Annotated in this window: 90 protein-coding genes, 6 tRNA genes, 1 other RNA gene and 2 pseudogenes (2 of these 99 running past the window's edge); 34 read left to right on the top strand and 65 right to left on the bottom strand. The window is 40.7% G+C overall.

The window, feature by feature from the left end; translation table 11 throughout:
- From aceA to EGC82_RS07205, 6 genes and pseudogenes are all read right to left on the bottom strand, one after another.
- A pseudogene (aceA, locus tag EGC82_RS07235) lies at positions 1–982 on the bottom strand (isocitrate lyase); it reaches 335 nt to the left of the window's first position.
- 92 nt (positions 983–1074) lie between these two features.
- Entirely contained in the window at positions 1075–2727 is a 1653-nt protein-coding gene (gene aceB / locus EGC82_RS07230; protein ID WP_124730164.1) for a malate synthase A, read from the bottom strand.
- 1380 nt (positions 2728–4107) lie between these two features.
- Positions 4108–5850 (bottom strand): tetratricopeptide repeat-containing diguanylate cyclase, encoded by a 1743-nt coding sequence (locus EGC82_RS07225; protein WP_164839106.1) that lies wholly within the window; start codon positions 5848–5850, stop codon positions 4108–4110.
- 34 nt (positions 5851–5884) lie between these two features.
- On the bottom strand, positions 5885–6097 hold the full coding sequence (locus EGC82_RS07220) for a hypothetical protein (RefSeq protein WP_124730162.1): 213 nt from the start codon (positions 6095–6097) through the stop codon (positions 5885–5887).
- Positions 6098–6400: 303 nt separating this feature from the next.
- Positions 6401–6928, bottom strand: a pseudogene (locus tag EGC82_RS07215) (SAM-dependent methyltransferase); the annotation flags it as partial.
- Positions 6929–7106: 178 nt separating this feature from the next.
- Positions 7107–7505 carry an SAM-dependent methyltransferase gene (locus EGC82_RS07205; protein WP_415837553.1) on the bottom strand — a complete coding sequence of 133 codons (399 nt, stop codon included), beginning with the start codon at positions 7503–7505 and terminating at the stop codon, positions 7107–7109.
- A gap of 315 nt (positions 7506–7820) precedes the next feature.
- Here EGC82_RS07205 and EGC82_RS07200 point away from each other — a divergent pair, with 315 nt between their 5' ends.
- Positions 7821–8324, top strand: a complete 504-nt coding sequence (locus EGC82_RS07200) for an outer membrane protein assembly factor BamE (RefSeq protein ID WP_124730161.1) — start codon at positions 7821–7823, stop codon at positions 8322–8324.
- Between the two features lie 130 nt (positions 8325–8454).
- Here the strand turns inward: EGC82_RS07200 and EGC82_RS07195 are convergent, their stop codons facing one another.
- Both EGC82_RS07195 and EGC82_RS07190 read right to left on the bottom strand, forming a co-directional pair.
- Complete coding sequence (locus EGC82_RS07195; protein ID WP_124730160.1) at positions 8455–8790, bottom strand: RnfH family protein; 336 nt, start codon at positions 8788–8790, stop codon at positions 8455–8457.
- Entirely contained in the window at positions 8783–9217 is a 435-nt protein-coding gene (locus EGC82_RS07190; protein WP_124730159.1) for an SRPBCC family protein, read from the bottom strand. Before EGC82_RS07190 ends, EGC82_RS07195 begins: the two co-directional genes overlap by 8 nt.
- Positions 9218–9469: 252 nt before the next feature.
- Here EGC82_RS07190 and smpB point away from each other — a divergent pair, with 252 nt between their 5' ends.
- The 4 genes from smpB (at position 9470) to EGC82_RS07165 (ending at position 13617) form a co-directional block, all read left to right on the top strand.
- Complete coding sequence (smpB, locus tag EGC82_RS07185) at positions 9470–9958, top strand: SsrA-binding protein SmpB (protein ID WP_124730158.1); 489 nt, start codon at positions 9470–9472, stop codon at positions 9956–9958.
- 146 nt (positions 9959–10104) lie between these two features.
- Positions 10105–10460: a transfer-messenger RNA gene (gene ssrA / locus EGC82_RS07180) on the top strand.
- A gap of 1445 nt (positions 10461–11905) precedes the next feature.
- Positions 11906–12475, top strand: coding sequence for a DUF4365 domain-containing protein (locus EGC82_RS07170; protein ID WP_164839105.1), 570 nt, complete (start codon positions 11906–11908; stop codon positions 12473–12475).
- Positions 12472–13617: a hypothetical protein gene (locus EGC82_RS07165; RefSeq protein ID WP_124730156.1), complete on the top strand. Its 1146-nt coding sequence runs from the start codon at positions 12472–12474 to the stop codon at positions 13615–13617. The genes EGC82_RS07170 and EGC82_RS07165 overlap by 4 nt, the downstream gene beginning before the upstream one ends.
- Before the next feature lie 614 nt (positions 13618–14231).
- On the opposite strand, the gene EGC82_RS07160 is transcribed toward EGC82_RS07165, so the two are convergent.
- The 4 genes from EGC82_RS07160 to EGC82_RS07145 all read right to left on the bottom strand — a co-directional run bounded on the left by EGC82_RS07160 (position 14232) and on the right by EGC82_RS07145 (position 17823).
- Positions 14232–14576, bottom strand: coding sequence for a zinc ribbon domain-containing protein YjdM (locus tag EGC82_RS07160; protein ID WP_011636566.1), 345 nt, complete (start codon positions 14574–14576; stop codon positions 14232–14234).
- Positions 14577–14826: 250 nt separating this feature from the next.
- A complete protein-coding gene (locus tag EGC82_RS07155; protein ID WP_011636565.1) occupies positions 14827–15018 on the bottom strand; it encodes a ribbon-helix-helix domain-containing protein in 192 nt (63 codons plus the stop codon).
- Between the two features lie 200 nt (positions 15019–15218).
- Positions 15219–16541 (bottom strand): leucine-rich repeat-containing protein kinase family protein, encoded by a 1323-nt coding sequence (locus EGC82_RS07150; protein WP_244212579.1) that lies wholly within the window; start codon positions 16539–16541, stop codon positions 15219–15221.
- Positions 16542–16779: 238 nt separating this feature from the next.
- A complete protein-coding gene (locus tag EGC82_RS07145) occupies positions 16780–17823 on the bottom strand; it encodes an alkene reductase (protein ID WP_124730154.1) in 1044 nt (347 codons plus the stop codon).
- A 145-nt stretch (positions 17824–17968) separates the two neighbouring features.
- Here EGC82_RS07145 and EGC82_RS07140 point away from each other — a divergent pair, with 145 nt between their 5' ends.
- Positions 17969–18586, top strand: coding sequence for a TetR/AcrR family transcriptional regulator (locus EGC82_RS07140; RefSeq protein ID WP_124730153.1), 618 nt, complete (start codon positions 17969–17971; stop codon positions 18584–18586).
- A gap of 138 nt (positions 18587–18724) precedes the next feature.
- Here the strand turns inward: EGC82_RS07140 and EGC82_RS07135 are convergent, their stop codons facing one another.
- Complete coding sequence (locus EGC82_RS07135) at positions 18725–18970, bottom strand: TIGR02922 family protein (RefSeq protein ID WP_124730152.1); 246 nt, start codon at positions 18968–18970, stop codon at positions 18725–18727.
- A 422-nt stretch (positions 18971–19392) separates the two neighbouring features.
- On the opposite strand from EGC82_RS07135, the gene EGC82_RS07130 reads away from it, so the two are divergent.
- On the top strand, positions 19393–20115 hold the full coding sequence (locus EGC82_RS07130; protein WP_124730151.1) for a YebC/PmpR family DNA-binding transcriptional regulator: 723 nt from the start codon (positions 19393–19395) through the stop codon (positions 20113–20115).
- Between the two features lie 224 nt (positions 20116–20339).
- Here EGC82_RS07130 and hpf read toward each other — a convergent pair whose 3' ends face one another.
- Complete coding sequence (hpf, locus tag EGC82_RS07125; protein ID WP_124730150.1) at positions 20340–20699, bottom strand: ribosome hibernation-promoting factor, HPF/YfiA family; 360 nt, start codon at positions 20697–20699, stop codon at positions 20340–20342.
- A 423-nt stretch (positions 20700–21122) separates the two neighbouring features.
- On the opposite strand from hpf, the gene EGC82_RS07120 reads away from it, so the two are divergent.
- Complete coding sequence (locus EGC82_RS07120) at positions 21123–21773, top strand: DsbA family oxidoreductase (RefSeq protein ID WP_124730149.1); 651 nt, start codon at positions 21123–21125, stop codon at positions 21771–21773.
- Between the two features lie 120 nt (positions 21774–21893).
- Here EGC82_RS07120 and EGC82_RS07115 read toward each other — a convergent pair whose 3' ends face one another.
- Positions 21894–22151: an early set domain-containing protein gene (locus EGC82_RS07115; RefSeq protein WP_124730148.1), complete on the bottom strand. Its 258-nt coding sequence runs from the start codon at positions 22149–22151 to the stop codon at positions 21894–21896.
- A gap of 275 nt (positions 22152–22426) precedes the next feature.
- Here EGC82_RS07115 and EGC82_RS07110 point away from each other — a divergent pair, with 275 nt between their 5' ends.
- Positions 22427–22864 (top strand): OsmC family protein, encoded by a 438-nt coding sequence (locus EGC82_RS07110; RefSeq protein ID WP_059746411.1) that lies wholly within the window; start codon positions 22427–22429, stop codon positions 22862–22864.
- Between the two features lie 84 nt (positions 22865–22948).
- Here the strand turns inward: EGC82_RS07110 and EGC82_RS07105 are convergent, their stop codons facing one another.
- The 4 genes from EGC82_RS07105 to EGC82_RS07090 all read right to left on the bottom strand — a co-directional run bounded on the left by EGC82_RS07105 (position 22949) and on the right by EGC82_RS07090 (position 29776).
- Positions 22949–26233, bottom strand: coding sequence for a S41 family peptidase (locus tag EGC82_RS07105; protein ID WP_124730147.1), 3285 nt, complete (start codon positions 26231–26233; stop codon positions 22949–22951).
- 202 nt (positions 26234–26435) lie between these two features.
- Complete coding sequence (locus tag EGC82_RS07100; RefSeq protein WP_124730146.1) at positions 26436–27284, bottom strand: hypothetical protein; 849 nt, start codon at positions 27282–27284, stop codon at positions 26436–26438.
- The gene (locus tag EGC82_RS07095; RefSeq protein ID WP_164839198.1) at positions 27281–27898 is read right to left on the bottom strand and encodes a sigma-70 family RNA polymerase sigma factor; all 618 of its coding nucleotides are present in this window, start codon (positions 27896–27898) and stop codon (positions 27281–27283) included. The genes EGC82_RS07100 and EGC82_RS07095 overlap by 4 nt, the downstream gene beginning before the upstream one ends.
- A gap of 21 nt (positions 27899–27919) precedes the next feature.
- On the bottom strand, positions 27920–29776 hold the full coding sequence (locus EGC82_RS07090; RefSeq protein WP_124730144.1) for a vWA domain-containing protein: 1857 nt from the start codon (positions 29774–29776) through the stop codon (positions 27920–27922).
- 305 nt (positions 29777–30081) lie between these two features.
- Here EGC82_RS07090 and purE point away from each other — a divergent pair, with 305 nt between their 5' ends.
- Complete coding sequence (gene purE, locus EGC82_RS07085) at positions 30082–30573, top strand: 5-(carboxyamino)imidazole ribonucleotide mutase (protein WP_011636550.1); 492 nt, start codon at positions 30082–30084, stop codon at positions 30571–30573.
- Positions 30573–31655: a 5-(carboxyamino)imidazole ribonucleotide synthase gene (gene purK, locus EGC82_RS07080; protein ID WP_123884296.1), complete on the top strand. Its 1083-nt coding sequence runs from the start codon at positions 30573–30575 to the stop codon at positions 31653–31655. Before purE ends, purK begins: the two co-directional genes overlap by 1 nt.
- Positions 31656–31903: 248 nt before the next feature.
- On the opposite strand, the gene EGC82_RS07075 is transcribed toward purK, so the two are convergent.
- From EGC82_RS07075 to EGC82_RS07055, 5 genes are all read right to left on the bottom strand, one after another.
- A complete protein-coding gene (locus EGC82_RS07075) occupies positions 31904–32521 on the bottom strand; it encodes a transglycosylase SLT domain-containing protein (protein ID WP_124730143.1) in 618 nt (205 codons plus the stop codon).
- Positions 32522–32595: 74 nt separating this feature from the next.
- On the bottom strand, positions 32596–33030 hold the full coding sequence (locus EGC82_RS07070; protein ID WP_124730142.1) for a hypothetical protein: 435 nt from the start codon (positions 33028–33030) through the stop codon (positions 32596–32598).
- A gap of 2 nt (positions 33031–33032) precedes the next feature.
- Positions 33033–34652, bottom strand: coding sequence for a glutamate--cysteine ligase (gene gshA, locus EGC82_RS07065; protein ID WP_124730141.1), 1620 nt, complete (start codon positions 34650–34652; stop codon positions 33033–33035).
- A gap of 329 nt (positions 34653–34981) precedes the next feature.
- Positions 34982–37825, bottom strand: coding sequence for a M16 family metallopeptidase (locus EGC82_RS07060; RefSeq protein ID WP_124732581.1), 2844 nt, complete (start codon positions 37823–37825; stop codon positions 34982–34984).
- A 69-nt stretch (positions 37826–37894) separates the two neighbouring features.
- On the bottom strand, positions 37895–38323 hold the full coding sequence (locus tag EGC82_RS07055) for a YqaA family protein (RefSeq protein WP_124730140.1): 429 nt from the start codon (positions 38321–38323) through the stop codon (positions 37895–37897).
- 629 nt (positions 38324–38952) lie between these two features.
- Between EGC82_RS07055 and EGC82_RS07050 the strand changes: the two genes are divergently transcribed.
- Positions 38953–40206 (top strand): dicarboxylate/amino acid:cation symporter, encoded by a 1254-nt coding sequence (locus EGC82_RS07050; protein ID WP_124730139.1) that lies wholly within the window; start codon positions 38953–38955, stop codon positions 40204–40206.
- A gap of 109 nt (positions 40207–40315) precedes the next feature.
- Here the strand turns inward: EGC82_RS07050 and EGC82_RS07045 are convergent, their stop codons facing one another.
- The 13 genes from EGC82_RS07045 to recA all read right to left on the bottom strand — a co-directional run bounded on the left by EGC82_RS07045 (position 40316) and on the right by recA (position 52848).
- Complete coding sequence (locus EGC82_RS07045; RefSeq protein WP_124732580.1) at positions 40316–41479, bottom strand: alginate export family protein; 1164 nt, start codon at positions 41477–41479, stop codon at positions 40316–40318.
- An 822-nt stretch (positions 41480–42301) separates the two neighbouring features.
- On the bottom strand, positions 42302–43432 hold the full coding sequence (locus EGC82_RS07040) for a sodium ion-translocating decarboxylase subunit beta (RefSeq protein WP_124730138.1): 1131 nt from the start codon (positions 43430–43432) through the stop codon (positions 42302–42304).
- Positions 43433–43441: 9 nt separating this feature from the next.
- Entirely contained in the window at positions 43442–45220 is a 1779-nt protein-coding gene (gene oadA, locus EGC82_RS07035) for a sodium-extruding oxaloacetate decarboxylase subunit alpha (RefSeq protein WP_124730137.1), read from the bottom strand.
- Between the two features lie 13 nt (positions 45221–45233).
- On the bottom strand, positions 45234–45494 hold the full coding sequence (locus tag EGC82_RS07030; RefSeq protein ID WP_124730136.1) for an OadG family transporter subunit: 261 nt from the start codon (positions 45492–45494) through the stop codon (positions 45234–45236).
- Between the two features lie 603 nt (positions 45495–46097).
- Positions 46098–46174 (bottom strand) — tRNA-Arg (locus tag EGC82_RS07025).
- Positions 46175–46247: 73 nt separating this feature from the next.
- A tRNA-Ser gene (locus EGC82_RS07020) sits at positions 46248–46339 on the bottom strand.
- Between the two features lie 8 nt (positions 46340–46347).
- Positions 46348–46424 (bottom strand) — tRNA-Arg (locus EGC82_RS07015).
- A 27-nt stretch (positions 46425–46451) separates the two neighbouring features.
- Positions 46452–46528, bottom strand: a tRNA-Arg gene (locus EGC82_RS07010).
- Between the two features lie 27 nt (positions 46529–46555).
- A tRNA-Arg gene (locus tag EGC82_RS07005) sits at positions 46556–46632 on the bottom strand.
- 22 nt (positions 46633–46654) lie between these two features.
- A tRNA-Ser gene (locus tag EGC82_RS07000) sits at positions 46655–46746 on the bottom strand.
- Between the two features lie 1163 nt (positions 46747–47909).
- Positions 47910–48107, bottom strand: a complete 198-nt coding sequence (csrA, locus tag EGC82_RS06995; protein WP_011636538.1) for a carbon storage regulator CsrA — start codon at positions 48105–48107, stop codon at positions 47910–47912.
- 460 nt (positions 48108–48567) lie between these two features.
- Positions 48568–51192, bottom strand: coding sequence for an alanine--tRNA ligase (gene alaS / locus EGC82_RS06990; RefSeq protein ID WP_124730135.1), 2625 nt, complete (start codon positions 51190–51192; stop codon positions 48568–48570).
- Between the two features lie 591 nt (positions 51193–51783).
- Positions 51784–52848 carry a recombinase RecA gene (recA, locus tag EGC82_RS06985; RefSeq protein WP_124730134.1) on the bottom strand — a complete coding sequence of 355 codons (1065 nt, stop codon included), beginning with the start codon at positions 52846–52848 and terminating at the stop codon, positions 51784–51786.
- Between the two features lie 285 nt (positions 52849–53133).
- On the opposite strand from recA, the gene mutS reads away from it, so the two are divergent.
- Positions 53134–55716, top strand: a complete 2583-nt coding sequence (gene mutS / locus EGC82_RS06980) for a DNA mismatch repair protein MutS (RefSeq protein ID WP_124730133.1) — start codon at positions 53134–53136, stop codon at positions 55714–55716.
- A 388-nt stretch (positions 55717–56104) separates the two neighbouring features.
- Here mutS and rpoS read toward each other — a convergent pair whose 3' ends face one another.
- The 13 genes from rpoS to rlmD form a co-directional block, all read right to left on the bottom strand.
- A complete protein-coding gene (gene rpoS, locus EGC82_RS06975) occupies positions 56105–57076 on the bottom strand; it encodes an RNA polymerase sigma factor RpoS (RefSeq protein ID WP_124730132.1) in 972 nt (323 codons plus the stop codon).
- Positions 57077–57154: 78 nt separating this feature from the next.
- Positions 57155–58087 carry a peptidoglycan DD-metalloendopeptidase family protein gene (locus EGC82_RS06970; RefSeq protein WP_415837554.1) on the bottom strand — a complete coding sequence of 311 codons (933 nt, stop codon included), beginning with the start codon at positions 58085–58087 and terminating at the stop codon, positions 57155–57157.
- A gap of 102 nt (positions 58088–58189) precedes the next feature.
- On the bottom strand, positions 58190–58825 hold the full coding sequence (locus EGC82_RS06965) for a protein-L-isoaspartate(D-aspartate) O-methyltransferase (protein WP_124730130.1): 636 nt from the start codon (positions 58823–58825) through the stop codon (positions 58190–58192).
- On the bottom strand, positions 58822–59571 hold the full coding sequence (gene surE / locus EGC82_RS06960; RefSeq protein WP_124730129.1) for a 5'/3'-nucleotidase SurE: 750 nt from the start codon (positions 59569–59571) through the stop codon (positions 58822–58824). Before surE ends, EGC82_RS06965 begins: the two co-directional genes overlap by 4 nt.
- Before the next feature lie 3 nt (positions 59572–59574).
- Positions 59575–60648, bottom strand: coding sequence for a tRNA pseudouridine(13) synthase TruD (gene truD, locus EGC82_RS06955; RefSeq protein ID WP_124730128.1), 1074 nt, complete (start codon positions 60646–60648; stop codon positions 59575–59577).
- Between the two features lie 26 nt (positions 60649–60674).
- A complete protein-coding gene (gene ispF, locus EGC82_RS06950) occupies positions 60675–61154 on the bottom strand; it encodes a 2-C-methyl-D-erythritol 2,4-cyclodiphosphate synthase (protein ID WP_124730127.1) in 480 nt (159 codons plus the stop codon).
- A gap of 62 nt (positions 61155–61216) precedes the next feature.
- A complete protein-coding gene (ispD, locus tag EGC82_RS06945; protein ID WP_124730126.1) occupies positions 61217–61915 on the bottom strand; it encodes a 2-C-methyl-D-erythritol 4-phosphate cytidylyltransferase in 699 nt (232 codons plus the stop codon).
- 62 nt (positions 61916–61977) lie between these two features.
- The gene (gene ftsB / locus EGC82_RS06940; protein ID WP_124730125.1) at positions 61978–62280 is read right to left on the bottom strand and encodes a cell division protein FtsB; all 303 of its coding nucleotides are present in this window, start codon (positions 62278–62280) and stop codon (positions 61978–61980) included.
- Between the two features lie 100 nt (positions 62281–62380).
- A complete protein-coding gene (gene eno, locus EGC82_RS06935) occupies positions 62381–63682 on the bottom strand; it encodes a phosphopyruvate hydratase (RefSeq protein ID WP_124730124.1) in 1302 nt (433 codons plus the stop codon).
- Between the two features lie 274 nt (positions 63683–63956).
- Positions 63957–65594, bottom strand: a complete 1638-nt coding sequence (locus EGC82_RS06930; protein WP_124730123.1) for a CTP synthase — start codon at positions 65592–65594, stop codon at positions 63957–63959.
- A 114-nt stretch (positions 65595–65708) separates the two neighbouring features.
- On the bottom strand, positions 65709–66500 hold the full coding sequence (gene mazG / locus EGC82_RS06925) for a nucleoside triphosphate pyrophosphohydrolase (RefSeq protein ID WP_244212577.1): 792 nt from the start codon (positions 66498–66500) through the stop codon (positions 65709–65711).
- Positions 66501–66683: 183 nt separating this feature from the next.
- Positions 66684–68891, bottom strand: a complete 2208-nt coding sequence (gene relA, locus EGC82_RS06920; protein ID WP_124730121.1) for a GTP diphosphokinase — start codon at positions 68889–68891, stop codon at positions 66684–66686.
- Between the two features lie 186 nt (positions 68892–69077).
- The gene (rlmD, locus tag EGC82_RS06915; RefSeq protein WP_124730120.1) at positions 69078–70445 is read right to left on the bottom strand and encodes a 23S rRNA (uracil(1939)-C(5))-methyltransferase RlmD; all 1368 of its coding nucleotides are present in this window, start codon (positions 70443–70445) and stop codon (positions 69078–69080) included.
- A 120-nt stretch (positions 70446–70565) separates the two neighbouring features.
- Here rlmD and barA point away from each other — a divergent pair, with 120 nt between their 5' ends.
- The 6 genes from barA (at position 70566) to EGC82_RS06885 (ending at position 78340) form a co-directional block, all read left to right on the top strand.
- Positions 70566–73406 carry a two-component sensor histidine kinase BarA gene (barA, locus tag EGC82_RS06910; protein ID WP_425272660.1) on the top strand — a complete coding sequence of 947 codons (2841 nt, stop codon included), beginning with the start codon at positions 70566–70568 and terminating at the stop codon, positions 73404–73406.
- On the top strand, positions 73396–73992 hold the full coding sequence (locus tag EGC82_RS06905; RefSeq protein WP_124730118.1) for a YjaG family protein: 597 nt from the start codon (positions 73396–73398) through the stop codon (positions 73990–73992). The genes barA and EGC82_RS06905 overlap by 11 nt, the downstream gene beginning before the upstream one ends.
- Before the next feature lie 90 nt (positions 73993–74082).
- Positions 74083–74283: a DUF3319 domain-containing protein gene (locus EGC82_RS06900; protein ID WP_124730117.1), complete on the top strand. Its 201-nt coding sequence runs from the start codon at positions 74083–74085 to the stop codon at positions 74281–74283.
- An 88-nt stretch (positions 74284–74371) separates the two neighbouring features.
- On the top strand, positions 74372–75340 hold the full coding sequence (locus EGC82_RS06895; protein ID WP_124730116.1) for an AEC family transporter: 969 nt from the start codon (positions 74372–74374) through the stop codon (positions 75338–75340).
- Positions 75341–75467: 127 nt separating this feature from the next.
- Positions 75468–77126 (top strand): DNA repair protein RecN, encoded by a 1659-nt coding sequence (gene recN / locus EGC82_RS06890; RefSeq protein WP_124730115.1) that lies wholly within the window; start codon positions 75468–75470, stop codon positions 77124–77126.
- A gap of 71 nt (positions 77127–77197) precedes the next feature.
- A complete protein-coding gene (locus EGC82_RS06885; RefSeq protein ID WP_124730114.1) occupies positions 77198–78340 on the top strand; it encodes a hypothetical protein in 1143 nt (380 codons plus the stop codon).
- Positions 78341–78496: 156 nt separating this feature from the next.
- Here the strand turns inward: EGC82_RS06885 and EGC82_RS06880 are convergent, their stop codons facing one another.
- The 9 genes from EGC82_RS06880 to glyA all read right to left on the bottom strand — a co-directional run bounded on the left by EGC82_RS06880 (position 78497) and on the right by glyA (position 86032).
- Positions 78497–78988, bottom strand: coding sequence for a phosphatidylglycerophosphatase A family protein (locus tag EGC82_RS06880; RefSeq protein ID WP_124730113.1), 492 nt, complete (start codon positions 78986–78988; stop codon positions 78497–78499).
- Positions 78989–78998: 10 nt separating this feature from the next.
- Positions 78999–79955: a thiamine-phosphate kinase gene (gene thiL, locus EGC82_RS06875; RefSeq protein WP_164839104.1), complete on the bottom strand. Its 957-nt coding sequence runs from the start codon at positions 79953–79955 to the stop codon at positions 78999–79001.
- Between the two features lie 87 nt (positions 79956–80042).
- Entirely contained in the window at positions 80043–80447 is a 405-nt protein-coding gene (gene nusB, locus EGC82_RS06870) for a transcription antitermination factor NusB (RefSeq protein WP_124730111.1), read from the bottom strand.
- 13 nt (positions 80448–80460) lie between these two features.
- Positions 80461–80937, bottom strand: coding sequence for a 6,7-dimethyl-8-ribityllumazine synthase (gene ribH, locus EGC82_RS06865; protein ID WP_124730110.1), 477 nt, complete (start codon positions 80935–80937; stop codon positions 80461–80463).
- A 123-nt stretch (positions 80938–81060) separates the two neighbouring features.
- Positions 81061–82164 (bottom strand): bifunctional 3,4-dihydroxy-2-butanone-4-phosphate synthase/GTP cyclohydrolase II, encoded by a 1104-nt coding sequence (gene ribBA / locus EGC82_RS06860; protein ID WP_124730109.1) that lies wholly within the window; start codon positions 82162–82164, stop codon positions 81061–81063.
- 115 nt (positions 82165–82279) lie between these two features.
- Positions 82280–82939, bottom strand: a complete 660-nt coding sequence (locus EGC82_RS06855; protein WP_124730108.1) for a riboflavin synthase — start codon at positions 82937–82939, stop codon at positions 82280–82282.
- 63 nt (positions 82940–83002) lie between these two features.
- Positions 83003–84148 (bottom strand): bifunctional diaminohydroxyphosphoribosylaminopyrimidine deaminase/5-amino-6-(5-phosphoribosylamino)uracil reductase RibD, encoded by a 1146-nt coding sequence (gene ribD, locus EGC82_RS06850; RefSeq protein ID WP_124730107.1) that lies wholly within the window; start codon positions 84146–84148, stop codon positions 83003–83005.
- Positions 84149–84213: 65 nt separating this feature from the next.
- On the bottom strand, positions 84214–84663 hold the full coding sequence (nrdR, locus tag EGC82_RS06845; RefSeq protein ID WP_124730106.1) for a transcriptional regulator NrdR: 450 nt from the start codon (positions 84661–84663) through the stop codon (positions 84214–84216).
- A 115-nt stretch (positions 84664–84778) separates the two neighbouring features.
- Entirely contained in the window at positions 84779–86032 is a 1254-nt protein-coding gene (gene glyA / locus EGC82_RS06840; protein WP_124730105.1) for a serine hydroxymethyltransferase, read from the bottom strand.
- A 261-nt stretch (positions 86033–86293) separates the two neighbouring features.
- Between glyA and ettA the strand changes: the two genes are divergently transcribed.
- The 8 genes from ettA to EGC82_RS06800 all read left to right on the top strand — a co-directional run bounded on the left by ettA (position 86294) and on the right by EGC82_RS06800 (position 100633).
- A complete protein-coding gene (gene ettA / locus EGC82_RS06835; protein WP_124730104.1) occupies positions 86294–87961 on the top strand; it encodes an energy-dependent translational throttle protein EttA in 1668 nt (555 codons plus the stop codon).
- 285 nt (positions 87962–88246) lie between these two features.
- The gene (locus tag EGC82_RS06830; protein WP_124730103.1) at positions 88247–89482 is read left to right on the top strand and encodes a hypothetical protein; all 1236 of its coding nucleotides are present in this window, start codon (positions 88247–88249) and stop codon (positions 89480–89482) included.
- 271 nt (positions 89483–89753) lie between these two features.
- Positions 89754–90839, top strand: a complete 1086-nt coding sequence (locus EGC82_RS06825) for an efflux RND transporter periplasmic adaptor subunit (protein WP_164839103.1) — start codon at positions 89754–89756, stop codon at positions 90837–90839.
- Positions 90839–93943, top strand: a complete 3105-nt coding sequence (locus EGC82_RS06820; protein WP_124730101.1) for a multidrug efflux RND transporter permease subunit — start codon at positions 90839–90841, stop codon at positions 93941–93943. The genes EGC82_RS06825 and EGC82_RS06820 overlap by 1 nt, the downstream gene beginning before the upstream one ends.
- Positions 93944–93960: 17 nt before the next feature.
- Entirely contained in the window at positions 93961–94434 is a 474-nt protein-coding gene (locus EGC82_RS06815; RefSeq protein ID WP_124730100.1) for a LabA-like NYN domain-containing protein, read from the top strand.
- A 728-nt stretch (positions 94435–95162) separates the two neighbouring features.
- Positions 95163–98993, top strand: coding sequence for an EAL domain-containing protein (locus EGC82_RS06810; protein WP_124730099.1), 3831 nt, complete (start codon positions 95163–95165; stop codon positions 98991–98993).
- A 262-nt stretch (positions 98994–99255) separates the two neighbouring features.
- Positions 99256–100158 (top strand): substrate-binding periplasmic protein, encoded by a 903-nt coding sequence (locus tag EGC82_RS06805; protein ID WP_244212547.1) that lies wholly within the window; start codon positions 99256–99258, stop codon positions 100156–100158.
- Positions 100159–100201: 43 nt separating this feature from the next.
- Positions 100202–100633, top strand: a complete 432-nt coding sequence (locus EGC82_RS06800) for an acyl-CoA thioesterase (RefSeq protein WP_124730098.1) — start codon at positions 100202–100204, stop codon at positions 100631–100633.
- Positions 100634–100708: 75 nt separating this feature from the next.
- Here EGC82_RS06800 and EGC82_RS06795 read toward each other — a convergent pair whose 3' ends face one another.
- Positions 100709–102184, bottom strand: a complete 1476-nt coding sequence (locus EGC82_RS06795) for a putative bifunctional diguanylate cyclase/phosphodiesterase (RefSeq protein WP_124730097.1) — start codon at positions 102182–102184, stop codon at positions 100709–100711.
- Between the two features lie 113 nt (positions 102185–102297).
- Positions 102298–103140 carry an HDOD domain-containing protein gene (locus EGC82_RS06790; RefSeq protein ID WP_124730096.1) on the bottom strand — a complete coding sequence of 281 codons (843 nt, stop codon included), beginning with the start codon at positions 103138–103140 and terminating at the stop codon, positions 102298–102300.
- A gap of 252 nt (positions 103141–103392) precedes the next feature.
- On the opposite strand from EGC82_RS06790, the gene trhP reads away from it, so the two are divergent.
- Positions 103393–104757 (top strand): prephenate-dependent tRNA uridine(34) hydroxylase TrhP, encoded by a 1365-nt coding sequence (gene trhP, locus EGC82_RS06785; protein ID WP_124730095.1) that lies wholly within the window; start codon positions 103393–103395, stop codon positions 104755–104757.
- 12 nt (positions 104758–104769) lie between these two features.
- On the top strand, positions 104770–105018 hold the full coding sequence (locus EGC82_RS06780; RefSeq protein WP_124730094.1) for a YfhL family 4Fe-4S dicluster ferredoxin: 249 nt from the start codon (positions 104770–104772) through the stop codon (positions 105016–105018).
- Between the two features lie 310 nt (positions 105019–105328).
- On the opposite strand, the gene EGC82_RS06775 is transcribed toward EGC82_RS06780, so the two are convergent.
- From EGC82_RS06775 to ubiT, 3 genes are all read right to left on the bottom strand, one after another.
- Entirely contained in the window at positions 105329–106258 is a 930-nt protein-coding gene (locus EGC82_RS06775; RefSeq protein ID WP_244212546.1) for a PA2778 family cysteine peptidase, read from the bottom strand.
- A 90-nt stretch (positions 106259–106348) separates the two neighbouring features.
- Positions 106349–106729, bottom strand: a complete 381-nt coding sequence (locus EGC82_RS06770; RefSeq protein ID WP_124730092.1) for a PA2779 family protein — start codon at positions 106727–106729, stop codon at positions 106349–106351.
- A gap of 177 nt (positions 106730–106906) precedes the next feature.
- The gene (ubiT, locus tag EGC82_RS06765; protein WP_124730091.1) at positions 106907–107416 is read right to left on the bottom strand and encodes a ubiquinone anaerobic biosynthesis accessory factor UbiT; all 510 of its coding nucleotides are present in this window, start codon (positions 107414–107416) and stop codon (positions 106907–106909) included.
- 140 nt (positions 107417–107556) lie between these two features.
- Between ubiT and ubiU the strand changes: the two genes are divergently transcribed.
- From ubiU to EGC82_RS06745, 4 genes are all read left to right on the top strand, one after another.
- The gene (gene ubiU / locus EGC82_RS06760) at positions 107557–108558 is read left to right on the top strand and encodes a ubiquinone anaerobic biosynthesis protein UbiU (RefSeq protein ID WP_124730090.1); all 1002 of its coding nucleotides are present in this window, start codon (positions 107557–107559) and stop codon (positions 108556–108558) included.
- A gap of 9 nt (positions 108559–108567) precedes the next feature.
- Positions 108568–109506: a U32 family peptidase gene (locus EGC82_RS06755; protein WP_124730089.1), complete on the top strand. Its 939-nt coding sequence runs from the start codon at positions 108568–108570 to the stop codon at positions 109504–109506.
- 380 nt (positions 109507–109886) lie between these two features.
- The gene (locus EGC82_RS06750; RefSeq protein ID WP_124730088.1) at positions 109887–111239 is read left to right on the top strand and encodes a YjiH family protein; all 1353 of its coding nucleotides are present in this window, start codon (positions 109887–109889) and stop codon (positions 111237–111239) included.
- Between the two features lie 156 nt (positions 111240–111395).
- Positions 111396–111761 carry a PilZ domain-containing protein gene (locus EGC82_RS06745; RefSeq protein ID WP_124730087.1) on the top strand — a complete coding sequence of 122 codons (366 nt, stop codon included), beginning with the start codon at positions 111396–111398 and terminating at the stop codon, positions 111759–111761.
- Between the two features lie 86 nt (positions 111762–111847).
- Here EGC82_RS06745 and radA read toward each other — a convergent pair whose 3' ends face one another.
- Positions 111848–113227 (bottom strand): DNA repair protein RadA, encoded by a 1380-nt coding sequence (radA, locus tag EGC82_RS06740; RefSeq protein WP_124730086.1) that lies wholly within the window; start codon positions 113225–113227, stop codon positions 111848–111850.
- A gap of 446 nt (positions 113228–113673) precedes the next feature.
- Here radA and EGC82_RS06735 point away from each other — a divergent pair, with 446 nt between their 5' ends.
- Positions 113674–115343 carry the 5' portion of a PilZ domain-containing protein gene (locus EGC82_RS06735; protein WP_124730085.1) on the top strand. Its footprint extends 715 nt past the window's final position, so only the first 1670 of its 2385 coding nucleotides appear in the window; it begins with the start codon at positions 113674–113676; the stop codon falls past the right edge of the window.

The following is a 115343-nucleotide window of genomic DNA, read 5'->3' as shown; positions in this document are numbered from 1 at the left end:
AGTTGAACGAAGGTGAACAGTTATAAGCAAGAAGTTGATCTGGCTACTGTGCATGAATGGCATCAGCAAATTTCTTCGCTTCTTCAAGACAAGGTTTAGCGGTTTCACACCAAATTAAATCAGCATAAGGAGCGTAAGCAAGACCACGAGAAATAGCTTGGTCTAAACCAGCTCTAACACGGTAGAAACCTTCGTTAGTACGTTCACCAGTAACAAACTCACGGTCATATTCATCACAATCTGAAGTTATTAAATCAGCAGCATTAGCATCTGTACGGGCAATAACCAAGGTATCCACACCACTAACATCTGCCGCTAAACGTGCAGCAACTAACTTTTGTACTGCTTCTTGGGTTGGAACTAAAACTTTATCGCCCATGTGGCCACACTTTTTAACAGACGCTAATGGGTCTTCAAAGTGAACGCCTGCAGCGCCGGCATCAATCATTGACTTCATTAGTTAAAATGCATTCAGTACGCCACCAAAACCGGCTTCTGCATCGGCAACGATAGGTAGAAAATAGTCAGTGTAATTGTCATCACCAGGATTTACTTCTTTGCTCCATTGAATCTGGTCTGCACGACGGAATGAATTATTAATACGGCTAACGATTGCTGGCACTGAGTTGGCTGGGTAAAGTGATTGATCTGGATACATAGTACCCGCTAAGTTAGCGTCAGCTGCTACCTGCCTGCCTGATAAGTAAATAGCTTCAATCCCCGCTTTTACTTGTTGTACTGCTTGACCACCTGTTAACGCACCTAAAGAGTTCACATAGCCTTTTTTAGCGCCGCCGTTAACCAGTTCCCACAATCTTGCAGCACCCAGTTTAGCTATAGTGTTTTCTGGTACAACAGAACCGCGTAATGCAACAACTTCTTCAGCTGTAAAAGGACGCTTAACCGCTTTCCAACGTGGATTTTCAGCCCAATCTTTCTTAATGACATCAACCTGTTGCTGACGAGTTAGCTGTGTAGTCATTGTGTCGCGCCTTCAGATATTAGGGTGGAAAAGTGAATCGTTCAACTTTGCCTAATTCAGTAGTGTTGTCATTAATACTCTGTTATTAGACATTAAGCCGTTAACAGTTCATATCCGGGTAATGTTAAGAAATCGACTAACTCATCTGAGGTAGTAATTTGCTCAAATAACGCAGATGCCTTGGCGAACTGGCCTGCATTAAAACGTTCAGCACCAAGTTCCTTTTTCACATTGGCCATTTCTTCTTTCAACATGTCTGTAAATAATGCTTTAGTGACAAGCTTGCCATTGGATAGGCTTTTACCATGTTGGATCCATTGCCAAATAGAAGTACGCGATATTTCTGCTGTGGCAGCATCTTCCATCAAACCGTAAATCGGTACGCAACCATTGCCCTGAATCCATGCTTCGATATATTGCAAAGCAATTCGAATATTCAACCGCATGCCCGCTTCAGTTCGCTCGCCTTCACAAGGTTCAAGTAACTCACTTGCTAAAATAGGTGCATCTACATCGCGGGTAATATGCAATTGGTTGGTTCTATCACCACCAATGTAATCATTAAAAATTTTCATCGCTGTGTTGGCTAAACCCGGATGAGCTACCCAAGTACCATCATGGCCATTACGAGCTTCTAACTCTTTATCGCCACGAACCTTTTGTAGTACCAGTTCGTTAGTCGCTTCATCTTTGGCTGGAATGAATGCAGCCATTCCACCCATCGCTAATGCACCACGTTTATGACAGGTTTTAATCAATAAGCGTGAATAGGCACTTAAAAACTTAGTGTCCATCGTTACCGCTTGACGGTCGGGTAGCACACGATCGGGGTAATTCTTTAAGGTCTTTATATAGCTAAAAATATAATCCCAACGGCCACAATTAAGCGCTACTATGTTTGATCGAAGTTCATAAAGGATCTCTTCCATTTCAAACACCGCAGGTAATGTCTCAATTAAACAAGTACATTTAATTGTGCCTGGCTGTAAGCAAAAACGTTCTTCGACAAAGGCAAACACTTTTGCCCACCAACGCGCTTCAATATGGCTTTCTAACTTAGGAAGATAAAAGTAAGGTCCAGAGCCTTTAGCTAGCAGCTGGCGATAGTTATGATAAAAGTACAATGCAAAATCAACTAACCCACCAGGGATAGGTTTACCTTTGTATTCAATATGTTTTTCAATAAGGTGCAAACCACGTACACGTGCAATTAACACTGCAGGATCCGGATTTAACGAATAATGCTTGCCCGTTTCCGGAGCAGTAAAATCAATATCACCACGCACGGCATCACGAAGATTAATTTGACCCTCGACAATTTTTTGCCAGCTCGGAGCTAAAGAGTCCTCAAAGTCGGCCATAAACACTTTTACATTGGCATTTAAGGCATTAATAATCATCTTACGGTCAACCGGACCGGTAATCTCAACACGCCTGTCGGTTAAGTCTTCAGGCATACCACGAATAGTCCAATTACCTTCGCGTATTGCACGAGTTTCAGGTAAAAAACCGGGTAACTCACCGCTATCAATTCGAGCCTGTTTTTGTTTGCGCTTAATAAGCAACTCTGGCACTTCATCAACAAACTTGGCACATAACGAATTAAGGAAAGCCACGGCGCCAGAATTAAACACTTCTTCTTGACCGCTAACGACTGGACCAACAAAGGTGAGATCGGTCTTAAGCGAATCATCAGCATTTGCTGTGGACTTACAGTGCTGAGCGACTAATTGTTCTGCCGTCATAATAATGGCTCCCTAAATGCTGTCTATATTGATATTGGTTGTCGTGCTTCACTGGGTATAACGTTAACTACCGCTCATTCATATGCATCACATTGTGGTGCAAACTGAATCGCAACACTTAATTAACGACTCATGTTTTTTACCGCATTAACTCAATTGACTTAACTAAAACTCGAGTGACTTAATTAAATAGCTTACTCAGGACATTGACGATGAAGCTGACTGTTGCACCAAAAACTTTCAAATGTCTGTTTCGCACTAAAAACTAACCAAAAACGTTTGTAATTGCAACCGTTATCACTTTACCAAAATGACTTTAAAAATACGCAACAAGAACACGAAAATTAGTATTGCCACAGGCAACAACCAACCATAAGTACATGTTTAAAAAGAATATAATAAAACAGAGTATATGCTTTAAAATTGACACCGTAAATTCATCTTACCAATTGACCAGCAAACCAAAATGGTAAAAAAGGTTGTAACTAAAAAACATAGTGTAAACAATTCCTTACCAACCTTTGGTTTATATTATTGAATTAAACAATTTAGTAACGTTTTTAGCTTACCTATACGTAATTATATTTTATTATTTATAAACATATAGTTAGACAGTAATTCCTTGCTCATTAGTTTAAACAACCGTTTTAAGCTAACGTTTACGTAAACGTTATGAAAATAGCCTATATAAGCGCTTTAAATGTGAGTTACGTCACCCGATCAACAAGCTCAAGTAGCTTGGTTTATTTTAAATAAATTTGAAAAAACTTATAAATGAAACAATAAAAAACCAAAATGGTGCAGTTAAGCGTCACAAAAACTTAATAGCAGAACACAGCTCACAGGATGTAGGTAGTAGGTGAAGCATCACTTGTGCGATTGTAGAGCGCCAAAAATCATACTGAAACGCAAACTGTAAATAATAGAGCAAGGGGTAACTACTGTAATGCGTGGGATGGCTAGACGTTAACGTTCACAATGTAAAAGTTATAGGATTTTGTTTGACACGGATTTGGTGCAGAGGCTCTGTTACAAGGTCATAGGGTAATAGGTTCCCTTAACTGCAACTTGAGATACCAGATAAAATACATAAACAAAAATGACAAGACTTCACCTATTTCATCTCTAGCTTACTATTTTCCTCTAGCTAATATGGCGTATACAAACATATAAGAGGCTATGGCAGTGTATAGAGAATGTACTGCTGGTTTGTAAGTATAGATGTAATGGGTGCGTATCAACCAGAACAACGCAGGATAACGGCCTAAGAACGATTAATGAAGTATACCGAGTAAAGTGGCTTATGGCACAACCGAAGTGTCAGTTTTTCGTGCAATTAGCGGCAATGGCATAAGTCGCCATCACTAGACTGATTATTCACTATTGTCCGGTAAGCGCTGATAACGGCTTCATAGTATCGTTATAACATTTTACGCAATTTCGACCATTATGCTTGGCTTTATACAGGGCTAAATCCGCACGATGAATTAATGGATCAAGGCTCAAATCATCTTTACCCACACTACTCACACCACAACTCACCGTCACAGTAAAATCGTGGCCAGAGAAACGAGTGTTAATATTAGCGATTTCATTGCGGATCCGTTCTGCAAAATCTGCGGCGATCTCTTCTGTCTGCTTTGGCATAAAAATAGCAAATTCCTCCCCACCCATTCGGGTAAAGATATCAGTAGGTTTCAGCATACCGTCAATCACATGGGTGACCTTTTTTAATACCCAGTCACCGGTAGCATGACCATATTGGTCATTAATGTTTTTAAATAAATCCAAATCCATCAACACTACTGAGAAAGATTCGCCAAGCGTCTGTGCTTGAATAAATTCATTTTCAGCCATCTCTTGGCCTGTACGCCGGTTAAAAATACCCGTTAATCCATCTCGCTGCGCTTGTTTCATAAATTGATTACGTTGCATCCAAGCTGATATCAATAACAATAATAAACCAACAGAAAGCCCGACTAATAATGTTGAAAACATGATGGATGAACTTTTTTCTTTCATGAACAAATCTTTTTGTTTCATCAATAGTTCATGGTCTTGGATCAAACTGGTATTCTCACGATTTTTTTCAACGCTATCAAAACGAGCCATTTGATAAGCATTTTCTTTTACTTTCTGTTCATCCAGTAATTGCTGACCAAGTGCAGAGGCAACAACTTGATATTGATATGCTTTATCAAACTGACCACGTTTACCCGCAATTAAAGACAGTATTTCACTAACACGTTTTTTTACCTGCATGTTACTAGGCTTATTAGGTAAAGCATTAATTAGCTGTGCAAACATATCTGCTTGTTGATAATCACCCAGATGGAAATATATCGAACTCAAATAAGACTGTATTTCATTGATCTCAACAGCAAATTTAAACTTTTGATAGCGCTCTAACGCTACAAGATAAAATGGCTCAGCTTCTGCATACAACCCTTTATCAAACAACACATTACCTTGTCCCTTAATAGACATAATCTCAATTAATGGAAAATCATGGTTTTTACAATAAAGTTGAGTGTCTTTAAATAACGTCTCTGCTTGATCAAAGTGTGCTAGCTTTAAATGAGCAACTGAATGGTACAACATCGAAAAACATTCACTTTTTGGGTCTTCACCTTGATTTAGACTCAGTGCTAATTGTGCTATGCGTAGCATTTCCTCATAAGCATCAAGCTGTAAATACACATTCATCAGGCGGATATATGACATTATTTTTATACTTTGATCTTGATAACTGTCTATACGAGAAAGGTTATTCTCTAACAGAGTAAAAGCTTTTTGATAATTTTTTAATCCAATATTTGCAGTGATTTTCAGTAAATAAATGTTTGTGAGTTCTTCACCAACCGGACCATATTTCAGTGCTTCATCGAAAGCTTTATCAGCTTCGACAAAGTGGCCTAAATAAAGATCTTTTGAACCTACCAATCTATACAGGCGACTATGTTGTGATATGGAAAGTAACGATTCTGAGGATAATACGATATTCGTTTTTTCAATGACATAACCAATATCCGTCTTTAAAGATTGTTCGATAATGTCGAGTTCTTTATCATAATCGACGATGTCAGCTATCGCCGCGCGGCTAAAAAGCAGCACGATGATCATAAAAAAATACATCACTATTTTAGGCAAAAAGTAATTACTCTGTCGGATTGCTTATAATCATATACATGGCCATTTCTTTATCACCAGATAATTGGCTCACTCGTGCTTTATCACCTGACATAACAGCTTCAATCTCTTCTTGTGTTAATCCATTCGATTTCATTACAGCGCGAGGATCAAGCTTATATGCTTCCAATAAAGCGGCGTCAGTTCCAAGCTGAGTAAAAAATGTATTCATGTCAGACATATCGTAACCTTATATTCTAGATTATATTTGTAATTAACGGCTCAAATTTACATCAATATGATCATCTTTTTTAACAACGTTAACTTTACTGGGTCTGTTCGTCGACAAAAATGTTATAACCATTTTTTTATCGCAAATCTCTACACAAAATTGCCTATTAAAATGTTCTTATCAAAAAAACAGTATTAATGTCGATAAGTATTGAACAATTTACTCCCTATAATACTCATCCGTTACTGATTGATAATAATTACAGTCATTTTGAACACACTATTTCTTGATTAACACATTCATGCAAAATACTTAGCCAAAATCTGATTCAGCGATGCCTAATTTGGCTAACACCTCATGGTTAAGCGTCATTGGACGTGCTGGAGGAATTAACAACGTGCTAATCATTGTTAGCTTAGCCTCCGGCAATAAAGATAACGGCATGCGCTCTATCACTGGTGATTGAAATGGCAAATTTGCTGCTTCATATATAATCACTTCATGATTCAGCGGATACCATTGATTTAAGTGTTCAACCAAAATCTGTAATTTATCTCTAGTACTACTAAATTGAGTTAAGGTATGTTCACCAGCTAGCGCAATCTGCCAGAGTAAAAGATGCGAGGTAGGATCCGGCAGATGGTGATAAAGCATGAACTGCGTTGCTTCAAAACTTTGATGGCCACTATTACCAGGATCAATACCTAAATCAGCCCACAAACAAGATTCAGCAGAAATTCCAGGTAACATATTAGCGTCAAACCCCTCTGTTCGAGCTTGTTTAATCGATAAGTGTCCTACACATGCAAATACCCCAGGATGGCCATACAAAGCGCATACGACTAGGGCCTGTTGATCTTTGCTGGTTGAATTTTGTTCGAGTTAAAAACGTTTTAATCGAGGCGAATGGATTGATGCCTAGTCATCTAAGCAAAATGCATTCAACAAAGAGTAAAACGTTTTTAGCCGAACCCTTCGGGCAGCGTTTGTTGGCCATTTTTACTGTGTTATCGACTTTTTATGTAGAATAACTACACCTCAAAGTCTCTGCCTTGTACAAATGGCCAACAATTCGCTGCAAAAATAACCTTGAAAGATCAACAGGCCCTAATTTACCTAGGCGAACTTCATCTAAAATAGCATCAACCATTTCGGCATAAGTATCACGACGATTTTTTACCTCATCGTGTTGAGCATAATAAGGCTGAAGTGAGCGAACATCAGTATTAAGCGACATTAACCAACGTTCTGAAAAACCATCGGGCACTAACGAAAAAACCACATCAGCATGCTCTATATAACTCAAACTTAATGCGCCTATTTGCCCTGCTAGTTGTAATCCCGTTCCAACACAAACAAGGTTGCCTTTTTTTGCTCTAGTTAATGTTGCTATTGGTGATTGTTGTCTCGTCATCATGGTTTCTTATTTTGAAATAATTATAATGCAAAATAAAAGCATAAAATAAAATTATCAGTGACTTATATATTATTAGCGATTGACATTACTAAATGTTATCTAGGGCCTCTAAATCATAAGTTGAGCAACATTCTATCAACATTTTTGGCTCAACGTTAAATGTAAATTAAAATTTACTCTACATTTATTTATCGGAGAAAATGGAACTTCAACCGCTAAATTGACTCAAAACCACAACATCTTCTAATAGACCCTTGTCAGCATAGGGACTGCTTGGGTATGATGACCGACAGAATTTAGGAAGTAGCGCAGACAATGATAAACAAAAAACAAAGTCTTACCCTTGTAAGCGCAGTAGCGCTTTCATTATCTCTTAGCGGATGCAGTGTGTTTGATTGGTTGATTTATAAGCCAGACGTGCCACAAGGCAACTACATGGAAACACAGCAAGTCGAAAAGCTTCGTGTCGACATGACTAAAGAGCAAGCAGAATATATTTTAGGTCGCCCAGTATTGCGTGACAGCTTCTCCGATGACACTTGGTATTATGTGTATCATTTCAAAAGTGGTCGAGATGCCAGCATTACCCATAAAGAGTTAATCATTCACTTTACTGGTGATAAAATTTCCAGTGTTGATGGGGATTATGACTTAAGCACAGAATTTGAAACTCCGCTTGATCAAAGCTCGTTGCCATCGATTAATGACCCTGATCTTAAGCCTTTATTACCAGAAGCTCGCCCTGATGCGAAACCTTTGGTTGAAGAGCAACGCCCAGCGTTAAAGAATCAAGCTGAAAATGATAACGAAGCACCATAAATTACCTATTACATGTGATTTATGCCAATAAAAAAGCAGGACCTTAATAAAGGCCCTGCTTTTTTATTATATCGCCACATGTGGGTATTGGCTTATTAATCCAAGTTGGATGAATTACCCAAGGTTGATACTAATTAACTTTGGCACCAGTAATTTTATTAATCCGGCCTTCATCTTTGGCTTTTTCAGCGCGCTTACGGCGTACATCTTTAGGATCTGCAATTAACGGGCGATAAATTTCAACACGCTGACCAACAACAAGCACTTCATCATGCTTAGCCTGGCGGCTAAACACCCCAAGTTTAACCTCTTCAAGGTTAATCTCAGGGAAAAACTTAATAATGTCACTTTGCTTAACCGCTTCAATAAATGTGGTTCCAGGCGACACCATCACTGAAATAATCTTCTGTTGTTTTGGTAATGCATAAATGACATCTACCGGAAATTTTTCTGTTTCATTAATCACGATAAATCACCTTTGCCCTTTCGGTAAATGCCATCACCATCGACGACATTAAATCTTTAAATACCTTACCAAACGCCATATCAACTAGTAGGTTTGAAAATTCAAAATCCAAATCAAACTCAACTTTACAAGCTTCTTCGGTCAGCTCAGTAAATTTCCACAAGCCATGCATATATTTAAAAGGGCCATTTTCCAATTCAAGTGAAATCGATTTGCCTTGGACAACTTGATTACGCGTGGTAAACGTTTTACTGATCCCAGCTTTACTAACATCAACCGATGCCACCATGGTTGTACCATCAAATTCAAGCACTTTTCCGCCGACACATCCGGGGAGAAAAGCATGATATGACTCAACATCATTGACTAAATCATACATCTGTAAGGCACTAAATCTAACCAGCATACTTTTGGAAATCTTGGGCATCTGACGTCACTATCCTTAATACAATAGCGAGATTTTATCACGTTAAACAAAAAAGGCATCTTAGAGAGTGTTAAATCTCGTTGGAAATAACACAATCACCAAGAAACTGGGTATAATCGTTGTAATATCATAAATCTCCCCCATATCTATTAGAGAATAGTATTAGCATAATAGAGTTTATCAAATGGGCTCACTGCGGGTTGTCCAGCACCATCCTTCAGGTCAATAACGGCAATCAGAACGGTAATAATCATGGTAAAAAAGAAATCAGCAAACACCTCAGCGAGCATCGCACGCAATAAACGCGCGACCTTTGAATACCGCATCGAAGACAAAATCGAAGCGGGATTACAACTTATGGGCTGGGAAGTTAAATCTATCCGTATGGGTAAAGTCAATTTATCTGATTGTTATGTCTATATTAAAGAGGGTGAAGCCTTTATGCATGGTTGTACTATTCAACCACTGAATACCGCTTCTACCCATGTAATATGCGATCCAATTAGAACTAAAAAGCTGCTATTAAAGCGCAGTGAAATTGACAAACTATCTGGCTTAATCGAACGCCAAGGCTATACGTTAATTCCTTTATCAATGTACTGGCGCAAAGGCGCCTGGGTAAAAGTCGAAATTGGCTTAGGTAAAGGTAAGAAAGATCACGACAAACGTGAAGATACCAAAGAACGCGAGTGGAAAATTGAAAAAGCCCGTGTAATGAAAAAAGACAAAGAAAGTGCTTAATAGCGTTAATAGGCCGCAGAAACCAATTAGAACTGATAAGTTGTTATTGAACATAGGCCTATAACGAACAGATAGTGAACAAACGATTATATTTTGTTAATCGATACTAGGTATTCATCTAACAAAGCGTTATAGTTAACTCAATTGGGGGCGATTCTGGATTCGACAGGATTCACGAAACCCAAGGAGCATGTCGAGGGGCGGTTGGCCTCGTAAAAAGCCGCACCGTTATAGTTGCAAACGACTCTAACTACTCTCTAGCAGCTTAGGCTAGCTAGCCATCACCCACACGTTTCGCACGTGGACAGTGGATCATGATGGTCATATTACAGTGTGCTAGCGAGGGAACTCCGTCCGGGGGTGAACCGCGAAACAGTACCGGACTCACCAAGTAGCATCCTGTCTTTCGGAGACTGCTTGGTTAAATAAAAGAGAGACTAAACATGTAGCGCCGAGGATGTAGGCTTTCTGGACGCGGGTTCAAGTCCCGCCGCCTCCACCAATTACCGAAAGGGCTTAGCAGCAATGCTAAGCCCTTTTTCTTTGCCTAATGGCGACAAAGTGGCGACAGCCATAAAATGTTCAAACTTCGTTTGAAATAGGATCGCAAGGTTCCACCCTGCACAGGCCGAGAGGGGATCAACAGCAATCCCCTCTTGGATCACCCCTGCCGTTCCGGCAACATTTTCGCTTTTTAACCAAACAACAGCAGCGAAAAAATTACGACGGAAAATTATCGAGCTTTTGAACTCGTTTGTAGCCAGCCTCGGCCTTATTCGAAAATGCTAACGCTTCAGATGGGGCGTCCCTTCCCCTCCAAAGCTAGCTGGCCGTCCATGGCCAGCTCACGTCATTTTCTTCAACGGCCTCAAGTTAAGAGTTGAATCAACCAATTACAAGCAAAGCATGAAACTCGTTTTTGCCCCAAAACTTGTTACTATTTAATGATTAAGCTGTCCATTGCCAAGTAATCTCCAGTGTATTCAGCGTGTGCTATTTCATTATTACCATCTAGATGTATTCATTCGCTACTAAAAACAGCAAAACTACGTTACTAAAACTGTACTCTCAGAAACATACTTAAATGAGCTCGCTGGGTGTATAGAAATAAATCAAACAACACGTTGAGTAAAACTAAAGTCGCAATGTTGATTTATTTTTGATGTTTTATCGCTTTACATTAAAGAAATAGGGGATGTAGTATGGTATTAATCAATAAATTAGACAGTCGATTTTATCGGGTGAGCCATTAAATAAACTATCAGGTGAATCGGATGTTTGAAAAAAAAAGTAGTCGTGCAAAGCTATTAAGGTGGTTAAAGTCTGCTTCGAGTGTAAACTTGCTGTCTATAAGCCTGAGTAATAGTATCTCCTTTGTTGTTACGAATGTTTCCTCACCTAGTTTTGTTGTGAAATCAATGGAGAAAAGAATCATTTCCTAAAGGGCAGTACGTAGTTGAATATAAATATTCTGAATCAAATGATGAACAAGAGAATGTTCCATATACTAAAACTATATTGACAATAGTATACGATGCTAAGTTAACTTCGGGTGACAAGATTTTAAATTTAAGCTCATTGCTCCCTAAAATTAGTGATAATGAATATATCGTGACTAGTACTACTGATACGGGCGCATATGAACTGGTTTCAGTCTTTATTAAACAACCAGAAAATCCCTTCGAGTTGGAAGAATTGCGAGAAACTCTAAATAAATATGCATCCTTTGTATCGATTGAGGATGGTTCAGGTTTAATCACGGAGCTGAATTCTTTTATCAATGGTAAACAGTTCACTTAACGAGTCGTTAAAAACGACCATAACAGTTGCTGTTTGCCCTTTCTTAGCGATTTCTAGCCAACAAATTTTGTCTCTTCATAATGAGGAGATATGTACCTAAGTAAAGTTAAATGCCGGACGCTCCAAAAAATGGATTTGAGACTAATAATGGAAAATGAATCATCAACTGGATTTGAACAAAATTTGACTATACTTCCATCTAATTACGGTTTACATATCACTGATGCCCAAGAGCGTTTTAGTTCTGCTTACGTAAAATTAATGTGTGCAGCGGCAAAAATTAATTACAGTGAGTCAAAGACGGATAATGAAAGCATCGATATAGAGCTCATTGGTAAAGGTTTCCAAGGTAGATGGAAAAAACCAAGGATTTTGGCGCAGTTAAAATGTACTTCTAACTACAACTATATAGATATGAATAAGCAAGAACTTAGCTTTCCATTGCCTATTAAAAACTATAACGATTTAAGGGGGATAGAAGATCTACCAAAGATCTTAATTGTTGTTTTTTGCCCTGAAGACAATAATGAATGGGTTCAGTATTCGGCACTTCAATCTAACATTAGGTTTTCCGGATATTGGGTAAGTCTCGAAAAAGCACCCGAAATGAGCAACAAGACGAGCGTAACTGTTAAAATTCCTTTTTCTCAAGCTTTTAACAATCTCACGCTGATTGAATTAATGAAACAACACAGTGCGAGAGGATTAATGATATGAGTATGCAACTATCTTTAATCGATGTGACTAAATATCTTGCAGAAAACGGATGGTATAAAGCATCAGAACTTAGAGGAACATTTCAGATCTGGCATAGTCATAAGTTTCCAAACTCTGAAGTTACATTGCCACTGAATCAAGAGCATAAGCGCTATAGTTCTCTTCTACTAGATACCTTAGAGGAAGTGTCAGAATACTTAAAAGTGACCCACGATACTTTGGTGAAGCAAATATCTCCTTTAGACTATGATGCCATAATGGTTAGAGCAACTGCCGATGATGTTCAAAATGGCTCAATTCCATTTGAAGATGGCATGAATCTCCTGTCTTCGTCATATAAATTACTTAAATATTGTTCAATCAAAATTAAAAAATTCAAAGATAAGAATAAGCACTTAGGCAGTTATTACAGCCATATTTGTATGGGGCAAACACAAATAGGCAGTTATGTTGTTGCGATACATTCCCCCTTGTATCGCGTAAATACAGAAGAGTCTGAACTGTTTGATAGTAGTTCATCGTTGGGGCGTATGATCAACAAGTTGTTCTATACTAAGTTGGCGAAAGTATCTGCCATATTTGAACAAGAATATGAAATTGAACTAATTACTCAGAAGTTACTAGAGTTAGGTATAGACAAAAAAGATTGCGATGCACTTATAGAGATATTTGGTTTTAAATCTCATCGGGATATTGAAATTAAAGTTAATTGGTCGTCAAAGGAATTTATAGATGTCAAATATAAAGATCCTATTTCATTTTATTCTCGAAATGTCCAAAAGATCGTCGACTATCGAGAAGCATTGAAAGATAAAAAAACTGAAAAGAGTATACAACTTTCAGGAGAAATAGCTGATTTACATAGAAGTTACGATGATGACTTAGGTCGCGCAAAGCTGAGGACTAAGTATCATGATAGAGAAATTAGTGTCTCATTTACTGTAAGTGAAGAACTTTATCCAATAATCGCTAGCGCTCACGTTGATAAGAAGGTTATTACGTTAACTGGCGAGTTAGAAGTTGTTAAAGTGGACAATAGAGTGTCAGCAAATTTCAAATATCTTACGAAATGGAGTATTTTTGAAAACTTAGAAATGACTGGATCAGAGTTCGATCTCGAAATTACTAACAAGAAACTATGACCCTATAACTATGATTAAGCTTTAGCATTTGAGGCTGACATCATTTTTCTGATGATAAAAAACAACAGTTTAGTGTAACAATTAACTAATCCAATACTCGTACAACCCGCGTTTACAGGCGTCTTAGAATTAGGGGGAGGGTTCAAAACTTGTCCCTTAAGCTAATGTCTGTCCATAAATGAGATACCTCAGCTTGAAATGCCAAAATTCAACTCTGAACTTGAGGTCGTTGAAGAAAATGACGTGAGCTGGCCATGGACGGCCAGCTAGCTTTGGAGGGGAAGGGACGCCCCATCTGAAGCGTTAGCATTTTCGAATAAGGCCGAAGAACACTCAGACGAAGTTAAAAGCTCGATAATTTTCCGTCGCAATTTTTTCGCTGCCGTTGTTTGGTTAAAAAGCGAAAATGTTGCCGGAACGCTGAGGGTTTGCAAAGGGGTACAAGCGCTTTACCCCTTTGCTCTGGTGTGGGCGAAGCGCCACGACGTTAGTGGCGGCGGGACTTGAACCCTGGTCCATAAAAAATCCCCGTTGATATTGCTATCAGCGGGGATTTTTTATTAACCAGACTAAAGCTGATTAATGGTCACTTATAACAATTAGATTACTCGTTATTAGCTTTGTTTTTTAACAAATTTTGATTTCAGCATCATTTGGCCATTGCCATCAACTTTACAATCAATGTCGTGGTCGCCGTCGACAAAATGGTTGATCACTGCTTTAGTGCCGACTTTAAGCACGAGTGATGAACCTTTTACTTTAAGGTCTTTGATTAAGGTGACTTTGTCGCCTTCTGCTAATAAATTGCCGTTGGCATCTTTTAAAATGATGGCGTCTGGATCAACCACTTCTTCATTTGGGTTCCATTCATTGGCGCATTCTGGGCAAATTAACAATGTGCCGTCTGAATAAGCGTACGGAGACTCACATTTTGGGCATGGCGGGATTACATCACTCATATCTTTACTCTCTGTGTTCTTGGCAGTTGTCGAATAAGTTAATAGCGCTAATACGCAGTTCGACAGGCTTTATCGATTGGCGTGAGATAGAAAAACATCTACCCTGCCGAATATTGTAATGACATTATAATGCCATTATCACAAATTGACTACCCTAGGGTGATAAACCAACTGAGCCACTAGTCTGCTAATGTAACTACTGGAATGACCACTAGTGTCACCAATAGCCTAACAATAGGCGAATTGAAGCTTAGCTTTTTACCTGTGGATTAGGGCGACTTTGATTGTCACCAAAACTCACATCATGCTTTTCGAGGTATTCGCGAATAAGCTGACGGGTGACTTGTGATGGGGTGAGATCTTGCGCAGCACACAGTTGTTCAAATGCCTGCTTTTTTAGCGGGTCCATTAATACAGTAAAACGTGCAGTTTTATTTTCCACAGTGGGCTAGCCTTTCATTACGACATGATAATTTGATTATAATCCAGCGTGTGGATAAAGACCATATTCTGTATTTTTTATTCGTACAACAATTCACTTGAGCTGTTTATTAGAGCTATTAACTAAAACCATTTACTCGAGCTAACAAACAACTAGGCTGGTTAAACCTAATGATGCCCTAGCCCGAGTGTGTCTAGCTGTTAAGCGATGCTAGCTAAACGTGGTAACAGCGCTTTAAAACTCGGTCTGGTTGATGAACTGTGCTGCAAGCAATCTTGCACTAACAGGCGCAACATTATCGCTTGTGGTCTGTCTGGGTTATCGATGAGGTTTAGCATGTCTTCGACCAAATAACCAAACGCCCTAACCTCAATAGCTTGCATTAATCGCAAATGCTGTGGGGTAAATTGCTTTAAATTTGAGGCGGCGCCAAAATCACCAAACAGCACGTTATCGTGAGTATTTATCATAATATTGTGGGCATAAATGTCGCCATGGCTAATCCCATTTTGATGTAAATGAGCCAAAATATCAGCCATTTGGCAAGCAATATGAGCAATGCGTCCCCAGGTAAATACTGTTTGTGCTTCAAAAGTGTCACGGCTACAGGTTTGCAACGACGGCGGTAAACCTAAATTACCGTAGCTTGGCGGAATAAGATCCATCACTAACCCAAGCTGCTCAGGCTGATTAATTTGTGCCACCACATTAATTAAATTAGGGTGCTCGCCAGCGGTTAAGCAACAATCAAGCTCATCCGCTGGATAACCATCACTGGTTACCATGCCTTTAAACAACTTAATGGCGACATCAGCGTCGCTGCTAAAGTTTGTATCAACTGAGCTTTCTGTATGGTGAGTTGCTTGATAAATTAATCCAGATGCGCCCTGCCCGAGTAACTGACCTAAGGTAAACTGGGTTAATGGCACTATAGGTACGCGAGTATTATCGCAATGTTCTACATGACTAAACGCGTTACCTGCAAATGCCAGCCACGCTAAATTAGGTAGCTCAAATAACCAATGTGGTAAGGCGGTAAGCTGGTTAGCCGATAAACGGATAAGAGCCAATTGATGACAATTAGCCATGCTATTAGGCAGTGCGGTTAATCGATTACCCGCTAACGCGAGTTTTTCCAGACGATGACACTGACCTAAACTGTCTGGCAATTGCTCAATGTGGTTATCGGTTAATATTAACCAACGAGTTTGTTTTGGAATAGATGCTTCGGGTACGGTGCGAATTTGATTGGCTTTAAAGCCTATCATCTCTAAGTTAGGACATTGACCTAATACGGCTGGTAGATGTTCAAATAAATTATTCGACACAAACAAGATTTTGAGTTGATGCAAGTCGGCAAAGTTATCAGGTAATGACGACAATTGATTATTGCTAAGATCGAGTACTTCTAAGGTGTCTGCTAACTCAAACAATTTAACCGGAAACTCAGTCAGTTGCTCCGCGATATTGACTCTTTGATTACCCAATAATAAGCCATCATTTAATTGCTGCAGTGTGTGCATCATGTTTCTCTTTGTCGAAAATTGCCGACATAGTAATTGACTGCACTCACTGAGACAAATTTCTGTCAAAAAAAGACCACAACAAAAGTTGTGGTCAAGACGGATGCTAAAAAAACAAATTGGGGTTGATGATCTTAGCGCCAATTCTCTCACTTAAAATAGCGATGAGAAATGGATTCCTACAAGCTACGTGTCAGTCACTTCTGTTGAAGCTAAGCACGCAAAATAACGCAAAACATTAAAACAATTCAGTCAGCATAGTGTCGGCATAAGTAGTTAACTCAGCCCCATCGCGCACTTTGGCGACATAATCAGGGTTGGCAATAAATGGACGACCTATTGCTAATAAATCAAATTTATTGTCATTGATCGCTGCACTACCGGTTTCTGCAGTGTAGCTGCCTACACCCACTAATGTACCGGTGTAAATACTGCGCATATAAGCTGATATACTGCCGCCTAAGTAATCAAACTGCATTGAGTCGTCAAAAATACCACCATGTAAAAAGGCTAAATTTCGTTTGGCCACTTCAGGCAATAAATAGTCAAATACAGCACGATCACGTGGATCTGCAGCCATATTGAAATAGGCCGCGGGTGATAGTCTAAGAGCTGTGCGATCTGCACCAATTCTAGCAACTACAGCATCAACGACTTCTAAGGCAAAACGTGACATATTTTCAGGTGTTTGGCCATATTCGTCTTCACGACGGTTATTATCGTGATGCAAAAATTGGTCAATTAAATAGCCATTAGCACCATGAATTTCAACGCCGTCAAAGCCCGCATCAATCGCATTTTTCGCCGCTTGAGCATAATCCACTACTAACTGCTTAATCTCGTCTAGCGAGGCAGCTTTTGGCGTTTGGTATACCAACTCGCGCATTCTAGGCACAGTGCCTTCAACAGCTTGGGCGGATGAAGACAATACATCACCACCACCAAAAAAGTGTGAGTGAGCAACGCGGCCGGTATGCCAAAGCTGAGCAAAAATTTTACCGCCATTTTGGTGCACGGCATCGGTCACTTTCTGCCAACCGTTAATTTGAGCTGGAGTAAATAGACCTGGGGTATTTGGATAACCTTGACCATCAGGGCGAATAATGGTCGCTTCACTGATGATTAAACCTGCTTCAGCACGGCGAGCATAGTAGTCAACCATCTTTTGCGTCGGCACAAGATCATCATCCGCCATACAACGTGTTAATGGTGCCATTAAAATCTTGTTTGATAATGTTAGGGTGTCATTGAGTTTGTAAGGGGTAAATAAACTGGCCGTCATGTGGTTAACTCCATTCTTGAATATACGTTCAAGATTAATCGTATTTGAATAGACATTCAAGTAATTTTTGAATAGTCGGTAAAATTTAGTTAGACTCGAGCGTTATGAGTTATCACGCTTTGTTGTTGACCAGAAGTGACCAGATATGAGACACGCTGAATTTAATAGAGAAACCGTTTTACGTGCTGCCATGAGCACCTTTTTAGTGAATGGATACGCTAAAACCAGCATGCAAGATCTCACTAAAGCAACAGGACTGCATCCTGGTTCTATATACTGTGCCTTTGATAACAAAAAAGGTTTATTTATTGCCGCCATTGAGCAATATCAGCAAGATCGCAGTGAACAGTTTGAGCAATTATTTGCCAATGAGCGCTCAGCAGTAGACAACTTAAGCGATTATTTAGCGTTAATATTACAAGAATGTTTAAGTGGTGATGCGACCCAATCATGTTTACTCACAAAATCGCTGAGTGAGATGGGCGAGCAAGACGAGCACATTAAACAAGTGACCTGCCAGTATTTACAACTTTGGCATCAATCACTGGCAAAGGTGTTTGATAAGGCAAAAACACAACAACTAATCGCCCAAAATAGTGATAGTCAATTTTTAGCTCAATATTTAGTGATGGGAATATACGGTTTACGAACAGTCGCCCACACCCAGCCTAATGGACAAGTATTACAGCCTTTAGCTGATAAGCTACTGGATGATTTATTACGCAATGAGTCGTTGTTGGGCTGCACTAACATCTCGAGCTAAACTGACAATATGCATCGGGGAAAGCACAAAAAAAGACACGTTATCGTGTCTTTTACATTGGTTGACTTCAATTTATAAGCTATTAATAACTGCTAAGCTCTGTTAGCAACTTATAAAATATGAGCAACTTATAAAATGTTAGCTCAAGACACGTTGCGAATAAACACGTTCGCCCAATGAGTTAAGTATTTTGCACTCGCCTTCTAATACCGCAATAATCGATTTACCTCGGCGAAATGATTCAGGGATCATCACACGTCCAGTTTGGCTGACTTGCAGATCGGTCATCACAGCATTATGCATTTCTAAGCCAACCGGGGCTTCATAATACAAAATAGTCACAGTCGCATTTGACGTTTGACCTTCAGCAGATTCAGGTTTCATATTTGGACTCTCATTTACAGCATACTAGTTAAGGGTCGAATTGATGCGGATCATCTAACTCATCAACTCATCTCAGGATAAAATGGATGAAACAATAGACTCTCGATATTGAGTTCACCCAATAGAGAGGTCCTTTCTCTTATTTTTATTTTTAAACACATTTGAGCTTTAAAACGATAATTCACTATTAAATAGTATTATCGATTTAAGACACTTGATACATAAACTTAACACATCTGATGTATAAATATGAATAATTATGTGCTTTCTGCATGAGGTACTTGTCGTTAATTTTGTCATATTTATGGTGTTATCAAGCCTATTTATGTGAAATTTAGAACCAGCACCTAAACAGCACCACTTATTCCTGCTAGAATCGGTGACAATTTTTAGCCTTAAACATTTAATAAAACGAGATTAAGATGGGCAGAGCATATCAAAATAAAAAAGAGTCCATGGCGAAAACCGCTGGCCAAAAGACACGTATTTACTCACGTTATGGTAAAGAGATTTATATTTGTGCTAAAGGCGGCGTTGACCCAGATGGCAACTTAGCTCTTCGTAGCTTGATTGCCCGCGCGAAGAAAGATCAAGTTCCCGCACACGTTATTGAACGAGCCATTGAAAAGGCACGTGGTGGCGGTGGTGAAGACTATGATACCGCGCGCTATGAAGGTTTTGGACCTGGCGGTTGTATGGTGATTGTTGACTGCTTAACTGACAATGGTAACCGCACATTTACTCAAGTTCGCCAAGCGTTTGTTAAAAATGATGCCAAGCTAGGTGGCCCAGGTACTGTTGGCCATATGTTTGAACATCAAGCGGTGTTTGTGTTTGATGGTGATGACGATGAAGCCATTTTAGAACTGCTTATGATGGCAGACGTCGACGTTGCCGATGTAGAGCTAGAAGATGGCATCATCAGCGTATTTGCACCCGTATCTGAGTTTAACAATGCACGCACTGTGTTAACTGAAGCCTTTCCAGAGATAGACTTTAAGGTAGAGAATTTAGCCTTTGTGCCACAAACAATGACTGAACTTACTGGTGAAGATATTGAAAGTTTTGAAAAGTTCTTAGCGGCTCTTGATGATTGTGATGACGTTCAGAACGTGTATCACAATGCACAGATTGATGAAGAATAAACAACGCTAACACTAAGGCTAGAAATTATAAAGCCTAGATGACGAGCGATAGCAAGCGGTGACGGTCGATGGTAAGACTAAGTGTTGACCGCTCTCTTCGTAAGCGCAGCGTTCGCTTGTTATCGTTTCCTCGCAGCCCTAGTATCTCGTTGTTATCTTTACCGAACCAAACAAAAAACGCAGCGAAAGCTGCGTTTTTTTTGGGAAATAAACCGGTTAATGGTTTATTTACTTAGGTCCATTTCTTGGACTTTTTCATAAGCAATCTCAGGTGCAGTTACATCTGGTTTTTCATGTAAGTCTGCTTTTAATTGACCTTTACGATGCTTTAGTGCCGCATCTAATTTTTTAGCGGCGCTCGTGATAGCGGGATACATGACTAAGTCAGTACCTTTAGCAGCAATGCGAGTTCCTTCATAGTTAGTTCTAATTTCAACATCATATTCACCATGCTCTTTAGCTATGATGATATCTAGCGAGATAAGCGTTGGGAAATGGCTAGCTATTTTAGCGAATTTTTCATCTACGTGTTGTTTGACAGTATCTGTAACATCAACATGGTGACCAGAAAGATTTATTTTCATAGATTGTCCTTAAAAGAATTTACTTGCCAAATTTATTGCGTATTACAACTGCATGCTGACATAAATAGTGTTGTTGTACAAATGCAGGCTGACATATTTAGACATCGGCATGTGCTTTGTATCACAAGTACTCAAACCTATAATGTGTTTTATATCTGTTTGTATACTTTACCAGCAATACTATTAATAAACGTGCATGGGGTATATCTAATTGACCTAACCCTTACATTGATTAAACATCAGATTACTGGTTAAGTATAGACACAATTTAGTCCCAAAGGTTGCAACTTTTGTGTTGTTTACACAAGTGATTACAAACCAAACAAATAACGACTAAAAGCAGTTACTTTATAGACAACTATACATTTTTTATCTTTTCAGGCTTAAGTAAATGAAGTCGAATTAATTTTTAAAGAGGATCCCATGGCAACGAATCAACTACAAATCGATATTATTTCAGACGTAATGTGCCCTTGGTGTATTGTCGGTTACCGTCGTCTTGAACAAGCATTGAGCAAATTTAACGATTTAGAGGTTAAATTGCAGTGGCACCCGTTTGAGTTAAACCCCGCAATGGGACCTGAAGGTCAACATTTAGGTGAACACATTGCAGAAAAATACGGTTCAACACCTGAGCAAAGCGCACAGAACCGTCAGCGATTAACCCAAATGGGTGCCGATTTAGGTTTTGAATTTAACTTTTCCGACTCATCACGTATTTACAACACGCTACTGGCCCACCAGCTACTGTATTGGGCTGCAGAGACGGGTAAGCAAACTGACTTGAAATTGGCGCTGTTTAGCAGTTATTTTACTGAGCAGAAAAACCCAGATGACATTGAAGTACTCATTGAAGCAGCTACAAAGGTTGGCTTAGATGCTGCTGAGGCACGTGCAGTGCTCAGCGACAAACGCTTTGAAACTGCGGTAAAAGAAGAAGAGCAATTGTGGATCAGTCGCGGAATTCAAGCCGTGCCTGCCATTGTGTTTAATCAACAATATTTAGTCTCTGGCGCACAAGACCCCGATACTATTGCAGAATTGATTACCAAACTGCTCGCTGAAGCAGCATAAGCCGCTTTGAATAAACACACAAAACCCAGCCTAATCTGGGTTTTGTGTTTTACGAGGTAACCACTTAAACCTAGTTCAACTTAGTAACAAATAAGCTTGGCGACTCAGTACTTGGACCTGTCACCGTAAAGCGATAGGTACTGGCGATTGTGACATTAAAATGCATGTTGGCGCCTTTTTTACTAAGGTTTTCAACAGCCCTTCAGTCACAGCGTCATCACCAACTATTGCGCCGAAGTCAATTGTCGACCAATCTGCTGTCGCGATTTTAAATTCATTATCACCAGCAGTTAACGCAATATCGACGTGGTAAATGACATAGCACAGCACATACGCATTCATTACAAATAGATAGTATTCCGTTGTTTGAAAACTCATAAATAAATAACGAAAATATATATAAAAGCATGATTAAAAAGATATTTAAATCGCATTAATGGATAAGGCTTTATCTACATTGTTTGTATCGATTTCGCCACATTTAGTGGTCGTTTCAGTTTGACTATTTGGGTCAAATTAATGGACATTAGGGTACGCTTGGTGTTGAATCAATAGAGATGTGTTACCGTTTGGTGAGTGACCGATTTTCAGAGTAATTCACGCTAAATTAAGTTGTTATAAACACCACGTCTATGTGGTTTGGGGAGTACAAAATGGGCTTTAAATTAACGGTAAATTGGCAGTCTTCACCAAGTGAGGAAGGTGAATTTAATCGCGATCATGAGGTTAAATTTGGCACTGGGCAAACGATTCAAGCGTCATCTGCGCCTGAATACAAAGGTAATGCTGATAAAGTGAATCCAGAAGAAAGCTTACTTGCGGCTCTGTCCTCATGCCACATGCTGACCTTTTTAGCGATTGCCCATTTAAAGCGGCTACCTGTTGCCAGTTATGTAGATAATGCCACTGCTGATTTAGGTAAAAATGAGGCGGGTAAAGTCGCTGTGGTTAAGATGACATTAGCACCTAAAGTGACGTTTGCAGAAGGGATTGAAGTTGACGAAGAAACGTTAGCGAAGATACATGAAAAAGCCCATGCAAATTGCTTTATTGCTAACTCATTAGCATGTGAAGTTGAAATAAAGCAGTAAGATTTTTTACAGTTTTAAGAATAACCCTCTCAACATTACGCTAAGAGGGTTATTTTTTATTGGTTTACTGAAGCCAATTTAAAGTTATTTGGCTTTTATGTCAGCTGCTTTACCTATTTTTGGCATTGGTAAGCCTTGTAATGGAGCAATAGGTTGTTGTGCTAGTTCATCTTTCAAATAACTAATAGCTGCGTCAAGCTGTGCATCTTTACCGCTAAAAGTGGCATAAGGTAAGTTATCAACTTCAATGTCTGGCTCAACCCCGTGACCTTCAACAACCCAACGGCCATCGATGGCATATTGTGGGTATTCTGCCACTCGTGCCATGCCTTTATCGGTCACCGAATTGCGACCCGATAACCACACTCCCGCGCCCGCAGTTTGCTTACCGATAATAGGCGCAATATTTAGCGCTCTAATGCCGGCAGAAAAAGTCTCACCATCTGAGTAGGTCATTTGATCAGCCAACACCACTAAATGGCCTCTGAAGGTTTGTTGCATGTTTGCGTTTGTGCTGCCATGAGTTGGCTGCCAAAATGCCCACGCACGGCGTAACAGTTTTTCGATAATCCAGCTGTCGATATTGCCACCACGATTGCGGCGAACATCGATGATTAAACCGTCTTTGTCGTAATTAGTATAAAACTCGCGAGCAAAGCTTTCGACATCACCGCTGCCCATGGCATACAAGTGTAAATAACCAATATTCCCTTGAGAGGCTTTGGCCACTTTGTCGCCGTTATGCTCAACCCAATCAAGGTAACGTAACTTGGCATCGGTACCAATATCATGGGGAGTGACTATGGTATTGATGGCTGTTTTACCACGGACTAAACCTAACAACACTTGCTTATTGCCTTGATTTCGCAGCAGTTGAGTTACATCGGCAATGTTAGTGATTTTCTTACCATTGATGCTCGCAATCACATCGCCTTCTTTCGCATCAACCTCAATGCGTGCCAATGGGGATGCCGACAACGGTAACTCTGGGTCTGTTTGATAAATATGGCTTATCACCACACCTTTATCGGTTTGTGTCAGCCTAGCGCCTAACGCAGCTGCTTTGGCTGCATCGGAATCTTGGGCAATATCGCCACCACGCACTTGTGAATGTAACGAGTTCAGTTCACCCATCATTTGGGTGAAAATATCATTGAGCTCATTACGATCGGTCAGTCTGTCGACCAAAGGTTGATATTTAGCTTTAGCTGCTTGCCAATCTACGCCGCGCATTTTTGGATCAAAAAACGAGTCGCGATGCATTAACCACGCATCTTCAAAAATTTGTTGCCATTCTTGCTGCGGCGAAATACTTAATTGCCATTGGTCGGTGCTGACTTTGGCGCGCGATACATCGCTGGGAAGTTTGTCGCCGGCATCGACAATCATGAGGCTTTTAGGATCAGACTGTTTGCGCAGCATAATTTTACTGCCATCTTTTGATAACGAATATTGGCCGACATCTTCACCAAAGGTGTCGACTTTAATATTAAGCGAATCGAACTTAACCAGTTTTAGCTCGCTTTTGTCTTGGCTACCATCCAATAAATACAGCTTATCTTTGGTTGCGGTTAAGCTATTGTAGTTACCTGCATCAACTGGCACTTGCCATAAGCGTTGGTTTAATCCGTCCCACTCAACTTTGACTTTTGCTGGGGTGTCTTGGTCTTTACTGTCAGCTTTTTTAGCGTCTTTGTTAACGGTAAGCTCGGTTGGTTTGGCAAACGGAAATGATGCTTTAGCATCTAATGCTAAGGCAAACACTTGAGTGCGTTTATCAAATATCGGCCCCATGTTACGGTCGCCCCAAGGCGAGCCAGGATTGGCTTTAAATTCGCGGTTAGACAAGAAATACAACCATTTACCATCGTGACTAAAGCTAGGAGAAAACGACTCATATTTGTCTGTGGTCAAGGTTTGTGATTTTGATTCGTTAATGGAATACAACACAATTTGCGGACGTTGCTTACCGATTTCGGCCTTGGTTAGCGCGATAAATTGACTGTCGCCAGACCATTTTATGTCTTGGTAAGGGCCTAAACCCTCGCCATTTTGAATGATTTTTTGGTTATTGTTGCGGCTTAAATCAAGTAACCATACATTGCCCATGTAATCGTCATGCACTAAATAACGGCCATTGGGAGATAACGACAAGCTGGTGCGTAAGGTGCTGCCATCTTTAGTGAGCTGCTTAGCACCAGCAGAACCGTCGGCAGGATATTGCCAAATTTCTTGTTCGCCAGATGCATCGCTAATGCCATAAACCCATTTGCCGTCATCACTTAACAATGCATCGCGTACACGACTATCGGCGGGTGAGTCTATTTGCACTAAACGACGACCGTCGTTGCTGGCAATAGCGACATGGCTACGGGCCGTTATTACTACGTTATCGCCTTGATGAGATAATACTGTCGAGGTGGCGTAATCCATTGGGTCGTTAACCCACTGCTCGCGGCGATGAGTAAAGTCGCTGGTAAGCTCGATGGCTACTGTAGATTCTGCAAGATCGGCTAAGTTAAGCAACTTAATGTCGGCGCCCTGCTGAAACACAATACGGCCGTTATTAAGCTGAGCGTCACGCACTTGCCAGTCGCTGTATTGAGTGTGTTGCTTAATGTCTTTACCATCTAGGGTCATTGACCAAATGTTGTCATTGCCAGATTGATCACTGACAAAGTAAACACGCTGGTTCCATAGCATTGGCTGTTTAACCGAGCCTTCATGGGCGCTGGTTAACTGCTGCGCTTCTTGTTTACTGCCTAACTTATAACGCCAAATTTCGCCTTTGGCGCCGCCGCGATACACTTTGACATTGTCGCCGCTAACTTGCAGACCAAATTGGGTAAAATAAACATATTCACCTTTATCATCAATGGTGCCTTCGACTGCGTCAGCTAACGGTAAATCAGTAATGGTTAAGGATTGTGGATCAACGGTTTTAAGCACCCAAAAGTTAGCCGGGCCAAAGGCGTTGTCGGTTGAATACAATACTTCGCCAGACGCTGTCCAGCCTTGCAGACGTACTCGGCTGTTTTCAAAGCTCACACGTTTAGCTACGCCGCCTGCAATTGGCATGACATACACTTCAGTTGCGCCTTCATAATTAGCCGTATACGCAACCCATTTGCCATCTTTTGAGATGGTTGCGTCCATTTCTTCGGCAGCCAAACTGGTTAAGCGGCTGGCTTTGGTTTGATTGAGTTGCTTAGTCCAAAGATCGCCTTCGGCAGTAAACACTAAGGTTTGATCGTTTAAGGCTGGAGCACGGTAATAACCTTGATTTGAGGCGTTGGCGAATATCATTGATGAACACGCTAAAGTGCCTAGTGCCAACATACAATGCGCAACGGAGCGACGAAGTTTCATGGTGAGGAGCTTCCTTATAAAGTCGATAAATAGAGATAACGCGTTATCGAGTAGGCTATTTTTATTGATTGATTCACGTTATCAGAGTTATGCCAATTGTTGCAGTACAAAAATGTAACTAAGCTCTACAGGAAACAAAAACGGCTAAGCAATAATTGCTTAGCCGTTGGTATTTTACCGTCTTACTGTTCTGGTATTTTGCTTACTGCGAAGTCAGTTGCAGTACAATTTTATGGTATTGCTCATAAAGTGGATGCGACGGATCTGATAGCTCAGGGAAGCGTTGATCGATGGTGATCATATAACGCTCAGCCTGAATCAGTTTATTGTCGGCCATTAATACTTTTAAACGAGCCAAAGCAACATCAGCAGTATCTAACTCAATGTCACCTTTTAACGAACCATTAAATGACTGTTTCACTTGTTGCACCTCCTTGTCATGGCTACGTGATTGCAGCTCTAATGCTTTCTTTTGTGCTTCTGCATTTACTTTGGCAGGTGCTGGCGCGGCACTCATTACCGCGGACGATTTATCTGCCATTTGAGATTCAATGGTTCCGTTGCTATCAGACCGATTGTTATCAGATGCTTCACTGACTACATCACGATTAACACGTTCACTATTCATTGGCGCTGAACTCATCGACAATCCCTGTACGGCAATCGATTCTGCGGCTGTGGCATCTTCAACTGGTGATTCTGTTACTTTAGGTACATCCGATGTCGATTTGACCTGCTTAAATGATGACTGCTGAGCAGGTACGCTTTGTTCCGAGTCTGTGCCAAGGTGTTTTTGCAAACTTGGATTTAATATAAATAATCCCGCCACCAGCAACACTGAGGCAGCACTTGAGTACACCCAAGCATTGCGTTGCCAGATTGATTTTTTAGTTGAACTCACTTTAGTGACGTTAACCCCCGAACGCGCCTTGGCTAATATGGCTTCATCAAGTTCTGCAGAGGGTTGCTCTAATGGTTGTTGATGATAAGCATCTTTGATTTCAGTTTGTAATGCAGTGAACTCTGCATCATGATCTTGTTGCTGACTCATAATGTTGTCTCCTGCCTTTGATTAGCAATACATTGCTTAATACTTTGATAAGCATAACGAATACGACTTTTAGTTGCTTCTAAAGTCACATTGGCAATGTCGCTTATCATGGCGGCGGTCATGCCCATTTCAATGTTGAGTAAAAAAGCCTCTTTTTGCACTGCGGGTAACTTAGCAATGCAACCCTTCATCATATCGGCTTGTTGCTGCTGCTCAACTTGTGGCTCGGGCGAAGCTTGATCGTCGGCTTGTAAGCTGTCCATGGTTTCATCTTCACCAAGCGGGGTAACCTTATCGAGAGGCTTAACGGCTCGCACGTGGTCAATCAATAAATTATGGGCAATTTTATATAACCAAGTGGTGAATTTAGCCGTGACTTGATATTGCTTCGCCGCATTAATCACCTTACCCCAGGTATCTTGATACAAATCTTCGGCTAGCTGCTGGTCATGTAATTGACGCACAAAATATCGGTACAAAGGGCCTTTGTGTTTAAGGTATAAGGCTTCGAACGCGCGTACGTCACCGGCTTGGTAGTCGAGCATCAGTTGCTCGTCACTTCCCACTTGAGGAATTAATGACTCATCCTTAGGGTGTATTGATGTTGGCACCATTTTATCCTTTTTGTGACGCATTTATTGGCTAACCCAACGAGTTTCAGGTTCAGTCATCAAAACCTGCTTATCGAGTACACTTGCAGTTTTTAACATTTGCACAAACTCATGGCGATAGCCAAAACGGTCTTGGCCCATTGCAGACTCAGCAAGTGTAATTAACTTAGCATAATCAGTATCGTGGACATAATTATTCTGGTTAAGCAGCTGACCAAAACCTGCAACTGCCGCAGCAAATCTAAAATCGTCACTGGCTTGGTGTAAATGCGTTAGCTGCTGCTCACGGTTAATGGGGTAAGTGATTAATTGACTGTCTTGTTCGCCAATCGCTTTATAACGCAGCTTTAAATAAGCCACTTCATTTGCGGTATGTGGATGAACTTTAGCATCATCTATTTGCGTCGATTCTGTGGCGGTATAACGCAGCGGATCAACTAGGCGATTATGACTGTCGTTATAACGAATTTCATATAGCGCAGTAACAGTATGACCCGCACCAATTTCGCCAGCATCAACAGCATCGTTATTAAAATCACTGCGATTTAACAAGCGGTTTTCGTAACCAATCAGTCGGTACTCAGACACCACCGCAGGGTTAAACTCAATTTGCACTTTGACATCGTGAGCAATGGTTAACAGTGTGGCACTAAGTTGATCAACTAGCACTTTTCGTGCTTCATTTAAGGTGTCGATAAAGGCATATTGTCCGTTAGCTTTATTGGATAGTTGCTCCAACAAATGGTCGTTGTAACTGGCAGTACCCGAACCTAGTCCAAAACCAAGCGTTGATAAGCCAATACCCTTTTTGCTTTGACTGGCAACGAAATCGACCAATTGTTGATGATCTGTCATCCCCAAGTTAAAGTCACCGTCGGTGGCTAATATGACTCGGTTACTGCCATTTTCGATAAAGTGCTTTTGGGCTAATTGATACGCCAACTGAATACCTTGGCTACCGTTAGTGCCACCTTGCGCATTTAACTGACTTAGGGCTGTTTTAATGGCGGTAAAGTCATTACCTGCGACACCGTCAAGGACGACACCACTGGCACCGGCGTACACCACAATCGATACTTTATCTTGCGCCGATAATTGCTGACTCAGCATTAGCATGGCTTGTTTCAATAATGGCAATTTATCAGCAGACGACATAGAGCCTGACACATCAAGTAATAACACCAAGTTACTTGCGCCAAGCTTATCAGGCGCAACATCAAACCCTTTAAGGCCAATACGTAATAACTGAGTATCTGCATTGTAAGGTGATGGTGCTAATTCAGTATTGACACTAAATGGCTGCTCAGTGTTTGTCGGTAATGGGTAGTCATAGCTGAAATAATTGACTAACTCTTCTACCCTAACGGTATTCTTAGTCGGCAGTTGGCCTTGATTGATTAATCTGCGCGTTGTGCTGTAACTGCCAGTATCAACATCAATTGAAAATGTCGATACTGGTGTTTCGCCAGCAACCATATTGCCGTTTTGCACTACCGACTCAAACTTATCATTAATCGTTGGTGCTAAAGAGAAATTGCGATCACTTACGCTAGCATGCTGAGAACTCACAATACGCTGCGCCATTGACGATGTCATGACTTTAGCACTGCGATGTAGCTCCTTTGAGCCTTGGTATAAATCAGCCTGTGGCTCAGACGCCATCACTAAGCCTGCTACCTCAGATAACTCGGGACGCGCTTGTGCAGATGAATCCGTTTTACTCGCGGATTGAATTTTAGAAGCGGGCTGATTTTTAGAAGTAGATTCGGGCTGATTTTGTTTCGCGCTGTCTTTGGATTCTTGCGCACAACCACTGATAATAATCGCACTAATCACGATGGCTAAGGCGCTGTGAGTGAGTTGTTTATGGGTATTGTTCATGGTTATTCCTCTAATCTATCGACTGATTTATTCATATTGGCCGCATCAAAAAAGTGACCTTGCATACCGCTAATAACGAGCGCGATAAGTAAAAGGGTTATTTATATACAATGTGTTTAAGTAGTTTTCGTATTTAGAAACTGAGTGTTAGCCTCAAGAAACACTGAAATGCAGCCAACAGAGCACGGCTTATGCTATTATCTAGCACCTTTTTTATCGCCTTAATATTGACGTTAACCGCCGCTGTACCCTACTGAGCGAGTTAACTAAATATACTAATAGAATAAGTACGTTAAGGAGTTAACATGCAAGCCCTAGTTGCTGTTGTAATGGGTTCGAAAAGTGATTGGCCGACAATGGAAGCCGCCGCTGAGATTATGGATAAGTTACAAGTGCCTTATCATGTTGAAGTTGTTTCAGCTCACAGAACACCAGACAAGCTAATGGAATTTGCAAGTTCTGCTGCAGATAAAGGCTATAAAGTCATTATTGGTGGCGCAGGCGGAGCAGCCCATTTACCAGGCATGATCGCCTCTAAAACGCGTTTGCCAGTATTGGGAGTCCCAGTACAAAGCAAGGCGCTATCTGGCATGGACAGTCTATTGTCTATTGTACAAATGCCGAAAGGGATTGCCGTTGGCACCTTGGCTATCGGTACGGCTGGTGCGTTTAACGCAGGTTTACTTGCTAGCCAAATTTTGGCGATTACCGATGCCGCTTTAGCTGAGCGTTTAGAAGCATTTCGTGATGAGCAGACTCGCTCGATCCTTGATAATCCCGATCCGAGAGAAGACTAATGACCTTGCCAAAAAATCTATGGGTATTGGGTGACGGTCAATTAGGTGCCATGCTCAGTCATGCTGGCCAACCGTTAGGCATTAATGTGCGCCCAGTCGATATTATGACGCCATCAGATGCACAATTACCGCTAGAAGCTGACGACATCATTACCGCTGAACGCGAGCAATGGCCTGAGTCGCAGTTAAGTTTACAACTCAGCCAACATCCACATTTTATCAATGGCCCTGTATTTGGTCGTTTAGCGGATCGTTTTAGCCAAAAAAGTCTGCTCGATGAATTAGCCGTCGCCACATCGCCATGGCAATTAGTTGATGATAATACCAGCACAGAGGCGCTACATCAGGCTTATGGTGAACGGGTATTATTAAAACGCCGCACTGGTGGTTATGACGGTAAAGGCCAACATTGGCTTAAGCAGGCAGAAGCAACAACCATCCCTGCCGATTGGCGTAATGAAGCCATTGCAGAACAAGCGATTAACTTTGATGAAGAAGTGTCACTAGTCGGCGTGCGCACCCAGGATGGCCGCTGTTTATTTTATCCACTGACACTTAACCTGCATCAAGACGGTATTTTAATGGCCTCTATCGCACCATTAAGCCGCTTAGCGCCTTTGCAAGCTGAAGCAGAAGACATGTTGAGCAAGGTGATGCATGGCCTTGAATACGTGGGTGTGATGGCAATGGAATGTTTCCGTGTTGGCGAACACTTAATGGTCAATGAGTTAGCGCCGCGGGTACATAATTCTGGCCACTGGACTCAAGCGGGTTGCCACATTAACCAGTTTGAACTGCACTTACGTGCTTTGTGCAATTTACCTTTGCATCAGCCACAGGTTAATTTCCAATGTGTGATGGTTAACCTAATTGGTGTTGATAAAGACGACCGTTGGTTAAGCCTGCCAAATGCAGAACTATTTTGGTACAACAAAGACGTTCGTGTTGGTCGTAAAGTCGGTCACTTGAACCTGTCTGTGCATAATAAAGCGATGTTAGATGACAGCATTAGCCACTTAAAAGTGTGGATGCCACAGCAATATCAAGCACCATTAGATTGGATTTTGGCAGAGTTTGCTTAATAGATTGGTTAAACAAGCGGGTTTAATTAGTTTGTAAAATCAATTAAACAAGTCATCAAATCTGTTTCTTAGGGCTTTACCTAAAGACACACGAAAAAAGGAGCCTAGGCTCCTTTTTTGTTATTGATTTTTGGTGATTAAATTTGGTGATTGAATGCTTTCTTGTGATTGAATAGCTAGGAATTTCGCTTAAAACGCTAATCATTGTTCACCGTCATCAGTAAGCCGCTACACAAAGTCACTCAGACTTAATCAAAAAACACTCGCCATAACCACGACGAATCTAAATCTTCTTTGCATTGATGATACTGCGCAGCGTAGCGTTTTGAACGCTTGTCGACTTTATTGGCTACAGGCGTTAACCATCTTTTAGCTTTATAGCTACCACGCTTATAGCCGCCCCAACCTTCGTGATAATTTAAGTATTGGTTTTTAGCATCCCACTTTGATACGCCATTAATTTTATGGGTTTTGTAAATAAACCAGCCCATAAAGTCCATCGCATCATCAAAATCACTGCGACTAGACCAATTATTACCGGTTTCGCGAACGTAGTCGTCCCATGTCATGGTTTTAGCTTGTGCATAGCCATAGGCATCGCTGGCTCGTCCAGTAGGGATAAAACCTAAAAAGTATTCCATTGGCGGCGCGGCATTGTGTTTAAATGAACTTTCTTGATACATGATAGCTAAAGGAACATGTACCGGCACGCCCCATTTCTCACGCGTATCTACTGCAGCTTCATACCACGAACGATGTTCTTTAAAAATAGCACACAGGTTATCAGGCTCTTTCGGAGGCGAAGTGGCACATCCCGCTAATGACAGTAATACGATTGCGCTGACGGCACCTAAAAAACACTTCATAACACCTCTACCAGTACCTAAGATATTGATTCTGGAATCAGTTTTACATCAATTAAAAATCAATGCAATTGTGCTTAACGTTTCATTTCACATTGATGAGATTCTGTTTGCCAAATAATTGGCTGCCAGTAGCCTTGGTTTTGGCCAATATAGATTTTATCAGTATTGAATTGGGCGGCAATATGGTAACGCTGATCAGCTTCAATGTTGACCGAAAACACTTTCACTTTACGAGCCGATAATGACACTTTCAGTTCGGGGGAGTTAATCAGTTCAGCGACAGTAAAGTCATGCTTGCCTGGCGATAACAAGTAGTTAGGTCTTGAAATAACAGCAACACCATCTAAATGCGTTACCACTACACGGTATAAATTGGCACTGTTGTCGGGGGCTAAATAGCTCGATACAGTGCCACACTCTACCATTTCATCTGGCGATGAAGCACAGCCGGGTAACACTAATGCTGCTACCGCGACGAGCAGCGCTCGCCAAGATGAATAAACTTGCATGATTATTTAGCCTCGAAAGTGCCTGCTGGAACAACATCACGAAAATAATCTTGCAAGAAAGTGGCAAAATTATCTTGTGGTTGAGCCTCTAAACTTTGCTGCTCAAGCAGAGATTTCTTAGCCTCGTCTTCGTAAGCTTTTTCAACCTCATGGCTTAATGGGTAATGAGTTAAAAATTCATGATAATCATTCGCTAATTGTTTAACCCACACACTATGATCTGTCCCTTTAACCACAACTTCATTTATGACTCGACCGGATAAGGTTTTATCTGGATCATCGATAGCTTCAGACCAAGTACTTAACGCGGTTCTATAAGCATGGCTATCATCGCCGTCCAGTAACTTTGCGATGGTCTCTAATTGTCCAAATATCTCGTGCATCCATTGCGTTAAGCTAATAGTTTTACCATTTTGCTGCAATTCAAGCCCAGGTTTACGGCCTTCTAATACTACGGCTTTTAAGTTCGCGGCAATTTCTGCTTCACCGACAGCATCGGTATCTTCAGATGGCGACAGCAAACAATACAATAAAAATAAATCTAGAAAACGTACTTGAGTAGCGTCAATCCCTACAGGGCTAAATGGATTAACATCTAAGGCTCTAACTTCAATATATTCCACCCCTGCACGCGATAAAGCTTGTGAAGGTTTCTCACCTTTTTTAGTCACACGCTTGGCGCGGATTGGCGCGTAAAATTCATTTTCAATTTGCAAAATATTACTATTGAGTTGGCGATACTCACCATCAACATTGATACCAATTTTGGCAAACTTTTTCGATGGCATTTTAATCGCAGCGCCGACGCCTTCAAGGTAGTCAGGCAATGAGTTGTAGCTAATATTAAGCGTGTCTTGTTCTTTGTTGGTATAGCCTAAATCACTCATGCGTAATGACGTTGCATAAGGAAGGTATAAGGTACCTTTGCCGGTTTTTTGAAATTCGAAATCGACGTCTTGATCTTTAATAAATGAACTGCATAATGCTGGTGTTGAGCCAAATAAGTACGGTAATACCCACACTAAACGGCGGTAGTTACGAATAAGGCCAAAATAGGATTCTGAGATAAAATCTTCAAAGCTAATATTTTTACTGCTGCAAGCGGCACTATTGGTCATCTTGTCATCATACAGACGCTGCCATAAATCTTGCGATACAGAAAAGTTAAAATGAACCCCAGAAATGATCTGCATTAATGCACCATAACGATGGGTTAATCCTTTACGATATAAAGTTTTCATTTTACCGTTATTAGAGCTGCCATAGCGTGCTACTGGGATATCGCTTACTTCACCAACATAACACGGCATGCTAACGGGCCACAGTTTTTGACCGTTTAGGTTTCGGACACTGTAAGCATGAGTTTGGGTTAAGCCATCAAGTAACTCATCAATACTGTGGCATACCGGAGTAATAAATTCTAATAAAGCTTCGCTGTAATCAGTGGTAATACGCGAATGCGTCAGAGCAGAACCGAGCGCTTTTGGGTGGTCATCTTGTGCTAAGTGGCCATTTTCATTAATACGCAATGCTTCACGTTCAATACCACGTAACATACCCAATAAAGCCTCACGGCCTTGAGTGTCGCTTAAGTGTTCGACTTTTTCATTGAAAGACTTCAATTTACTACTCTCTTTTATGGATTCGCATTGCGAGTAAACAGCTAGACCTGATAATAAACGAGATTATTACTGAAAACGCGAAAAAAAATGTAACTCAGTATAATTAGCTTGTTTATGGATGCTAAATTAAAAACGGCAACACTAGCGGTCACCGTTGATGGAGCCTCAAATATACTCTTTTTTGCCCATTGACCGATATTGTATAATATTACGATTAATGTACATAATTTAGCTCAATCTATTTATAAATAGATTGAGCTAAGTGTATATAGGGTTAACATTAGCTTATTTCAAGGCTAGTGTTAACCCTAGCAGTAACAAGTGTTCAACTAGTCGGCAAGTGTTACCATTTCAATTTGATACCCTAGCGCTTTTAGCTGTGGCTCAACAGTGGTTTTATCACCCACCACCAGCATAACCATGTCGTTGATATTTAATAATCTACTGGCAAGCTTATTTAACTCACTTGTCGAAATGTTTTTAACTATCTCATCTTGTTTAACGGTAAAGTTTTTATCCAACTGATAGCGTTGGATCATTCTTAAAAAACCGGCTTTTTGATACGGTGTTTCATATTCTAACGCCTGGCTTTGTGCAATCGAACTGCGCATAAAGGTACTTTCTTCGTCGGTCATGCCTGACGCTTGGTAAGCGTTAATTTCGTTGACAAACTCGACCAGAGATAACCCCGTCACATCACTTCTAACACTGGCATACGCCATAAACTGACCCGTATCTTCAGCGCCACCAAACTGCGTGCGAGCACCATAGGTATAACCTTTATCTTCACGTAAATTCAGATTAATGCGGCTATTAAACGCATCACCTAATGGGTAGTTCATTAAATAGGCTTTAAAGTAATCACCGGTTGCATCATACGGTAACGATACTTGACCAATATTAATTACCGATTGAGCAGCCCCGGGCTTATCAATTAAATAGACGGTATTTTGAAGGTGGGTTGGCAAAGCTGGTAAGGCGGCAATCTGAGTCGCCTCGCCTTGCCACTCAGTAAACATCGATAATTTTGGCATAATCTGTTGCTGACTTAAGTCTGATACCACCACCATTTGAGCATTACCGGCACGGAACTGCTGTTGATAAAATTGTTTCACATCATCAAGGGTTAACGCCTCGATAGATTTAATCGTACCATCACTGCTGATCCCTAATGGGCTATTACTGCCATATAACAAGGCAGAAAAACCTGTACTAGCTAAATAGTTGGCATCTGACATTTGATGTTGTAAACCTTGCAACTGTTGTTGCTTAACACGTTCAAAGTCTGCAGCAACAAAACCAGGGCTGAATAAACGCTCTTTAACAATGGCAAGAGTAGCGTCTAGATTTGCGGTTAAACTTGACACTTTAAGGTAACTTTGTGAATCACTAGCACCGAAGCTAATTGATGAGCCAAGCATATCAAGTGCTCCAGCTAATTCTTCACTACTGCGTTGTGCACTTGACTCATTGAGCATAGAGGCTGTTAACTCAGCTAGACCCGCTTTATTAATTGGCGCTAAACGATGGCCGCCATCCAAGTAAACAAGCAGTTCAACGGTAGGCGTTTCATCACTCTCAGTGCCCATTACTTTAATGCCATTGGCGAGTTTACTGTCCCACAACTGTGGCACTGTTAATAATGGTGCAGCTGCTGATGGAGGCATTTTATTGCGATTAAATGAGGATTTTGCAAAAGTAGTATTGGTTAATCCCGTTACGGCATCTTGTGCAATGGGCAAAGTGCTCGGTTCAAAATTATCCGCGTGGGCGATTAATTGTGTTTGTCCTTCAGGCACAATACTCATCACCACCATAGGCTTGTTTTTGATGTACGTATTAAAAACCCGCATCACATCGGCTTTGGTGACATTCGCATAGCGGGCTAAATCAGATGCCACCATGTCAGGCTTGCCAAAAAAGGTTTGATTGGCGGCCAGTGTTGATACTTTACCTGCGACGCTTTGCATACCAAAAATAGTAGCCGCCTCAAACTGCACTTTGACTTTTTGTAAGTCATCGTCGGTAACACCACGTTGCTCAAACTCACTGATAGTTTGATTTATTTTGCTTTCAAGATCTGCAAGGCTGCCGCCTTTAGCAGGATTTGCCACAGCGTAAAGTGACAACTGACAAGTAAGCTCTTGGCATGGATGGCTTACCGCAGCTTGCACCGCATAACCATCTTTAACCAAGTTTTTATATATCAGCGATGTTTTACCGCCACCGAGAATATTAGCCAGCAAATCTAATGCGGCTTCGTCTTTGTGTTGTGCGTAAACAGTGGGGAATCCCATGTATATTAATGGCAAATGTACTTTGTCTTCCATCGATATATAACGGGTTTCATCCAATGTCACCATGCTTTTAGCTTCAGACTTAACCGTAGGCCCTGCTGGAATTTCACCAAAGTATTTATTTACCCATGCCAGTGTTTGCACTTCATCAAAATCACCACCAATCGTTAAAGTAGCATTATTAGGCCCATACCAACGTTGGAAAAAATGTTTCACATCTGCAGCTGTGGCGCGATCTAAATCATCTGGCCAGCCAATAACAGGCCAAGAATACGGATGACCCGCTGGATATAATGCTTGGTTAAAACGTTCATTCAAACGGCCATAAGGGCGGTTATCAATTCGTTGGGCACGTTCATTTTTAACGGTTTCACGCTGAACTTCGAATTTTTCGCTGGTGAGTGCAGGTAATAAAAAACCCATACGGTCAGACTCTAACCAAAGCATTTTTTCTAATTGATTGCTCGGCACAGTTTCAAAATAATTGGTTCTGTCGGTATTGGTGGTGCCGTTTAATGTTCCACCCGCTTCAGTAACCACTTTAAAATGTTGTTCATCACCCACGTGCTGTGAGCCTTGGAACATCATGTGTTCAAATAAATGGGCAAAACCACTGCGGCCGGCTAATTCACGGGCTGAACCTACATGATAAGTCACATCGACATGAGCTAAGGGATCAGACTTATCTTGATGCAAAATAACCGTTAAGCCATTGGCTAACTGATATTTTTTATAGGGAATGCCTACTTGATTGTCTAACAAGGTCGCCGTTTCAATTAACGTCACGCCTTGAGGTAAACTCGATGCTTGTTGGGCGTCATATGCACAACCACTCAAGGCTGCACTGATAGTTGCTGCTAATATCCATTTATTCAAATTTAGTTTCAAAATCGATTCCTTCCTTTATAACAAATATATAATCATGGTTGCAGAAATAACGGGGTATCAAATCTCAAGCGTATACATCATCAACAATACAATGACGCTATAACGGATAAGCTTACCGATAAACATAAAAAAAACAGCTGGCACGACAGGTATTTTAAGCCACCCTGCTAGTAAACATAATAAATCACCAATGATGGGTAACCAAGACAGCAGTAAGGCCCACATACCATACTTTTCTATCCATGCTATTGCATAGCGATATTGGCGACGTTGAATATCTTGTGGATCTTTGGCTAACCGCCCTGCTCGACCGAGTGCATAGCTGGTTATCGCTCCAAGCGTATTACCAACACTGGCTACTATCAATAACTCAAGCCAGAAAGAAGGGCTTTGATTAAGTAATGCCACCAGTAACACTTCTGAGCCACCAGGCAATAACGTTGCAGCTAAAAAGGCACCGCTGAACATTAACCATAAACTCGTCATCGATAGACCTTATTGTGCATTAATAGTTTCACTCCAGTCACTATTCAATTTATTGCATGCAAGTTTGGCAATGAATATATGCACGATATTTTTTGCTCAAGACCTAGCTAAATTCCTTGCCAAATTCCTTGCCAAGAACTTTAGTTGAACATTTTACCAAACATTTAGCTTAAGCAGCAGCGTAATGACACCTAAAATGACACCACTCATATCGACATGACATTCAAAACGCCACGTTGATACGATGTCTTATTACATAAAAATGCAAGGTTATCTTATTCAATTTACGTTAATTGAGTCTCTGAAGCACTAATAGGTTAATGAGTAGTGAAAAACTTAAAGTTATAATAACAAAATTACTTATTCTTATAAGTTATAATAAAATAACGTTGTTTGTCTTTGGATCACTTCATACAATACGATTAATATTTATTAACCTTAACCGGTTTTGTTAATCATTATTTAGCCTTAACACCACGCATTTTCTTCAAAAGCTAAACAGCAATAGATCTTCATAAAAGGTTTAGCTTCTAATAATTAATCACTCATTAATGAATATAATGAGTCACGCACAACGGCGTTGTCTACTCAAATTTAGTGACGTCATAATGACATAATTTGGAATTCTCATGATATTGCAAACGCTCAAACGCATCCCTTTTTGGCAGAAAGTCATTGCAGGTTTTGTTTTAGGAACACTCACTGGCGTCGGATTAGGCGAGTCTGCAGTGATGTTAAAGCCCCTTGGTGATCTGTTTATTAGTGCCATTAAAATGCTAGTTGCTCCTTTGGTATTGTGTGCCATTGTGGTGAGCATTACCTCACTAGGTTCGCAAGGTAATTTAAAACGTTTAAGCTTTAAAACATTAGCCATGTTTATGTTTACCGGCACCATAGCATCATTCATAGGCTTAACGGTCGGCAGCCTTATCGACATGGGCGGTAATCTTGCTTTAGCCACATCGGAAGTGCGCGAACGCGATATTCCAGGCTTTGCTCAAGTACTGCTAAACATGATCCCAGTGAATCCATTTGCATCATTAGCTGAGGGCAATGTGCTACAAATAATCGTGTTTGCCGCATTAATCGGCATTGCCATTAATGCAGTTGGCGAGAAAGCCGCACCGTTAAAGAACGTTTTTGAAGCCGGCGCCGAAGTGATGTTCCAATTAACCCGTATGGTCCTAAAACTAACACCGATTGGCGTGTTTGGCTTAATGGCTTGGGTTGTGGGTGAGTATGGTTTAAGTACACTATTACCTTTAGGTAAGTTTATTATGGCGATTTATATTGCCGCGCTGATTCATATCGTGTTTGTTTATGGTGGATTAGTGAAATTGGCTGCAGGTCTAAGTCCAGTTCAGTTTTTCCGTAAAGCTATGCCCGCTCAAATAGTCGCTTTTAGTACAGCATCAAGTTTTGGAACCCTGCCAGCAAGCTCTCGTTGTACAGAGTCTATGGGCGTGTCAAAACGTTACAGTGCTTTTGTACTGCCACTGGGCGCAACTATGAACATGGACGGTTGTGGCGGTATTTATCCTGCTATTGCAGCTATCTTTATTGCGCAAATTTACGGTATTCCACTCGACATGACGGACTACATGCTGATTGCGGTAACGGCAACCGTTGCTTCTGTTGGTACTGCAGGCGTTCCAGGAAGTGCGATGGTGATGTTAACCGTAACTTTAGGCGTGATAGGCTTACCACTAGAAGGTATTGCTTTTATCGCCGCCATTGACCGTATTATTGATATGATCCGCACCGCAACCAACGTGACTGGCGATATGATGACTGCGGTTGTTATCGGCAAGAGCGAAGGTCAACTTGATGTAGAACAGTTCTACTCAGATGAAAAACCCTCACAACAACCAGCCACTTTGTGATGTTTCGCAGTGATAAGCAGAAATGATAATAAAAAAGCGAGTATCAATTGATACTCGCTTTTTTATAACATAAGACAATCAATGATTATTGATTATTGATTATTGATTATTAGAATTTAGCATTTGCCCACAACCATACTTTATCTGTATCAACTTTACCGGCACTCGCATCGCCTGCTGAGTAGGCCGCATATTTAACGCCTATAGTGTAATGTTTATCGATAGGTAAACTAAATACTGCATCAATTTCATCACCTAAATCATTAACCGTTGCGCTTGATTCGTCAGCTTCAAAATCATGATAAGCCAATGCCCAATTACCGCCGACAACGCTGCCGCCTACAGAAATATAAGTATCAACAAGACCTTGTGCAGGTGTTCCTAAGAATTGATCAGACCAGCCATTGAACGCGTGTAACGTGGCAAGCGGTGTCGCAAAACCATATTCGCCATTGTCAGACCCCAGCTGTTCGTAACCTAGCTTGAACGTTAATCCGCTAAAACCAACACCCACTTCACCTAACAAGTAGTCTGCGGAATAAGAAGTTGTAGCAGTATCTGCATCTTGAGTGGCGTATTCTACCGTATAAAGTAATTTGATTTTGTCTAAATCTTTGGCGCCAGCAAAACGCACGCCATAAGTGTCGATACCGTTATCAAGATTGCTATCTTCTTCGAGTAAATAGCCGTAAGCACTTAACTTACCAAAACCTAAGTTATAAGACGCATTGATAATGTGATCTTTTGAATCAATGTCTTTTACTTCAGCAAAAATACGGTTGCGCTTGTAGATGTAGCCATAATCAACGCTAAAGTCATTCATCGCATATTGCATAGTGACAGCATCGAATGTTTGACGATCTTGACGCCAACCTACGTGCCCTAAAAAACGCATGTTATCAAGTGCGATCACTTGACGACCAGCTTTAGCTGTAAAACCATCACGCTTATATTGTAAAAAAGCTTGGTCTAACTCAGTTGTTTCTGGATCTGCAATAACTGAATACGCGCCATTATTTCCAATCGCGTCGTTATAATCATTTACACCAGCCAAATTGCGCGAGTCTTCAAACTCAACTAAAGCTGTTAAGCCATAATATTCTGCTGTAGCAAACGTTAAACGAGTACGCAGTGTTAGCGCATCAGCATCTTTTAGTGCGTTGTCTTGATCGACTGATTCATAACGTAAATTTAAATCTACATTGGCAGTACCTTGAGTAACAGCGTCTGCAATAGAATTAATATTAGTATCTGCTGCATTAACGCTTCCCATAGCTAATAACAACGAACACGTTAGTGCTGATAAAGCCCATTTTTTAGCTACAGCTGAATTAAGGCAAGCCTTACCCACAACTTGACTAGCAAGTAATTTGTTATTCATCTCACATCCTTAATATTATTTTAAGTAAAGTTAAGTTACCAATAGGCTAAATATACGTAAAATATATGACTACCAAGTTAACTGGGATTAACTTTAGATACTTCCTGAATCCATTTCCGTGATTTATCCAGCATTTTAAATACTTCTTTACCCAAATGTTGACGGCAATTCAAAATTTGCGACTTTTAACAGGTAAAATTAGCATTATATCGAACGGATAATATTTGAGCTCATGTTGTTTTGGTAACAAAACTATGAATAAAAACGGTAACTTAAGTACCTACAAAGGAGTATTTTAGTGGGGTTTTTCTGAAAGTTGACTTTTACACATACCACCTCTAAATTAGCAATACCTAACACTAAAAGCATATCGGTATGCTAAAACTTTATATGCAGAATGAAGTTACGCACACTTTTCGAACTAAAATATTACGTTTAATGAGCCACTAAAGTTGGTGATATTTTCATAAATTAGTCGATTTCTTTTTTATATATAGGTTAAGAATAGAATCAAAGACATAACCGTTCATGTAATTTCATGCGATAAAGGCTAATCTAAAAGCAAATAATTTATTCACGACTATAACGCCACGACTCCCAAGTATTAAAGCTTAAGTACGCCAATATAAATCAAATAGGTGTATCAACTTTACCAATCAGATAGAAACAAAAAAGCCAATGCGATTGCATTGGCTTATCAACTCGATAGATAATTTACCCTAATACGGCCAACAATACCCCTGCGGCAACAGCGCTACCTAGTACACCTGCTACATTAGGCCCCATAGCATGCATTAATAAAAAGTTTTGATTGTTAGCTTCTAAACCTACTTTGTTCACTACACGGGCAGCCATTGGCACGGCAGATACACCTGCGGCACCAATAAGCGGATTAATTTTCCCACCAGAGAGCTTACTCATCAATTTGGCCATCAATACACCAGAAGCAGTACCAATACTAAACGCAACTGCGCCAAGGATTAAAATACCAAGAGTTTCGATTCGTAGAAATTGATCGGCTGATAACTTAGAACCTACAGCAAGACCTAAAAAGATCGTCACCATATTAATTAGCTCGTTTTGGGCGGTTTTAGATAAACGATCGACCACACCCGATTCGCGCATTAAATTACCCAAACAGAACATACCGATTAGCGGTGTCGCCGCGGGTAAAAATAAAATGGTTAATCCTAGTACCATCAGCGGAAAAATAATTTTCTCCATTTTACTGACCTCACGTAGTTGCTCCATTTTGATTTCGCGTTCTGCTTTAGTGGTTAATAACCTCATAATTGGCGGCTGAATTAGCGGCACCAGAGCCATGTACGAGTATGCAGCTACAGCAATAGCGCCTAACAATTCAGGTGCCAGTTTAGAGGCTAAGAAAATGGCAGTAGGACCATCGGCACCACCAATAATGGCAATAGCGGCTGCATCTTGCATGCTAAACTCAAAACCTGGCACCCAATTAAGGGCGATAGCACCTAATAGAGTGGCAAAAATACCAAATTGTGCCGCAGCACCGAGCAATAAGGTTTTAGGGTTGGCTATTAATGCCCCAAAATCAGTTAGAGCACCAACTCCCATAAAAATCAGCAGTGGAAATACACCCGTTTCGATACCGATATGATAAGCGTAGAACAGTAAACCACCTTCATCAGTAAAACCTGCATTAGGAATATTGGCTAATATCGCGCCAAAACCAATGGGTAATAATAAGAGAGGTTCAAAACCTTTTATTATCGCTAAAAATAATAACAAACAACCAACAGCCATCATCAGTAGTTGACCACCACTAAAGTTGGCAACACCCGTTTCGGCCCAAAAGGCCATTAATCCTTCCATTTCGACCTCTTATACTAGTGACAACAATGTTGAACCCACTGTGACACTGTCACCCTGCTTAACCGCTAACTGAGTAACAACACCATCTTCTTGGGCGCGAATTTCAGTTTCCATTTTCATCGCTTCAAGGATAATAATCACTTCACCCATTTTTACTGTTTGACCATTATTAACTAACACTTTAAAAATATTGCCTGATAGTGGCGCGGCCATAGTGCACTTAATCTCACCGGTAGTCGCCGACGTTACCGCTGCAGAAGTAACCACTGAAGGTGTTGCTGAAGTAGATACAATATGACTTATCTCACCCCCTTCGCTCACTTCTACTACAAAACGTTGACCTTCGACATTAACGGTATAAGTTACAGGACCACTATCGGTCTTTACTTGGAGATCATCGGCACTAGGGACCGGCTCAAACGCATCTGGATTACCGCGATTTTTAAGAAACTTAAGACCAATTTGATTAAATAACGCGTAAGTCATTACATCGTCATCTTGTTCTGCTGCTAAGCTAAAGCCCTGCTCTTTGGCGGCTTCAGCAAGCTCTACACGTAACTTATCAAGTTCTGGTGCAATTAAATCTGCAGGGCGACACGTAATAGGCTGCTCACCTTTTAACACTCTGGCTTGTAGTTCCGCATTCACAGGCGCTGGCGTAGCACCATATTCACCCTTTAAGACGCCTTCAGTTTCTTTGGTCATCGACTTATAACGTTCGCCCATCAGCACATTAATCACTGACTGTGAACCTACAATTTGCGAGGTAGGCGTAACTAAAGGTAAAAAGCCAAGATCTGCGCGTACCCGCGGAATTTCTTCAAGCACTGCGTCCATTTTGTCTGCTGCACCCTGCTCTTTTAATTGATTTTCCATATTGGTTAGCATGCCACCAGGCACTTGAGCACGTAAAATTCGAGAGTCGATACCTTTTAATGCACCTTCGAAACGAACATATTTTTTTCGTACCTCACGAAAATAAGCGGCAATCTCTTCCAGCAAAACCATATCGTAGCCGGTTGCTCTGTCCGTATCTTCAACCATTGCCACTAAAGTCTCTGTAGCGCTGTGACCATAGGTTTGGCTCATCGATGAAATAGCGGTGTCCAATACATCAACACCTGCTTCAATCGCTTTCTGATACGTTGCAGTACTCAAACCTGTAGTCGCATGGCAATGCATCGATACCATCAAGTCCGTTTGCGACTTTAATCGGCTAATTAAGTCATACGCTTGCATCGGTTTAAGTAAGCCGGCCATATCCTTAATACATAATGAATCAGCGCCCATGTCTTCTAAACGCTTAGCCATATCAACCCAAGTATCTATCGAATGAACAGGGCTTGTGGTAAAAGAAATAGTACCTTGGGCATGACCGCCAACATTTTTAACCGCTTTAACGGCAGTTTCAAGGTTGCGGACATCATTCATCGCATCAAAAATACGGAATACATCGACCCCATTAGTGTGAGCGCGCTCGACAAAACGGGTAACAACATCGTCGGCATAATGACGATAACCTAATAGATTCTGGCCACGAAGCAACATTTGTTGCGGTGTATTAGGCATGGCTTTTTTCAGCTCACGAATACGATCCCATGGGTCTTCTCCGAGATAACGAATACAAGAGTCAAACGTGGCTCCGCCCCATGATTCAAGTGACCAGAAACCTATTTTGTCTAATAGCGGCGCTATGGGTAACATATCGTCAATACGTAAACGTGTTGCCAGTAATGATTGGTGTGCGTCACGCAGGACTACATCGGTTAGTGCTAATGGCTTGCTCATAATGACTCCAAATTTATTTCGCGCGGTATTGATGTATCGCAGAGGTAATTGCGGCAACCAGCTTAGGATCTAAACCAGTATGTCCCGGTGCATTAGATGTTACTGGCAAAGGTGTTACAGGCACTGGTGTAGCGGTTGTCGCTTCAGATGCAGGAAAAAGTTTGGCAACAATGCCAATAGCGATGATTAAGATACTCAAAAAAATAAAAACTAAGCCCATGCCCATTACCATGATGCCTAGTGCATCGGATAACTGCTCTGATATCGATGTCATGTATCCTCACTTTGTCTGTTAAACATCAAACCATTACGTTGGCTATTATGTACTGTCCACATTGCATGATCATGGTGCAAAGTCACAAAACGTGCACCACGATAACAACAGTTTTAACGGCAGCATAAAAGAGCTTGAATTATGCATCAAAGCATAAATATTCAAACTCAACGCTTATTCAATGAAATTATATTTCATGGCAAACAGCAAATTGAAGCTGGAAAACCAATTATCTGTCACAAAATATAAACAATTTATGATAAAAATGCTATCTTTTTGTAAATTGGTCTTACCAAAAGAGCGATATTCAATCGTAGAGAATCAATAAACCTCAAAAAAATAGCCAATAAATTATTGAATCATCACATAATCTGCCGAAGATGCTTTTTAATTGATAAAGTAACATTGATTTATAAGCGTCACCCAATACATTATTCATTTAACATCTTGATAAAAGACATTCTCAACAGTGATATAGATGATTAGTGAATAAAGATGTCAGCATCCACTCTAGCTTAATAAAGAGTGACAGTTAAAAGTAAGAAGAAGCTCTCAAATTAAACGCAAAAAAAAGCCCTGCATTAATGCAGGGCTTTTTTATTATGGTGCGCGTGGGAGGAGTCGAACCTCCGACCGCCTGGTTCGTAGCCAGGTACTCTATCCAGCTGAGCTACACGCGCAAAATCTTTACAACACGCCATTCACAAGTATCGCTATGGTTAGTATTTTAAACAACTAACCATACTTAATGAATGGCGGAGAAGGAGGGATTCGAACCCTCGATGGGATTTAAAGCCCATACTCCCTTAGCAGGGGAGCGCCTTCGGCCACTCGGCCACCTCTCCGCAATATATGGTGCGCGTGGGAGGAGTCGAACCTCCGACCGCCTGGTTCGTAGCCAGGTACTCTATCCAGCTGAGCTACACGCGCATAAATTGGGTTTTAGTGAAACATGAATGGTGCGCGTGGGAGGAGTCGAACCTCCGACCGCCTGGTTCGTAGCCAGGTACTCTATCCAGCTGAGCTACACGCGCATTCATGTTTAACACTATAATAGATAATGGTGCGGATGGGAGGAGTCGAACCTCCGACCGCCTGGTTCGTAGCCAGGTACTCTATCCAGCTGAGCTACATCCGCATCGTATATCTATTGTAAGAAATGGCGGAGAAGGAGGGATTCGAACCCTCGATGGGATTTAAAGCCCATACTCCCTTAGCAGGGGAGCGCCTTCGGCCACTCGGCCACCTCTCCGTTTCTTGGCGCACATATTACTGTTTGATGAAAATAAGTCAAACCCTTTTTAGGAAACCTAACTTCATTTGGAGTGTTTTTAAGCACATTGGGGATAATAGACTCAAATAGTCATGAAAACTGTATTATTTTTTATGAATATTGGTTTCTATTAACGGTATTAATCCTCTTAACCTCTGCTCGAGTTAAGAGATAGCTAAATCAGAAAAGCAAAAATAGATCGCCTATTTCATAGAAAACTAGTTATTTATTTTATTGCCGAGGGCTGGTGACGTATTAGTAACCAGTGCCCATTAATTTCTGAAGATAAGTTTTTGAAGATAAGTTGTGTAGCAGTTTGCAGTAATTTTATACAACTGAAGATTCTATTAGACATTTTGTCGATACCTAGCTTTAGTTGCGCACCATACTAAGCGATACCACAATCGCAAATAAGAGCATTTAAATATTACATTTACATAATACTCGGCTGCGCAATGTAACCACCATCACAATGCAAAGACGACCATGTTAGTGGATTAAACGTTATTAACACGAGGGATCAACATTAGGTATCAACATGAGAAAGGTTACTCGCTAAGTTAAGCTTGATAGCAATTGTCATCCATTCCGCCATACGACCTTATTTACAAGCTCAAATTGAAATCAACACTAAAGAGGCTCATAAGACTTACCGCGAGTAAAAACGCGTACCAAAGCTATTAACTAAGATTACGATGTTTCCCAATGAGTGCAAACAACGGATTGACCAAGCATTTGAATCACCCCAGCGAGGCCTCTAAAACAAACGCTAAAGCGTTGCATACATTTAAAAGTAAAACGGTAGCTTTTGCCGCAATAACCTTAAATTGAAAGTTTCAGGCGTTTTAAATTAATAACGACCTTAAGTTCTGCTCCTGATAATAAATGGGACAAACAATAATACGTTCTCAAATCTCGACGCAAACTTGTTCATTGTGTTACTCACAAAGTGAATCTTTGCCCCCTTTCCCAGCATCAGTACATGAATGCCATCCAGCTAACTGAAGGTAAACCTTTATTACTGCGGGAACGTTACCTTGTGAGGATTGGTATAAAGTAAACCGACAGTTTTCTTAAGTACAGAAAACAAAAAAGTCAGCAAATGCTGACTTTTATGATATCGACCATATATCTGGACGAAATTAGTAATTACCGCCTTCAGAAGGGGTACCTGACTTCTCAGACTGAATACGTTGATAGATCTCTTCACGATGAACAGACACTTCTTTAGGTGCATTAACACCAATACGTACCTGATTACCTTTAACACCTAATACAGTAACTGTGACTTCGTCACCGATCATTAATGTTTCGCCTACACGACGAGTCAAAATTAGCATTCGATTGCTCCTTTAAGTTCAATCTGCATAACACGCTTTATCCGTAATATGCGCTCATTATAAGGTCTGCTTTACATAAAATCATAGTATCAATTTCTGAATACGTCGGTTTATAAAGCATATTCTCTTAGGTAATCACAAAATTTGATGATTAATCATCTTTTAAAACGAGTTGACCGTCAATTAATCATATTCACGACACAACTCGGTTGTTAAACAATCCAATACGGCAAACTAATAACAAAAACGATAGGGATAGAAAAAACAAGTATCAAAATAGAGTACTACATTTGAGCACAAAAATGAGTATTGTCCAACGCTAACAACCCTTTTAAACGCTTTTACTGTTAGCAAGTTAGTTCACTATGCCAAATCTACTCATAGCACTCAAGTCATAAAGTCGCATATCATAGACTTTATGACTCAATTGCCATTAAAAAACGCTAATCTACAGATTTCATTAGCTTAAACGTTCGTTTACCCAAGGTTCTACTAGGGCTAATGCTGCCGCTAAATTCTCAGGTTGAGTACCACCTGCTTGAGCCATATCGGGACGCCCACCGCCTTTACCACCAACCTGCTGTGCAACCATTGCCACCAACTCACCGGCTTTAATCTTTTTAGTTAAATCATTACTGACACCAACAATTAAATTAACTTTGCCATCTTTAGCTGTGCCTAACACAATAATGGCAGATTTAAGCTTTTGCTTCAGTTCGTCTTGCAAACCACGTAATGAACCAGGATCAATACCGTCAAGCTGTTTAACTAAAAGTTTAACACCATTGATTTCCACTGCATCGCCGGCCATATCAGCACTAGCTGCTGCAGCTAACTTATCTTTTAACTGAGACAAATCTTTCTCTAACTGTTTCACTTTATCTAACTGAGCTTTTAATTTAGCCACTACAGAAGCACTGTCTGATTTAAGTAATTGCGCTGCTTCGTCTAACACCGCTTGTTGCTCGGCAATATAAGCCATAGCAGCAATACCGGTAACGGCTTCAATACGACGAACGCCTGCAGCAATGCCACCCTCAGAAGTGATTTTAAATAACCCAATATCGCCAGTACGGCCAACGTGAGTACCACCACACAGTTCGATAGAGAAATCACCCATGGTAACCACACGCACTTGGTCATCGTATTTCTCACCAAATAATGCCATTGCACCTTTTTCTTTGGCTTCATCAATAGCCATTTCTGTCGTGCAAAGCTCATGGTTACGACGAATTTGAGTATTGACTAAATCTTCTACGGCTTTCAATTCTGATGGTTTAACGGCTTCAAAGTGAGCAAAATCAAAACGCAAACGTTCGGGATTTACTAATGAGCCTTTTTGAGACACATGTGATCCTAATACTTGGCGTAATGCTGCATGCAATAAGTGAGTCACCGAATGATTTAACTGAGTACGGTGACGCAATTCTTTATCCACCTGCGCAGTTAATTGCTGGCCTACAACGAGTTTGCCTTGAATTAATTTACCTTGGTGGCCGGTAGCAGAACCAAACTTTTGCGTATCAGTAACGTTAAATTCTACGCCATCAGTTGTTAATTGGCCTTTATCACCAATCTGTCCACCAGACTCGGCATAAAATGGAGTGTTATCGAGTACAACAACAGCATCCTGACCCACAATTACAGCATCAACGGCTTTACCGTCGACATATAAACCTACTACGTTCGGCTGCCCTGTTAGCTCGGTATAACCACTGAATGAAGTTTCGGCATCAATAATTAAATGGTTATTATAATCTGCACCAAAGTTACCCGCAGCTTGTGCGCGACTTCGTTGCTCAGCCATTGCAACTTCAAAACCCGCTTCATCAACATTAATGTTGCGTTCACGACAAACATCAGCAGTTAAATCGACAGGAAAGCCATAAGTGTCATACAGTTTAAATGCAGTATCACCATCTAAAACGTCACCTTTTAATGCAGATAGAGCACCATCTAAAATGACTAGGCCGCGCTCAAGCGTACGGGCAAACTGCTCTTCTTCTGCTTTTAAGGCTTTTTCAACAATGGCTTGAGTTTGCTTTAAACCATTGGCAGCATCACCCATTACACTAATAAGTGTTGGTACTAATTTATAGAAAAATGCATCAGTGGCACCAAGTTTATTACCATGACGAACCGCTCGACGAATAATACGACGCAACACATAACCACGACCTTCATTTGATGGCATAACACCATCGGCAATTAAAAATGCACAAGAACGTATATGATCAGCAATAACACGCAGAGATTTATTTTCTAAATCACTGACACCTATAATTTCAGCCGTTTTGGCTATTAGCTGTTTAAAGATATCGATTTCGTAGTTTGAATGCACGCCTTGCATAATCGCTGCAATGCGCTCAATACCCATACCGGTATCAACAGAAGGTTTTGGTAATGGCAACATTTCACCGTCTGCTTGACGGTTATATTGCATAAATACAATATTCCAAATTTCAATAAAGCGGTCGCCATCTTCTTCAGGCGTACCAGGACGTCCACCCCAAATATGATCACCATGATCATAGAAAATTTCACTACACGGACCACAAGGTCCAGTATCGCCCATCTGCCAGAAGTTATCTGACGCAAACGGTCCACCTTTGTTATCGCCAATACGGATCATATTCTCTGGCGCAACACCGATTTTTTGAGTCCAAAGATCATATGCTTCGTCGTCTGTTTCATAAATAGTGACACATAAGCGATCTTTTGGCAGTTTGAGGGTTTCAGTTAAAAAGGTCCAAGCGAAACGAATGGCATCTTCTTTGAAGTAATCGCCAAAACTGAAGTTACCTAACATTTCAAAAAAAGTATGGTGACGAGCCGTATAACCTACATTATCTAAATCGTTATGTTTACCACCAGCACGAACACAACGTTGTGATGTTGTGGCTCGGCTATAATTACGCTTATCCATACCGAGGAACACATCTTTAAACTGGTTCATACCCGCATTGGTAAATAACAGTGTTGGGTCGTTAGTGGGAACGAGCGAGCTGCTATCAACAACCTGATGTCCGTTATCTTCAAAGTACTTTAAAAATGCACTTCTTAACTCTGCTGTAGTCTGAAACATAAATGGCCCTGAATAGAGAAAATACAAAAGTAACGAGCTTGGCATGCAAGCCAGTAAATGTAGGCATTATATACTGAATTTGTCGAAAGAAGCGAGGCGAGTCAGTCGATTATCATCTCAGTTAAATTCGATAGCTTAAGAGGTTAATTGCACCAAAACGAATGATATAGCGAGCGAAGTACCGTTGTTTTAATGGAGGTCTTTGAAGATAGCATTCTTGAGTAACGATTCTTTTGAGCGGGGTTATGTTTAGCCATATCAAAAATCTATGCTGCGGCTATCAATCATCACTGTAATGATGCCTTTGCTTAAAACCGTTTCCGCTAGGGCCAATTTAATTGCATATTGTTAAGGTTTTTATGAATATGTCGATATCAATAAATTCGTTAATTAAAATTATTAGTTGCCGTAATTATGTCAACCATGACCACTTCAAAAGCAATCATTTCTACAGCTTGATGAAATCCACAATCTAATTTTTATAGGACATGGCATTATAAAAGCCGTTTAATGATAGCTAATGCTTTATTTTTTAACGAAAAAAATCGCGGTGTGCAAGGTGCACTACCGCGATTGATTTTATTGACGGGTTTAGAAAACTTCGCCGGTTTCAAGATCAATATTATCTTCACTTTCTGATTTTGAATCTGATGCGTTAGCACCACCATTCAATAACATAGTACGTAAAGTAGTATTAATCTCACTGGCAATTGCTGGGTTTTCAGTAAGGAATTTACCTGCATTCGCACGGCCTTGACCAATCTTCTCGCCTTTGTAGCTATACCAAGCACCCGCTTTATCAACCAGCTTGTGCGCAACACCTAAATCGACTAATTCACCAGTACGATTAATACCTTGTCCGTAAAGGATTTGGAATTCAGCTTGCTTAAATGGAGCAGCAATTTTGTTTTTAACCACTTTAACGCGGGTTTCATTACCGATAACTTCATCGCCGTCTTTAATAGCACCGGTACGACGAATATCTAAACGAACTGAAGCGTAAAACTTGAGTGCATTACCACCTGTAGTCGTTTCAGGGCTACCAAACATCACACCAATTTTCATACGAATTTGGTTAATAAAAATAAGCAGAGTATTAGATTGCTTAAGGTTACCAGCAAGTTTACGCATCGCCTGGCTCATCATACGAGCAGCTAGGCCCATATGCGAATCGCCAATCTCACCTTCAATTTCAGCTTTTGGCGTTAACGCTGCAACAGAATCGACAACAATAACGTCTACAGCACCAGAGCGGGTTAACGCATCGCAAATTTCTAATGCTTGCTCACCAGTGTCTGGTTGCGAACAAAGTAAGTTATCAATATCCACGCCAAGCTTTTTGGCATAAATAGGGTCAAGAGCATGCTCAGCATCAATAAACGCACAGGTTTTACCTTCGCGTTGCGCTGCGGCAATCACTTCAAGAGTTAATGTGGTTTTACCTGATGACTCTGGTCCGTAAATTTCAACGATACGTCCCATTGGTAAACCGCCGGCACCCAGTGCGATATCCAATGAAAGCGAACCGGTAGAGATAGTTTCAACATCCATTGTGCGATCTTCGCCCAACTTCATAATTGAGCCTTTACCAAATTGCTTTTCAATTTGGCTTAAAACGGCGGCTAGCGCTTTCTCTTTGTTTGGATCAACCTTCATTATAAAACCCTCTTAAGGCATTCAATACGTTTAGTAAAATGCTATTTTGACTTAGGTGAAATGATCTAAACCATTTCATTATGTCCATCAGTATACTGTATAGTCATACAGTATCAAGTGCTGAGCGCAATTTTTTTTAAACCTTTGAGAATTGCCTTTTTATATCAATATTTGATTCTCGTAAATTTTTTTGTATGAATCTATTTATACCCTGAGGGCAAATATTGTTAAGATTGGCCCCATAAGATTTACGCCCTAAGATTGATTAATAGTGAAGTGTTCATAATGACAGTGATTGATACCAGCGATTTAGAAAAACACACCCCAATGATGCGTCAATATTTGGGCTTAAAAGCCGCCCATCCTGATATGTTATTGTTTTATCGAATGGGTGATTTCTATGAACTATTTTACGATGACGCTAAACGCGCTTCTGAAATGCTAGGTATTTCGCTTACAGCCCGCGGAAAAAGTGGTGGTGATCCTATCCCCATGGCAGGTATTCCCTATCATGCTGTTGAAGGTTATTTAGCAAAACTTGTTAATATTGGTCAGTCTGTGGCCATTTGTGAACAAATTGGTGATCCTGCCACATCAAAAGGTCCAGTTGAGCGTCAAGTGGTACGCATTGTTACACCTGGCACTTTAACCGATGAAGCGCTACTGCAAGAAAAACAAGACAATTTGCTGGCAGCGCTCTATCAAGGTAAAAACGGTTTTGGTTACGCTACCTTAGATATTTCATCAGGCCGTTTTGTGGTGGCGGAATTGCCTACTCGAGAAGCTTTGGAAGCTGAATTACAACGCACAAATCCTGTCGAATTACTTTATAGTGAAGATTTTTCTGACATGTTATTAATCAATAAAATGAAAGGTATTCGTCGTCGTCCTGAGTGGGAGTTTGACTACGATACTTGTGTAAGTTTATTGCTAAGTCAATTTGGTACCAAAGATTTACATGGCTTTGGTATTAGTGATGCACGCTTAGCATTACAAGCTGCCGGTTGTTTAATGCAGTATGTAAAAGATACTCAAAAGATGGCATTGCCTCATATCAATTCGATTGTGCGTTTTAATCAATCTGAATCTATTATTTTAGATGCCGCGACTCGACGCAACTTAGAGCTAACTCAAAACTTGTCCGGTGGACGAGAAAATACCCTGTCGTGGGTGCTGGATAATACCGCTACCCCTATGGGTAGCCGCATGTTACAACGCTGGATCCACGAGCCACTTCGCAATAGACAAACGATTCAATACCGTCATAGCGCGGTTAGCGAATTAATTGAGCAAAATATATATCAACCCCTGCATGAACAGCTCAAAAGCTTGGGCGATATTGAACGTATTATGGCGCGGTTATCACTACGCAGTGCCAGACCTCGAGACTTTTCACGTTTAAAGCAAGCGCTGACACTTTTACCAGAAATTAAGCAAACATTAGCGATATGCCAGCAACCTCGATTAACGGCATTGGTTCAATTATTAGGTGAGTTTCCAGAGCAACACGATTTACTCGATCGCGCTATTGTCGATAACCCACCAGTATTAATTCGTGATGGCGGTGTTATCCGTACAGGCTATAATAATGAGTTAGATGAATGGCGTAAATTGAGCGAAGGCGCGAGCGATTATTTGGTTGAACTTGAAGCTCGCGAGAAACAACAAACAGGGATTAATACCTTAAAAGTGGGTTATAACCGCGTCCATGGTTATTATATTGAAGTAAGCCGTTTACAGGCTGATAGAGTGCCATTGAGCTATCAACGCCGACAAACGCTTAAAGGAACTGAGCGTTATATCACCCCAGAGTTGAAAGAATACGAAGAAAAAGTACTCTCAAGTCAGGGCAAAGCTCTTGCACTTGAAAAGCAACTTTGGGAACAATTATTTGACCTGTTATTGCCAAAATTACAAGAGTTACAACAGTTTGCTAGTGCCGCTGCTGAATTAGATATATTGAGCAATTTTGCTGAGCGTGCAGAAACATTTAATTATCAATGCCCACAAATGACCCATGATATTGGTATTCATATTAAGGCTGGTCGTCATCCTGTTGTTGAGCGTGTCAGCCAAGCAGCATTTATTGCTAATCCGGTCGAGTTAACCCCAAAACGCCAAATGCTAATTGTAACGGGTCCCAATATGGGCGGTAAATCAACCTATATGCGTCAAGTGGCACTGATAACATTGATGGCGCACATTGGCTGCTTTGTTCCAGCGGACTCTGCTCGAATAGGTGAAATAGACAGAATATTCACTCGTATTGGTGCATCAGATGATTTAGCTTCAGGTCGCTCAACCTTCATGGTTGAAATGACCGAAACGGCCAATATTTTACATAACGCAACGGCAAACAGCTTAGTGCTGATGGATGAAATAGGCCGTGGCACCTCAACCTATGATGGCTTATCACTAGCTTGGTCTGCAGCAGAATATCTTGCAAAAAACCTTAGTGCACTGACATTATTTGCCACTCATTATTTTGAGCTTACCCAACTGCCAGAACTGTTATCGTCAGTGATTAATGTTCGCTTAGATGCCATAGAGCACGACGACACCATTGCTTTTATGCATTCAGTTCAAGACGGTGCAGCAAGTAAAAGTTATGGTTTACAAGTAGCGGCGCTCGCCGGAGTACCAGCGCAAGTGATTAAAGCGGCAAAACAAAAACTGCATCAACTTGAAAATAGAGACATGAGTTTATCACCACAGAATACAACCCAGGTGAGCATGAATTTATTACCCCCAATACCAGAACCTTCAAAGGCATTAGAAAAGTTAGCACAAATTAACCCAGATGATTTGACGCCCAAACAGGCTTTAGATTATTTATATGAGTTGAAGCGCTTAAATAACGTAAGCTAACCATAGCTAAATAGTGTTTACGTTTAAATTAAAATAATAAACGGTGGAAGTCTGTTAAGACTTCCATTCCACTATCCACTCAAAAAAGAAAGTACTGCGATAACGATAGCCAGGTTCGACAATAGGTTGAAGATGATAGGTTTGATAGGTTAAAATATGCTAGAGCAATGAGATAGAGTCAAAAAATCGACTAGTATCGAAAATGATGATAATTACGTTAAATTGAACAAATGATTAAGCTTAAACCTGCTTCGTTCACCTCTATATTGCTTAATTGTATAGCATTTACCATTGATATCGATTGGCGGGATAAACCTAAGTGCATGAGCCAAAAATACTACTCATATAGGCTTTGACCCGAATATCGATAATAAGCTTTCACTATCCATTAATCTCTGAATAATGCTTCAACTGAAAGCCCTTGTGCTCCCAACAGATCTTTTAAACGTTTAAGCGCTTCAACTTGAATTTGACGAACTCGTTCACGCGTTAACCCTATTTCGGCACCGACATTTTCTAATGTTGAAGGTTCATATCCGAGTAGACCAAAACGTCTCGCCAGTACTTCACGCTGCTTAGTATTAAGCTCATTTAACCATCCAACAATCGAAGTAGATAAATCTTCATTTTGCACACGATAGTCAGGACCAACAGAATCATCATCAGCAATAACATCTAATAATGCCGTCTCATTATCACCACTGAGAGGTGAGTCTACCGAGGTGATTCTTTCGTTTAGTTTCAACATCCGACTAACATCACCAGTCGATACATCTAACTTTGCGGCGATTTCTTCTGCGGTAGGTTCATGATCAAGTTTTTGCGCAAGTTGCCTTGCTGTACGTAAGTACACATTTAATTCTTTAACAACATGGATCGGCAAACGGATAGTCCGAGTCTGGTTCATGATCGCTCGTTCAATAGTTTGTCTAATCCACCATGTTGCATAGGTAGAAAAACGAAAACCACGTTCAGGATCAAATTTTTCGACCGCTCTTATTAAGCCTAAATTACCTTCTTCGATAAGATCGAGTAAGGCTAAGCCACGATTGTTATATCTTCTGGAAATTTTAACCACAAGGCGGAGGTTACTTTCTATCATGCGGTTGCGAGATTTTTCACAGCCTTTGAGGGATTTACGTGAAAAAAACACTTCTTCCTCAGCTGTTAATAGCGGAGAAAAACCTATTTCACCTAAATATAATTGAGTAGCGTCTAAATTTTTCTGTAAGTCATCTTGGACTTTTTCTTCAATATCGAGTTGTTGCACCAAATCACGACGATCGGTTGCAACTTCTGGTGGTTGTTTAGCTAGATCGACAAGACATTCTGCTGAAGCAGTATTATTTTTGCGGCTCATAATTGCTCTCCCAAACCTAATTTATGTTATTTAATCTACTGCACTCGCTTATCCTCCGTTAATTATGTTGCTAAACAATTACTGTTTAGGTAGATATCGTAATGGGTTGACAGACTTACCATGAAAGCGCACTTCAAAGTGAAGCATAACTTGATTAGTCCCGGTACTGCCCATTTTGGCAACTGTTTGGCCTGCAGTCACATATTGCCTTTCTTTAACCAGTATCGTGTCAGCATGCGCATAAGCACTTAAAAAATCATCATTATGTTTAATAATAACTAAGTTGCCATACCCGCGCAGTGCATTACCTGCATACACGACTCTCCCATCTGCTGCGGCTTTAATAATATCGCCGCGATTACCCGCAATCTTAATACCTTGATTGCCTTGTTCTGAAGCCGAAAAATACCCGATTATTCGACCTCTAACTGGCCAATGCCATTGTTGAACTTGTGGTGGTAAATTTGCAACAGAACCACTTGTATTTTGGTTAATTGTTTGTTGGGTAGTTGTTACAGAATACGCAGGCTTGACTTTGTGATCAAGATCTTTTTTCGTTCTGACTGAAACTACCGCAGGGCTTGGCGTTGGCACTTCTGCTGGTTTGATTGTTTCTAATTTAGAACCAATCGAACTCGAGATATAGGGTTTAGTAATAGCTTGAGTTTGTACCGGGCCAACATAAGCTTGAGACGGTCGAACCATTGCCGATGGGCGATTAGTTGTTGCGGATAAATTAAGCATTTGCCCAGGATAAATAGTATAAGGCGTCGATAAACGGTTCAAACGAGCGACTTCAACAAAGTTACGCCCTGCCCCCCAAGCTATTGAGTAAAGCGTGTCACCTTTCTTTACCCTATATTTATCGGTTTTTAATGAGCCTTTATGGTAACGAGGGCCATGATTTTTTGACGATAAACTATCAACCGGTGCGGGACGTTCAGCTTGAAAGCTACATCCAGAGAGCATGATTGCTAAGACCACAAAGTTTGGCCAACCGGTATTCATCAAACAAAGTCCTTAAAGAGAAAAATACGTGATTGTTAAACTAAAACAAGCTTGTTCTAAACGAAAACATCGTTAATTTACCAAGACTCGCTTTTATCGAATTGACTATGCCAAATCTCCATTAATAAGCGGAACAAATTTAACCGCCTCAATAATCTCAGATTGAAATGTCTGCCCGCTACGGGTAATTTTGAGTAATTGTTGAGTGTCTTCCCCAACAGGAATAATTAATACTCCATGGTCAGCTAATTGTTCAAGTAATGCTTGAGGTACTGTTGCTGCTGCCGCGGTCACCATAATGCCATCAAATGGACCACGGTTTGGCCAACCTTGCCAACCGTCACCATATTTAAATGACACATTATGTAAATCTAGACGCTTTAATCGCTGGCGAGCTTGTATTTGTAATGCTTTTATACGCTCAATAGTACATAACTGTGGAATTAATGATGCCAAAACAGCGGCTTGATAACCTGAACCGGTACCAATTTCTAACACTTTTTGAGGCTTATGTTGCAGTAAAAGCTCAGTCATTCGGGCGACAATATAAGGCTGTGAAATAGTTTGTCCCTGCCCGATCGGTAATGCGGTATTTTCATATGCTTTATGAGCAAGCGCACCATCAAGAAATAACTCTCGTGGTGTTGTGGCGACAGCATGCAATACTGCAGGATCTTTGATCCCTGCATCAGCCAATTTTTTGGCCAAATTAATTGCTGATGTTGAAGCTACCCTTGTCATATTTTTATTATCCAATCGGCTAATCCATCAAGTTGATTGTACGCCGTTAAGTCAACCGTTAGCGGTGTTATCGATACATATCCTGCTGCTACTGCACCAAAGTCGGTGCCTTCACCTGCATCTTGTTCACTGCCAACGGGCCCAAGCCAGTATATATCTTTACCCGCCGGATCTTGAGTCTTTATCATTCCTTCAGCTTTATGTCTTGCCCCCAAACGAGTAACTTTAATCCCTTTAATTTGTGCTGCAGGTAAATCAGGAACATTAACATTTAAAATTTGATCTCGGCTGATAGGATGCTCCAATAAGCCTTTTACAATTTTTGCAGCATAAATAGCGGCAGTATCATAATGGACTAATGATTTGCCCACCAGTGATATAGCCATCGCCGGTAACCCTAAAAATCGTCCTTCCATTGCTGCTGCAACAGTACCTGAATATAGGGTGTCATCGCCCATGTTAGCGCCAGCGTTAATACCCGATACCACAATATCGGGTTCTATTTGGCATAATTGTCTAATAGCAAGATGGACACAGTCAGTAGGGGTGCCATTAACAGAAACATAGCCGTTATCTAAGTTATTAATTCTTAATGGATTAGTCAAGGTTAATGAGTTACTCGCCCCTGAACAATTACGATCAGGAGCAACGGTTAATACTTGGGCAAACTCACTCAGTGCGTGACTTAACGCAATAATACCTGGCGCACTCACGCCATCATCGTTACTGACTAAAATATTAATCATTCATTAACACTCTTCATTTTTTTGTGCTTGTTGCTCAGCAACCATGACTTTTCGTTGCGATTCTTGGATATCTTGATAGTCAGCAAGCTCGCGGAGCACTGAAGTAGCATAACTGCCGGCGGGCAAAATAAATTCAAGTGTTACCGTATCTGCGTCAAACTGCCATTTCATTCCTTGTGGTTCAAGTAATAATGGGCGTCTTTCTTGTAATAACCCAGCCTCTTCAAGTCCTTGCAAGTCGGTAGATAACTCAGTTAATGGCATCATCTCCACGGCTAATGCATCACCTTGAGCTAAAGGCGTTCCTCTTCCCCACAGGGGAGCGGCAAGTTGGATGTCTTTTTCGACTAAACGCCTATTGAGCACATCATCCCATGCTTCAACCGTAAAATAGCTTTTACTGCCCGCTAACATGACGCAATCACCTACTAATGTATCGGTATGATGGTTGGCCAATCGAAATGACACCACTTGGTTAAATACATTGGAGCGAACCGCCGATAGATACATGCTGCGTTTATGACGATCTTTTATATTTCGACCACCACTGAGCATTTGTCGACCCAAAAGGAGATTTTTGCCATCATGGCCAAAACGTTGTTCGCCAAAGTAATTAGGCACACCCAGTTTGGCTATCTGTTGTAAACGCATTTCAACATCGGCAGTATCGGTAATATTACGCAATGTCAGCACAAAGCGATTGCCAAGTAAGGCGCCTATACGTAATTTTTTACTATGCCGGCTACTCGATAAAATAGTGAGTTTGTCGTCATTAAGCTGTGCCCACTCTGGTGTTTCTTTACCGGGGATGCGTATCCCGAACCATTGCTCAGTAATGGCATTTTTATCTTTTTGGCCAGCATAAGTCACTTCTTTAGGATGAACCTTAGCAAATTTAGCTAGTATTTCAGCAACATAAACCGTATTCATACCATTTTTGCGCACATGAAGCATATGATGTTCACCTTCACCGGTAGGGGTAAAAGGCAGAATTTCTTTAACGATAAAATCACTGTTATGAGTACGTAAATCAGCTTGGCTTATTGGTTTACCAAATAGGTAATACAATTCTTTCATGTGGCAGAACTCTCTATATTTGTAGGTTATTGACTCTTCATCAATACAACAGCTTCAACAGCAATGCCTTCTTTACGTCCAGTAAAACCGAGTTTTTCGGTCGTTGTCGCTTTAACATTAATGTTATCGATATCAGTTTGTAAATCAGCGCTTAAGCACTGACGTATGGCTTCAATATGTGGTGCCATCTTAGGTGCTTGTGCAATGATGGTCACATCTAAGTTACCTAAAACAAACTGCTTTTGCAGTGCAAGTTTATAACAGTGCCTTAATAGCACTCGACTATCGGCACCGGCAAAATTAATATCGGTATCAGGAAAGTGTTTACCTATATCACCTAACGCCATTGCACCTAATATGGCATCACTAATGGCATGCAGTACCACGTCACCGTCAGAGTGTGCAATCAGCCCGCTTTCATAAGGAACTGTCACGCCACCTAAAATAAGTGGGCTATCGCCGCCAAATTTATGTACATCAAAACCATGACCGATACGAATATTCATTTAAAACCTTATCTACATTTGCTATGAGGTGATATTAACGACTATAGCTATATCTATTAAATTTATTGTTGTGATATAAACAAAGCGGCTAACTGTAAATCATCAGGATGAGTCACTTTGATATTATCGATACGTCCACAGACCAAACCCGGCATAACACCAGCCCACTCCATGGCACTGGCTTCATCAGTAATAGACACTTTGGCCGCTAATGCGGCCGATAAGTGCTGGCGTAACACTGAAACAGGGAAAAACTGTGGGGTTAATGCATGCCATAACAGGGCGCGATCAACAGTATGAACAATATGACTATTGGCATCACTGCGCTTCATGGTGTCACGAACTGGCGCGGCAAGAATGGCACCTTGGGGATGAATGTCTACAGCGTTAATTAATTGAGTAATATCATCGTGGGTTACACAAGGTCTAGCGGCATCATGAACTAAAGCCCACGCATCAGGATTGAGGGTATGGGCATAATCTAATGCCGCTAAAACAGAATCAGCACGCTCTCCACCACCGGCAACTTGGGTTAACCTTGGATGCTGTGATTGGGGTAACTGATGGAAGTAATTATCTTGTGGATGCAGTGCAACAACAACTAACGTTATTTCAGGATGAGCCAATAATGTATCTAATGTATGAGCCAGAATGCTTTGATGCCCAAGCATTAAATATTGCTTAGGTTTATCAGCCCCCATGCGGCTGCCGATACCAGCAGCAGGAACAATAGCAATAATAGAACGAGGATTATTTCGCATATTAGCAGTACCAAGATTGAAAGTAATATAATTAAGGGTTATATCTGCGTTGCAACACAGCGTTAACGATTAAATTGGTTGCGCTCACGCAGCTCACTACCAACGACCCGATAAAACGTTTCGCCTTCTTTAACCATACCGAGTTCATTACGGGCACGCTCTTCGATGGCTTCAGTGCCACTTTTTAAATCAATAATCTCTTCTTTAAGGATTTGATTTCGAGCAACAAGCTTACCATTACCTTGTTCTTGCGCCGCTATTTGCGTTTGCAACACGACATATTCTGAAAAGTTGTTATCGCCCTGCCAAAGCCGGTACTGTAAGAGTGATAATAAACAAATCAATAAAAATATTAGTTGTTTCATAATATTAAGTTATGTCGAAGTAACCCCTGGAAAATATGACTGTTATAGTACAACAAAAAAGGCCACCGAGTGGTGGCCTTTTTAAGCTAAAGCAAAAATATTATCCTTGGCCTTTCACTTCTTTAAGACCGTTATATGGTGCTTTTGAACCTAGCGCTTCTTCAATACGAAGCAATTGGTTGTATTTAGCAACACGGTCACTACGGCTTAACGAGCCTGTTTTGATTTGCCCTGCCGCGGTACCTACTGCTAAATCAGCAATTGTTGAATCTTCTGTTTCGCCACTACGGTGAGAAATAACAACCGTAAAGCCTGCATCTTTAGCCATTTTAATTGCAGCCAAAGTTTCAGTTAATGTACCGATTTGGTTGAATTTAATTAAAATAGAGTTAGCAATACCATTATCGATACCACGCTTAAGGATCTTTGTATTAGTGACGAATAGATCATCACCGACTAATTGGATTTTATCGCCCATTAGTTTAGTTTGGTGAGCAAAACCATCCCAGTCAGACTCGTCAAGACCATCTTCGATAGAAACAATTGGGTAGCGAGTAGTAAGATCTTGTAAGAAGAAGTTAAATTCTTCAGAAGTGAATTTCTTGCCTTCACCTTTAAGATCGTAAATATTGGCTTCTTTGTCGTAAAACTCAGATGCAGCACAATCCATCGCTAACGTGATGTCTTTACCTAACTCATAACCTGCGTTGGCAACAGCAACTTTAATTGCGGCTAGTGCTGCTTCGTTAGACGCTAGGTTAGGTGCAAAACCACCTTCATCACCAACAGCGGTTGAGTGACCGTCAGCTTTTAACACTTTGGCTAAACTATGGAACACTTCTGCGCCCATGCGTAAACCTTCACGGAACGTTTTTGCACCAACAGGCTGGATCATAAACTCTTGGATATCAACGCTGTTATCTGCATGCTCGCCGCCATTAATGATGTTCATCATTGGTAGTGGCATAGAGTAAACACCAGGCGTACCATTTAAGTCAGCAATGTGAGCATATAAAGGGACATGTTTAGCTGCAGCGGCAGCTTTAGCAGCAGCAAGAGACACAGCAAGAATGGCGTTAGCGCCAAACTTAGCTTTGTTTTCTGTGCCGTCTAAGTCAATCATAATTTGGTCAAGTTCTGCTTGAGCTAGTGCATCTTTACCTTTTAGTGCATCAGCGATTGGGCCATTAACAGCAGCAACAGCCTTAAGTACACCTTTCCCTAAGTAACGTGCTTTATCGCCGTCACGTAGTTCTAATGCTTCGCGACTACCAGTTGAGGCGCCAGATGGTGCCGCAGCCATACCAATAAAACCGCCTTCTAAATGCACTTCTGCTTCAACTGTTGGGTTACCACGCGAATCCATAATCTCGCGACCAATCACTTTAATGATGTTAGCCATAATTCCCTCGTACTTTGGGTAAGTAAATTAAAAAATTAAAAGAAATAAAAAGTTAATACCAATAAAAACACATAACACACTTAAACAAGCTGATTTATTGGTATGTAACTTTCAGTTTTGTAATTTAAATTCGATTAGTGCTTAGGATAAATCGAATTAGACTTTGCATCAACTTAGTTTTCACTACAGTGTTACATCATCGATGCGATTATTTGATCTAACGCACGTATCTTGAATAAAAAAGCCGCTAATGGATTCATTAGCGGCTGGTTCATTAATCGATATCGCGTTTTTGATACGCATAAGAAGCGGCAATAAACCCTTCAAATAATGGATGTCCATCACGTGGTGTTGAAGTGAACTCTGGGTGGAATTGACCCGCAACAAACCATGGATGATCAGGCAGCTCAATCATCTCAATCAATTTACGATCAGAAGACAAACCACTGAATATAAGGCCTGCTTGCTCTAAACGTTCAATGTAGTTGTTATTGACTTCGTAACGATGACGATGACGTTCAACACAAGAATTAGCGTTATAAGCGATAGCGGCTTTAGAACCTTCTTTTAAATGACAAAGCTGAGCGCCTAAACGCATGGTGCCACCTAAATCGGAAGACTCATGACGTTTTTCAACATCACCTTCTTCGTTAATCCACTCAGTGATTAAGCCCACTACTGGATATGGTGTTTTAGGATTAAATTCAGTTGAATGAGCGCCTTCTAAACCGGCGACATTACGTGCAAACTCAATTAACGCCACTTGCATGCCTAAACAAATACCAAAATACGGTAAGTTGTTTTCACGGGCAAATTTAGCAGCAAATATTTTACCTTCGATACCGCGTTCACCAAAGCCACCAGGGACTAAAATACCGTCCAGGCCTTGCAACACTTCTTCGCCTTTAGCTTCAACCGTTTGCGAATCGATGTATTTAATATTTACCGTTAAACGGTTTTTTATACCCGCATGCTTTAAGGCTTCATTAACTGACTTATAGGCATCTGGTAACTCAATGTATTTACCTACCATACCAATAGTGACTTCACCATTTGGATTGGCTTCTTGATAAATAACATGCTCCCACTCTGACAAGTCAGCCTCGTTACAATCAAGGTTGAAACGCTTGATAACTAAGTCGTCTAATCCTTGAGAACGAAGTAGTGCAGGAATTTTATAAATACTATCGACGTCTTTTAATGAAATAACAGCACGCTCTTCAACGTTACAGAATAACGAAATTTTGGCTTTTTCATTAGCAGGGACTGCACGGTCACCACGACAAACCAGTACATCTGGTGCGATACCAATAGAGCGTAACTCTTTGACAGAATGCTGAGTTGGCTTAGTTTTAATCTCACCAGCGGCACCTAAAAATGGCACTAAGGTCAAATGCATAAATAAAGTGCGTTCACGTCCTAGCTCTGCACCTAATTGGCGAATAGATTCAAGAAAAGGTAATGATTCTATATCACCTACCGTGCCACCGATTTCCACAATCGCCACATCATGGCCTTCGCCACCGGCTAACACTTTTTCTTTAATCGCGTTAGTAATGTGTGGAATAACCTGAATGGTAGCGCCTAAGTAATCACCACGACGCTCTTTACTAATCACTTCTTCGTAAATACGCCCAGTAGTAAAGTTATTACGGCGATTCATTTTAGTGCGAATAAAACGTTCGTAATGACCTAAGTCGAGATCGGTTTCAGCGCCATCTTCAGTCACAAATACTTCACCGTGCTGAGTCGGGCTCATGGTACCTGGATCGACGTTAATATAGGGATCAAGTTTCATAATGGTTACATTGAGGCCACGCGCCTCTAAAATTGCTGCGAGCGATGCTGCTGCAATGCCTTTACCTAGTGATGAAACAACGCCACCAGTAACGAAGATATACCTTGTAGTCATGCTGAACCTGAGAAATTGTGTTAGAAAAAACGTGCTTGTAAGAAAGCACTAGGACGGGGCAATATTATAGCAAAGCCGCCTCGTTTCGACAAACTTAAACGCGCTAATTTTAGCTTAATTTATGTTTTCGTATTGTTTTACCGCATTCCAGTAGTGGTCTAATTCTTCCAAGCTATGCTGCTCTATTGGTTTACCGCTTTCGCCTACACATCGTTCTACCCCTCTAAATCGCCGTTCAAATTTACGATTGGCTTGACGCAATGCTTGTTCAGGATCAACCTTTAAATGACGCGCAAGGTTAACCACAGCAAACAACAAATCGCCCATTTCATCTACAATTCTAGGTTGGTAAAAATCAGGATCTTGATGTCGCAGATTAACTTCTACTAGCACTTCATCAATTTCTTCATGGATTTTTGCGACTACAGGATCTAGCTCTGCCCAATCAAAACCAACCTTTGCCACTCGATGTTGAATTTTTCGAGCTCGGCTTAGCGCTGGCAATGCTTGAGGGATATCATCTAGGGCTGAATGCTGTTGTTTTTGCTGGCGTTCAAAGGCTTTTAACTTATCCCACGCTTGGCTTAAATCATCGGTACTAGTAATTGCGGTAGTTGCTTGGGTTTCTGAATCACCAAAAACATGTGGATGGCGACGAATTAACTTATCACTAATACGTTCAACCACAGTGGCAAAATCAAACTTACCTTGCTCTTGCCCTAGTTGGCAATAAAACACCACCTGAAACAGTAAGTCACCTAATTCATCCGGCAGCTCTTCCCATGCTTGTCGCTCAATAGTATCGACAACTTCATAAGCTTCTTCTAAAGTAAAAGGCATAATGCTGGCAAAATCTTGGGCAAGATCCCACTGACAACCCGATTCAGGATTGCGTAATTGCTGCATGATGGTCAGTAACGATTGAATGTCTGCCACAATAATTCCTCTTTAAATAATTAAAAAGGCACCTTGATTAGAGGTGCCTTGGTCGCGGTAACACAATTAGCTGAGTAAAACTTGATTATCTGCGTCTTGATTATCGATTTGCTAAAGTATAAAAACTGAAGTCAGCGAACTCAAGCCTGTAAACTAAAGTCGGCGCGACTCTATCACGCCGTCGACTTGCGATAATTTGGCGAGGATCCGCGATAAACCGTCTAAATTATATAACTCAAGTTCAAGCTCTACGGTTGCCGTTTGGCTTTTAACATCTGATGACGAGCTCATTGCCATTACATTAGACTTTTCAGCAGCAAGCACTGTGGTTAAATCGCGTAATAGCCCACTACGATCATGGGCAAGTACTCTAACGCGAATACGATAACCTCCAGAATAGTTTTCACCCCAAATAACATCTACGCTTCGTTCAGGATGTGCACGCATTAACTCTTTCACTTGCTCGCAATCACTGCGGTGCACTGAAATACCTCGCCCCATGGTGATATAACCAAAAATCTCATCACCAGGCACCGGTTGGCAGCAACGAGCGATGTGGCTCATTAAATTACCCACCCCATTAACTTCAACTTGGCCTTTACTCGATTTTTGAGGTTTATGGGACGCTTTCTTAATAATGTCTTCAAGTAAATCTTCGTCAGTGTCTGCAACCTTGCGAATTTTGGTGTCGGTAAAGTTAACGACCTGATTTAAGCGTAAATCTCCCCCGCCGATAGCCGCCAGCATGTCGTCCATTGAATTTAAATTAAAACGCTCTACCGCCACTGCTGCGTCTTTAATTTTTAAGCCAACGCGGGCTAATTCAGACTCAAGCATCTCTTTACCCGCGGCAATGTTTTTATCGCGGTCTTGTTGCTTAAACCAATGTTGTATTTTTGAGCGCGAACGCGATGACTTGATATAACCTAAGTTTAAATTGAGCCAGTCACGTTTCGGGTTAGGTGTTTTTGAGGTGATAATCTCAATACGTTCACCGGTTTCAACTTGATAAGTGAACGGTACAATACGCCCATCCACCTTAGCACCAATACACTTGTGACCCACTTGAGAGTGAATATAGTAAGCAAAGTCGAGTACGGTTGACCCTAAAGGTAAATCAACTACTTCGCCACTTGGGGTAAATACATAGACTCGATCTTCAAATACCTGGCTACGGACTTCGTCAACCAAATTACCACTTTCAGCCACATCTTCTTGCCACTGTAAAATTTTACGCAACCAATTAATTTTTTCTTCGTAACCCGTTTGTTTGGTGCTACTGGTGCCTTCTTTATATTTCCAATGCGCAGCGACCCCAAGCTCAGAATCTTGATGCATCGCCTCAGTACGAATTTGAATTTCTACTGTTTTGCCTTCAGGGCCAACCACCACAGTGTGAATAGATTGATAACCATTAGGTTTTGGATTGGCTACGTAATCGTCAAACTCCCGCGGAATATGGTGCCAAAGGTCGTGCACAACCCCTAATGCGCCATAGCAATCTTGCAGTCTTTCAGTGACGATACGTACGGCTCGAACATCAAAAAGCTCATCAAACTTGAGATCTTTGCCCTTCATTTTACGCCAAATACTGTAAATGTGCTTAGGACGACCATACACTTTAGCGCGAATATCATCACTGTCTAAACGTTGCTGTAGCTGGGTAACAAATTTATCGATGAACACTTCACGATCAACCCGCTTACCATCCAATTGTTTAGCGATGTCTTTGTATACGATTGGATGCAAGTAGCGAAAAGAAATATCCTCAAGTTCCCACTTTAATTGACCAATGCCCAAACGATTTGCTAATGGCGCATAAATATCGGCAATTTCACGTGCTAATAATACTCGCGTTTCTTCATCGGAATTTTTGACCGCGCGCAGTAAACACACTCGCTCAGCTAATTTGATCACTACGGCGCGAACATCTTCAACCATGGCTAGTAACATTTTTCGGATGTTATCAATTTGCGGTTCGGCATCGCGAGAGTTTTGACTGACCTTTAACGCGCCAATGGCATTCATAGTCACAACGCTGGCAACTAACCTTGCAAGGTTTTCACCGTATTGCTCGAGAATTTGCTCGTCATTAAGCACGCCAGCATCGAGTAGCAAAAATAATACCGCAGCTTGCAGGGTTTCAATGTCCATATTCAGCGGCGCTAAGATTTCAATCATTTCGCGAGCGCGCGCAAGCAACTCAGTATGAGCCAGCTTATTTTTAACCGGTAAGGCCTCAACTTGCTGGATCAAAACCAATAATTTCTGAGCGTCATCTTTATCGTCGAGATAACGAGCCACCCACTCATCTAATTGGAATGCTTGCGTATTAAAATGTGCTTCGCGAACAGATACCATGAACCCTTCCTTAGCCGCATGACCGACTGACATCCAACTATATTCACACATGTCATATTATGCAGATATAGCGTTAACAATAACTAAACGACTTATCTTGAAGATCTAGATACTTTTGTCAATTCAATAGCGTTCAGTTGAGCAATTTTTTAACAGACCTAGCGTATATGGTTAAAAGCTGACTGTTTATTTATCTAATTCAAATAACACCATGGCTTCAATATGATGCGTCTGTGGAAACATATCCACTAATCCAACTTGGGCTATTCGATAACCATTAGCTAATAATACACTACTGTCGCGCGCTAAACTTGCCGGATTACATGAAACATATACCACTTTTTTAGGTTGCATTTTCTGCAACCATTGTAAACTTTCAAAAGCGCCAGCTCGAGCAGGATCAAGCAACAACTTGTCAATTTTGCCTAACCAGGATTGCGTCGATAAATCGGCACTTAAATCTGCATGATAAAAAGTAACATTATCTAATTTATTATCGATAGCATTCTGCTTAGCTTGTTGCACCATTTCAGGCACCCCTTCAACAGCAACAACCTCTGCAGCCTTTAATGCCAACGGTAAACTGAAATTTCCTACACCACAAAATAAATCTAAGATTCGCTCACCTGGCTGAGGGTCTAACCACTTAATGGCTTGATCTACCATAGTTTGATTAATTGCACCGTTAACTTGAACAAAATTACCCGGGGTAAAAGAGCAACGTACGGACTCATTAGCAAGATGATAATAAGGCAAGACCACTTGGTTATCATGGGGTTGTAACAAGGGATACAATTGCGTCAATTGGCCGGCATCATCTTGTAATAATAAGTTAAGTTGATGTTTTTCAGCAAAACCCGTTAACCAACGAATATCAGAGGCAGGTAACACTTTAGTGACTCTTAGTACGGCAAAGTTACCATTGTCGGCTTGTGTGAGCTCAACATGGCCTAAACTAGACCGCGCTTTGAGTTGATTTAAATTAACGGCTAAAGGGGTAATTAATGCCGATAAAGACTTTGCTAATACGGGGCACTGTTCAATAGAAACAATTTTATTACTACTGCCTGCACGAAAACCAAGTTGTAAGCGGCGAGTATTTTTATCAAATAATGTTGCCAGCCTTGCGCGGCGACGATAATGCCACCCTTCTCCCACGATAGGCGCAGCGATAATATCTGCCTTAATAGTGGTTGCACTCGACAGCTTGCTAATAAGTTCAATTAACGTTGTTTGCTTATGTTCGCGCTGCGCGTTTGTGTCCATGTGTTGTAAATCACAGCCGCCACATTGGTGATAATGAGGACAATGAGGTTTGACGCGATTAGCTGATGCAACATCAATTGCCATTAACTTAGCTTTGGCATAGCTTTTCTTTTGTTCAACAAATTGCACTGTAGCCGTCTCTCCAGGGAGGACCCCTGGAATAAATACCACTTTGCCTTGATGTTGCGCTATACCTGCGCCCAAATGGTCAAGTTGAGTTACGCTGAGGCTTAGCTTTGTTGATAATTGCTTAGATTTGTTCGGTTTTGCTTGAAAAAATTGTGCCATTTCGGCCTCAGGTATTGAATAAAAAACTAGTCAAGAGTGCGCAATATCTGGCAGTCTAGACGCAATAATAGCGATTTAGTAACAGGGACACACCTAACAGCCATGAAAAGTGCCAACAATATGACCAAATACAGCCTACGCTCTTGGGTTCTGGTACTTGCGTTAGCGCCCACTATCGTAGTGGGTATTCTACTTGGAAGTTATTTCACGATAAACCGCTTTTATGAATTAGAACAAACCTTAATTGAAAAAGGCAGTAATATTGTTGAACCGTTAGCGATTGCCAGTGAATTTGGTATTATCAATCAAGATCGTGAATCGACTAAACTTTTACTCGCTGCATCGCAAATAAATAACGCATCTCTGATCCTCTCCATCGCTGTTTTTGATGCCGAAAACCAGCTCTTTGTGACCTCGCACTACCACAAAGATTTTGAAACGATGCGCTATAAACAAGCTTTGGCAAACTTAGTTGGTACAGAAAATGAAACCATTGACGATACGCTAGTCATTCGTGTGCCAATAATATCCCATACCGGGTTAGAACCAAAACCGGTTACCAGTATAAATCGGCCGAATAACATCAATATCGATAATGCTTCATCGACTAATGGCATCATTGCGCCTATTTACAATAATCAACAAGAGCGAGTTCTAGGTTATATTTCAGTATTATTGAATAAAGAAAATGCCTTGCTCGAACAACATCGGGCTGCAATAGCGGCGTTTATTATTGTATTGATTGGGGTGCAATTTAATTTATTTTTTACCTTCCGCTTAGTCAAGCACGTAAACTACCCGATTACAGAAATGGTTCGAGTAGTGGCCAAAATCCGTGAAGGTAAACTTGATACGCGCCTGGAAGGCAACTTAATTGGTGAACTTGATCTGCTTAAACGAGGCATCAACGCAATGGCGGGCTCATTGTCTGAATACCACGATGAAATGCAGCAAAATATTGACCAAGCAACCTCCGATTTACGCGAAACACTTGAACAAATTGAAATTCAAAACGTTGAACTCGATATTGCTAAAAAAAGGGCGCTGGAAGCGAGCAGGATTAAATCTGAATTTTTAGCCAATATGTCACATGAGTTACGCACACCACTTAATGGCGTCATTGGCTTTGCCAGACAATTATTAAAAACGCCACTGCATACCAGCCAACTCGATTATATTAAAACCATTGAACGCAGTGCCAGTAACTTACTCGGTATCATCAACGATATTCTCGACTTCTCAAAATTAGAAGCCGGCAAAATGATATTAGAAAAAATGCCATTCGCACTGCGTGAAACACTCACTGAAACACTTACTATTATTGCCGGTAGTGCGCAAGAAAAAGGCTTAGAACTGGTCATAGACATAGACGCAAATGTGCCAGAAAGTGTTAGTGGTGATGCGATGAGAGTCAGCCAGATTATTACTAACTTAGTCGGTAATGCTATCAAGTTCACCGACAAAGGCAGCGTCATACTCAAAATACACTTGGTAGGACAAGATGACGATAACATCACCTTACGTTGCGAAGTTATCGATACTGGTATCGGTATTGATGAGAGCCAGCAAGAGTATTTGTTCCAGGCATTTGGTCAGGCAGACTCATCCATTTCACGCCGTTTTGGTGGTACAGGCTTAGGTTTAGTGATTACCAAACGTTTAATTAACCAAATGGGTGGTCAAATAGGCTTCACATCAGCACCAAGTAAAGGCTCAAATTTCTGGTTTATTCTGCCACTTGGGATCAGTCAATTTGAAATTGGTGAAGTATTGCCAGTGGATGCTCTGCAGCATAAGTCAGTATTATTGTACGAACCTAGGGAGTTAACTCGCGATACATTGAATAGACGCTTAGTGTCATGGCAATTAATTATCACTAATGTCGCCAATCCCGAAAATCTTACTTCAGTATTACAAAGTAAAAATAGCAAGTTTGATTACATTATTATCAGCTGTCATGGCTTTGCAGACAATGCAGCCTTTATCCACTTATTAAAACAAGCTAGACAGCATACAGACTGCCTTATTTTATTACATGATTGTTTAGACCAGGATATGATACTTAATGTGTTGAAAGTCAATGCAGATGTATTACTCAACACCCCTGTAAGCGATTTTACCCTAGCCCATCATTTAATATATCCACCAATGCCGTCTACGTTAGTTAGCCTACCCGAACCAATAAATAATGACGTCACGAAGCGCCTCAATGCATCAGTATTGGCTGTTGACGACAATATGGCTAATCTAAAGTTAATTGATACGTTACTCAAGGAGTTAGTCGACAATGTCGTCACAGTCAATAACGGCGCAGAGGCAATAAAACAAGCAAAGGCACAAGCATTTGACTTAATATTTATGGATATTCAAATGCCGGGGACTGACGGTATTACCGCAACCAAAAGAATACGGTCAGAATCACTCAATCGTAATACGCCTATTATTGCTGTAACAGCGCATGCTATTGCCGAAGAACGTGAGAATATTTTAGCCAGCGGTATGGACGGATTTTTACCTAAACCTATTGATGAACTGTCACTTAAAAGTGTCATTAGCCGCTGGATGATTAAACCACAGTTAACCCATTTTGATACCCATGTACTCAATTGGGACTTGTGCTTAACCCAAGCAAACCAAAAAACCGATTTAGCCTTAGACATGTTAAAGATGCTAGTTAACTCATTGCCCGAAACTACCACTACTATTAATGAAGCGTTACTGACAAGAAATGCAGCGGCGCTCTTGCAAGCCGTACATAAACTGCATGGGGCAACATGCTATTGCGGTGTACCTACAACACAAAAGCTATGCAGGGATATTGAGTCAGCATTAAAGCATAAAATTGACATTGATGACTTAGAACCTGAAATACTAGAGTTACTTGATGAGTTAACTAAGGTAGAATCAGCAGCAAATCAAGTCATAAAACAGCTATCAGTGGATGCCCCTAATGACCAGTAAATCCGGTTTTTTTAAACGCCTAAAAGCATTATCGTTACCTCAAAAGCAACTTTTTGCTTTAGCACTGTGCCAACGAATGCTGCCTAACTACCAACTTTTTTCCGAAGTATGTCAATTTGGCGAACCGCAGGTGCTTAGCACTGCATTGGAGTTATTATGGCAAAGCCAATATGACAAAAAGCTAAAATTCAATATTGATGTGCATTTACAACGCCTTGATGAAAACACTCCTGATCCTAGCAATTTTGAAGCCTATGGCGCTTATCCTGCCATGGATGCTGCAGTGGCTATTGCCACTCTAATGGGTGCAATAGATGGAAAAATTGAAGAAGATATTACTAACATTAGTAAATTATCATCAAGTACTGTGGCCAATTATATTGAAGCCATTAGTGAAGAGTCATTAATGGATGAAGAGCTCGATGAATTTGTATTTTCACATCCTGTAATGGAAGAAGAAAAAGAATTACAAGGTCTGTTACTCGACATAATCGAAGCCAATCCAGATATAAACAGTGAATTGGTTAAAGGTTTACGTAAAGATATCATCGAAGCTGGCGTGTCTAATATTGGCATTAGTCTCTAACATTAGCCTCTACCTTTAGTGTGAGTCTGATACTGCCAATAAACATGCTATAGCCTGAACTTATTCAGGCTTTTTATTGAGTGTCGCGCCATGAAGAAAATTTTTTATCAAGGTTTCACTTTCACAAATTCCGACGGTAAAACGGATAATTGGACCTTAGCCATTGGCAATCAGGTGCGAGTAGGCTCGTTATTTGAATTAAGACGACAAGTACACTTTTTTACTGAACTTGGAATATTGCCTCCACCGAAAGTATCTCAGGCAAGTTTAAGCCTAAAAGTAAAAAAATAAACACTCGTTTAACTTTAGCCTAATTGCATCCTCCTATCAAAAAGAAGTAAAGTGACTTTATTATCATTTTGCTAAGGAATTGCGTGGGATGTCCAGTATTCTTACCCCGCTAATCGCTGTATTTATTATTATGTTGCTCGGCAGTGTTGTGCAAAAATTGAGATTTTTGCCAGCAGATACCGACCTCATCCTCAATCAATTTGTGTACTACATTGCTTTCCCAGCAATTTTACTGATTGTATTAGCTGAAACACGCATTGAAGACATTATTCAATGGGGCTTTATTGGTGGCTTTAGCTTGGCAATGATCATTACCTACGCATTGGTAATAGGTGTGTCATTATGGTGTAAGCCTAAGCAACAAGCTGTTGCTGCCATGCGCGCCTTAAATGCTACTTTTGGTAATACAGCATTTATTGGTATTCCATTGTTGAGCCTATTATTCCCTGACCACAAAATGGCTTTAGTGGCCGCAGCCATTGCCAGCTTACTGTCAGTATTCATGTTCGCCTTTGCTTTAGTTTCTATTGAGCTGGCCAGCCGCGATAAACAGTCAACAGACCATGCCATGGTCATCATGGCAAATGCGTTGTATAAAAACCCAATTGTGCTCGGCAGTCTTATTGGTATCAGCCTATCTGCGTTGCATATCACCTTACCCGAGAGTCTGGCATTAGTACTGCACCAAGTGGGCAATACCTCCAGTCCTTGTGCCTTATTTGCTATCGGAATGGTACTTGCTAAAGCATTACGACATCAATCTTTTGCAAAAATGTTCAGTCTTGGCTTAATTGCAGAGCTGAGTCTAATCAACTTACTCAAGTTAATTATTCAACCCTTTATTGCCTTTGGGTTACTCAAACTCTTCGGTGTTGAACACGATCTACTCACTATGGGAGTGCTTTTAGCCGCCTTACCAACTGCAGCAAGTGTTTACCTATTAGCTGACAGATACCAAATAAATGCCAATGGTAGTGCCCAAGGCATTTTATATGGCACATTAATCACTTTTATCAGTTTGCCTATAATAGAAGCACTTTTAAAACACATTGCTTAATGTTCGACCTGCTCTCGATGATAAAATAGTCAATGGTAATTTTACCTAAGCACTTTACTGTATATAAAATCAGTATATACTGTTTATCAATACAGTGGTTTGGTAGTTTCATTGACAGGAATTCATTATGCTTTGCCAACTCAGCATCAATAATTTTGCTATCGTGCGTTTTTTAGAACTCGACTTTAAAGCCGGTATGACAAGCATCACCGGAGAAACAGGTGCTGGTAAATCGATTGCTATCGATGCGCTTGGATTATGTCTTGGTAATCGTGCTGATGCCAATACTGTCAGACCGGGCGCCAGCAAAACCGAAGTCAGTGCCCGATTTACACTTCATGACGTGCCTTTAGCTAAGCGTTGGCTTGAAGATAGCGATCTCGATGCTGAAGATGAGTGTATATTGCGCCGAACCATTAACAGTGATGGCCGTTCAAGAGCCTACATTAATGGTAACCCAGTTCCGGTTACACAATTAAAAGCCATTGGTCAGTTATTGATAGGTATTCACGGCCAACATGCCCATCACGCCATGCTCAAAAGTGAACATCAATTAAACTTACTCGATCACTATGCCAACCATAAACTACTACTCGACAGCGTTAGTGCTAGTTATCAACGCTGTAAACAAGTAGAAAACGAACTAAAGTATCTTGAGCAAGCTCAACATGAGCGTATTTCGCGTCAACAGTTACTCCAATATCAAGTAGAAGAACTTAATGAGTTCAATTTAGGCTTAGAAGAGTTTGATGAGATTGAGCAAGAACATAAGCGCTTAGCCAATGGCACAGATTTAATTGAGCGCTGCCAAGCAGGTTTACATTTACTGACTGAAAGTGACGAAGGCAATATAGAATCATTGCTCAATAAAGTAGCGGCTATCGCTGACACGCTTCAAGGCTATGATGAATCACTTGCCCCAATCAGCTCAATGATCAGTGATGCATTAATCCAAGTACAAGAAAGTGCCAGTGAAATTGAAAGTTACTTAAGCAGTTTAGAACTGGATCCAGAACACTTTGCCTATTTAGAGAAACGCCTCTCAACCGCAATGCAATTGGCGCGTAAGCATCATGTTAGTGCTGATAAGCTGGCGGTACATCATCAGGAACTGATGTCTGAATTGGCCGAACTTGCAGGCGATGAAACCAAACTAGATGAAATAAGGCAACAACTTGAAACTAATAAAAATAATTATTTAACTAATGCACAAAAACTCAGCCAGAGCCGCAGCCGTTATGCCAAAGAACTAGATAAATTAGTCACCCAGTCTATTCATGATCTCAATATGCCTAAAGGTAAATTTACCATTCAAATTAATCATAATCCGGACAACATTTCAGTTAATGGCTGCGATAGTATTGAATTTATGGTGACCACAAATCCAGGGCAACCATTACAACCTATTTCTAAAGTTGCCTCTGGCGGTGAGTTATCGCGTATTGGATTGGGAATTCAAGTCATCACAGCTAAAAAAGTCGCCACTCCAACATTGATATTTGATGAAGTTGATGTGGGTATTTCAGGCCCTACAGCCTCTGTCGTCGGTCGCATGTTACGTAGCCTTGGTGAGTCGACTCAAGTGTTATGTGTCACCCATTTACCACAAGTTGCGGGTAATGGTCATCAACACATGTTTGTGAATAAATTTAATAAGGGTGGTAATACTGAAACGACCATGCAGACCTTAGATAAAGATCAGCGGGTGAATGAACTTGCACGCTTATTAGGTGGTGATGTGATAACCGAAAATACTTTAGCTAACGCCCGTGAATTGCTGCAATAATCGTTATGCACTTATAAAAAACAAATCAATATGTTAACGTTAAGTTAAAATAGATTTACGGATAAATCATAATGATGCAAGTGTTAAAGGGTTTGGGTGTCTTTGTCGGGCTGATATGTAGCTTAATGGTATTTACTGTGGTCTGTTTAGTGGCCATTAATGCAACAGACAGAACAAAGTCACCTAATACTCTTTTAGTTGAAAACTGGCTAAAACAGCAACCTATCGACCCTAGCGAAAATGGCTATGAATATGCAATTACTCTCGTAGGCACAATAGGAGACGATAAAACAAATAATAAAAAACCATTAATCAGCTTCAGCGAACAAGAAATCGAGTTAACTGACAACTTTAAAACCGCTTGTTATCAAACAGATTTGATAATATGCAGTGTATTTATTAGCGATAATAGCGATAATATTAGAGATGTCATTGGCGCTCATAAAGCCAATATACAACAATATAATACATTATTAGATATGCCTTATTGGCAAGAAGAACCACAGTCTTTAACCCCAAACAATCAAGCTCAGTGGGGTCTGCTTTTTAAGTTAAGAGATGTTCGTCAGCTTGCTGCAATAATAAGTGTAGATACATCTGACAACAAACTGGACCAACAAGCTGCAGTAGCATTTTTAAACAAAGATGCATATTTTTGGAATATGGTTTATCACTCATCTCGCTCAACACTCAATCATATGATTGCCGTTAACATGATAAAATATCAGCTTAATTTAGCTAGCACCTTAGCTAAGACCACAGATGCAGCTATTGTAACCAAAGTCACAGCTTGGCAAACATCATTCGAGTTAACTGATAGTGATTTTGAACGGATATTTTCTGGAGAATGGCTTTTTGCCCATAACGTTACAGAACAAATGTTAATTGAAGTGCAGTCTGATAGTGCCGCTTTTTATGAGAAATGGTTAGCATATGCGTTGCTTAAGCCAACAGACAGTGACAATCTCATGGCCGAGTATATTGTCAGCTTAGTAAAGGAACCGGTTTCGACGACCTCAATGCACACGCTTAAAGAACCAAGCTATTGTTCTAACGACAATTATTTTCAGCAATTATGGATGTTACGCTACAATCCGATTGGTAAACTATTTAACTGTACTGTTTATGGAACAGATTACAAACAACGTTTAACGAATATGAATACAGAGTTAGAGCAATTGCGGACGAATCTACTTACCGCAGAGTCATCCTAGTAAGTAGCTGTGATTGATTTAGTATAAATATTATCGACAAAAAAGAGCACAAATGTGCTCTTTTTATGTATTAGGTACGATTTGTAGGTGCATTTATAATTATTTTTTAATCATTGTTTATAATCAACTACTTATAATCAGGTATTGATATAATATTTATAGATAATAGACCGCTAGTTGTACACCTATTAACGAAAAGACTCCTGCTAATACATCATCAATCATAATCCCAAAACCACCATGCACTTTGGCATCAAGCCAACGGATAGGCCATGGTTTAACAATATCAAAAAAGCGAAACAGTACAAAACCAAGTGCTAACCACATAAAACCTAAAGGCGCGGCAATCATGGTGATCATTAGGCCGACGACTTCATCCCACACAATCGCACCATGATCATGCACGCCCATATCTTGAGCGGCCTTACCACAAATATAAAAACCAGCGAGCATACTAATACAGGTAATGATGAGGTAATGGGTTAAGCTTAACTGCTGCATTAATAGCACTAAGGGCACGGCAGCTAAGGTGCCAAAGGTGCCCGGTGCTTTAGCGGCTTTACCACTGCCAAAACCTAACGCCAAAAAGTGCACTGGGTTTGCTAGTGATAGCTTTTTAACAAATTTATCTTGGGTAAATAGTTTCATAATGCTGCTATTAGAAGTGTTCAAAACTACGGGATACCGGAGTAAAAGCAATACCATCGTCAACGAACTTTAGTTTGTCGCCAGCACAAATCTGACCTATTTTGACAAATTTAGCTCCCGCATGAATTAACGCAGTATCAATAGCGCCACGTTGCGACTCAGGCACAGTAAAAAGTAATTCGTAATCTTCGCCACCAGTAAGCGCATAACTTAACGCATCTTCACGACTGAGATTGGCTTTGATTGATTTTGACAAGGGAATTTGATTAACATCGATGATAGCACCCACTTTAGATGCTGATAATACATGACCAATATCAGACATTAATCCATCAGATAAATCGATAGCACTTGTGGCTAATGTGCGCATTGCTTGACCAGCCAACACTCGAGGGGTTGGGTAATAATGACGATTAATCAGGTATTCTTTATCTTCAGTATTAACGGTTTTAACACCTCTGAGAATATCTAAACCTAAGGCAGAGTCGCCTAATGTACCTGTAACATAAATCCAGTCACCTATTTTAGCCCCTGAACGGGTTAAAGCTGTACCTTTAGGGACTTGACCGTTAATGGTAATGCTAATACTGCGTGGGCCACGAGTGGTATCACCACCAATTAATGCAATACCATAATATTCAGCAATCTCAAAAAGGCCTTCACTGAAATGTGCTAACCAAGGCTGGTCAACATTAGGCAAGGTCAACGCTAAAGTAAACCAGGCAGGCTCTGCACCCATTGCAGCAAGATCGGAGAGATTAACCGCTAGCGATTTATAACCTAAAGCATGAGCTGGAATGTCTGCAAAGAAATGGACATTTTCAACAAGAGTATCACAAGAAATCGCTAACGATTTGTTGCCTGTAGGATTCACTAACGCACAGTCATCGCCAATGCTTAACTCAACATCGCGTCTTTGTTGACCTTTATTGCGGAAGTAATGTTCGATGAGTTGGAATTCTTTCACATTCAGTCTGGTACGGTAAACCGTCCACCTTAATTTTGAAACCATTAATAACAAATGAAAACGGTATCCGAAGATACCGTTCTGGTGTTACTTATGCTTCACTAACTTATCAAGCAAGCCGTTGACAAATTTGTGACTATCTTCAGCACCAAACGCTTTCGCTAACTCGATACCTTCGTTAATCGCCACTTTAAACGGCACATCTTTGCGAAAGGTCAACTCGTAAGTTGCCAAGCGCACAATGGCTTTTTCTACTGGTGACACTTCTTCAAATTTACGATCTAGATGTGGCTTTATCAGCTCATCTATCTGTGATGTTTTTGTCGCCACACCGGTTAATAGCTCACGAAAATAAGCCACATCAACACCATCAGTGTTCTGTTCAGTTAAAAACTCATGTTCTACGTCAGCAACTTTGTTTTTACTTAACTGCCATGAATAAATGGCTTGAACGGCTAGACGGCGGGCCTTACGGCGCTCTGAAGGTTTCATACTTTTCCTACTATTACAGCTGTTGTTCTAATTGTTGCAGTACATTAACCATTTCAAGCAAGCTAAGGGCGGCTTCGCCACCTTTGTTGCCTGCTTTAGTACCTGAGCGCTCAATAGCTTGCTCAATGGTATCAGTAGTTAACACACCAAATGCAACAGGAAGATCATACTCTAATGAAACTTGTGCAAGACCTTTGTTACATTCACCAGCAACAAAATCAAAATGAGGAGTACCGCCACGAATGACAGCGCCTAATGCTATGATTCCGTCAAACTTTCCACTTGCAGCAACGCGTTTTGCAGCAAGAGGCAATTCAACTGCACCAGGTACACGAACAACAGTAATGTTGTCGTCGCTGACCTGGCCGAAACGCTTTAATGTGTCTATTGCACCATCAAGCAGACTTTCAACTAAAAAGCTATTGAATCGCGATATTACGATCGCCACTTTGGCATTTTTCGCTTCGATATTACCTTGAACTACGTTCATTCTATCTTACCTAAATTAGCTAAAGCACCCGGCTCGGGGCAAAAAGAGGCATTATGATATCACAGCCAAAAGCCCTGAGCGCTATGCAATTAATGAATTTGTTAAGTTTACCATAAGCCAAAATTATTCAGCTATATAATCTGTCACTTCTAAACCGAAACCAGACAATGAATGGTAACGCTTTGGAGAACTGAGTAAACGCATAGTACTGACACCTAAACTCGATAGAATTTGTGAGCCAACGCCAACGCGACGAGATGTTCCTTGCCACATTGCTGGCGCAGGTGACTGACCGTTATCTTCAGCCTCAAACGCTTTAACCTTGGCCAATAACTGGCTTGAATCTTCAGCGTTAGCCAGTAACACTAATACTCCACCTTCTGTTGCAATGCGCTCCATGGCTTTTTCTAATGGCCAACTGCGCGTTTGATCGCGCTCAGAGTGCAGTAAATCATTAAAGGTATTTTGTAAATGTACACGCACTAAACAATTAGGCTTCACTTCATCTTTAACCAAGGCATAGTGTAATTGATTATCGATAGTATCTCTGAAGGTCACCATAGTAAACTCACCAAAACGAGTCGGTAATTTACACTGAGCTTCGCGTACAACCGTGGTTTCATTCGTATTACGGTATTCAATTAAATCGGCAATAGTGCCAATTTTAATGCCGTGCTTTTCACTGAAAATTTCTAAATCTGGACGGCGCGCCATGGTGCCATCTTCATTTAAAATTTCCACAATCACACCAGAAGGCTCACAGCCAGCTAAGCGAGCTAAATCACAACCAGCTTCTGTGTGACCAGCGCGAATTAATACTCCGCCCTCTTGTGCCATCAACGGAAAAATATGCCCCGGCTGTACTAAATCAGCCGCTTTGGCATCTTTGGCTACAGCAGCTAGCACTGTCACCGCACGATCATGAGCCGAAATACCAGTGGTGACACCGGTAGCAGCTTCAATGGACACGGTAAAATTAGTTGAGAACTGGGCATTATTATTGGTAACCATTAACGGTAAATTTAACTGCTGACAACGCTCTTTGGTCATGGTTTGGCAAATTAATCCGCGGCCATACGTTGCCATAAAGTTGATTGCGGCTGGCGTGACTTTATCAGCAGCCATGATCAAATCACCTTCATTCTCTCTGTCTTCATCATCCATTAAGATAACCATCTTACCTTGACGAATATCTTCAATGATTTCTTCTATGCTATGTAGCGCCATTGTCAGACCTTTATTTATTAAGTGTTTGATTTAAACCTTAGGCATTAAATCTATTTATACTGGGTATTATTTTACCAGCTATGTATTAGATACAAATGCTGCTTTACGGTGACCATTAACGCAAAAAGCCTGATTTAGCGAGTAACTCCATGGTCACACCCGATGACGGCTGTGTATGGCTAGCTTCTGGTTGCATTAACCGCTCTAAATATCGGGCAATTAAATCCACTTCAATATTGACACTATCACCGACTTTCAAATGCACTAGCGTGGTTTCACCCGCAGTGTGAGGCACAATCGTTAATCTAAAACGATTTCCATCAACTTCATTCACAGTTAAGCTTACACCATCAATAGTGATAGAGCCTTTGTGAGCAATGTAGCGACTTAATTGAGAAGGTGTCGATAGCCAAAATTCAAGTGATTTACCTCTGTAAGCACATTGCTCAACTTTTGCAATGCCATCAACATGGCCGCTAACCATGTGACCGCCCAATCTTGTGGTCGCAGTAACGGCTTTTTCAAGGTTCACTTTTTGGCCAACTTGATAATCACTAAAACCGGTTAATACGACAGTTTCAGCAGATATATCAGCAACGTAACCATCACCGAGCCTCTCAACTACCGTTAAGCACACACCGTTAGTTGCGATGCTATCACCTAACTTTACATCGGTTAGATCCAGCTTACCGCTAGCAACCGTTAAGCGAATATCGTTACCTTTTCGATCAATTTTTCGTAATGTGCCAAGGGCTTCGATTATCCCAGTAAACATAATACTCACTTTTTGCAGTTAAACTTTGCTGTTGTTCAGGTTTTGGACTGAACAACACGCACATTAATAGGGTTGATTATATCTGAGGATATAACGCTTATCTTGTCCAACGTTGCGTTCATCAATTAATTGCAGTGACGGCGTTTGCTCCATTGCACTGTAATCAGGTAACTGCAACATATTACGTCCATGGCTGCCTAATAGTTTAGGTGCTTGATAAAGTATAATATCATCAGCAAGGCCTTGAGCGACAAACGCACCCGCTAGGGTCGCGCCCGCTTCAATTAATACAGAATTAGCCTGTTGACCTAAATACGTTAGCAAAGCTAACAAAGGGATTCTACCTGACGAGTCACATTCTAATTGTAAAAAAGACACGTGTTGCGGAAATGCAGTTTTGCTGTTGGCAGGATATTCACAGCCAGAAACCAGTAATATAGGGCTGTTAATCGAAAATAACTGTTGTGCAGGGGTTAATCTTGCGCGGCTATCCAGTACCACTCTTAAGGGCTGAAAGATTTCATCTTTTGTATGACGAGTGGTTAACTCACCTAGCGCCTCATAGCGCACATTAAGGCTAGGGTCATCGACAAGAATGGTTTCAATACCGGTGATTAATACGCAGTGACTGGCACGGTATTTTTGCACATCAGCTCTTGCTGCACTGCCGGTAATCCACTTAGACACCCCATTAGATAGGGCTGTTTTACCGTCTAAGCTGGCGGCTATTTTCACGGTTATCCAAGGAAGCCCAGTTTTCATCCGTTTCATAAAACCCAGGTTAAGGTCATAGGCCTGCTCGCTGAGCAATCCAACATCAACCTCAACACCAGCCTCACGTAATAGGGTAATCCCGCGGCCAGACACTTCAGGATTGGCATCAGTCACTGCGACCACAACTCTGGCAACTTTGGCGTTAATTAAGCCTAAAGCACAAGGTGGTGTGCGGCCATAATGGCTACAAGGTTCAAGAGTGACATACGCGGTAGCACCTTCAGCAGACAAGCCATTATCATGCACCATTTTCAGCGCATTAACTTCGGCATGCCCTTGGCCCGCACGTTGATGATAACCCTCACCAATAATCTTATTCTGATAAACAATGACACAACCGACACAAGGGTTCGGCCTAGTGGTATAACGACCTTTTTCAGCAAGCCCTATAGCACGGCTCATCATTTGGGTGTCAAAGGTAGACCAGTTAGACATAATAGATAGTCTCTTATTGTTCAAATGCCATAATAACCTTTAAAACAGGATATCATTACACACCATTACTTTTGCAGCTTAGCAATAGCTTCACCAAATTGTGATACATCTTCAAATGCCCTATAAACAGAGGCAAAACGGATATAAGCCACCTTATCAAGGGTCATCAACTGTTCCATCATAAGATTACCAATCATTTCAGAATCCACTTCGCGTTCACCTGTTGCGCGTAGCGTTGATTTGATTTTAGTCAATGCTTGTTCAATTTCATCAATGGATACCGGACGTTTTTCAACTGCACGCAACATACCGCCGCGCAGCTTTTCTTCATCAAAGGGTTGCCTGGTGCCATCACGCTTGATGACTCTGGGCATCACTAACTCTGCACCTTCAAACGTGGTGAAACGCTCATGGCATTCGGTACATTCCCGGCGACGACGTACTTGGTGACCATCAGCCACTAATCGAGAATCTATAACTTTGGTATCGGTCGCGCTACAAAAAGGGCAATGCATTGAACCTCCTGCAGAAAAAAACAAAATGGCCGCTAACAATTAGCGGCCATTAAAGTTTATCCTATTTGTTGAACAAGGTTAACCTAAACCTGTATCAACAGACATCCAATGACGATTAACCGTAGACAGGGAATCGAGCACATAATGCCAACACTTGGGCTTTTACTCGCTCAGCCACTGCAGTATTAGAGGCATCATCAAGAATATCGCAAATCCAACCGGTTAACTCTTTCGCTTCAGCTTCTTTAAAGCCACGACGAGTAATCGCAGGGGTACCAATACGAACACCAGAGGTCACAAACGGTGAGCGAGGATCGTTTGGCACAGAGTTTTTGTTAACAGTAATGTTTGCGCTGCCTAATGCGGCATCGGCTTCTTTACCCGTTAAATCACGGCCAATTAAATCAACCAACATTAAATGGTTTTCAGTACCGCCAGAAACGATTTTATAACCGCGGGCTAAAAACACTTCAACCATGGCTTTAGCATTTTTAACAACTTGTTGTTGATATACTTTAAATTCTGGCTCTAATGCCTCTTTAAATGCTACCGCTTTACCTGCGATGACATGCATTAAAGGACCACCCTGACCACCCGGGAATACCGCTGAGTTTAACTTCTTATATAAGTCTTCATCATCGGCAGCAGAAATAATAATTCCGCCACGTGGGCCCGCTAATGTTTTATGGGTCGTTGAGGTAACGACGTGAGCATGAGGTACTGGCGTTGGGTAAACACCAGCAGCAATTAAGCCTGCAACGTGGGCCATATCAACAAACAGGTAAGCACCAATTTTGTCAGCAATCTCACGCATTTTAGCCCAGTCAACAATACCTGAAAACGCCGAGAAACCACCAATCATCATCTTAGGCTTATGCTCAATGGCTAAACGCTCCATTTCGTCATAGTCAATTTTGCCAGCTTCATCGATACCGTAAGGAATAATGTTGTATAACTTGCCAGAAAAATTAACAGGTGAACCGTGGGTCAAATGACCACCATGAGCAAGGTTCATCCCTAAAACAGTATCACCTGGCTGTAACAACGCCATAAACACTGCGCTGTTTGCTTGCGAGCCTGAGTGAGGCTGCACATTAGCGTAAGTGGCACCGAATAATTCTTTTGCGCGTTCTATCGCTAATGTTTCAACGACATCAACGTATTCGCACCCACCATAGTAACGCTTACCTGGATAACCTTCAGCATACTTGTTGGTTAACTGAGAACCTTGCGCTTCCATCACACGTGGACTGGTATAGTTTTCAGATGCAATCAATTCAATGTGTTCTTCTTGACGACAAGTTTCATCTTCAATGGCTTTAAATAGTTCTGGATCGTAATCCGCAATATTCATCGCTTTCTTCAACATGTTAGCTCCAACATCATTATCTATATAGTAGGGTTGCGGCGTATTCTACTCTGCAACGATAATTATTTACAGTACAAACAACATGAAATTCACTGTGTTCTGAATACAAAACGATTCATGTTTATCGTATCAAACTAGTAGATTTAACCGCTTATTTGGCTAAAAAACCACTCGGGATTAAATCACACAATTGCCTGTTGAGTTAAGCCCATAATCCAGTAGAATTATCAGCATCTTTGTTGACAATTAGACAGTATCATTATGGCTCAATTTGTATACAGCATGCTTCGAGTGGGTAAAATTGTCCCGCCTAAAAAGCAAATTTTAAAAGACATTTCGTTAAGCTTCTTTCCTGGGGCAAAAATTGGTGTGCTCGGTTTAAACGGTTCTGGTAAATCGACCTTACTGCGCATTATGGCCGGTATCGACACCGAAATCGAAGGTGAAGCACGCCCAATGCCTGGGCTAAAAATTGGCTACTTACCGCAAGAACCTAAGTTAAATGAACAACAAACGGTACGTGAGGCGGTTGAAGAAGCCTTAAGTGAAGCTAAAAACGCATTGACTCGTTTAGATGAGGTTTATGCTGCTTATGCTGAGCCCGATGCAGATTTTGATGCCCTAGCCAAAGAGCAAGGTCAATTAGAGGCCATCATCCAATCTCAAGATGCACACAATATGGAGCATATTCTTGAGCGAGCTGCAAACGCATTACGCCTACCCGATTGGGATGAAAAAATTGCCGTACTATCTGGTGGTGAACGCCGTCGTGTCGCTATTTGTCGCTTGTTACTTGAAAAGCCAGAAATGCTATTACTCGATGAGCCAACCAACCACTTGGATGCTGAGTCAGTCGCCTGGCTAGAACACTTTTTACAAGAATATACCGGTACTGTTGTGGCCATCACCCATGACCGATACTTCTTAGATAACGCTGCTGGGTGGATTTTAGAACTCGACCGCGGTGAAGGTATTCCGTGGGAAGGCAATTACTCTTCATGGCTTGAACAAAAAGATGCTCGCTTACAGCAAGAGTCTTCAACAGAAAGTGCTCGTCAAAAGACCATTGCTAAAGAATTAGAATGGGTACGTCAAGGTGCTAAAGGTCGTCAGTCAAAGGGTAAAGCTCGTATGGCTCGTTTTGAAGAGCTAAACACCAATGACTACCAAAAGCGTAACGAAACTAACGAACTGTTTATTCCACCAGGGCCGCGTCTTGGTGACAAAGTTATCGAAGTGACTAATTTAACCAAGTCATATGGTGACCGCGTATTGATTGATGATTTAACATTCACGGTGCCAAAAGGCGCGATCGTCGGCATTATTGGTGCTAACGGTGCCGGTAAATCAACCTTATTCAAAATGATCTCAGGCGATGAACAACCAGACAGTGGCACTATTTCTGTCGGTGAGTCAGTTCAAATTGCCTCTGTAGATCAGTTCCGCGATTCAATGAATGATAAGAATACTGTCTGGCAAGAAATTTCTGGCGGCCAAGATATTATGCGCATCAACAATACTGAAATCTCAAGTCGTGCTTATGTTGGCCGCTTTAACTTCCGTGGTGGCGATCAGCAAAAGATTATTGGCACCTTATCGGGTGGTGAACGCAACCGAGTTCACTTAGCCAAATTATTACAAGCTGGTGGTAACGTATTGTTACTCGACGAACCGACCAACGATTTGGATATCGAAACATTACGCGCTCTTGAGGAAGCCTTGTTAGAGTTCCCAGGTTGTGCAATGGTTATTTCCCATGACCGTTGGTTCCTCGACCGTATTGCAACCCATATTCTGGATTATCGAGATGAAGGCAAAATAAGCTTTTATGAAGGTAACTATACAGAGTATTCAACCTGGTTAAAGGATACATTAGGCACTGATGTTGTTGAACCTCATCGATTAAAATACAAGCGTATAAATAAGTAATCCGTTTGTCATAAAGATGTTTAATAAAGCAGAGCCAAAGTGCTCTGCTTTATTATATTGGCTCGTTTTTTTAAAATTATCACCGAGTTTGAACTATCGAAATATCAACATGTGTCAAAATTTTGTCAATTTATTGTGAGCAATGCACCACAATCTGTTTGTAAAGCCAAAATAACTTCAGTATTATAAATTATTAATGGATTATTTTACTCTTTGCTGATTACACTCAGCGCATTACAGAGTGTCGATGGTTCCAGCCTGTAGAGAAATTTAATGGAGAAATCAGTGAGATACGGTTCAATTAGCCTTGCTTTATTGTGCTTATACGCAAGCAACTCATTTGCGGCACTCGAAGTCATTACCACGTCAGAAAAGCAGACTCTTAACAAAATTGAAAATCAATACGATATCGATACCCTGCTAATCACTGTTAACGACAAATTCTCACAGCTTAATAAAAAAGCTTATGACGTCGAAGGACTGAAAAAAACAATTGTTTCGGAACAAAACCGCTATGATGAGTTAATTGCAGAATTACCGCAGGTGATTCGAGCAAAAACAGCTCTTCCGGAAACCTATAAACAAATTGAAGAATCAGTCAATTTAGTTGATGAGCTAACACTTAAAGCAGAAGAAGACAGTAAACGTCTGGAAACTGAAAAGGTTGAAATATTATCTGAATATGAAGCTATAAATAATAAACGTGCTGCTAAAAGTCAGCAATTATTTAAACTCAAAACAGATATCACTAATCGCTTAATTACAGACTTATCAAAATCAAGCAGTACTCTGCCTGTCAATATTAATGGCTCTACCGAGTGCTCTAAATATCAGACTATCGCAGATTGTTTGAAAGAATCTAAAAGCAGTATTTTATCTAACACGCGCAATGAATCTCCATTTTTAAATGATAAAAGTGTTTTATTGTCGTATGAAGTCGTTGACGCCAACATGAACATGAGAGGCGATTTACATTATAAAGTAGCGATGAACTTTAAGCCTTCTTATAACAATAAAATCGACTCTATGCTCAATGAAAAACTAGGCCTAGTATCAGCGATGGTGACTTTAATCAGTAACGTCCCAGCAGATTGGTATGTTAATGGTACAAAAGTGGGCACCGGTAAAAAACTGTTTCACGAGATCCCTTTAGGTAAACACGGCATTTTAGCCTCATACCAAAATCAAGATAAATCGAGTGTCGAAAACATTGAAGGCAACGGTGTATTTAACTATAAATTCAATGAAGTTGCTTCTACTAAAAAAGTAACTAATGCACCGAAAATGGTTATTGCAGAAGTCCCAAAAGGGATTATTAAGCCTACGCCTAAGCGAGCACAACCTATAGCCCAAAAACCTAAGGCTAAATATACCCTTTTTTCTGACCAAACCAGTATTAAGCTAAGTGATGATGATGCTCAAAAGAAGTCTTCAGATAAAGGTTATGAATATTTTATGGGTGTAACACCAGTAAACAAAAAGCAAAACATTGAGTTTACTAACGAACCTATTAATAAGTAATGGGTTAGTTAAGGTCGTAAAGTCGCTCTTGCGATTAAACCAGAATTAAAAAAACCATATCAATTGATATGGTTTTTTTATGGCTATTTTTATTAAAAACTACCATCTTGATATGCGCCTTGTTACAAAGAAAATCAAAAGCTTTACATTACTTTACGCTCAATTAAGCAAAAATAATTACAATATACCAACATCAATCACCGGCTAGTCATTAGCCAATGTCGTGGCGTAACGACACCTTAAATTATTGCTTATAGAGATGTGTACTCAAATGATCAAAAAACTTGGCCAATGTCTATTTTCAACTACTATATTGATTATTGGATATGTTGGATTTATTCCCAATGTTATCGCCGCACCACCTTCTTCGCGCGCAGAAAAAGTGGTCCCTGTCATCACCGCCACTGTTGAACAGCATGAGCTTTCACAATCAATTACCTTAATAGGAAAGCTCGCAGCCACTCACTCGGTAATGATAGCGCCGCAAGTAGCAGGGAAAATAGACAGTATTGAAATCACATCCAACCAACACGTCAGTAAAGGCCAAGCATTACTGACGCTTGATAATCGCAAAGCCAAAGCCAGTGTCACCGAAGCACAAGCCTATTATCAAGATGAAGTCCGTAAGCTTAATGAGTTTAACAAGTTGATTCACGTTAACGCCATCACCCAAACTGAAATAGAAGCGCAAAAGTCTAGTGTGGATATCGCTTTCGCTCGACTAGAGTCAGCAAAAACAGACCTTGACTACCATACGTTAACGGCACCTTTTTCAGGTAACAGCGGCCTTATAAACTTCAGTCGCGGAAAAATGGTCAGTATCAACGAATCATTATTATCACTTGATGATTTGACCGTATTGCAACTTGATTTACAAGTTCCAGAACATTATCTATCACTATTAAGTACCGGTATGTTAGTAAACGCGACAAGCAGAGCTTGGAGTAAAACGACTTTTACAGGCAACATTATCGCGATTGATCCTCGGGTTAATTCAGCAACGCTCAATCTCAATATTCGTAGCCAGTTTGATAACCAAAAGGGCCAATTAAAACCCGGCATGATGATGTCTGCAACATTAGTTTTCCCTAGCGAGTCATCTCCTATTGTCCCAGTACAAGCGCTTGAATACTCTGGTACTAAACGTTATGTCTATGTAATAGATAAAGACAATGTCGCCAAACGGACCCAAGTGATGTTAGGCGCAAGAATTAAAGATCAAGTATTGCTTGAATCGGGCATCAACATTGGTGATCACATTGTGGTTCAAGGCCTAGTAAACATGCGTGACGGTGTCAAAGTGAAGGACTTAGCCTCTCAATCTACAACAAGTCCTGTTGAACAGGAGCGCAAATAATGTGGTTAAGTGATACGGCTGTTAAACGCCCTGTTGTTGCAATTGTACTCAGTCTATTGCTGTGTGTGTTTGGCTTAGTATCATTCTCTAAACTGTCAGTGAGAGAAATGCCCGACGTACAAAATCCTGTCGTGACCGTGATGACCACTTATAGCGGTGCATCTGCCACGATTATGGAAAGTAAAATAACTAAGAGCCTTGAAGATGAATTAACCGGCATTAGTGGTATTGATGAAATCACTTCCACAACTCGAAATGGTATGTCGCGTATTTCAATCGAATTTGAGCTAGGTTGGGATTTAACCGAGGGCGTTAGTGATGTACGCGATGCCGTAGCCAAAGCACAGCGCCGTTTACCTGATGAAGCTGACGACCCTATTGTATCTAAAGATAATGGTACCGGTGAACCATCGATTTACGTCAACTTAAGCTCTGAAAACATGGATCGTACTCAGCTTACTGATTATGCCCAGCGAGTATTAGAAGATAGATTTAGTTTAATCACTGGCGTTAGTTCAGTTAATATTTCCGGCGGCTTATACAAAGTCATGTACGTGCAGCTAAAACCACAATTAATGGCCGGTAGAAATGTTACCACCAACGATATTGTCAATGCATTGGATACTGAAAACCTCGAAACTCCTGGTGGCGAAGTCCGTAATGACACCACTGTCATGTCAGTCAGAACTAAACGATTATATTACAGTCCAGAAGACTTCAACTACCTCGTGGTTCACACTGCCGACGATGGCACGCCTATTTATCTTAAAGATGTCGCCAATGTGTTTGTTGGGGCTGAAAACGAAAATTCGACTTTTAAAAGCAACGGCATTGTTAACTTAAGCCTAGGTATCGTGCCGCAATCAGATGCAAACCCGTTAGACATATCGATGCGAGTCCAACAAGAAGTCGATAAAGTGCAAAGTTTTTTACCCAAAGGAACACAGTTGGTTGTCGATTATGATGCCAATGTGTTTATTGCTCGCTCAATTAATGAGGTATACAACACCTTGTTCATTACTGGCGTGCTAGTTATTCTAGTGTTGTACATTTTTATCGGTCAAGTACGAGCCACGCTTATCCCCGCAGTAACCGTTCCAGTATCGTTAATTGCAGCCTTTATGGCGGCCTATAGCTTAGGTTACTCAATTAACTTATTAACCTTAATGGCGCTGATTTTAGCTATTGGGCTAGTGGTTGATGACGCCATTGTGGTGGTAGAAAACATCTTCCATCATATTGAACAAGGTGAAGAGCCATTACTCGCAGCATATAAAGGTACTCGTGAAGTCGGTTTTGCGGTTATTTCAACCACGCTAGTACTCGTGATGGTATTTTTACCCATTTCCTTTATGGATGGCATGGTTGGTTTACTGTTTACAGAATTTTCGGTCATGTTGGCAATGTCGGTATTGTTTTCATCGCTTATCGCCCTGACTCTAACTCCAGTGATGAGCAGTAAGTTATTAAAAGCCAATGTGAAAAAAAATCGTTTTAATATTGCCATCGATAATGGGTTTGCCCGTATAGAGCAACGTTATCGTAGTATGGTCAAGTGGGCATTACGCTGGCGTATGGCAGCGCCAATAATTATTATTGCCTGTATTGGTGGTAGCTATTTACTCATGCAACAAGTGCCCGCACAATTATCGCCACAAGAAGATCGCGGAGTACTATTTGCGTTTATTAAAGGCGCTGAAGGCACCAGTTATAATCGTATGATCGCCAATATGGATATAGTTGAAAGCAGACTGATGCCGTTATTAGGTCAAGGGGTCGTGAAATCATTTAGCGTTGAAGCGCCAGCATTTGGCGGACGAGCAGGAGACCAAACCGGCTTTGCTATTATCCAACTGGAAGATTGGCAAGATCGTGATACCGATATTAAACAAGCCTTAGCGCTAATTAGCCAAACCTTAAAAGATATTCCCGATGTGATGGTACGCCCTATGCTGCCGGGATTCAGAGGTCAATCAAGCGAACCAGTGCAATTTGTGCTCGGCGGATCGGACTATTCTGAGTTATTTAAATGGGCTCAAGTACTGCAACAAGAAGCCGATGCTAGCCCTATGCTGGAAGGTGCTGATTTAGATTACGCCGAAACGACCCCAGAACTAGTAGTGACGGTAGATAAACAGCGGGCGGCAGAGTTGGGCATTAGCGTGTCAGAAATATCCACCACCTTAGAAATTATGTTGGGCGGGCGCAGTGAAACGACTTTTGTTGAACGAGGCGAAGAATATGATGTCTATCTTCGTGGCGATGAAAACAGCTTTAACAGCGTCACTGACCTCAGTAAAATTTACTTTCGAAGTAGCAAAGGCGAGCTTATCACCCTCGATACGGTAACCAAAGTTGAAGAGGTCGCTTCACCACAGCGGCTCAGCCATACCAACAAGCAAAAATCGATCACTATTAAAGCCAATTTAGGTGAAGGTTATACCCTAGGCGAAGCACTAGACTTTTTAGAGCAACGCGCTATAACACTACTGCCAAATGATATTTCAATTGCTTACACTGGTGAGTCAAAAGACTTTAAAGAAAATCAAACCGGAGTGTTGATTGTATTTGGCTTAGCCCTGCTAATTGCCTATCTAGTATTGGCCGCTCAATTTGAAAGTTTTATCAATCCAGCAGTGGTGATGTTTACCGTTCCAATGGGAATTTTCGGTGGTTTTATTGGCTTAGTACTCACTCATCAAGGGATGAATATCTATAGCCAAATTGGTATGATCATGTTAATTGGTATGGTTACCAAAAATGGTATTCTCATCGTTGAGTTTGCCAATCAATTGCGTGATCGCGGTTTATCACTCGATAAGGCTATTATTGATGCATCAGCGCGTCGTTTACGGCCGATATTAATGACCGCCTTCACCACATTAATTGGGGCTATCCCCCTGATAATGTCTACCGGCGCTGGCAGTGAAAGCCGCATTGCGGTAGGAACTGTGATATTCTTCGGCATGGCATTTGCGACTATTGTCACCCTATTGGTGATCCCCGCAATGTATCGACTTATCTCTTCATCAACTCACTCTCCAGGGTTTGTTGAAGCACAACTTAATGACGCCATTGCTGCTCAAAAAGCACAACAGCCTTAATTTTTACAGGTGTAATAATGACAACGCTTGCCGTATTTGTAGATGTGCAAAATATTTATTACACCTGTAAGCAAGGTTTTGGGCGTTCATTTAACTATCGCGCTTTATATAAACGTTTGGCAGCCCAAGGCAATATTAGTCACGCTATTGCTTACGCCATTTCACCGGTTGATGATGGCCAGGTTAAGTTTCAAGATGCGCTAAAACATATTGGCTTTACCGTGAAAACCAAGCCTTATATTCAGCGTAGCGATGGTTCTGCCAAAGGTGATTGGGACGTTGGGATCACTATCGACATGCTGGAGATAGCTCCCACAGTTGATGAAGTTATTTTGCTCTCTGGTGATGGTGATTTTGATTTATTACTCCAAAAAATCAACCAAACTACTACATGTTATACCCATGTATTAAGTGTTGAACGCCTCACGGCAAAATCATTAACTGATCAAGCGCAACAATTCACGGCAATAGATCCATCGCTTCTTATTTAACAGCCCAAACCTAACGGGTTCCGTTAGGACTGGTTAATCTTTCAAAGTTGTTTTGGCAGGCAATTGCTGGTGATTACTTGCATAAAAAGCTACAAGGCAGTTATTTAATTATTCTACAGAAAAATCGACAACACCAAATAAATCAGTAACAAACGCTACCGAAGGATTCGGCTAAAACGTTTTACTCTTTATTGAGATTCTTTTTATTGAGGTTCTCTTTACTAATGGATAGTTGCCTAGATTACTAGGCTGTAAACCCACTACATCGATTATCACGCTTTTATCTCGAACAAGATCTTCAATATTGAAACCTTGCTTACAGAGTTTCAGCTATTTGAGGTAAGTTAACCTTAATGAATGAAGGCTAACCCTGCTTAGTAACGAAACTTGTTACAACAATTTCACTCGTCTCAACTCAGGAAATAAACGTTTATCAAACAGCCCTTCACTTCGCTATTTGGTTATATCGACTTATAACAAACCCATTATTTGTGCCTCTATTCACTTTATTTACTATACATAAATAACGAACTTGATATTGATGATTTTAAAACACATTGATATACATCACTTTATGCGCTCTTTTATCTATAGAAAGGTTAAGTCGATCCCAAAGCCATAAACAATGTTATTATTTTGTTGTGAAAAGTAGTAGCTATATTTACAATATATCATCCTGTTACGATAGGTATCAAAATCAGTTTTCTATAAAAATAATAAGGTATCTGATGCTGCTAAGTTTCCAGAGATGGGTATGCTCCCTGTTATGCTTACTTTTATTCATTACCTTCACTCCATCATCCGATGCCAAACAGTTCCAGATAGATCGACTTAATATCGCTGACGGCTTACCGTCAACCACAATAAACACCCTCTATCAGCAAAAAAATGGCTTTTTATGGTTTGCTACCGACGCGGGAGTGAGCCGATACGATGGTCAAGAATTTATCCATTTTCAGTTTTCGCCGGGGACAAGTAAGCATATATCGAATAACTTTGTTACCGATATTATAGAAGACTCTCAAGGCAATATTTGGTTTGCTACCGAAGATGGGCTCAATCAACTCAACGTAGATGATGAACTTAATATCTACCCTACTGCACAGCAACCTTTCGCTCAAAATACTAATTGGATAATGCGCTTATATCTGGATTCAAAACGCCAACTGTGGATAGGTACAGGCAGTGGTTTACAATATAAGACCGAAAATGGAACCGATTTTATCTCGGTGCCATTATATTTACATCAGCAAGATAGCCCTACCGAAACATCCGTTTATAGCATAGTAGAAGATACCCAACATCGACTTTGGGTCGGTACTGACTATGGTTTGGCAGTATTGCAGCCCAACGCAACAAAAATGCTGCTGTATCAACCTGATAAAGCACAAGCAATATCCTCAAAGACATCATCTGTTACTACTACAGATTTATTTAGTGATTACATTCTAGTGAGTCAAATAGACAACCAAGGCCAAATTTGGTTTGGTAGCCAACATTTTGGGTTAATTAAATTTATGCCCAATGACAATACATTCCAACATTTTTTTAATCCCAAACAACCACATCCCGGTGGCATCCCGAGTAACTACATCACCAGCATAGCAATTAAAGATGAACAACATATTTGGATTGGTACCGATAACGGTGCGGCAAATTTAACCGTTGCCAGTGAACATTTTGATTGGCTAAGCTCGCAAATGTTTAATCCACAATCACTGCCGAGTAATAATGTTGATGACGTTTTTATCGATCATTCTGGACTCGTCTGGTTTGCGACTAACCAAGGCGCGGCATATTACACCCCACTGAAACAATCAAGTCGTCTTTATAAACCACTGGCAAGTCAATCTGAGTTATCGGGAGCCAATGTCTATGCCATAGCCTTAACTCAATCAGGTGAAGCTTGGGTAGCAACAGATAACGGTATCGATAAGATAAACATTGATAATAAAACAGTCACATTAGGGCCGCTAAAAAATAAACAAAACACGACCTTAATCCATAATATTTGGAATGTAAAAACGGATAAAGATAATAATCTATGGTTTTCTCATGCTGAAGGAGTGAGCTTTTATGACCAACGCCAAGACACAGTGCAGCATTTTAGTAATAAAGCCAATAACCCCTATGGATTTCCTAATACTGACTTTTACACCGTGGACCCTGATCGTGAAGGCAATGTGTGGATCACTGGATATTTAGACGCCGGTGTTATGTTATTTAATCCGCAAAAAGGTTTACTAAAACATTACTTTAACGATAGTGACAATCTTTATACTTCCGGTGGCAACTTCACCTTCGACAGCTTAATCAGTCAACGAGGTGAGTTATGGTTAGCCACCACCAATGGTATTTTTATTGTTGATCCTAAAACTGACATGACATCACATTTAAATTTAGGTAATGAAAGAGAGAATATTCGAATAGGTGGTATTTTTGAGGATCAACAAGGTATTATATGGGCTGCAACGCAAGGGCTCGGGCTAGCAAAAATAATTCCAACGCCTGATGCTCCACAGGGATTTAGCATCGAATATATTACCCGTAAGCAAGGTCTACCTGATAACCGCTTAAAAGCTGTCATCGGCGATGATAAAGGTAATCTATGGTTAACCAGTCAACATATGTTGATAAAGTATAATCCCCAGACACGTGAGGTAAATGTATACCCTAGTGTGATAAGTACGGATAACTTAACCTTCAATGAAGCCGCTATTGTGTATTATCAAAATCAACTGCTTTTAGGCTCAAATAAAGGGGCTATACAACTAGACATCAACACCATTAGCCAAAACAATTTTGCACCGCCAGTGCATATTACATCAGCAAAAATAGCCAACCAATCCTACATTAATATTAATAGTCATAACCTTCCACCTAAGCCTGTACTTGATTATGACAACAACATGATCCAGTTTTCATTTGCGTCGTTAGACTATACCGCCCCTGAGCGAAACCAGTATCGATATAGGTTAGCGGGCTTCGATCAAGATTGGCAAAGCACACTACAGCCTCGTGCGATGTACACTAATTTAGCGGCGGGTGATTATGTGTTTAAAGTGCAAAGTACCAACAGCGACGGCATATGGAGTAACCAGCAAGCTGAGTTTGCTTTTAACATAAAAAAAGCCTGGTGGTATTATGCGCTAATCAGTTCAGGCTTAATCATTTTATTAATCATCATACTGTTTGCATTATCACGTATTAAACAAATGAAAGAGCTCAGTCGCCGAGCTAACTTTGACAGTTTAACCGGATTGGCAAACCGATTTCATTTCAATCAACAATTGTCATTACTGGTGTCTAATCCCTACAACACTGCAGCCGTCGTGTTTATCGATTTAGATCACTTTAAAGAAGTTAACGACTCTATGGGACACGATGTAGGTGATGAACTCATTATCCAAGTGGGTAAACGCCTACAGCATTGCTTAAGCCAACAAGATGTTTTGGCTCGTCTTGGCGGCGATGAATTCGCCTTAATCATTCCATACGAGCAGACTGCTAGCGACGTTAACCGAGATTTAGTCAACATCATTGAACGCGTTCGACAAACACTAAACAAAGGCTATCAAATTAATCAGTATTGGCTAAACAGTTCTGCCAGTATTGGTGTGGCATGCTTTCCTGAAGATGGTAGAGATGCCAAAACATTATTAAAACATGCCGACACAGCCATGTATGCCGCTAAACAGAATGGTCGTAATGGCAGTTATTTTTTTAACGAAACCTTATCCACGGCACTATTAGAAAGATTGTTGATTAAAGATCAATTAAATAATGCGCTGTCTGATGCGCAATTTGAAGTACATTACCAGCCAAAATGCTGTGTCGATAGCCATAAAATTGTCGGCTTAGAGGCGTTGCTTCGTTGGAAACATCCACAACATGGAATGATTTCACCTGTGCGCTTTATTGATCAAGCAGAAGACAGTGGCCTAATAATCGATATAGGATTATGGGTACTTGAACAAGCATGCCAGCAAGGTTACCGTTGGCATCAACAAGGGATTCTAAGAGGCAATATTTCAGTCAATATCTCGCCGGTTCAATTATCACAACCGACGATTGTAGATGATATCGCAGCCATTTTAGAGCGTACCGCCTTCCCGGCTCATTATCTTGAACTGGAAATAACCGAATCATTGCTTATTAAAGACTTAAACGCCGCACAAGATGTACTATTAGCACTGAAACAGTTGCGCGTACGTATAGCACTCGATGACTTTGGCAAAGGCTACTCATCATTAAACTATTTGACTCAGTTCCCGATTGATACGTTAAAAATAGATAAGGGCTTTTTAAGCCGTATTTTACCGGAAGAAACTAGCAATATTGTATTACGAAACATCATTACCCTAGGAAATGAACTGAAATTAGATGTGATTGCCGAAGGGGTCGAAACTCATGCCCAATTGCGTAAACTCAAACAGTATAACTGCAAAATAGTTCAAGGTTTTTTGTTCAGTCAGGCCCTGGATGTCACTCAATTAGAAACCTGTCTGCAACATAACCAGTTAACCTTACGGGAGTATGTCGGAGCTCCAAATGAGTAACGTAAGCTATGACAAGTTATTGCTAAGAAGCAACAAACATCATCAACAACTCACGACTAATCTTTAGCAGCTGAGATACAAAAAAGTGCCAAAAATGAACTGGTAACCTGTTAATCAGTATATAGGATAAACGTTACCTGAGGATCTTAATCTATAGGCGTTGATATGGATAAAGTATTAATACAACACAACTCATACAGCGTAAAACGCTTACTTATTTAGTATCGCATACCGATTAATTTAATCACTCAGAATTCAGCTAATGAAAGCCCTCTATGATTTGGAATATCACTTTATGGACAAAAGTGTTAATATTCTCCCGCCGTGGCAGGACACTTTAATAAAGGATTATATGTCGTTAATACGCTACCAAAGCCCACTTTTTGATGACCTTTCTATGTCCAAACGAGATCGTTTATTGATCCATTTTATATTAATGCTAATGAGCGTTATGTGCTCAGTTAACTCAACCATCGCCATAGCAGAACCATTAGCAATTACTTTAGCTGCTGAAGATAGTTGGCCTCCCTTTGCTGATGAAGTCGGAAGAGGTATTTCCCACAACATTATCCGCCATGCTTTTGAACTAGTCGATGTAGATGTTTCAACTATCGTGGTGCCTTATGCTCGAGGCTTGATTATGACCGAACGCGGTTCGGTTGATGGCGTGTTTAATGTCACGAGGGAGCAAAGCACTATTGATCGATTTGTATTCGGTAATGAACCTTTGTTTACCGTAACGGCTTCGTTCTTTTTTGCCAAAGAATACCCTAGCCTCGCAAATGATAAATGGCAACTCCCAGCAAAAAGCAGCATTGGTATTGTAAATGGTTATGAATACGGAGATGAATTCCTGGTGCTTGTAGAAAAATTAAAACTGCAAGTTATCACCGTCAATAGTCAGCGCCAATTAATTAATTTGCTATTAGTAGGCAGAATTGACTCCGCTATTATGTATGATCTTGTTGCTGATGTTTATATTAAACAGATGGGGGTGAGTAATGATATAAAAGCGAAATTTAATAACCATACTAGTGAAATATTTGTCGCATTTTCTAAACTTAATCCGCAATCAAAACACCTTAGCCAGTTACTCGACAAAGGGTTATTAACATTACAAAAACAAGGCAAATATAATCAATTGCTTCTACCATCAAATGAGTAATCACTCGATAATTAATCATTTAATAACATAAGGTCATAGTGTAATGAGTCATGCCCCTGTGGAGCCTAAATACAGCCTAGTCCACTCTTTTGCAGTACAAATTTATTATGAGGATACCGACTTTTCTGGTGTGGTATATCATCCTAATTTTTTAAAATATTTCGAACGAGCACGTGAACATGTTATTGGCGCAGATGTACTAAGCCAACTTTGGCAGCAACAACAATTGGGTTTTGCCGTTTATCGCAGCGATATGTTATGTCACGATGGAGTTGAATTTGCAGATATTATTGATGTACGCACACAATTTTATTTTGAAAGTAAGTATCGTACTGTGTGGAAACAGGAAATATGGCGACCTAATGCTAAAAAACCTGCGGTAACAGCAACAATTGAAATGGTCTGTATGAATAAAAAACGTCAACTTGCGCCTATGCCTGCAGAGCTGATAGCCTATTTATCAAGAGGATTTTAGCTCTTTACCTTCCCTTTACTTGCAAGGGTGTTATGGCTGATTCATGTATTAAGAGCTAGTGAGCGGCTAATTGAGTTAAGGATAATTAAGTTGCAGATAACTGTGTTCAAACTCACTGGCAGTAAAAGGTTTGGCAAAATAATCACCTTGGATAGTATCTACTCCCAAAAGATGTAAGCTATCTAACACCGATTTAGATTCAACACCTTCAACGGTCACTTCAAAACCAAGGTTTTTAGCAAGCTCAATACTGGTCTTAACAATTTGTTTAGCGGCTTGAGAGGTTTCAAACTCATCTAAAAAGGCTTTATCAATTTTCACTTCATCAACGGGTAAATGACGTAAATAAGCCAAAGAAGAGTGGCCAGTACCAAAATCATCAATGGCAAGCTTAACTCCAATATCGCGTAATTGATGTAAAGTCACAATCGTTTGCTCGAGTGATTTCATTAAAACACTTTCAGTAATTTCAATCGTAATAGTGTCAGCAGGAACCAGATACTGGGATAATTTTGTCGCAACATCAGCCGCAAGGTTTGGATTATCTAAATCAGTTGACGACAAATTAATCGCCACATTAACGTAAACGCCCATATTTCGCCATTTTGCTTGTTGAGCTAACACGTTATCCAGCACCCAAGTACTCAAGAGATCAATCATTCCGGTCTGTTCTGCTAATGGAATAAATTCATTAGGCGAAATTAAGCCTAAACCTTCATGTTGCCAACGGATTAATGCCTCTACTTGCTTACATTTACCACTTTTTATATCTAGTTTTGGTTGGAACACCATAAATAATTGATTTTGTTTTAACCCTTTAGGCAGGCCATTAATGATTAATAATTCTCTGTACTGGGCTTTATCATCATCTTGATCATAAAAAGCCATCGGCTGTTTTAATGTTTTGGCTTTTTTCAGTGCCAAATCTAAACGACGCAGCATCAAACTAACATCGGCATGATGTTCACTTAATGACAGCACCCCTAATTGCATTTTGATACTGATTGGCTGCTGTTCTATTTCAAACGGCTTTTGTAAGTCATTTTTTATTGTCAGTAACTGCTCAACGGTAACCGGTTGCTGAAAAAACAACAGAAACTCGTTACCATTCATGCGCGCAATAAACTGTGCTTTACAGTTAAGGTTATCTATCCGCTTGGCAAATGCTTTGAGTAATTTATCACCAAATAAAAAGCCAAACAGATCATTTACAAACCGAAATTGTCGAATGTCCACCAGCACTAGCATGCCTTCAGAAATGGGCATTTTAGATAGCATTTTACGTTTAAAACCGACGCGATTAGCTAAACCAGTTAGCTTGTCTCGCTCGGCACTAAATAGGTTCGATTGATGTAAATCATGAAGAACGTTAATAAGGGGTTTTAGCGATGCTGAAGAAGAATCAATGTTAAATGAATCTTGATTAAGTAATTGCAATTGTAACGAATGAGTCAATTTTTGAATAAAATGACGCTGACGCCAATAAAGAAGTGCAACAGTGCACAACATCATCACAATTGTAAATAATACTATCGTTAGTAAAACATTCATTCAGTATTCATCACGTTACAATTATAGCCATCAGTTCAATATTGGTAACAATATCACTTAGATATTGATTTTTTAACGTTGACTCATATTCGTTAAATAGGCCCAATATATCGTTATTCGTAACTTTGCTTAATCGAATGATACATTTCAATAAACTCGTCACTGGCAAGATCATCTGGTGTAACGGGCAAACCACGTTTAACAAAAACGCCGAGTCTTTCTTCTAATTCTTCACCGGCACGCAGCTCGCCAGTATAAAATGCAGCTGAACGAATAAAGTCGAGATAGGTTACTTTTTCAGGCATGTAATGTAAGTCCGCCCAACGCTCAACCACTTCCATTACCTCTGGGGCAAAGTCCCAGGTTTTTAATACCGCACGGCCAATCGGCCCCTGCATTTTTCGGACTAAGCTGCGTAAATCATCAATTCGGCCGAACAACTCAGGATGAACTTCCGCTTCTGTTAATACCGGTAACGCCCCAATATTATGCACTAAACCCGCCAGCGTCAGCGTATCACGATCTAATTTTTTAGTCGGATTGCGCTTGTTATATATTTCTAACATCGCACAGGACGAAGCGGTCACTTCAATAGAGGTATTCCATACTTCATCCATCACTTCCCAGACCATTTCGTTGGTTGAGATAAAGAGTTGCTCCATGGCAACTGACGTCGTGATTGATTTAATTTGCACTAAGCCAATACGGCTAACCGCGGCATTGATACTCTCAGCTTTATTGCCTCGAGAATATAAAGCACTATTAGCCACTTTAATAATACGGGCAGAAATAGCGGCATCTTGACCAATAATATCAGCAACTTGCTTAAGGCTCGAATCTTTACGAGACACGACTTCTTGAACACGCATAGCCACTTCAGGCAATGTTGGTAAAATTAAAGCATCATCTTTAAGCTTTTTTAGTAGTCCAACCAACAGTTGATGTTCCGTAGACATATGGTCTCCATAAATAAATAGTCACTAATGTTAGGATTATATACCCAAACCGATGACGTTTGCGATTACTCAACTGAGCAGGACTCAATTAAATATATCATTCAGTTTTGATTTATCGGTTAAAAATATCCATTGATGTTATAAAAATACAACCGACCTCACAAATACCAAGGCTATATTTGTCCCCGCTAATATCCTTAAGTAAGCTGCGGCCCTTGAATCACACAATGTTCAACTAGGTCGAGAAAAACCATGTTTAAACCTGAATTATTATCTCCCGCCGGTACGCTTAAAAATATGCGTTACGCCTTTGCTTATGGTGCCGATGCTGTTTACGCTGGCCAACCTCGTTATAGTTTACGAGTTAGAAATAATGATTTTAAAATGGAAACTCTCGCGGCAGGTATTGAAGAGGCTCATGCCCTAGGCAAAAAATTGTATGTTGTCAGTAATATTGCCCCGCACAATGCTAAGCTAAAAACCTATATTAAAGACATGCAACCTGTGATTGCGATGAAACCCGATGCGGTGATCATGTCTGACCCTGGGCTTATCATGATGGTCCGCGAAGCGTTTCCTGAACAAGTCGTTCACTTATCGGTTCAAGCAAATGCCATCAACTGGGCCTCGGTCAAATTTTGGCAACAACAAGGCATTAAGCGAGTCATTTTATCGCGTGAGTTATCACTGGATGAAATTGAAGAGATTCGTCAACGCTGTCCAGATATTGAATTAGAAGTGTTTGTTCACGGCGCACTTTGCATGGCGTACTCAGGCCGTTGTTTGCTCTCCGGCTATATGAATAAACGCGATCCTAATCAAGGAACCTGTACCAATTCATGCCGTTGGAAATACGATGTGCACCCAGCACAGCAAACAGAGACTGGCGATATCATCCCTGTAGCTCCAACTGTACAGTTTGAAAGCCCTACATTAGGTTCAGGCCAACCCAGTAGCGACATTGTCCTATTACAAGAAGCTGGTCGTCCTGGCGAGTATATGCCTGCATTTGAAGATGAACATGGCACTTACATTATGAACTCAAAAGATTTACGAGCGATTCAACATGTAGATCGGTTAACTAGAATGGGTATTGATTCATTAAAAATTGAAGGTCGTACTAAATCTTTTTACTATGTGGCCCGCACCGCACAATTATATCGCCAAGCGATTGAAGATGCCGCAACTGGCAAAGACTTTGATCGTACATTAATGAACAACCTTGAAGGCTTAGCACATCGTGGCTATACCGAAGGGTTTTTACGTCGTCACGTTCATGATGAATATCAAAATTATCAATACGGCCATTCAGTGAGTGATAGTCAGCAATTTGTTGGTGAATTCACCGGCAAACGAAATATTGAAGGGTTAGCTGAAATTGATGTTAAAAATAAATTCTCGGTCGGCGACAGTGTTGAAATAATGACAACCGAAGGTAATTTTGTTATCACTATTGAATCGTTATTTAATCGCAAAGGTGAATCAATCAATTCAGCTTTAGGTTCGGGGCATTTTGTGTTTCTAGCGCTTGGGGCAGATATTAATATCGACAAAGCCATGCTAATGCGTAACTTACCTGAGGGAATGGATACTAGAAACCCTCATCAACCTGCTTAACATGAGGGTTTTATGGCATTAATCATTGACGATAGCTGCATTAATTGTGATATGTGTGAGCCCGAATGCCCCAATGAGGCGATCACTATGGGCGAAGAAGTGTATGAAATTGATCCCGCATTGTGTACCGAATGTGTTGGCCATTACGATAAACCGACCTGTGTATCAGTTTGCCCGATTGATTGTATTGACCCAGACCCGGAGCATAAGGAGTCTCAAGACGAGCTTTTAATCAAATATGCTCGGCTCACAGGCAAGTAGACAAAATAACACTGCCAGAGAAGGTAGCAATGCAGCAGTGTAAATAAACTTAACTTGCGAAGTGTTGACTCATAATATTTCACTAAACTCGCAGCATCGGTAATGGCTTCAACCCCTGTCATATTTTGAATGTGACCACTTATAATGCGATAGCCTTGAATACAATAGTCTTGAATGTAACGACTTTGAATGTAATGACTTTGAGTGCGGCTACACAGAGTTAACAAAAGAAGATGACAAAATGAATTTTGTCATCTTCTTTTGTGGGTTTATTTATGTGCTGAGCGCCAATAAGACCGATTGAGCAAGCTTAATTAAATGCCCCTAAAGGAGTTTCGTTAACTGAACAACGTACATTATCTGACATTTTTTCTATGTCATTTTTAGTGTTTAGCATATTGTCATCTTCAGGTTGCAATTTAAGCGCTTTATCAATCGTCTCTATTGCACGCAGTTTACAACCCGCGACAGACAAACTATAGGCATAGTTATTTAAATAAGCGGCCTGCTGTTCAGCCTGTTTCGCGGTATAACTTAATCCCTGTTGATACCAAAAAGCGGCCTTTGCGTTATCAATAGCTAAATAATAATTTCCCAGCAAAAAGTAACTCAACCAGTAGTCTGGCCATTGTCTAGTTGCATTTTTAAGGGCATTAACCCCAGGAGTAGATTGACCAATACTGAGCAAATCTTGGGCGGCGCTGGTGTAAATAAACCGGTCAAAATGTGAACTGACCTTATCTACCGGCACTGCAGCCAACAACCAATACTGACCTCGCAACCAGGTTCGTTCAAAGACTTTAAGTTCCGCAATCCGGTTTTTATCTGTGCCTGAATGGAGCACTACCTGCTGATGATCAAGGTCATAGCCTGTCACTACTGCGTAATGCCACATGGGATACCATGAGGTTGATAGATTTTGTAAAATAATAACTGGAATATCTTCACTCACCAACGACAGTAGTTGTGTCAGATTACCCGGTTCTGCATAAGCAAGCAGCCCCTGTTGACGCGCGGCGGCCACCATTTCAATTTGCAAACTACCCTGTAAATCAGGAATAAACAGTGCGGGCGCTATTTGCTGAGGTGTTTTACTTATCCCGTAAAAATTGAACACTTCAGCGAGGGTTGTAGGACCACAGAAATAATCCTCTTGAGGGTAAAAAGGAACCTCAGGGATTTGATATCTAGCCGAAATGTCGGGCGGGTTGGCTAATAGAATGGCTGTCTGGGGCGGCACCGATAGACAGCCGCTAAGAAATAAACAAAAGCCAGTTATGCAAATGGCTTTTGTGAACATGCTGATGCGACTCATATTTGGTAATACGATTTAGTTTATCGGCCGAATGAAAGAAAATACATCGGTTACACCCACTAAATCAAGTACCACCAATACTACTAATACCGTGACAACAACCCCAACTACGCCACCAGCAGCTGCAGGCATATCATTTATCTGGGTATTTAATTGATTGACTTCCTGATCGGTCATACTGGCAATACGCATTTCAGCATCCGCCAAACTAACACCAAGTGCTACCAGTTTGTTTTGTACTTCAACGTTATCAAGCATTGAAATAACTTGTTGTTTATTATATATGTTTTGTTGTTGAACAATAACCTGTTCCGAAGACACGATGCCAGCGTGGGCGGTTGAAATACAAGTCAAATAAGTTAACATTACTGCGGCGACTACAAGAACTTTTTTCATTGGATTGCCTTTGATTTAGCGAATGTAAATTTCTGATAGAGAGTAGAGTTAATGTTGAGTAATAACAAGCTATATTGGATTGTACCCAGTAGATTAATGATGTCATCAGTCAAAGCTACTCAACCTTTTCAGTTCGCGGCAGCTTGTTTGTGTGCACACTTCAATTGATGGTATCAATCATTCACTGGGGTTTAATATGTTGAGCATTTTTGCTAGCTGTTCAATACCTATCCGAGCGGGTTTAGGTAAGTTATCTAACTCAATGGACAACAATAGATTTTTAACTTCTAAACCTAACTCAGTATCGCCTTCTATACGTAATTTACGCTGAAAAAACAGTGTGTCGGGGTCTTCTTTACCTGCCGCAACCAAAATTAATTCAGGCACATTAGCGCTTAATGTCACATCGGGCTGAGTAAAGGCACGCACCCGTAATTGTTGTTCCACACCCACCTCAAAACGCAAACCAATATCATCAACACAAATGCCTACCCATTTTTGTTTGAGAAAATCGAGTTCATCGGACTTCAATTGTTGTGCTAACACGATATTGAGTAGTTTATTAATGACGACTATTTTTAACTTTTCTGGTATCACATTAAGCGATCGACGACTCACTTGAGGCGCAAAATGTAATACATTTTTTGCTAATTGTTGCGATAATTGTTGTGTAAATGCTTGTGCCATCGAGAGTACCTACTTGCAAATAGAACCAATAATCAAGTGAGTTTACTGGCAATTTATCTAACGAAACCTGTTTTAAATCAAATCATGTTAACTCAATCACATTTACACTCCTGTTCTTTGAAAAAAATGAGAACACCAACATGGAACTCTTATGCCCTGCAGGTAATTTAGCGTCGCTAAAGGCCGCTCTCAACGCTGGCGCTGATGCGGTATACCTCGGACTAAAAGATGACACCAATGCACGTTCATTTGCAGGATTAAATTTTTCTGCTGCGCAACTAGCACAAGCCACCCAATTGGCCCATAGCCAAGGTAGAAAGGTGTTTTTAACCCTCAATACCTTTCCTAAACCTGGTGAAGAACATCGCTGGTATCAGGCAGTTGATTTAGCAGCACAATTAGCAATGGATGCTCTCATCGTTGCCGACTTATCATTGCTCGATTATGCCCACCAGCATTATCCGCATCTTCCGCTGCATTTATCAGTACAAGCCAGTGCTACCAACTTAGGGGCTCTGTCATTTTATCAACAGGCTTTTAATATTGAACGCGCTGTATTGCCAAGAGTGTTATCGATAAAGCAGGTTCGAGACTTAGCGAAAGTGAGCCCAGTTGAGCTTGAGGTGTTTGCTTTTGGTAGCTTATGCATCATGGCTGAAGGTCGCTGTCATTTATCGTCTTATGTAACAGGACAATCACCCAATACCGGCGGTTCATGCTCCCCGGCAAATCATGTGCGCTGGCAAGATTCTGGTAGCGATAAATTAACTCGACTCAATGATGTATTAATCGATAAGGCCGATGCGAGCCAACAACTGGGTTATCCCGTGGTGTGTAAAGGTCGTTATGTTGCTGAATACGATCATGATGCAAAATATTTACTCGAGTCGCCTACCAGTTTAAATACCTTAAGTTTATTGCCAGAGCTCGCTAAAGCAGGGATTAAATCACTCAAAATTGAAGGACGTCAGCGCAGCCCCGCTTACGTCAGCCAAGTGACTCACGTTTGGCGTAGCGCTATCGATACTTATTTAGCTAATCCAGACTCTTTTTGCGAGCAACCACAATGGGCACAAGCATTAGCAAAAGTATCCGAAGGACAAATCACCACATTAGGCGCTTATGAGCGCCAATGGCAATAAGGTTACACAATGAAAATATCACTCGCTCCAATGAGTTACTGCTGGTCAAAACCTGACATTGAGCACTTTTATCAACAAGTAGCATTGAGTAACATCGATACCGTTTATTTAGGTGAAACCGTGTGCAGTCGTCGTCGCGAACTGAAGTTTAACGACTATCTAGAACTCGCCAATATGCTCAAATCTCATGGCAAACACGTGGTGTTATCAACCATGGCTTTAATAGAGGCGCAATCTGAACTCAATGAGCTAAAACGGGCTATTGAAAATGGCGATTTTAGTATTGAAGCTAATGATATGGCTGCGGTACATTATGCGCACCAGGAAAAAGTTCCCTTTGTGTGTGGGCCAACAATCAATAATTATAATCGGACCAGCCTTGATTTGTTGCATCAAAAAGGTATGTTCCGTTTTGTCATGCCTTGTGAGTTATCACAACAGTGGTTAACTACCGTTATCAATCAGGACAATAAACCCCAGTTTGAAATAGAAGTCCTCGGCCACGGCTATATGCCATTAGCCCACTCGGCACGGTGTTTTACCGCTAAACATTACCAGCTCCCTAAAGACAGATGCCAAACAATTTGTCTACGCCACAACAAAGGCCTATTAGTTCAAACTCAGGAGTCGCAGCCGTTATTACGCTTAAATGGCATTCAAACTCAATCAGCGGCACAGGTAAACCTGATTAATCAAATACCACAAATGATCAATATGGGCGTTGATTATTGGCGCATATCCCCCAACAAATTAACCGATATAGCCTTGGGTTCAGATCTAGCCAATGTATTACAACAAGTAAGAAATAAGCCGGCTAATATTAACGAACTGTTAAAAAAACAGTTTCACGACAATAAACATGCCGCAATAATCAATCATCATTGCAATGGATATTGGTTAGGATTACCGGGTATGGACTATTACCATGAGCCCGATATACTCACGTAATAATGCTAAAAACCACCCAAGAGCCATTAATGAATAGGCCATAACCATGACAACATTCATGACAATAACCCAGTTCATTAATGGCATAGCTACGGCGACAAAGCCCATAAAACCAAAGCCAAAGCGCCTCAGTAGCAAAAAGTTAACCAAATGATTACATTAGCTTTTAATTATGTATTTTGGTCTCTCCTCAAAGTAGATATCTACTCACATTTAACTAATATCTATTCGGTTACGTTATCATTTTACATACTGCACGTAAGGGGGTAACCTTGCCTACCCAAAAAACACAACTGAATGGACATTCAACCTCTGTCCATAACAAACAGTTGGATAGCAAAGCTGGCCAACTTAAAGCACATACGTAAGGTGTATTTAACGTGACACAAAAAAAATATAACATTAAGACAATTCTTACCTTTATTATTCCGTCACTGATTGGCTTGTTGCTATTTATGACGCCAATTACTGTCGATGGTTCGATCACCATTCCCATTGCAATCATTTCAAAAGCATTGCAGAGCCAAATGGGCAGTTCGATTCAGCTTATCGTTACTTGTATCGTTGTATTAATGGCACTTGCCTCATTGCTCACTCAACTAATCAATCCTAAATTGGTGCGTAAAAGCACTTTTTTACGTACCTTGCTGAAAGTAAATTTATTTTGGTTGGCTGTGCGGATATTAGGTGCAATCTTTATTGTCATGGTTTATTTGCAAATGGGGCCAGATGCAATTATTTCATCGGCAACCGGTGGCTTAGTGCTTAATGACTTAGTACCAGTACTCTTTTCAGTATTCATTTTTGCGGGCATGCTATTACCGCTATTACTTAATTTTGGTTTATTGGAGTTTTTTGGCACCTTATTAACCAAAGTCATGCGGCCAATATTCAACTTACCAGGACGCAGCGCCATTGACTGTATGGCATCTTGGTTAGGTGACGGTAGTGTGGGGATTTTAATGACCACCAAACAATACGAAACCCGTTTCTATACTGCACGTGAAGCGGCCGTTATTGGTACAACCTTCTCTGCGGTGTCGATAACCTTTAGCCTCGTAGTCATTTCACAAGTTAAGCTTGAACATCTGTTTGTGCCATTTTACCTTACAGTGTGTTTAGCTGGTTTTGTTGCCGCCATCATAGTACCGAAATTACCTCCGCTCTCATGGAAAAAAGATCTGTATATCGACAACACACCTCGCCATGAAGATGACGAAACAATCCCAGCCAATCACGGTGTATTTTCGTGGGGATTTGAACAAGCAATGCAACGGGCCTCTTCTGCAGGTGGAGTTAAACATGTTCTCACTGAAGGAATTAAAAACGTTGTTGATATGATATTTGGGGTGATCCCTGTTGTTATGGCTATCGGTACCGTCGCATTAATACTCGCCGAACATACGCCTATTTTTAATTATTTAGGCATGCCATTTATCCCACTATTGGAGCTACTGCATATCCCTGAAGCCACAGCTGCCTCAAAAACAATTGTGGTAGGATTTGCTGATATGTTTATTCCGTCCATTTTAGCTAGCTCTATTGAGTCAGACTTAACTCGGTTTGTGATTGCAGCATTATCGGTAACTCAACTTATTTATATGAGTGAAGTCGGTGCTCTTTTGATTGGTAGTAAAATCCCGGTTAACTTTTTTGAGCTGTTCGTCATCTTTATCCTGCGCACACTCGTAACGCTACCTATCATTGCATTAATGGGCCATTTACTGATTTAATTAATAGTAGTCCATTACATATCAATACCAACCAAGGAGCGCATAGCGCTCCTTTTTCATGCTAAATATTCTCTGCGTAACCGAGATAAATCAAGTATGCTTAAGCAATAAGCATTGGCTATGTGTCATTGCAATATTGATGACTAAGGGTGAACCATGGACGACAGACGTAAATTTTCTCGTATTTTATTTGCAGCCAGTGCTCATCTAGCGCAAACAGAACAAACTTGGCGCACTAAAATTTTAGATTTAAGTCTCAATGGCGCCTTGGTAGAGCTGCCTACTGGATATACCGGCCAGCTCAATACTATTTTACGCTTAGAGTTCGTGCTACCCGACTCTGATGTAGAACTAAAAATGGAAGCGGAAATTGTGCATAAAACACCCGAACATCTTGGCCTAAAATGTACTCATATTGATGTTGACAGCATTACTCATCTACGACGGATTATTGAACTAAATATGGGTGATGCTGAATTATTAGATCGTGAGTTAACCTCTTTAACCACACCAATACCTTAAGCTGTCTAGATAAACGTTCGAATATAAAAAAGGGTAAGTCAATGACTTACCCTTTTACATTCAAAATATAAGCTTATCAAGCGGCATTAATTAATCAGCTCAAGTAACTCATGGATAGTTTTAACTGGAATGATTTTCGCTCCAAGCCCTTCCATGGTTTTATGGTAATTACGAAATGGAATAAAAATCTCAGTAAAACCATGCTGCGCGGCTTCCTTCACCCTCGGCACACCGCTATCAATTGGGCGCACATCGCCGTTCAAGCTCAACTCACCCATGATACAAGTGGTTCTTGGCACAACAAAGTCATTTAAACTACTCAGTAATGCCGTAACAAGCGCTAAATCGATGCAGGTTTCTGACTCATCAATTTTTAAACCACCGACAATATTAAAAAACGTGTCATGGAATATTTTGGTTTTAGTGTGTTTGCGTAAAATCCCGGTTAACATTTTAATTCGGTTCATGTTTAACCCTACACACACACGTTGCGGAAATTCAGACTCAGTTTCTGTGGTTAAACATTGTATTTCTAGCAGTAAATTACGGTTACCTTTACGAATACAGGTAATCGTCGAACCAGGGGACTCAGTGGTGGAACCCGATAAAAATATTTCACTTGGATTATCAACGCTAAGCATACCGCGTTCACTCATGCGGAATATGCCTACTGTATCCACATCACCAAAACGGTTTTTATTGGCGCGTAAAGTCCTAATTTGGCCATCATTAGTGTCAATATGTAACAACGAATCAACGATGTGTACTAAGGTTTGCGGACCGGCGATTTCGTTATTCTTATTCACATGAGCAATAATAAACATGGTGACATTATTTTTTTTACAGTATTGAGTAAATGCCTGCGCCGCGGTTTTAACTTGTGAAGGGGAACCCGGGCTACCATTGGCAGCATCGGTCACTACAGCTTGAATAGAATCAATCACGGCAAACTTGATTTGCTTAGCGTCTAGCTCCTCAATAATCGCCTCTACGCTGGTTTCAGACAGTAGATACAAATTATCTTCATTGTAATTAAGCTTTAAACGGTTCACTCGGTTTTTAAACTGCGATAATGACTCTTCTGCAGTACAGTATAATGACGCCATAGACTGTGACATACGGGCAACTAAATCAGAGAGTAAAGTTGTTTTACCTGCACCTGGATCGCCAGAAATAATATTAACCGATCCCGTCGTCAAACCACCACTGAGCACCCTATCTAATTCACCAATTTCAGTCAGTCTTTTTTCGGCATCTTGTGACTCAACTTCACTGAGTTTTTTCGAGCCACCGCCTACAGCGCCAGCATATCCCAATACAGATGAACGCGAAGTTGAACTCTTTGTGGCGGATAATTTCATTTCCACTAAAGAGTTCCACGCACCACAACGACACTGTCCCTGCCAACGAGGATAATCTAGGCCGCAGTCGTCACAAACAAATGCCATTTTTGGAGCTTTTGCCATATTAATTCCCATGCTATAAATAAATCAATTAATATAATAAGATTGATATTATGTGGTCTGAGGACCAATAAAAAATCATCGTTAATACTTTAGCGTTACTCGCCAAATAAACCATCAATGAATGCCAAAATGACGGTTTAAACCACTCAGAAATACAATAATAACCATGATGTCTTGCCAACGGTTAAAATCTTGTCCACACTCCATGTCAACAACGATATGCAAATAAACTGTACTAGAACAATCAATAGTGAACCGAAACGTTAAATCAATACCGCGACCCCTTTGACACGCTATGTTAATCTTAATTACACAGCAATGGATAACAATATCATTTCGACATAGATATAGAACAAGATTGAAGTGTATATTATTATAAAGATCAGCACTATTTTGCCGATAAACCATTAGCCTGACTCACAACAAACAATTAAAACGATATAATAATGAGTTTAGATAACCACAGTGCATTAATTGAACAACTGAAACCACTGTTTATGGAACCTGATTTTCAGGATGTTTTCGAACAGTTGACCGTTGACGAATCTAATTCAACCCGTTTTCTATTGAAAATGGAGCTAAACCGTATCTCGTCTTTGTGCACCCGTATTATAGATTTACGAGATAAAACCGAGCTACCCTGTGAAGAAGTCGTCATCGCCAACCAAAAACACTTTTTAGACGATCCCGCAAAGGCTGCCTTATTACAAGCACTCCCGTTATACGGTAACAAATATACCCTTGGTGTATATGAGCAGGTTATAAAAGCCCATAAATTACGACGCGTTAAATTAAGAGAAAATGTCCCTGCCGAAATCGTTAATGAGGGCAAGTCATTTCTTGTACCTGGAGTAGTACTTGGCAGCTACTTTAATCGCTGTGAAGAAAGAATGAATTATAGCATTCGGATTATGGTTTCTCAGCAAGGAATAACCGAAATTAATGGTGTAACCCTCGATTTATCTGTTGGCGGTGCTCGCATTAAGTTGCCATTAAAACATCATTTGGACCAAGACAAACCGCTAAAAATAAAACTACTTGAACTTGGTGATGAATTTTATGTAGAAGATTTGCAGCAAGGCGTTGATTATCAAATAGTCGACATTCAGAATAAAGATGATAGTGCTATCTTTAGATTAAAAAGGCTTGGCGGCGGAGACGCGTTAGATAGTGTGCTATCAAAACTAATTCGCAGTTATAAATTTCGTTATAAAGTGGATGTTAACGACGTTATTGTTACTGCCACGGGTTTAGGTTATGAACGTCATTATTTACCACTGTTAACTCATTTACCGTTATTTGTATCAATTGTTGATGGTAAACCACAGATAACCTACGAGTTACTGGGTAGAGGCAACCAACCTACCCAACATTATTTTCAAGATGAAAATGAAATTAGCCAACTACCTAGTTTTATTAACACTAGACGCTTAACCCAATTGATCAAGCATCCTGATAATAATGAACATTGTTACTTATTCAGTTTTAACCACTATGCCAATGGCAAATTACATTTCTACTCTGCAACCTTAGCGGAGCTAAAAGCGACCAAAAATATTCATCTATTTTTAGGGTTTGCATCAACCAAAGCTAGCTGGCGAGTGTTTAAAATTGTCATGCAGCCTGTCGATCATAGTAAAAACTATAAAACGTCTACCTTGCCGGGTGATGATGCTCGCTATGGAGCACTGACCGAACAACAATTATCCCAATTTAGCCATACTTTACAACTTATTGATTTAACAAACAAAGAAGCGAGTAAGGATTATCAATGCTGGTTTGATAAGTCCGATGTGAACGGCTTAAAGATTTTTTCTCAAGCAAAGATAAAGCAACACAGTATTAAAAAAGTATCGATGCCATTTAGTGAGCGACGTCATGAAGCTAGATTCGCTTTTAAAACCTTAATCACCATCCAACAAGGTGATAAACAGGCCACTGGTATTACCCATGATATTTCGAGTCGAGGCTTACAACTGACTTTAGAACAACCTGCTAATTTTAATGAGCCCGGCGCCGTAACATTATCATTTCCACGTCTTCAGGCTGCGGCAGGAAAAACCAATTTATCTCATTTACCTTATCAATTGATCCGCAGCAGAATGAATGGTCTAAC

The organism is Shewanella livingstonensis, assembly GCF_003855395.1.
Lineage (GTDB): Bacteria > Pseudomonadota > Gammaproteobacteria > Enterobacterales > Shewanellaceae > Shewanella > Shewanella livingstonensis.
Note: the sequence above shows the minus strand (reverse complement) of the source record. Positions and strands in the feature narration are given on the sequence as shown.

What these genes read in the sequence shown, in the direction of transcription:
- ispD (WP_124730126.1), bottom strand. Translation starts at nt 61,915, where the DNA reads ATGCGAAATAATCCTCGTTCTATTATTGCTATTGTTCCTGCTGCTGGT.
- rpoS (WP_124730132.1), bottom strand. Translation starts at nt 57,076, where the DNA reads ATGAGCCGCAAAAATAATACTGCTTCAGCAGAATGTCTTGTCGATCTA.
- EGC82_RS07075 (WP_124730143.1), bottom strand. Translation starts at nt 32,521, where the DNA reads ATGAAGTGTTTTTTAGGTGCCGTCAGCGCAATCGTATTACTGTCATTA.
- EGC82_RS07050 (WP_124730139.1), top strand. Translation starts at nt 38,953, where the DNA reads ATGATATTGCAAACGCTCAAACGCATCCCTTTTTGGCAGAAAGTCATT.
- EGC82_RS07110 (WP_059746411.1), top strand. Translation starts at nt 22,427, where the DNA reads ATGGGCTTTAAATTAACGGTAAATTGGCAGTCTTCACCAAGTGAGGAA.
- recN (WP_124730115.1), top strand. Translation starts at nt 75,468, where the DNA reads ATGCTTTGCCAACTCAGCATCAATAATTTTGCTATCGTGCGTTTTTTA.
- EGC82_RS07170 (WP_164839105.1), top strand. Translation starts at nt 11,906, where the DNA reads ATGGAAAATGAATCATCAACTGGATTTGAACAAAATTTGACTATACTT.
- EGC82_RS06805 (WP_244212547.1), top strand. Translation starts at nt 99,256, where the DNA reads ATGAAAGCCCTCTATGATTTGGAATATCACTTTATGGACAAAAGTGTT.
- hpf (WP_124730150.1), bottom strand. Translation starts at nt 20,699, where the DNA reads ATGAAAATAAATCTTTCTGGTCACCATGTTGATGTTACAGATACTGTC.
- eno (WP_124730124.1), bottom strand. Translation starts at nt 63,682, where the DNA reads ATGGCTAACATCATTAAAGTGATTGGTCGCGAGATTATGGATTCGCGT.
- ribBA (WP_124730109.1), bottom strand. Translation starts at nt 82,164, where the DNA reads ATGGCGCTACATAGCATAGAAGAAATCATTGAAGATATTCGTCAAGGT.
- EGC82_RS06810 (WP_124730099.1), top strand. Translation starts at nt 95,163, where the DNA reads ATGCTGCTAAGTTTCCAGAGATGGGTATGCTCCCTGTTATGCTTACTT.
- EGC82_RS06905 (WP_124730118.1), top strand. Translation starts at nt 73,396, where the DNA reads ATGACCAGTAAATCCGGTTTTTTTAAACGCCTAAAAGCATTATCGTTA.
- EGC82_RS07045 (WP_124732580.1), bottom strand. Translation starts at nt 41,479, where the DNA reads ATGGGAAGCGTTAATGCAGCAGATACTAATATTAATTCTATTGCAGAC.
- EGC82_RS07030 (WP_124730136.1), bottom strand. Translation starts at nt 45,494, where the DNA reads ATGACATCGATATCAGAGCAGTTATCCGATGCACTAGGCATCATGGTA.
- ispF (WP_124730127.1), bottom strand. Translation starts at nt 61,154, where the DNA reads ATGAATATTCGTATCGGTCATGGTTTTGATGTACATAAATTTGGCGGC.
- EGC82_RS07220 (WP_124730162.1), bottom strand. Translation starts at nt 6,097, where the DNA reads ATGTCTGACATGAATACATTTTTTACTCAGCTTGGAACTGACGCCGCT.
- EGC82_RS06825 (WP_164839103.1), top strand. Translation starts at nt 89,754, where the DNA reads ATGATCAAAAAACTTGGCCAATGTCTATTTTCAACTACTATATTGATT.
- aceB (WP_124730164.1), bottom strand. Translation starts at nt 2,727, where the DNA reads ATGACGGCAGAACAATTAGTCGCTCAGCACTGTAAGTCCACAGCAAAT.
- mazG (WP_244212577.1), bottom strand. Translation starts at nt 66,500, where the DNA reads ATGCAGCAATTACGCAATCCTGAATCGGGTTGTCAGTGGGATCTTGCC.
- relA (WP_124730121.1), bottom strand. Translation starts at nt 68,891, where the DNA reads ATGGTATCTGTTCGCGAAGCACATTTTAATACGCAAGCATTCCAATTA.
- EGC82_RS07145 (WP_124730154.1), bottom strand. Translation starts at nt 17,823, where the DNA reads ATGACGGCCAGTTTATTTACCCCTTACAAACTCAATGACACCCTAACA.
- EGC82_RS07140 (WP_124730153.1), top strand. Translation starts at nt 17,969, where the DNA reads ATGAGACACGCTGAATTTAATAGAGAAACCGTTTTACGTGCTGCCATG.
- EGC82_RS07225 (WP_164839106.1), bottom strand. Translation starts at nt 5,850, where the DNA reads ATGATCATCGTGCTGCTTTTTAGCCGCGCGGCGATAGCTGACATCGTC.
- EGC82_RS06900 (WP_124730117.1), top strand. Translation starts at nt 74,083, where the DNA reads ATGAAGAAAATTTTTTATCAAGGTTTCACTTTCACAAATTCCGACGGT.
- EGC82_RS07040 (WP_124730138.1), bottom strand. Translation starts at nt 43,432, where the DNA reads ATGGAAGGATTAATGGCCTTTTGGGCCGAAACGGGTGTTGCCAACTTT.
- glyA (WP_124730105.1), bottom strand. Translation starts at nt 86,032, where the DNA reads ATGTTGAAGAAAGCGATGAATATTGCGGATTACGATCCAGAACTATTT.
- EGC82_RS07070 (WP_124730142.1), bottom strand. Translation starts at nt 33,030, where the DNA reads ATGCAAGTTTATTCATCTTGGCGAGCGCTGCTCGTCGCGGTAGCAGCA.
- ribD (WP_124730107.1), bottom strand. Translation starts at nt 84,148, where the DNA reads ATGTCTAACTGGTCTACCTTTGACACCCAAATGATGAGCCGTGCTATA.
- mutS (WP_124730133.1), top strand. Translation starts at nt 53,134, where the DNA reads ATGACAGTGATTGATACCAGCGATTTAGAAAAACACACCCCAATGATG.
- nusB (WP_124730111.1), bottom strand. Translation starts at nt 80,447, where the DNA reads ATGAAACCTTCAGAGCGCCGTAAGGCCCGCCGTCTAGCCGTTCAAGCC.
- EGC82_RS07090 (WP_124730144.1), bottom strand. Translation starts at nt 29,776, where the DNA reads ATGAACAATACCCATAAACAACTCACTCACAGCGCCTTAGCCATCGTG.
- radA (WP_124730086.1), bottom strand. Translation starts at nt 113,227, where the DNA reads ATGGCAAAAGCTCCAAAAATGGCATTTGTTTGTGACGACTGCGGCCTA.
- recA (WP_124730134.1), bottom strand. Translation starts at nt 52,848, where the DNA reads ATGAAGGTTGATCCAAACAAAGAGAAAGCGCTAGCCGCCGTTTTAAGC.
- trhP (WP_124730095.1), top strand. Translation starts at nt 103,393, where the DNA reads ATGTTTAAACCTGAATTATTATCTCCCGCCGGTACGCTTAAAAATATG.
- EGC82_RS07055 (WP_124730140.1), bottom strand. Translation starts at nt 38,323, where the DNA reads ATGACGAGTTTATGGTTAATGTTCAGCGGTGCCTTTTTAGCTGCAACG.
- EGC82_RS06895 (WP_124730116.1), top strand. Translation starts at nt 74,372, where the DNA reads ATGTCCAGTATTCTTACCCCGCTAATCGCTGTATTTATTATTATGTTG.
- EGC82_RS06745 (WP_124730087.1), top strand. Translation starts at nt 111,396, where the DNA reads ATGGACGACAGACGTAAATTTTCTCGTATTTTATTTGCAGCCAGTGCT.
- EGC82_RS06770 (WP_124730092.1), bottom strand. Translation starts at nt 106,729, where the DNA reads ATGAAAAAAGTTCTTGTAGTCGCCGCAGTAATGTTAACTTATTTGACT.
- EGC82_RS07150 (WP_244212579.1), bottom strand. Translation starts at nt 16,541, where the DNA reads ATGCACACACTGCAGCAATTAAATGATGGCTTATTATTGGGTAATCAA.
- purK (WP_123884296.1), top strand. Translation starts at nt 30,573, where the DNA reads ATGACCTTGCCAAAAAATCTATGGGTATTGGGTGACGGTCAATTAGGT.
- EGC82_RS07100 (WP_124730146.1), bottom strand. Translation starts at nt 27,284, where the DNA reads ATGAGTCAGCAACAAGATCATGATGCAGAGTTCACTGCATTACAAACT.
- EGC82_RS07105 (WP_124730147.1), bottom strand. Translation starts at nt 26,233, where the DNA reads ATGAAACTTCGTCGCTCCGTTGCGCATTGTATGTTGGCACTAGGCACT.
- ribH (WP_124730110.1), bottom strand. Translation starts at nt 80,937, where the DNA reads ATGAACGTAGTTCAAGGTAATATCGAAGCGAAAAATGCCAAAGTGGCG.
- EGC82_RS07120 (WP_124730149.1), top strand. Translation starts at nt 21,123, where the DNA reads ATGGCAACGAATCAACTACAAATCGATATTATTTCAGACGTAATGTGC.
- EGC82_RS07135 (WP_124730152.1), bottom strand. Translation starts at nt 18,970, where the DNA reads ATGAAACCTGAATCTGCTGAAGGTCAAACGTCAAATGCGACTGTGACT.
- EGC82_RS06755 (WP_124730089.1), top strand. Translation starts at nt 108,568, where the DNA reads ATGAAAATATCACTCGCTCCAATGAGTTACTGCTGGTCAAAACCTGAC.
- EGC82_RS06815 (WP_124730100.1), top strand. Translation starts at nt 93,961, where the DNA reads ATGACAACGCTTGCCGTATTTGTAGATGTGCAAAATATTTATTACACC.
- EGC82_RS07205 (WP_415837553.1), bottom strand. Translation starts at nt 7,505, where the DNA reads ATGATGACGAGACAACAATCACCAATAGCAACATTAACTAGAGCAAAA.
- EGC82_RS06795 (WP_124730097.1), bottom strand. Translation starts at nt 102,184, where the DNA reads ATGAATGTTTTACTAACGATAGTATTATTTACAATTGTGATGATGTTG.
- EGC82_RS06930 (WP_124730123.1), bottom strand. Translation starts at nt 65,594, where the DNA reads ATGACTACAAGGTATATCTTCGTTACTGGTGGCGTTGTTTCATCACTA.
- EGC82_RS07200 (WP_124730161.1), top strand. Translation starts at nt 7,821, where the DNA reads ATGATAAACAAAAAACAAAGTCTTACCCTTGTAAGCGCAGTAGCGCTT.
- EGC82_RS06820 (WP_124730101.1), top strand. Translation starts at nt 90,839, where the DNA reads ATGTGGTTAAGTGATACGGCTGTTAAACGCCCTGTTGTTGCAATTGTA.
- smpB (WP_124730158.1), top strand. Translation starts at nt 9,470, where the DNA reads ATGGTAAAAAAGAAATCAGCAAACACCTCAGCGAGCATCGCACGCAAT.
- EGC82_RS06790 (WP_124730096.1), bottom strand. Translation starts at nt 103,140, where the DNA reads ATGTCTACGGAACATCAACTGTTGGTTGGACTACTAAAAAAGCTTAAA.
- EGC82_RS06855 (WP_124730108.1), bottom strand. Translation starts at nt 82,939, where the DNA reads ATGTTTACTGGGATAATCGAAGCCCTTGGCACATTACGAAAAATTGAT.
- EGC82_RS07190 (WP_124730159.1), bottom strand. Translation starts at nt 9,217, where the DNA reads ATGCCCAAGATTTCCAAAAGTATGCTGGTTAGATTTAGTGCCTTACAG.
- ftsB (WP_124730125.1), bottom strand. Translation starts at nt 62,280, where the DNA reads ATGAAACAACTAATATTTTTATTGATTTGTTTATTATCACTCTTACAG.
- ubiU (WP_124730090.1), top strand. Translation starts at nt 107,557, where the DNA reads ATGGAACTCTTATGCCCTGCAGGTAATTTAGCGTCGCTAAAGGCCGCT.
- ettA (WP_124730104.1), top strand. Translation starts at nt 86,294, where the DNA reads ATGGCTCAATTTGTATACAGCATGCTTCGAGTGGGTAAAATTGTCCCG.
- truD (WP_124730128.1), bottom strand. Translation starts at nt 60,648, where the DNA reads ATGAAAGAATTGTATTACCTATTTGGTAAACCAATAAGCCAAGCTGAT.
- nrdR (WP_124730106.1), bottom strand. Translation starts at nt 84,663, where the DNA reads ATGCATTGCCCTTTTTGTAGCGCGACCGATACCAAAGTTATAGATTCT.
- EGC82_RS07130 (WP_124730151.1), top strand. Translation starts at nt 19,393, where the DNA reads ATGGGCAGAGCATATCAAAATAAAAAAGAGTCCATGGCGAAAACCGCT.
- rlmD (WP_124730120.1), bottom strand. Translation starts at nt 70,445, where the DNA reads ATGGCACAATTTTTTCAAGCAAAACCGAACAAATCTAAGCAATTATCA.
- alaS (WP_124730135.1), bottom strand. Translation starts at nt 51,192, where the DNA reads ATGTTTCAGACTACAGCAGAGTTAAGAAGTGCATTTTTAAAGTACTTT.
- EGC82_RS06965 (WP_124730130.1), bottom strand. Translation starts at nt 58,825, where the DNA reads ATGACAAGGGTAGCTTCAACATCAGCAATTAATTTGGCCAAAAAATTG.
- EGC82_RS07115 (WP_124730148.1), bottom strand. Translation starts at nt 22,151, where the DNA reads ATGAGTTTTCAAACAACGGAATACTATCTATTTGTAATGAATGCGTAT.
- EGC82_RS06885 (WP_124730114.1), top strand. Translation starts at nt 77,198, where the DNA reads ATGATGCAAGTGTTAAAGGGTTTGGGTGTCTTTGTCGGGCTGATATGT.
- barA (WP_425272660.1), top strand. Translation starts at nt 70,566, where the DNA reads ATGACCAAATACAGCCTACGCTCTTGGGTTCTGGTACTTGCGTTAGCG.
- EGC82_RS06780 (WP_124730094.1), top strand. Translation starts at nt 104,770, where the DNA reads ATGGCATTAATCATTGACGATAGCTGCATTAATTGTGATATGTGTGAG.
- EGC82_RS06800 (WP_124730098.1), top strand. Translation starts at nt 100,202, where the DNA reads ATGAGTCATGCCCCTGTGGAGCCTAAATACAGCCTAGTCCACTCTTTT.
- EGC82_RS07165 (WP_124730156.1), top strand. Translation starts at nt 12,472, where the DNA reads ATGAGTATGCAACTATCTTTAATCGATGTGACTAAATATCTTGCAGAA.
- ubiT (WP_124730091.1), bottom strand. Translation starts at nt 107,416, where the DNA reads ATGGCACAAGCATTTACACAACAATTATCGCAACAATTAGCAAAAAAT.
- csrA (WP_011636538.1), bottom strand. Translation starts at nt 48,107, where the DNA reads ATGCTAATTTTGACTCGTCGTGTAGGCGAAACATTAATGATCGGTGAC.
- EGC82_RS07160 (WP_011636566.1), bottom strand. Translation starts at nt 14,576, where the DNA reads ATGAGTGATGTAATCCCGCCATGCCCAAAATGTGAGTCTCCGTACGCT.
- EGC82_RS07095 (WP_164839198.1), bottom strand. Translation starts at nt 27,898, where the DNA reads ATGGTGCCAACATCAATACACCCTAAGGATGAGTCATTAATTCCTCAA.
- oadA (WP_124730137.1), bottom strand. Translation starts at nt 45,220, where the DNA reads ATGAGCAAGCCATTAGCACTAACCGATGTAGTCCTGCGTGACGCACAC.
- EGC82_RS06880 (WP_124730113.1), bottom strand. Translation starts at nt 78,988, where the DNA reads ATGAAACTATTTACCCAAGATAAATTTGTTAAAAAGCTATCACTAGCA.
- purE (WP_011636550.1), top strand. Translation starts at nt 30,082, where the DNA reads ATGCAAGCCCTAGTTGCTGTTGTAATGGGTTCGAAAAGTGATTGGCCG.
- surE (WP_124730129.1), bottom strand. Translation starts at nt 59,571, where the DNA reads ATGATTAATATTTTAGTCAGTAACGATGATGGCGTGAGTGCGCCAGGT.